Origin of the sequence: Pannonibacter sp. I15F10I1, assembly GCF_900185665.1 — a bacterium.
Classification (GTDB): domain Bacteria; phylum Pseudomonadota; class Alphaproteobacteria; order Rhizobiales; family Stappiaceae; genus Pannonibacter; species Pannonibacter indicus.
Genome location: NZ_FYAN01000007.1, coordinates 1 through 109,928, shown reverse-complemented (window position 1 = coordinate 109,928; position 109,928 = coordinate 1). Strand labels below are relative to the sequence as shown.

Annotated in this window: 118 protein-coding genes and 1 pseudogene (1 of these 119 running past the window's edge); 46 read left to right on the top strand and 73 right to left on the bottom strand. The window is 63.0% G+C overall.

Annotated features, from left to right (window positions below; genetic code table 11):
* From IF10I1_RS05100 to IF10I1_RS05085, 4 genes are all read right to left on the bottom strand, one after another.
* Positions 1-192: the beginning of a heme lyase CcmF/NrfE family subunit gene (locus IF10I1_RS05100; protein ID WP_186393899.1), read on the bottom strand. The gene continues 1,800 nt to the left of window position 1, outside the view; the window shows 192 of its 1,992 coding nt (coding positions 1-192); the start codon lies at positions 190-192; its stop codon lies beyond the left edge, outside the window.
* 48 nt (positions 193-240) lie between these two features.
* Positions 241-693 carry a cytochrome c maturation protein CcmE gene (gene ccmE, locus IF10I1_RS05095; RefSeq protein WP_122519666.1) on the bottom strand — a complete coding sequence of 151 codons (453 nt, stop codon included), beginning with the start codon at positions 691-693 and terminating at the stop codon, positions 241-243.
* 41 nt (positions 694-734) lie between these two features.
* Complete coding sequence (ccmI, locus tag IF10I1_RS05090; protein WP_058900343.1) at positions 735-1,880, bottom strand: c-type cytochrome biogenesis protein CcmI; 1,146 nt, start codon at positions 1,878-1,880, stop codon at positions 735-737.
* A gap of 104 nt (positions 1,881-1,984) precedes the next feature.
* Positions 1,985-3,235, bottom strand: a complete 1,251-nt coding sequence (locus IF10I1_RS05085) for a hypothetical protein (RefSeq protein ID WP_208994259.1) — start codon at positions 3,233-3,235, stop codon at positions 1,985-1,987.
* A gap of 187 nt (positions 3,236-3,422) precedes the next feature.
* Between IF10I1_RS05085 and IF10I1_RS05080 the strand changes: the two genes are divergently transcribed.
* Positions 3,423-3,620: a hypothetical protein gene (locus IF10I1_RS05080; RefSeq protein WP_058900345.1), complete on the top strand. Its 198-nt coding sequence runs from the start codon at positions 3,423-3,425 to the stop codon at positions 3,618-3,620.
* Positions 3,621-3,626: 6 nt separating this feature from the next.
* Here IF10I1_RS05080 and IF10I1_RS05075 read toward each other — a convergent pair whose 3' ends face one another.
* From IF10I1_RS05075 to IF10I1_RS05025, 11 genes are all read right to left on the bottom strand, one after another.
* A complete protein-coding gene (locus tag IF10I1_RS05075; protein WP_050471387.1) occupies positions 3,627-4,082 on the bottom strand; it encodes an RT0821/Lpp0805 family surface protein in 456 nt (151 codons plus the stop codon).
* A 319-nt stretch (positions 4,083-4,401) separates the two neighbouring features.
* On the bottom strand, positions 4,402-5,802 hold the full coding sequence (locus tag IF10I1_RS05070; RefSeq protein WP_186393902.1) for an ATP-binding protein: 1,401 nt from the start codon (positions 5,800-5,802) through the stop codon (positions 4,402-4,404).
* A complete protein-coding gene (locus tag IF10I1_RS05065) occupies positions 5,799-6,461 on the bottom strand; it encodes a response regulator transcription factor (RefSeq protein ID WP_050471136.1) in 663 nt (220 codons plus the stop codon). The genes IF10I1_RS05070 and IF10I1_RS05065 overlap by 4 nt, the downstream gene beginning before the upstream one ends.
* Before the next feature lie 57 nt (positions 6,462-6,518).
* Entirely contained in the window at positions 6,519-6,776 is a 258-nt protein-coding gene (locus IF10I1_RS05060) for a PepSY domain-containing protein (RefSeq protein ID WP_055455670.1), read from the bottom strand.
* 120 nt (positions 6,777-6,896) lie between these two features.
* A complete protein-coding gene (locus IF10I1_RS05055; protein ID WP_186393903.1) occupies positions 6,897-7,097 on the bottom strand; it encodes a hypothetical protein in 201 nt (66 codons plus the stop codon).
* Positions 7,098-7,121: 24 nt separating this feature from the next.
* Positions 7,122-8,006, bottom strand: a complete 885-nt coding sequence (locus IF10I1_RS05050; RefSeq protein WP_208977365.1) for a glycoside hydrolase family protein — start codon at positions 8,004-8,006, stop codon at positions 7,122-7,124.
* A 45-nt stretch (positions 8,007-8,051) separates the two neighbouring features.
* A complete protein-coding gene (locus IF10I1_RS05045) occupies positions 8,052-8,777 on the bottom strand; it encodes a DUF2793 domain-containing protein (protein WP_186393905.1) in 726 nt (241 codons plus the stop codon).
* Entirely contained in the window at positions 8,770-12,636 is a 3,867-nt protein-coding gene (locus tag IF10I1_RS05040; protein ID WP_186415356.1) for a glycoside hydrolase/phage tail family protein, read from the bottom strand. Before IF10I1_RS05040 ends, IF10I1_RS05045 begins: the two co-directional genes overlap by 8 nt.
* Complete coding sequence (locus tag IF10I1_RS05035; RefSeq protein ID WP_164477515.1) at positions 12,624-13,091, bottom strand: NlpC/P60 family protein; 468 nt, start codon at positions 13,089-13,091, stop codon at positions 12,624-12,626. Before IF10I1_RS05035 ends, IF10I1_RS05040 begins: the two co-directional genes overlap by 13 nt.
* Positions 13,069-13,962, bottom strand: a complete 894-nt coding sequence (locus IF10I1_RS05030) for a DUF2163 domain-containing protein (RefSeq protein WP_123193875.1) — start codon at positions 13,960-13,962, stop codon at positions 13,069-13,071. Before IF10I1_RS05030 ends, IF10I1_RS05035 begins: the two co-directional genes overlap by 23 nt.
* A gap of 56 nt (positions 13,963-14,018) precedes the next feature.
* A complete protein-coding gene (locus IF10I1_RS05025; protein ID WP_186393907.1) occupies positions 14,019-14,651 on the bottom strand; it encodes a DUF2460 domain-containing protein in 633 nt (210 codons plus the stop codon).
* A gap of 94 nt (positions 14,652-14,745) precedes the next feature.
* On the opposite strand from IF10I1_RS05025, the gene IF10I1_RS05020 reads away from it, so the two are divergent.
* Complete coding sequence (locus IF10I1_RS05020; RefSeq protein WP_055455677.1) at positions 14,746-14,982, top strand: YdcH family protein; 237 nt, start codon at positions 14,746-14,748, stop codon at positions 14,980-14,982.
* Positions 14,983-15,081: 99 nt separating this feature from the next.
* Here the strand turns inward: IF10I1_RS05020 and IF10I1_RS05015 are convergent, their stop codons facing one another.
* The 14 genes from IF10I1_RS05015 to IF10I1_RS04950 all read right to left on the bottom strand — a co-directional run bounded on the left by IF10I1_RS05015 (position 15,082) and on the right by IF10I1_RS04950 (position 25,314).
* Positions 15,082-15,663, bottom strand: coding sequence for a phage tail tape measure protein (locus IF10I1_RS05015; RefSeq protein WP_186415355.1), 582 nt, complete (start codon positions 15,661-15,663; stop codon positions 15,082-15,084).
* Positions 15,645-15,893: a phage tail assembly chaperone gene (locus IF10I1_RS05010; protein WP_256387913.1), complete on the bottom strand. Its 249-nt coding sequence runs from the start codon at positions 15,891-15,893 to the stop codon at positions 15,645-15,647. The genes IF10I1_RS05015 and IF10I1_RS05010 overlap by 19 nt, the downstream gene beginning before the upstream one ends.
* Positions 15,890-16,240, bottom strand: a complete 351-nt coding sequence (locus IF10I1_RS05005) for a gene transfer agent family protein (protein WP_186415354.1) — start codon at positions 16,238-16,240, stop codon at positions 15,890-15,892. Before IF10I1_RS05005 ends, IF10I1_RS05010 begins: the two co-directional genes overlap by 4 nt.
* Before the next feature lie 14 nt (positions 16,241-16,254).
* Entirely contained in the window at positions 16,255-16,668 is a 414-nt protein-coding gene (locus IF10I1_RS05000) for a phage major tail protein, TP901-1 family (protein ID WP_058900356.1), read from the bottom strand.
* Between the two features lie 31 nt (positions 16,669-16,699).
* The gene (locus tag IF10I1_RS04995; RefSeq protein WP_186415353.1) at positions 16,700-17,107 is read right to left on the bottom strand and encodes a DUF3168 domain-containing protein; all 408 of its coding nucleotides are present in this window, start codon (positions 17,105-17,107) and stop codon (positions 16,700-16,702) included.
* The gene (locus IF10I1_RS04990; protein WP_186415352.1) at positions 17,104-17,427 is read right to left on the bottom strand and encodes a phage head closure protein; all 324 of its coding nucleotides are present in this window, start codon (positions 17,425-17,427) and stop codon (positions 17,104-17,106) included. The genes IF10I1_RS04995 and IF10I1_RS04990 overlap by 4 nt, the downstream gene beginning before the upstream one ends.
* Complete coding sequence (locus IF10I1_RS04985) at positions 17,424-17,990, bottom strand: head-tail connector protein (RefSeq protein ID WP_186415351.1); 567 nt, start codon at positions 17,988-17,990, stop codon at positions 17,424-17,426. Before IF10I1_RS04985 ends, IF10I1_RS04990 begins: the two co-directional genes overlap by 4 nt.
* A 111-nt stretch (positions 17,991-18,101) precedes the next feature.
* A complete protein-coding gene (locus tag IF10I1_RS04980) occupies positions 18,102-19,403 on the bottom strand; it encodes a phage major capsid protein (protein WP_186424385.1) in 1,302 nt (433 codons plus the stop codon).
* Positions 19,400-19,888, bottom strand: coding sequence for an HK97 family phage prohead protease (locus IF10I1_RS04975; protein ID WP_186424384.1), 489 nt, complete (start codon positions 19,886-19,888; stop codon positions 19,400-19,402). The genes IF10I1_RS04980 and IF10I1_RS04975 overlap by 4 nt, the downstream gene beginning before the upstream one ends.
* Positions 19,889-20,221: 333 nt before the next feature.
* Positions 20,222-20,416, bottom strand: a complete 195-nt coding sequence (locus IF10I1_RS04970) for a hypothetical protein (RefSeq protein WP_186424383.1) — start codon at positions 20,414-20,416, stop codon at positions 20,222-20,224.
* Positions 20,413-21,606, bottom strand: a complete 1,194-nt coding sequence (locus IF10I1_RS04965; protein ID WP_186424382.1) for a phage portal protein — start codon at positions 21,604-21,606, stop codon at positions 20,413-20,415. Before IF10I1_RS04965 ends, IF10I1_RS04970 begins: the two co-directional genes overlap by 4 nt.
* Positions 21,607-21,693: 87 nt before the next feature.
* A complete protein-coding gene (locus IF10I1_RS04960) occupies positions 21,694-22,938 on the bottom strand; it encodes a DNA-packaging protein (RefSeq protein WP_186424399.1) in 1,245 nt (414 codons plus the stop codon).
* Complete coding sequence (locus tag IF10I1_RS04955; RefSeq protein WP_186424381.1) at positions 22,919-23,482, bottom strand: hypothetical protein; 564 nt, start codon at positions 23,480-23,482, stop codon at positions 22,919-22,921. Before IF10I1_RS04955 ends, IF10I1_RS04960 begins: the two co-directional genes overlap by 20 nt.
* Positions 23,483-23,838: 356 nt before the next feature.
* Positions 23,839-25,314: a PAS domain-containing methyl-accepting chemotaxis protein gene (locus IF10I1_RS04950; RefSeq protein WP_186394047.1), complete on the bottom strand. Its 1,476-nt coding sequence runs from the start codon at positions 25,312-25,314 to the stop codon at positions 23,839-23,841.
* Between the two features lie 431 nt (positions 25,315-25,745).
* Between IF10I1_RS04950 and IF10I1_RS04945 the strand changes: the two genes are divergently transcribed.
* Positions 25,746-26,942 carry an IS256 family transposase gene (locus IF10I1_RS04945; protein WP_186393917.1) on the top strand — a complete coding sequence of 399 codons (1,197 nt, stop codon included), beginning with the start codon at positions 25,746-25,748 and terminating at the stop codon, positions 26,940-26,942.
* 159 nt (positions 26,943-27,101) lie between these two features.
* On the opposite strand, the pseudogene IF10I1_RS04940 reads toward IF10I1_RS04945, so the two are convergent.
* From IF10I1_RS04940 to IF10I1_RS04910, 8 genes and pseudogenes are all read right to left on the bottom strand, one after another.
* Positions 27,102-28,251 (bottom strand): annotated as a pseudogene (locus IF10I1_RS04940) (IS630 family transposase).
* An 88-nt stretch (positions 28,252-28,339) separates the two neighbouring features.
* A complete protein-coding gene (locus tag IF10I1_RS04935; RefSeq protein WP_208977364.1) occupies positions 28,340-29,020 on the bottom strand; it encodes an HAD-IB family hydrolase in 681 nt (226 codons plus the stop codon).
* On the bottom strand, positions 29,017-29,250 hold the full coding sequence (locus IF10I1_RS04930) for a tautomerase family protein (protein WP_186393918.1): 234 nt from the start codon (positions 29,248-29,250) through the stop codon (positions 29,017-29,019). Before IF10I1_RS04930 ends, IF10I1_RS04935 begins: the two co-directional genes overlap by 4 nt.
* A 20-nt stretch (positions 29,251-29,270) precedes the next feature.
* Positions 29,271-29,822 carry a hypothetical protein gene (locus tag IF10I1_RS22825; RefSeq protein ID WP_208977363.1) on the bottom strand — a complete coding sequence of 184 codons (552 nt, stop codon included), beginning with the start codon at positions 29,820-29,822 and terminating at the stop codon, positions 29,271-29,273.
* 162 nt (positions 29,823-29,984) lie between these two features.
* Positions 29,985-30,179 (bottom strand): hypothetical protein, encoded by a 195-nt coding sequence (locus IF10I1_RS22820; RefSeq protein WP_208977362.1) that lies wholly within the window; start codon positions 30,177-30,179, stop codon positions 29,985-29,987.
* Positions 30,176-30,946, bottom strand: coding sequence for an AfsA-related hotdog domain-containing protein (locus IF10I1_RS04920; protein WP_186393919.1), 771 nt, complete (start codon positions 30,944-30,946; stop codon positions 30,176-30,178). The genes IF10I1_RS22820 and IF10I1_RS04920 overlap by 4 nt, the downstream gene beginning before the upstream one ends.
* Before the next feature lie 28 nt (positions 30,947-30,974).
* Positions 30,975-31,586 (bottom strand): hypothetical protein, encoded by a 612-nt coding sequence (locus tag IF10I1_RS04915; RefSeq protein WP_186393920.1) that lies wholly within the window; start codon positions 31,584-31,586, stop codon positions 30,975-30,977.
* 195 nt (positions 31,587-31,781) lie between these two features.
* Entirely contained in the window at positions 31,782-32,735 is a 954-nt protein-coding gene (locus tag IF10I1_RS04910; RefSeq protein ID WP_244284754.1) for a LysR family transcriptional regulator, read from the bottom strand.
* A gap of 37 nt (positions 32,736-32,772) precedes the next feature.
* Here IF10I1_RS04910 and IF10I1_RS04905 point away from each other — a divergent pair, with 37 nt between their 5' ends.
* The 3 genes from IF10I1_RS04905 to IF10I1_RS04895 are packed head-to-tail and all read left to right on the top strand — an operon-like array spanning position 32,773 to position 35,349.
* Positions 32,773-33,756 carry an aldo/keto reductase gene (locus IF10I1_RS04905; RefSeq protein ID WP_186394050.1) on the top strand — a complete coding sequence of 328 codons (984 nt, stop codon included), beginning with the start codon at positions 32,773-32,775 and terminating at the stop codon, positions 33,754-33,756.
* On the top strand, positions 33,753-34,139 hold the full coding sequence (locus IF10I1_RS04900; RefSeq protein WP_186393921.1) for a carboxymuconolactone decarboxylase family protein: 387 nt from the start codon (positions 33,753-33,755) through the stop codon (positions 34,137-34,139). The genes IF10I1_RS04905 and IF10I1_RS04900 overlap by 4 nt, the downstream gene beginning before the upstream one ends.
* A 22-nt stretch (positions 34,140-34,161) precedes the next feature.
* A complete protein-coding gene (locus IF10I1_RS04895; RefSeq protein WP_186393922.1) occupies positions 34,162-35,349 on the top strand; it encodes an MFS transporter in 1,188 nt (395 codons plus the stop codon).
* A gap of 111 nt (positions 35,350-35,460) precedes the next feature.
* Here IF10I1_RS04895 and IF10I1_RS23125 read toward each other — a convergent pair whose 3' ends face one another.
* Positions 35,461-35,652, bottom strand: coding sequence for a hypothetical protein (locus IF10I1_RS23125; protein ID WP_371328640.1), 192 nt, complete (start codon positions 35,650-35,652; stop codon positions 35,461-35,463).
* On the opposite strand from IF10I1_RS23125, the gene IF10I1_RS04885 reads away from it, so the two are divergent.
* The 3 genes from IF10I1_RS04885 (at position 35,637) to IF10I1_RS04875 (ending at position 37,926) form a co-directional block, all read left to right on the top strand.
* Positions 35,637-36,134: a DUF3833 family protein gene (locus IF10I1_RS04885; protein ID WP_186394051.1), complete on the top strand. Its 498-nt coding sequence runs from the start codon at positions 35,637-35,639 to the stop codon at positions 36,132-36,134. The two genes, IF10I1_RS23125 and IF10I1_RS04885, sit on opposite strands and share 16 nt — an antisense overlap.
* A gap of 136 nt (positions 36,135-36,270) precedes the next feature.
* The gene (locus IF10I1_RS04880; protein ID WP_186393923.1) at positions 36,271-37,203 is read left to right on the top strand and encodes a VOC family protein; all 933 of its coding nucleotides are present in this window, start codon (positions 36,271-36,273) and stop codon (positions 37,201-37,203) included.
* Between the two features lie 105 nt (positions 37,204-37,308).
* Positions 37,309-37,926, top strand: a complete 618-nt coding sequence (locus tag IF10I1_RS04875; protein WP_186393924.1) for an alpha/beta hydrolase — start codon at positions 37,309-37,311, stop codon at positions 37,924-37,926.
* 48 nt (positions 37,927-37,974) lie between these two features.
* On the opposite strand, the gene IF10I1_RS04870 is transcribed toward IF10I1_RS04875, so the two are convergent.
* Positions 37,975-38,478, bottom strand: coding sequence for a YcgN family cysteine cluster protein (locus IF10I1_RS04870; RefSeq protein ID WP_058900364.1), 504 nt, complete (start codon positions 38,476-38,478; stop codon positions 37,975-37,977).
* Between the two features lie 324 nt (positions 38,479-38,802).
* Between IF10I1_RS04870 and IF10I1_RS04865 the strand changes: the two genes are divergently transcribed.
* The 3 genes from IF10I1_RS04865 to IF10I1_RS04855 are packed head-to-tail and all read left to right on the top strand — an operon-like array spanning position 38,803 to position 42,187.
* A complete protein-coding gene (locus tag IF10I1_RS04865; RefSeq protein ID WP_244284756.1) occupies positions 38,803-40,899 on the top strand; it encodes a transglycosylase domain-containing protein in 2,097 nt (698 codons plus the stop codon).
* Positions 40,896-41,558, top strand: a complete 663-nt coding sequence (locus IF10I1_RS04860; RefSeq protein WP_122519648.1) for a DUF1214 domain-containing protein — start codon at positions 40,896-40,898, stop codon at positions 41,556-41,558. The genes IF10I1_RS04865 and IF10I1_RS04860 overlap by 4 nt, the downstream gene beginning before the upstream one ends.
* A 38-nt stretch (positions 41,559-41,596) precedes the next feature.
* Positions 41,597-42,187 carry a DUF1254 domain-containing protein gene (locus IF10I1_RS04855; RefSeq protein ID WP_208977360.1) on the top strand — a complete coding sequence of 197 codons (591 nt, stop codon included), beginning with the start codon at positions 41,597-41,599 and terminating at the stop codon, positions 42,185-42,187.
* 70 nt (positions 42,188-42,257) lie between these two features.
* Here IF10I1_RS04855 and IF10I1_RS04850 read toward each other — a convergent pair whose 3' ends face one another.
* Both IF10I1_RS04850 and IF10I1_RS04845 read right to left on the bottom strand, forming a co-directional pair.
* The gene (locus tag IF10I1_RS04850; protein WP_208975833.1) at positions 42,258-42,944 is read right to left on the bottom strand and encodes a hypothetical protein; all 687 of its coding nucleotides are present in this window, start codon (positions 42,942-42,944) and stop codon (positions 42,258-42,260) included.
* 231 nt (positions 42,945-43,175) lie between these two features.
* Entirely contained in the window at positions 43,176-43,373 is a 198-nt protein-coding gene (locus IF10I1_RS04845; RefSeq protein ID WP_082205770.1) for a hypothetical protein, read from the bottom strand.
* A 193-nt stretch (positions 43,374-43,566) separates the two neighbouring features.
* Between IF10I1_RS04845 and IF10I1_RS04840 the strand changes: the two genes are divergently transcribed.
* Positions 43,567-44,742 (top strand): DUF2336 domain-containing protein, encoded by a 1,176-nt coding sequence (locus tag IF10I1_RS04840; RefSeq protein WP_122519646.1) that lies wholly within the window; start codon positions 43,567-43,569, stop codon positions 44,740-44,742.
* Between the two features lie 42 nt (positions 44,743-44,784).
* Here IF10I1_RS04840 and IF10I1_RS04835 read toward each other — a convergent pair whose 3' ends face one another.
* A complete protein-coding gene (locus tag IF10I1_RS04835; RefSeq protein WP_186415346.1) occupies positions 44,785-45,624 on the bottom strand; it encodes an AraC family transcriptional regulator in 840 nt (279 codons plus the stop codon).
* 118 nt (positions 45,625-45,742) lie between these two features.
* Here IF10I1_RS04835 and IF10I1_RS04830 point away from each other — a divergent pair, with 118 nt between their 5' ends.
* Complete coding sequence (locus IF10I1_RS04830; protein WP_058900368.1) at positions 45,743-46,636, top strand: DMT family transporter; 894 nt, start codon at positions 45,743-45,745, stop codon at positions 46,634-46,636.
* A 41-nt stretch (positions 46,637-46,677) separates the two neighbouring features.
* Here IF10I1_RS04830 and IF10I1_RS04825 read toward each other — a convergent pair whose 3' ends face one another.
* From IF10I1_RS04825 to IF10I1_RS04815, 3 genes are read right to left on the bottom strand one after another with little or no spacing between them, the layout of a single operon-like run.
* Positions 46,678-47,025 carry a DUF1491 family protein gene (locus tag IF10I1_RS04825; protein ID WP_208975832.1) on the bottom strand — a complete coding sequence of 116 codons (348 nt, stop codon included), beginning with the start codon at positions 47,023-47,025 and terminating at the stop codon, positions 46,678-46,680.
* Positions 47,026-47,067: 42 nt separating this feature from the next.
* Positions 47,068-47,967 (bottom strand): peptidoglycan-binding protein, encoded by a 900-nt coding sequence (locus IF10I1_RS04820; protein WP_186415345.1) that lies wholly within the window; start codon positions 47,965-47,967, stop codon positions 47,068-47,070.
* A 30-nt stretch (positions 47,968-47,997) separates the two neighbouring features.
* Positions 47,998-49,743: a HAMP domain-containing sensor histidine kinase gene (locus IF10I1_RS04815; protein ID WP_186415344.1), complete on the bottom strand. Its 1,746-nt coding sequence runs from the start codon at positions 49,741-49,743 to the stop codon at positions 47,998-48,000.
* A 332-nt stretch (positions 49,744-50,075) separates the two neighbouring features.
* On the opposite strand from IF10I1_RS04815, the gene IF10I1_RS04810 reads away from it, so the two are divergent.
* Both IF10I1_RS04810 and IF10I1_RS04805 read left to right on the top strand, forming a co-directional pair.
* A complete protein-coding gene (locus IF10I1_RS04810; protein WP_186393933.1) occupies positions 50,076-50,558 on the top strand; it encodes a DUF5330 domain-containing protein in 483 nt (160 codons plus the stop codon).
* A gap of 264 nt (positions 50,559-50,822) precedes the next feature.
* Entirely contained in the window at positions 50,823-51,254 is a 432-nt protein-coding gene (locus IF10I1_RS04805; protein WP_050471103.1) for a SufE family protein, read from the top strand.
* Here IF10I1_RS04805 and IF10I1_RS04800 read toward each other — a convergent pair.
* The 12 genes from IF10I1_RS04800 to IF10I1_RS04745 all read right to left on the bottom strand — a co-directional run bounded on the left by IF10I1_RS04800 (position 51,217) and on the right by IF10I1_RS04745 (position 61,499).
* Positions 51,217-52,059: a DUF6456 domain-containing protein gene (locus IF10I1_RS04800; protein WP_186393934.1), complete on the bottom strand. Its 843-nt coding sequence runs from the start codon at positions 52,057-52,059 to the stop codon at positions 51,217-51,219. The genes IF10I1_RS04805 and IF10I1_RS04800 overlap by 38 nt on opposite strands.
* Complete coding sequence (locus IF10I1_RS04795; protein ID WP_050471101.1) at positions 52,056-52,382, bottom strand: helix-turn-helix domain-containing protein; 327 nt, start codon at positions 52,380-52,382, stop codon at positions 52,056-52,058. Before IF10I1_RS04795 ends, IF10I1_RS04800 begins: the two co-directional genes overlap by 4 nt.
* Before the next feature lie 885 nt (positions 52,383-53,267).
* Positions 53,268-53,684 (bottom strand): MucR family transcriptional regulator, encoded by a 417-nt coding sequence (locus IF10I1_RS04790; RefSeq protein ID WP_186424380.1) that lies wholly within the window; start codon positions 53,682-53,684, stop codon positions 53,268-53,270.
* A 450-nt stretch (positions 53,685-54,134) separates the two neighbouring features.
* A complete protein-coding gene (mnhG, locus tag IF10I1_RS04785) occupies positions 54,135-54,491 on the bottom strand; it encodes a monovalent cation/H(+) antiporter subunit G (protein ID WP_050471099.1) in 357 nt (118 codons plus the stop codon).
* A complete protein-coding gene (locus tag IF10I1_RS04780) occupies positions 54,488-54,844 on the bottom strand; it encodes a cation:proton antiporter (RefSeq protein ID WP_050471098.1) in 357 nt (118 codons plus the stop codon). Before IF10I1_RS04780 ends, mnhG begins: the two co-directional genes overlap by 4 nt.
* On the bottom strand, positions 54,841-55,317 hold the full coding sequence (locus IF10I1_RS04775) for a Na+/H+ antiporter subunit E (protein ID WP_050471097.1): 477 nt from the start codon (positions 55,315-55,317) through the stop codon (positions 54,841-54,843). Before IF10I1_RS04775 ends, IF10I1_RS04780 begins: the two co-directional genes overlap by 4 nt.
* Positions 55,314-56,918: a Na+/H+ antiporter subunit D gene (locus IF10I1_RS04770; RefSeq protein ID WP_186424379.1), complete on the bottom strand. Its 1,605-nt coding sequence runs from the start codon at positions 56,916-56,918 to the stop codon at positions 55,314-55,316. The genes IF10I1_RS04775 and IF10I1_RS04770 overlap by 4 nt, the downstream gene beginning before the upstream one ends.
* Positions 56,919-56,921: 3 nt before the next feature.
* A complete protein-coding gene (locus IF10I1_RS04765) occupies positions 56,922-57,299 on the bottom strand; it encodes a Na+/H+ antiporter subunit C (protein ID WP_050471095.1) in 378 nt (125 codons plus the stop codon).
* Positions 57,299-57,718, bottom strand: a complete 420-nt coding sequence (locus IF10I1_RS04760; RefSeq protein WP_050471094.1) for a Na+/H+ antiporter subunit B — start codon at positions 57,716-57,718, stop codon at positions 57,299-57,301. The genes IF10I1_RS04765 and IF10I1_RS04760 overlap by 1 nt, the downstream gene beginning before the upstream one ends.
* Positions 57,718-60,096: a putative monovalent cation/H+ antiporter subunit A gene (locus IF10I1_RS04755; protein WP_186424378.1), complete on the bottom strand. Its 2,379-nt coding sequence runs from the start codon at positions 60,094-60,096 to the stop codon at positions 57,718-57,720. Before IF10I1_RS04755 ends, IF10I1_RS04760 begins: the two co-directional genes overlap by 1 nt.
* A gap of 298 nt (positions 60,097-60,394) precedes the next feature.
* On the bottom strand, positions 60,395-60,829 hold the full coding sequence (locus tag IF10I1_RS04750; protein WP_186424377.1) for a DUF1284 domain-containing protein: 435 nt from the start codon (positions 60,827-60,829) through the stop codon (positions 60,395-60,397).
* Between the two features lie 67 nt (positions 60,830-60,896).
* A complete protein-coding gene (locus IF10I1_RS04745; RefSeq protein ID WP_050471091.1) occupies positions 60,897-61,499 on the bottom strand; it encodes a superoxide dismutase in 603 nt (200 codons plus the stop codon).
* Positions 61,500-61,837: 338 nt separating this feature from the next.
* Here IF10I1_RS04745 and IF10I1_RS04740 point away from each other — a divergent pair, with 338 nt between their 5' ends.
* Complete coding sequence (locus IF10I1_RS04740; protein WP_186415339.1) at positions 61,838-62,554, top strand: thermonuclease family protein; 717 nt, start codon at positions 61,838-61,840, stop codon at positions 62,552-62,554.
* Between the two features lie 10 nt (positions 62,555-62,564).
* Here the strand turns inward: IF10I1_RS04740 and IF10I1_RS04735 are convergent, their stop codons facing one another.
* Together IF10I1_RS04735 and IF10I1_RS04730 are read right to left on the bottom strand one after the other, a co-directional pair.
* The gene (locus IF10I1_RS04735) at positions 62,565-62,936 is read right to left on the bottom strand and encodes an NHLP leader peptide family RiPP precursor (RefSeq protein WP_186393943.1); all 372 of its coding nucleotides are present in this window, start codon (positions 62,934-62,936) and stop codon (positions 62,565-62,567) included.
* Positions 62,937-63,095: 159 nt separating this feature from the next.
* Positions 63,096-63,452, bottom strand: coding sequence for a helix-turn-helix domain-containing protein (locus IF10I1_RS04730; protein WP_081625956.1), 357 nt, complete (start codon positions 63,450-63,452; stop codon positions 63,096-63,098).
* A 254-nt stretch (positions 63,453-63,706) separates the two neighbouring features.
* Here IF10I1_RS04730 and IF10I1_RS04725 point away from each other — a divergent pair, with 254 nt between their 5' ends.
* Entirely contained in the window at positions 63,707-64,561 is an 855-nt protein-coding gene (locus tag IF10I1_RS04725) for an SDR family oxidoreductase (RefSeq protein WP_244284757.1), read from the top strand.
* A 67-nt stretch (positions 64,562-64,628) separates the two neighbouring features.
* On the opposite strand, the gene IF10I1_RS04720 is transcribed toward IF10I1_RS04725, so the two are convergent.
* From IF10I1_RS04720 to IF10I1_RS04705, 4 genes are all read right to left on the bottom strand, one after another.
* Positions 64,629-66,254, bottom strand: coding sequence for an ABC transporter ATP-binding protein (locus tag IF10I1_RS04720; RefSeq protein ID WP_186393945.1), 1,626 nt, complete (start codon positions 66,252-66,254; stop codon positions 64,629-64,631).
* Position 66,255: 1 nt separating this feature from the next.
* The gene (locus IF10I1_RS04715) at positions 66,256-67,383 is read right to left on the bottom strand and encodes an ABC transporter permease subunit (protein ID WP_122519635.1); all 1,128 of its coding nucleotides are present in this window, start codon (positions 67,381-67,383) and stop codon (positions 66,256-66,258) included.
* A gap of 9 nt (positions 67,384-67,392) precedes the next feature.
* Positions 67,393-68,316, bottom strand: a complete 924-nt coding sequence (gene oppB, locus IF10I1_RS04710) for an oligopeptide ABC transporter permease OppB (protein WP_058900382.1) — start codon at positions 68,314-68,316, stop codon at positions 67,393-67,395.
* A 128-nt stretch (positions 68,317-68,444) separates the two neighbouring features.
* Positions 68,445-70,031: a peptide ABC transporter substrate-binding protein gene (locus tag IF10I1_RS04705; RefSeq protein WP_186393946.1), complete on the bottom strand. Its 1,587-nt coding sequence runs from the start codon at positions 70,029-70,031 to the stop codon at positions 68,445-68,447.
* Positions 70,032-70,437: 406 nt separating this feature from the next.
* Between IF10I1_RS04705 and IF10I1_RS04700 the strand changes: the two genes are divergently transcribed.
* A complete protein-coding gene (locus tag IF10I1_RS04700; protein ID WP_186393947.1) occupies positions 70,438-72,249 on the top strand; it encodes an ABC-F family ATP-binding cassette domain-containing protein in 1,812 nt (603 codons plus the stop codon).
* Between the two features lie 61 nt (positions 72,250-72,310).
* On the opposite strand, the gene IF10I1_RS04695 is transcribed toward IF10I1_RS04700, so the two are convergent.
* Both IF10I1_RS04695 and IF10I1_RS04690 read right to left on the bottom strand, forming a co-directional pair.
* Positions 72,311-74,314 carry a methyl-accepting chemotaxis protein gene (locus IF10I1_RS04695; protein WP_186393948.1) on the bottom strand — a complete coding sequence of 668 codons (2,004 nt, stop codon included), beginning with the start codon at positions 74,312-74,314 and terminating at the stop codon, positions 72,311-72,313.
* A 752-nt stretch (positions 74,315-75,066) separates the two neighbouring features.
* Positions 75,067-77,070, bottom strand: coding sequence for a methyl-accepting chemotaxis protein (locus IF10I1_RS04690; RefSeq protein ID WP_186393949.1), 2,004 nt, complete (start codon positions 77,068-77,070; stop codon positions 75,067-75,069).
* A gap of 121 nt (positions 77,071-77,191) precedes the next feature.
* On the opposite strand from IF10I1_RS04690, the gene mobA reads away from it, so the two are divergent.
* The 6 genes from mobA to IF10I1_RS04660 all read left to right on the top strand — a co-directional run bounded on the left by mobA (position 77,192) and on the right by IF10I1_RS04660 (position 82,923).
* Positions 77,192-77,818, top strand: coding sequence for a molybdenum cofactor guanylyltransferase MobA (gene mobA / locus IF10I1_RS04685; RefSeq protein WP_162936328.1), 627 nt, complete (start codon positions 77,192-77,194; stop codon positions 77,816-77,818).
* A 101-nt stretch (positions 77,819-77,919) separates the two neighbouring features.
* Positions 77,920-79,182 (top strand): gephyrin-like molybdotransferase Glp, encoded by a 1,263-nt coding sequence (glp, locus tag IF10I1_RS04680; RefSeq protein ID WP_186393950.1) that lies wholly within the window; start codon positions 77,920-77,922, stop codon positions 79,180-79,182.
* A gap of 262 nt (positions 79,183-79,444) precedes the next feature.
* Entirely contained in the window at positions 79,445-80,221 is a 777-nt protein-coding gene (locus tag IF10I1_RS04675; protein ID WP_050471080.1) for an ABC transporter substrate-binding protein, read from the top strand.
* Between the two features lie 194 nt (positions 80,222-80,415).
* Positions 80,416-81,129, top strand: a complete 714-nt coding sequence (locus tag IF10I1_RS04670) for an ABC transporter permease (RefSeq protein ID WP_050471079.1) — start codon at positions 80,416-80,418, stop codon at positions 81,127-81,129.
* Positions 81,126-81,959: an ABC transporter permease gene (locus tag IF10I1_RS04665; protein WP_186393951.1), complete on the top strand. Its 834-nt coding sequence runs from the start codon at positions 81,126-81,128 to the stop codon at positions 81,957-81,959. Before IF10I1_RS04670 ends, IF10I1_RS04665 begins: the two co-directional genes overlap by 4 nt.
* An 82-nt stretch (positions 81,960-82,041) precedes the next feature.
* Positions 82,042-82,923, top strand: a complete 882-nt coding sequence (locus IF10I1_RS04660) for an NAD(P)-dependent oxidoreductase (RefSeq protein WP_186393952.1) — start codon at positions 82,042-82,044, stop codon at positions 82,921-82,923.
* Positions 82,924-82,969: 46 nt separating this feature from the next.
* On the opposite strand, the gene IF10I1_RS04655 is transcribed toward IF10I1_RS04660, so the two are convergent.
* Positions 82,970-83,359: a hypothetical protein gene (locus tag IF10I1_RS04655; protein ID WP_050471076.1), complete on the bottom strand. Its 390-nt coding sequence runs from the start codon at positions 83,357-83,359 to the stop codon at positions 82,970-82,972.
* Between the two features lie 195 nt (positions 83,360-83,554).
* Between IF10I1_RS04655 and IF10I1_RS04650 the strand changes: the two genes are divergently transcribed.
* The 7 genes from IF10I1_RS04650 (at position 83,555) to IF10I1_RS04620 (ending at position 91,564) form a co-directional block, all read left to right on the top strand.
* The gene (locus IF10I1_RS04650; RefSeq protein WP_186393953.1) at positions 83,555-85,636 is read left to right on the top strand and encodes a S9 family peptidase; all 2,082 of its coding nucleotides are present in this window, start codon (positions 83,555-83,557) and stop codon (positions 85,634-85,636) included.
* A gap of 143 nt (positions 85,637-85,779) precedes the next feature.
* Positions 85,780-86,835, top strand: a complete 1,056-nt coding sequence (locus IF10I1_RS04645; protein ID WP_186393954.1) for an AraC family transcriptional regulator — start codon at positions 85,780-85,782, stop codon at positions 86,833-86,835.
* 91 nt (positions 86,836-86,926) lie between these two features.
* A complete protein-coding gene (locus IF10I1_RS04640) occupies positions 86,927-87,988 on the top strand; it encodes an efflux RND transporter periplasmic adaptor subunit (protein ID WP_186393955.1) in 1,062 nt (353 codons plus the stop codon).
* Complete coding sequence (locus IF10I1_RS04635; protein ID WP_186393956.1) at positions 87,985-88,701, top strand: ABC transporter ATP-binding protein; 717 nt, start codon at positions 87,985-87,987, stop codon at positions 88,699-88,701. Before IF10I1_RS04640 ends, IF10I1_RS04635 begins: the two co-directional genes overlap by 4 nt.
* Positions 88,698-89,840: an ABC transporter permease gene (locus IF10I1_RS04630; protein ID WP_186415334.1), complete on the top strand. Its 1,143-nt coding sequence runs from the start codon at positions 88,698-88,700 to the stop codon at positions 89,838-89,840. Before IF10I1_RS04635 ends, IF10I1_RS04630 begins: the two co-directional genes overlap by 4 nt.
* 3 nt (positions 89,841-89,843) lie before the next feature.
* The gene (locus IF10I1_RS04625) at positions 89,844-91,052 is read left to right on the top strand and encodes an ABC transporter permease (protein WP_186415333.1); all 1,209 of its coding nucleotides are present in this window, start codon (positions 89,844-89,846) and stop codon (positions 91,050-91,052) included.
* Between the two features lie 164 nt (positions 91,053-91,216).
* Positions 91,217-91,564, top strand: a complete 348-nt coding sequence (locus tag IF10I1_RS04620; protein ID WP_163001226.1) for a hypothetical protein — start codon at positions 91,217-91,219, stop codon at positions 91,562-91,564.
* Positions 91,565-91,639: 75 nt separating this feature from the next.
* Here the strand turns inward: IF10I1_RS04620 and IF10I1_RS04615 are convergent, their stop codons facing one another.
* The 4 genes from IF10I1_RS04615 to IF10I1_RS04600 all read right to left on the bottom strand — a co-directional run bounded on the left by IF10I1_RS04615 (position 91,640) and on the right by IF10I1_RS04600 (position 94,143).
* Complete coding sequence (locus IF10I1_RS04615; RefSeq protein WP_050471068.1) at positions 91,640-91,840, bottom strand: DUF2892 domain-containing protein; 201 nt, start codon at positions 91,838-91,840, stop codon at positions 91,640-91,642.
* Positions 91,841-91,975: 135 nt separating this feature from the next.
* Entirely contained in the window at positions 91,976-92,659 is a 684-nt protein-coding gene (locus tag IF10I1_RS04610) for a Crp/Fnr family transcriptional regulator (protein WP_186415332.1), read from the bottom strand.
* 85 nt (positions 92,660-92,744) lie between these two features.
* Positions 92,745-93,662: a cytochrome c gene (locus tag IF10I1_RS04605; protein ID WP_186415331.1), complete on the bottom strand. Its 918-nt coding sequence runs from the start codon at positions 93,660-93,662 to the stop codon at positions 92,745-92,747.
* Between the two features lie 31 nt (positions 93,663-93,693).
* Positions 93,694-94,143: a cytochrome c gene (locus tag IF10I1_RS04600; protein ID WP_186415330.1), complete on the bottom strand. Its 450-nt coding sequence runs from the start codon at positions 94,141-94,143 to the stop codon at positions 93,694-93,696.
* Positions 94,144-94,344: 201 nt separating this feature from the next.
* Between IF10I1_RS04600 and IF10I1_RS04595 the strand changes: the two genes are divergently transcribed.
* From IF10I1_RS04595 to IF10I1_RS04575, 5 genes are all read left to right on the top strand, one after another.
* Positions 94,345-95,469 (top strand): ABC transporter substrate-binding protein, encoded by a 1,125-nt coding sequence (locus tag IF10I1_RS04595; RefSeq protein ID WP_186415329.1) that lies wholly within the window; start codon positions 94,345-94,347, stop codon positions 95,467-95,469.
* Positions 95,470-95,551: 82 nt separating this feature from the next.
* Complete coding sequence (locus tag IF10I1_RS04590) at positions 95,552-96,595, top strand: iron ABC transporter permease (RefSeq protein ID WP_058900398.1); 1,044 nt, start codon at positions 95,552-95,554, stop codon at positions 96,593-96,595.
* Entirely contained in the window at positions 96,592-97,383 is a 792-nt protein-coding gene (locus tag IF10I1_RS04585) for an ABC transporter ATP-binding protein (protein WP_050471063.1), read from the top strand. The genes IF10I1_RS04590 and IF10I1_RS04585 overlap by 4 nt, the downstream gene beginning before the upstream one ends.
* 17 nt (positions 97,384-97,400) lie before the next feature.
* Entirely contained in the window at positions 97,401-97,847 is a 447-nt protein-coding gene (locus tag IF10I1_RS04580; protein ID WP_186415328.1) for a pseudoazurin, read from the top strand.
* Positions 97,848-97,929: 82 nt separating this feature from the next.
* Complete coding sequence (locus tag IF10I1_RS04575) at positions 97,930-99,099, top strand: YbfB/YjiJ family MFS transporter (protein ID WP_244293686.1); 1,170 nt, start codon at positions 97,930-97,932, stop codon at positions 99,097-99,099.
* Positions 99,100-99,111: 12 nt separating this feature from the next.
* Here the strand turns inward: IF10I1_RS04575 and IF10I1_RS04570 are convergent, their stop codons facing one another.
* The gene (locus IF10I1_RS04570) at positions 99,112-99,969 is read right to left on the bottom strand and encodes a branched-chain amino acid aminotransferase (protein WP_058900401.1); all 858 of its coding nucleotides are present in this window, start codon (positions 99,967-99,969) and stop codon (positions 99,112-99,114) included.
* Positions 99,970-100,251: 282 nt separating this feature from the next.
* Here IF10I1_RS04570 and IF10I1_RS04565 point away from each other — a divergent pair, with 282 nt between their 5' ends.
* The 6 genes from IF10I1_RS04565 (at position 100,252) to IF10I1_RS04540 (ending at position 103,589) form a co-directional block, all read left to right on the top strand.
* Positions 100,252-100,863, top strand: a complete 612-nt coding sequence (locus IF10I1_RS04565; protein WP_186424376.1) for a LysE family translocator — start codon at positions 100,252-100,254, stop codon at positions 100,861-100,863.
* Between the two features lie 26 nt (positions 100,864-100,889).
* Entirely contained in the window at positions 100,890-101,315 is a 426-nt protein-coding gene (locus IF10I1_RS04560) for a VOC family protein (protein ID WP_094462153.1), read from the top strand.
* A gap of 148 nt (positions 101,316-101,463) precedes the next feature.
* Complete coding sequence (locus IF10I1_RS04555) at positions 101,464-101,817, top strand: TM2 domain-containing protein (protein ID WP_082205737.1); 354 nt, start codon at positions 101,464-101,466, stop codon at positions 101,815-101,817.
* The gene (locus IF10I1_RS04550; RefSeq protein ID WP_186424375.1) at positions 101,814-102,239 is read left to right on the top strand and encodes a TM2 domain-containing protein; all 426 of its coding nucleotides are present in this window, start codon (positions 101,814-101,816) and stop codon (positions 102,237-102,239) included. Before IF10I1_RS04555 ends, IF10I1_RS04550 begins: the two co-directional genes overlap by 4 nt.
* A 247-nt stretch (positions 102,240-102,486) precedes the next feature.
* On the top strand, positions 102,487-103,149 hold the full coding sequence (locus tag IF10I1_RS04545; protein ID WP_019962823.1) for a haloacid dehalogenase type II: 663 nt from the start codon (positions 102,487-102,489) through the stop codon (positions 103,147-103,149).
* Between the two features lie 110 nt (positions 103,150-103,259).
* Entirely contained in the window at positions 103,260-103,589 is a 330-nt protein-coding gene (locus IF10I1_RS04540; RefSeq protein ID WP_186393965.1) for a hypothetical protein, read from the top strand.
* Between the two features lie 4 nt (positions 103,590-103,593).
* Here the strand turns inward: IF10I1_RS04540 and IF10I1_RS04535 are convergent, their stop codons facing one another.
* Complete coding sequence (locus tag IF10I1_RS04535; protein ID WP_186393966.1) at positions 103,594-104,241, bottom strand: TetR/AcrR family transcriptional regulator; 648 nt, start codon at positions 104,239-104,241, stop codon at positions 103,594-103,596.
* Positions 104,242-104,460: 219 nt separating this feature from the next.
* On the opposite strand from IF10I1_RS04535, the gene IF10I1_RS04530 reads away from it, so the two are divergent.
* Positions 104,461-104,934: a DUF2214 family protein gene (locus IF10I1_RS04530; protein ID WP_186393967.1), complete on the top strand. Its 474-nt coding sequence runs from the start codon at positions 104,461-104,463 to the stop codon at positions 104,932-104,934.
* Positions 104,935-105,008: 74 nt separating this feature from the next.
* On the opposite strand, the gene katG is transcribed toward IF10I1_RS04530, so the two are convergent.
* Positions 105,009-107,186, bottom strand: a complete 2,178-nt coding sequence (katG, locus tag IF10I1_RS04525; protein ID WP_186393968.1) for a catalase/peroxidase HPI — start codon at positions 107,184-107,186, stop codon at positions 105,009-105,011.
* 668 nt (positions 107,187-107,854) lie between these two features.
* On the opposite strand from katG, the gene IF10I1_RS04520 reads away from it, so the two are divergent.
* The gene (locus IF10I1_RS04520; RefSeq protein WP_186393969.1) at positions 107,855-108,169 is read left to right on the top strand and encodes a hypothetical protein; all 315 of its coding nucleotides are present in this window, start codon (positions 107,855-107,857) and stop codon (positions 108,167-108,169) included.
* 111 nt (positions 108,170-108,280) lie between these two features.
* The gene (locus IF10I1_RS04515) at positions 108,281-109,822 is read left to right on the top strand and encodes a class I SAM-dependent methyltransferase (protein WP_244284759.1); all 1,542 of its coding nucleotides are present in this window, start codon (positions 108,281-108,283) and stop codon (positions 109,820-109,822) included.
* The last annotated feature ends 106 nt before the right edge of the window (positions 109,823-109,928 follow it).

The following is a 109,928-nucleotide window of genomic DNA, read 5'->3' as shown; positions in this document are numbered from 1 at the left end:
GGAACTCAGATAGGCCCAGGTCAGCGATGCGAAGGAAATCGCGACCAGCACAAAGATCAGATTGGCGACCGGCGCCGCAACGGACATCAGGCGCAGATCGCCGGACTTGGCGCCCCACACGGGCACCACCGACTGCACCAGCGACATGACAAGCGCCAGTACAAGGGCGAAATGGCCGGCCTCAACGATCATGCGTCCTGTTCTCCCTCACGCCAGTCCGGCCCCCCGGCACGGACGGCATCAATTGCTTTGCTGATCCTCATCGCCCTTCCAGACGCCCTGTTCCTTCAGGGCATCGGCGACTTCTTTCGGTACATAATTCTCGTCGTGCTTGGCCAGCACGTTGTCGGCCTTGAACACCCCGTCGGGTCCGATCATGCCCTCTGTCACGACGCCCTGCCCTTCGCGGAACAGGTCGGGCAATATGCCCTTGTAGGTCACCTGCACGGTGTTCGCCGTGTCAGTCACACGGAACAGAACTTCCGCGTTGGCACGCCGCTCGACCGAGCCGTCTTCAACAAGCCCGCCCAGACGGATGCGCTGGCCCGGCGCAATCTGCTTCGTGATCACATCGGTCGGTGTCTGGAAGAAGACAATCTGGTCGCTCAGCGCATAAAGGATCAGGCCAGCAGCAGCGGCAAGCACGGCTCCGGCTCCTCCGATCAGCGTAAGGCGGCGCTGTTTTCTGGTCATTCCCCGCTCCGCTCCCTCACGGTTCCAGCTATTTCAGGTCCTCAGGATCCGAGCCCGAGTTCCTTTTCCAGGTCTGTCAGGCGGGCCAGCGCGTCCTGATCCTGCGCCATCGCCTCGCGTGCCTTGCCGAGGCTGTCCCTCGCTGCATCACGCGCCCCGAGAACGATCTGGGAGCGCACGAGCCGTTCCCATTCATCAATCGAGCCACCATCCGCATTTAACCTCTGCTGAAGGCCGTCCACCATGCTCTGGATCATGGACTGACGATCTTCTGCAGCCATTTCGCTGGCGGCCTCTATGTCTTCTGCCGCCGGGCCTGGTAATGCAGCAGGCGGGACGCGCCCCTCGACAACTGCCAGCTCCTGCCGGGCGACAGGCACCCAGGGTTCATTGCCATCAGCACTTGCCAGCAGTTGCTTCCATGCCCTGATGGCTTCGTCCCGTTTGCCGTCCTGCCCCAATGCCAAGGCCAGAAAAAACCGGGGCTTCACAGCATCAGGCGATAGGGCGGCCGCCCGCTCGAAAGCCGTCTTGGCATCCGCGGTCACCACGCCGCGGGCGGCAACGGTCAGCGCTTCACCCAATCCCGATTCCAGATCCTCGCGGCTGCCGTTCAGGCGAATGGCGTTGCTGTAGGCTCTTGCAGATTCTTCCGGGCGCCCCATCGACAGATAAACGGGTGCAAGAACTTCCCAGCCGCGTCCATCGGCCGGGTTCTGGGCGAGGTGCTGCTCGACGCGGGCAATCATCTGGCTCACCGGCAACGTCTCGGCCGGCACATCAAGCCGCGCCTGCAGCGGCTGGTCCGGGTAAGCTGGAGAACCGATGGCGAGGTAAACAGCGACAGTTGCCAGAGGCACCGCAACCAGCGCCAGCATCAAGACTGCCGTGTGCCGGGCTCCGCCGCTGCCGGACCCAGCCAGCGGCTCGCCGGCCTCTTCCGTTGCGCCCTTGCGCAGGGCCAGAAGACGCCGGGCAATTTCGGTGCGCGCCGCCTTGGCCGCGGTCTCGTCGATGACGCCCCGGGCAAGATCCTTCTCCAGCTCGTCGAGCTGCGCCTTATAGACAGCTTCGCCCGCAGACGCTTCGCCGTATTTGGAAAACGTGGCGGGCCCGCGCCGCAAGGGCACGAGAATGGACAGCGCAGCCAGGGCGGTCAGAACGGCAAAAAAGATCCACAGTGTCATGCGGTCATATAGATCGAGACACACCCCGTCTGGCAACAAAAGAGTGTGTGACCTTGGGTCGCGGTGAAAACACGGATCTGGAAAACACGGACAGACCGGCGCCCTCAGGCTGCTGCGGCCATCGCGCTTTGCCGGCTTCGCCTCAGAAGAGCGGCATATTCCTGCCCGAAACAGATTTCACTCAGCAGAATGGCTGCCTCGGCGGCAGAAGCAACGGCCTCTTTCTGGGCTCCTTTCGCCTTTCCCAGATCGGAAATCAGGGAGCGCGAGATAATCTCCAGCGTCTGCTCGACCGACTGGCGTGCCCGCTTTCCAGCTTCATTCACGGCCAGGACCTCGGCAGCGCTACGGCTCAGGTCCAGCACACGGAGCGCGCGAACGGCCGCATCAAGGACCGCATCAAGGGCCGCCTCATCCGGCCGATTCTCACCCGGCTCTCCGGCCTTGGGCACCAGCAAGGCGCGGCGGACAGCGCCAGCAGCCCCGGAAAGCTCATCAGCAACAGCGCCCGAAATGCTCCGGCGGGTTTCGGCGATCCGGCTGCGCCACTGGTCGGCGCCCGTCAGATCCATGTCCAGTTCCACCCCTTTGACCACGCAGACATAGGCGGATAGCGCGGCAGCAAAACCAACGGGGTCGGGGTTGTTCTTGCGGTGCTCATGGGCCAGCAGATGCAGCCGCTCCACCTCCGAGATCACAATCGAGGCAAAGGGCGCATACCGGGTCTTCGTCAGCCACCTGGCGCCGCGCACCTTCGCCAGCCGCTCCGCAAAGGGGCCAAGCGACCAGGGTGCCTCCGCCCGGTCCAGCATGGCGGCCGCGATCACCGGCACATCTTGGGGATGACGCGTGGCATAGGCGGAAACCAGATCAAGGATGTCCCTATCCTGTTTCAACGCCCGCTCGCTGAGCGTGTCAGGAATGCGCCGGAGGAAGGCTCTCAGCCAGGGCTCCGCCTTGAACACCTTGGCCACATCGGCAAGATCCTGCAGCGCACGTTCGCCGCCCAGCATCATCTTCAGCCGGCGCTGCTCGCGTTCAGATGCGGTGCAGTCCTCGAGAATGCCCGTCAGCGCCTCTCCCGCCTTCTTACGCAAGACCGCAGCCACGCGGTGAACCCGCTCGTCATCATCCGGACGCTTTTCCAGAAATTCGACCGCCCGGGAAATGTCGTCCGCCAGGACATCACGCTCCATCCAGCTCCAGAATTCACTCAGATAAGGCCGGTAAATCCGGCCTTCCTGCTTGTGGGGAAGCTGTTCATTTATGGCAAAGGCATCGAGCGGCGCGAAAAAGCTCCGCTCCAGCTTCTGGCGCCCGTCGCGGCCGGCATGCCGGGCTGGAACTGCATTCACAGGCTCTTCGCCGGAGGCTTGCCCAGACAACAGAGCCAGCGCGGCCGCCAGAATAAGCTCTGCATGGGGCTCGTTCTGTCCAAGTGCATGTGTCCTCTCCAGGCTTCTGGCCAGCATGGAGACAGCACCCGGAGACAGCTCTCCGAGATAGGACTGTATCTTCCTTTTCAGAAGATCCTGATCGGTCATGATACGCAGAACTTTGATCAACCGGATAAGACTGGCGGGAAGCCTAGCACTTCAGGGCTTAAGTGTTCCTTTCCAATTGGTTGACCTGAACATTAAAATCCTGCACGTCCTCCAGATCACGGCGTTGCTTGCAAAAACAGAAAACCCGCCGGAAACCGGCGGGCCGCAAGTCGGACCGGGATATGCGAAGCTCTGATGCGGCTCAACCGATCGGGCGCCACAGCCCCTTTTCGTCGGTGCAGGCCGTTGCGCGGGCCACCACAGGCACGGGATTGTCCTTGGACGTCACCTGGTGGGTGAACTCCCGGCACTCGGTGTTGTTGACCTGATATTTGGGGCCCGGACGAACTTCACCTTGCCGTCCGGTCCGCGGATTGTCCCAGCGCACGGCGCCACCTGCGCCCGGCGTGGCCAGAGCCTGCTTTTGCGCCTCGGCGGCCACGCGCCGGTCACTCGTTTCCAGCACGAGGCCGGGGGTGCCTTCCAGCAGCTTGTTGATAGCTGCGTTGGCTTCGGCCTCAGCGATGGATTTCTCGGAGCGGCCAAAAGCCGATCCCCACAGATCCGCGCCGCCGGAGCTGCTGTCACTGCCGAGCGAGCCGCAAGCCGACAGGCCTGCAGACAAGAGCACAATCAACCCACTTTTGCTCAACCGCATCTCGCACTCCATCAACCGGCCGCCAAGGACCGGTTCGCGCGTTCTCAAACGCAACAACGCAACAACGCAACAACGCAAGAATGGTAACAAGGCTCCCATACTGCGCCCGTTATCCTTAAAATTTCCCAAATTTATGGCCGAATCACGCCATCTTGATGAAACATTAGGGATGTTGCAGCGCACTCTTAGTGATGTAGGTCACAGGGTGGCGGACGTCCAGTAAAGCTGCATTACCCAACCTTACAGAGTCCCTCCTGCAAACCCGTGCGGCGCATGGGCAGTGTCACGGTGTGATGCGTCAGCACCGAAAGACCTGGCGTCAGACCGCAGGCAGCAGCAGGCGTGCTTTCAGTCCGCCAAGTTCCGAAGACGACAGCTCGAAACTGCCGCCATAAAGCCCCGCCAGATCAGCAACGATCGACAGCCCGAGCCCCGTGCCGGGCACGCTTTCGTCCAGCCGCTTGCCGCGTTTCACGGCTTCCTTGCGCTGCTCCTCCGTCAGGCCCGGGCCATCATCCTCGACGATGATTTCGATGAACTGACGGCCTGGGGTTCCGGTGTCTGTCGGCCGCGATGTCAGCCGCACCTCGTACCTTGCCCACTTGCAGGCATTGTCCATGAGGTTGCCAGCCATTTCCTCAAGATCCTGCTGCTCACCCCGGAAACGCATCCCCTCGGCGCAATCGGCGGAAATATCCAGCCCCTTGGCATCATGGATGCGTTCCATCACGCGGGCCAGCTTTGTCAGAACCGGTTCGGCCGGAGTTGCGACGCCAATCACCCGCCGCTGGGCAGCCATCCGCGCCCGCTCAAGATGGTGATCAACCTGCGTGCGCATGATGCCGGCCTGTTCGGCCATCTTTTCCGCAAATGGCCCGCCCTGTGCCCGGGCTTCATTGGAAATCACGCTTAGCGGCGTCTTCAGGGCATGGGCCAGATTGCCCACATGCGTGCGGGCGCGCTCCACCACTTCCCGGTTCGAGGCAATCAGCGCATTCAGTTCCACGGCAAGCGGCGCAAGTTCCGAGGGCAGATCCTCCGCCACCCGCTCGGCGTCGCCCTGCCGGACCGCCGCCAGCGATGCCTGCAGGCGCTTCAGCGGCACAAGTCCATAGCGGACCTGAAGAAACACCGCAGCCACCAGCCCGAGGCCAAATACGAACAGCGTCAGCACCACCTGCCCGGTAAAGGCTCTCACATCCTGCCGCAGCCCGGCTGTGCGCCCGGCCACGGCAATGAGATAGCTTTTGCCGCCGAAGGAGATGATCCGCTGCGTCACCCGCAATTCGTCGTTGCCGGGGCCCGTCATGGCGGCGCTACCGCTGCGCTCCCCCTCGCCCAGCGCGGGAAGGTTCAACGGATCCCCAAGCAGCGAAGGCGAGGCGAACACCCGCTCGCCTCCCGCCAGATCCGTCACCGTCCAGTACCAGCCCGAAAGCGGCAGGGAGAAGCGCGGTTCTCCCAGGTTGTCCGGCCGGTTCAGCGACTCTCCGGCAGCGGCAGGCGCCATCGCGCCAATGATGCTCTTCTGGTAGACTTCAAGCTGGCTGTCAAAGCCGCGTTCCACCGCCTCGCGGTAGAGGCCAACCAGAATGACGCCCGCGATCACAAGAGCTGCCGTCGACCAGAGCGAGGCAGCGAGCACCAGCCGTGTTGCCAGGGACCTGCGTCGCGGCGGCCCTGCCGCCTCACTCCGCGAAGCCTGATCCGGCCCGCTCACACCGGTTCTCCCATCCGGTAGCCAAGCCCACGGATGGTTTCGATATAGTCCCCGCCCAGCTTCTTGCGCAGACGTCCGACAAAAACCTCGATCGTATTGGAATCCCGGTCAAAATCCTGATCGTAGAGATGCTCCACCAGCTCAGTGCGGGAGATCACCTTGCCCTTGTGGTGCAGCAGATAGGCCAGAAGGCGGTACTCCAGCGACGTCAGCTTCACCGGACTGCCACCCACTGTCACCCGGCTGGTGCGCAAATCGGCGCGCAGGTCACCGCATTCGATTTCGTTGGAGGCAAGGCCGGCCGCGCGGCGCACCAGCGCCCGCACCCGCGCCAGCACTTCCTCCATATGGAAGGGCTTGGCCACATAGTCATCCGCGCCCGCATCAATGCCAGCCACCTTGTCAGACCAGCGGTCGCGGGCGGTCAGGATCAGCACGGGCATCGTGCGCTTGTTCCGGCGCCATTTTTCCAGCACCGAAATGCCGTCGAGCACTGGCAGGCCGAGATCCAGCACCACAGCGTCATAGGGCTCCGTGTCGCCGAGATAGTGCCCCTCCTCGCCGTCATAGGCACGGTCCACAACATAGCCCGCTTCGGTCAGTGCCTCGGCAAGCTGGCGGTTCAGGTCCTTGTCGTCTTCAACAATGAGGAGGCGCATCTGTCTTCCCGGATGGATCTGTCTATTGTCACATTTAGGCGAGTCTTCGCCCTGTGCCTACCGGCTGGCGTCGACAACGACTGTCGTCACCTGTCCGTTGGCCAGCACGGAGAGACGGTAGACATAGCGCCCGCCCTCGATACACAGCTGCGCCTTGACGATTTCGCCGCCCACGGAGCCTGCAACAGCACCCAGCGGCTGCGCCTGCCCGCTTGCCACGGCCTGCTGTGCCTCGCCCTGCGACAGGCAATTGGCGGCGGCCGGAACAAGTCCGGCAAGAAGAAAGAGAAGGGCGGCGGCAAAAGATCTGGTCACGGGACTGTTCCTGCTTCGGTTCGGGCCGGAAGTATCCCTTTTGTAGCTACCTCTGCCTGAATGGCAAATGAACGGGGCTGACAGTCTCCCGTCAGCCCCAAGCATCTTTTCAGGCCCCGCTTACTTGCGCCAGGCCGCAGGCTCCGTCGTCACATGCCGCAAGAGGATGTTGATGAGGCCGATCGCCATGACGGCAAACGGCCCCCAGCCGTCCGGCAGAACCTTGCTCCAGTCGATCAGATCCAGCTGATCCAGAACTCCGCCCCCCAGACTGGCGATGCCAACCGCTCCATTGAAGGCAAGTGTCTTCCAACCATTCATGTGCCTGTCCTTCCACATCGGGTTTCAGGAAATGAACTGGCGGGCAAGCAGCCGGATACGGCCCCGGTTTGCCCACACCAGATAGGTCACGAAGGCAAGGCCAGCCAGCGCGAGCCCCCAGCCAAGGACTTCCACCCAGGCATCGCCATTCGAAACGGAAACGCCCGCGCCAGTCGCACCGCAGATGAGTGTTCCGGCCACACCTTTCTGCTTTCCAACGGCGCGCTCCAGTTCGGAGAGGGTTGCGGGGCCCAGCCTGCCGTCGAGCTTCAGCGGCGGGTGCTCGATCTGGAATGCCAGCACGGCCGCCCGCGTAAGCGGCCCTTCGATCCCGTCGGCAGGGCCGGGCTTGAAGCCAAGCCGTGCCAGCATCTGCTGGCCCCGCATCACCTCAGGGTCCGGCTCTGGCAAGGAGTTATGCCTGTTGAAGCCATAATCGCCGCCCTGAAGAAGCTGGGCTTCTTCGGACCTGCGCCGGACCAGTCCCGGCAGAATACGCCCCCCGGCCCGGATGCCGGTCATGGCCAGCAGCCGCGCGGCCTCGGCCACGTTTCCGGCCGCCAGCGCCGCCGCCCAGCGCCAGGAGAGGCACTGTTCCCCGAGATTGTAGACAGCCGAAACAACCGCATCGAACTGGTTCTGCGGCAGCTTGCCGAAGCGGCGCAGCACCGCAGCGCCATATTCATGATCTGCCAGCGTCTTCAGCACGGTATTGGCATCAGCGCGGTCGATCATGTCTCCGGCCTTGAGGTCCTTGCGGCCCCGCTTCGCCCACCAGTCACGGAACAGCCGGGAGGCAAGGGTGAAGCCGTAACCGATCGTCGGCACCCCGGCCGGATCCATGTAGGCACGCGAGGAAAAGCCCTCGTGCCGGGCAATAAAGGCAAGCCCTTCAGGACTGACATTCATGATCATCACTCCCTCGACAACACTTGAACTCGTAGCCTTGCGCCTTCACGCTGCAGGCACCCCCGCGATCAGGCACTGCACCGCCACGCGGACGGCACCGCCGGTGAAGTTCCCGCCATTGGCCGACAGGCGCACGCTGGTGGGCGCATAGAAGGCGGTCGGGCCAATCACCCCCGCATTCTGCGCTCCGGCGCTGATGCCCAGAACTCCGCCAAACTTCGATCTTTCGGAAGAAAGTCCGCAGTCGTAGGACGCTGCACCTGTGACTGTTGTGAGTGTCCGGCAGGAGACGGCGAAGACCACCGCCCGGTCCGGGATCAGGTCCAGCGCCTCCACATGAGCCCCGCTCAACCCGGAGAGCGTCGCCTCCAGCACGGAGAGACCTGCCGTCGCCCCGCCGCTGCTGCGGGCCAGCACCATCTGCGGCCCGAGCAGTGCGGCATAGTCCCGCCAGCCCCCACCGGAGAAAACCAGCAGCCTGCCTTCGGACGCGAGAAAGGCCCGCAGCCCCTCAAAACCCGGATAGAACACCCAGGCACCGCCGCTGTAATGCGCCGCCTTGCCCTCGTGTCCGGTGAAATCCCCCCAGGCACCGGAGGCGACCAGAAAGCTATCCCCCTCTCCGGCAGCGGCAGGCGGCGCCTGCCGCTCCTCGATCAGCCGCAGATGCGCCAGCGCATCCAGCCGCACCAGCGCCTCGTTGTGGGTCACGTGTTTCTGCGCCTGCGCCGCCGCAATCAGCGGCAGGCCCAGCCTTGCTGTCTCAGACATTCAACACCTCTTTCAGGAATGCGCCCGGTCCTGCCTCGGGCGAAATCTGGCAGACCCGCACCGCAAGGCTCGCCACCGGCCCGCCGAAATCGGCAGCTTCATCCGCTGCCGGATAAACCAGGCTGGTGGCCGTGCTGGTCAGCGACCGCAGGACGCTTCCGCCCGGGGCGGACAGGATGTCCACACGGTAAACGTCCGCCGTCTCGCCCAGCGGCACCTCCGCAAGGTCCCAGCTGTCGCCGCCCTTTCGGGTCCGCCGGATCCACGACAGGCGGATGCCTCCGCTCTCCCGCGACGCCCTCAGATGCACCGGCGCCAGCGGCAAGGCCGCCCGGCCGCTCGCCGCAAAGACCACATCCCTGCGGGCTGCCGTGTCCAAAGCCGCACCGGCGGGCAGGATTCGATAGGTCAGCGAACGCCCCAGCAGATCCGCCTCCAGCGGCAGCACCCCGTGGGTGCCATCCAGCAGAACGATGACCGCACCGGCTTCAGCTCCAGCCGCCGCCTCTGCCTCGCTGCCCTTCTGCCCGCGCAGCAGCCCTGTCAGGCGGTACCGCCGCGGGCCCGTCAGCTCCGCATTGCGGAACTGCAGCAGTTCATATCCACCCGTCCGGCTCAGCACAGCCAGCGCATTGGCACCGGAAAGCACAGCTTCCGCACTGCGGCTCTGCATCAACCCGCCATGGATCTCCACCTCGCAGACGGAAGCCTCATCCCATCGCCACACCGGCCCCGGCGGCAGATCCGCCGTCAGCGTGCCTGTGGTGGCCGGCCGCTCCAGCCGCTCCACTTCCTCGAAGCTATCCCCCGCCCGGCTGCGCAGCACCGCCAGTTCCCCCGGCCAGGGCCGGGCAAAGGCCGCAACCACGGGCGAGAAGGCACCATCCGCGTCCTGCAGCAGCGGCAGGTTCATCATCACCACATGCGGCGGCCCCGCTTCCGTATCCTGCCAGACAGATGCCCGGCTCTGCGGCGTGCGGGACACCGCCAGAACCGGCGCGCTGCGCACCGCCTCGATCTTCCGCGTCTGCGCAGTCTCGATCCGCTCGATCCGCAGGCGCAGCGCAGGCGAGAACACCTGATCCGGCGTTTCAGCAATCTCCACCAGATCGCCAACCTCAAATCTGGCCTCTGTTGGCGGCAGGGAGAATTCCACCCGCTCCCGCTCCGCCCAGACCCGCTGCAGCCGGGCATCCGCCGCCTGCATCAACACCACCGGATTGGCGGTCACGGCCAGATCCTGCGAAGTCACAGTCCGGCTTCCCCCTTCCAGTCGGCGGCTGGCCACCACCTGACGGCGGAAGTCCTGCTGCGGGTCTTCGCCTGACAACCGGATCTCGCTCGTCAGCTCGGCATTCTGCGCCCGCACCCGGCTCAGCAGCGGCTGGTCTTCCGCCTCTTCTGCCAGCAGGTGCCCGTCCAGCGCATACACTCTGCCCGTCCCGGCAATGGCAAAGCGCAGCCGATCCCCCAGATCCAGCGCCTGCCCGCCAAAGGCCTCCAGCAGCGGCTCGATGGCATCACGCAAGGAAACCGGCCCCGCCAGCGTCATCCCCTCGATAACCGCCGCAGGCCCCAGCACGTCGCAGGCCTCACCATCGATGCCGAAATCCTCCAGCATCTGCCGTATCAATCCGGCAATACTCACCGAGCCAAGCCGCCCGTTCAGCCAGTGCCCGACCTCCCAGTTGCCCCCGTCCGACCAGACGTCGCCATAGACCGGAAAGGCCGGAAAGGGCCGGGCGTCATAGGTCCAAAGATGCAGATTGGCCTCATCCACCATCCGCCCGCCATAGACAGGTGAGACCGGATTGTCCCCGCGCGCCAGCTCCGGATGATTGCCGCCCCAGTAGCTCAGCACCGCCTCCAGCCCCATCCGCTGCATAGCGTCGTCACGCGTTCCGCTGGAAAAATGCGGCGGGGTGGATTCCGACGATTTCGGATCGACGAAGACATTCGGCTGGTTCGCCCCACGGTCAATCGCCGGAATGCCCAGCTCGGTGAACCAGATGGGCTTGGACATGGGCACCCAGGCCGTCGCAGCCGCCAGTTCAACTCCGCCCACCCGCTCCACATGCGGGTTTTCCCACCATCCCCGGATATCCTTGGCGCGGTAGACGAACGGCTTGCCATAGGCCCCATCGGTGATCGGCGTGCGCTGTCCGGCCCGCCGCTCCGCATCCGAGCGGTAATACCAGTCGAAATACTCCCCGCCCGCCACTCCGGCCCGCAAGGCTTCAAGATCGTAGGGCGCCTCGCCGTCTTCGCCCTTCAGGTCCGTCAGCGGCAGGTAATTGTCGATGCCGACGAAATCCACCGCGGGGTCAGCCCAAAAAGGATCCAGCGGAAACCGCACCTCCCCCTCCTCCGGCTGATGCGCGCCATATTCGGACCAATCCGCCGCATAGGAAATCTTCGTCCCGGCCCTCAGCACGCCGCGCACATCTGCTGTCAGCGCTCTCAGTGCCATCACGAAGGGATAGATGCCGCCGCCAGCGCTTGCCCTGGTCAGCCCGCGCATTTCCGAGCCGGTCAGAAAGGCATCAACACCGCCCGCCGCTTCCGCCAGATGCGCCAGATGCAGGATGAAACGCCGGTAACCCCAGTCCTCCGCATTGCCGCTGAACCCGATCGCCTCGCCGCTCACACTGAAATGGGCGGGCATCGCGCTTCCCATGAAGGCCGCCACATCTGCCGCAACACTCCCCGAGGGCACGATCCGCCCGCGCCAGGGATAGACCGGCTGCGACGCCCCGCCCTCAGGCGCAGGCAGGCTGTTGCCAGCCGGGATATCCATGAGGATGAAGGGATAGAGCACCACCCTCAGCCCCCGCGCCTTCAGGTCGCGGATGGCAGCGATCACGCTGGCATCACAAGGCGTTCCGCCAAAGGCTGGCCGCCCGTCAATCTGCGAAACAAGCTGCGCACCCGCTCGTGTCACCGGGCCCACCTGCCAGGTCATGCCGGAGGTGTTGCGGCTCGCTGTCTCCACCTTCGGCCGGATGGAGCACTGTCCGGCTCTAAGGTCATCCCCGAACCAGGCCACCACGAGTGCCACGCTCTCCAGCGTCGGACACAGGGCCTGCAACTCATCCAGCGCCGCGTGCCAGTCGCTGGCGGCGATGGACGTGTGCCGGTTCACCACCACCGTCGTGCCGGTGGAGGGCTCGTCCGTCACCTTGGTGGGAGCATAGACAAACTCCCCCGCACCGGGGATCAGCGTCACAGCCTTCACCATCGGCTCCAGCCGCTCCACCACCCGCACCACCTCGAAGGACAGCTGCGGCAGACGGTTGCCGAAGCTCTCCAGCGGCAGCCGCTCGAACACCACATAGGCCGTCCCGCGATAGGCCGGAGCCACACCCTGCACGGCCGTGATCAAGGGATCCGGCCCTTGCGTCCGCGTGCCCGTATAGATGCGGTGATTGATGCCGGAGAGATCCAGCAGCTTGCCGTCGGCCCACACACGCCCGATCCTCACCACCGGCCCTTCGCACAGGGCCACGGCCAAATTGCCGTAGTAGCTGTAGCTGCGCACCGTCGTGCGTGATCCGCCGCCCGCCTTTCCGCCGGAGGTCTCCTCGCTGACTTCCTCCTCGAAACGTGTCGCCCAGATCACCTGCCCTGCCAGCCGCACCCGGCCATAGATCAATGGCAGGGAGGCCCCCTCAACAGAGGACTGGACTGAAAGGTCGGCCAGCCGGCCGGACTCCACCGTCCGGCTGCTGCCGAACAGGGAATTGTCGATCAGACTCCCGGCCACAGCGCCCGCCGCACGCCCCAGAATGCCACCAATGGCCCCAATTCCGGCCATGTTGCCAAGGGCCTGACCGGCCGCTGCAAGGATCAGGGTTGCCATGGCAGAACTCCGGGAAAGGAAAACACATGCGAAATGCGCCGCGACCACGCGGGCACCAGCGGGCTTTCGATCACGCCTGCCCGCTCATAGGCGTGGATCAGGCCGCCCGTTTCACTCAGGAGACCTGCGTGTTTCACCGGCGCTCCGTCGCGCCAGCGGAACAGCACCACATCGCCCGGCGCGCCAGTCCCTGACGCCGGCACAAGCCAGGTCCCGGCCGCCTTCAGCAGGCTCTCGCCCGCACTGCCTGCTTCCGCCCACTGCGGCGAATAGGCCGGCACAGGCACAGGCTCCGGCCCCACAAACTGGCGCCACAGCCCCCGGACAAGTCCAAGACAGTCGCACCCCACGCCCTTCAGCGAGGCCTGATGCCTATAGGGTGTGCCGATCCAGCTGCGCGCTTCGGCGAGTAACTCCACCCGCGAAATCCCGTCAGGAGACAATCGCCCCTCCATCGTTCTCACCTGAATTGCGGTTCGGGTAGGACAGGACGAAATCCGTCCCCGGCATATGCGGAAAGCCCTGAAAGTTCAGTGCGTTAACAAACTTCGCCTGACAGGTGGCAAAGCGCTTGTCACAGCCCGCCGTCACCGTGATGCCGGTCCCGGCCGCCAGCATCTGCGGCGACGCCAGCCACAGCACCAGCTCCGCGCCTTCATCCGTCCGGTCGTGCCGGGCCACCTCGCAGGCAAAGCCGGACAGCGTGCCACTGGTCACCACCAGCCGCCCGCCGTCGAACCAGCCGCCGGCGTAGGAATGAAGTCCTGAGACCCGCAGCCGCCGTGCGTCATGCGAAAGGAGCACCGTTCCTGTTCCCCGGTAGGTGGCCGAGGCCAGATCCACACCGCAGCGCGCATCCCCCAGATCCGCGTCACACTGGCCGGAGAACACCCGCCCCCGCCGCGCCTCAAGCGCCTGCGAAAGGCCGCGCAGCTCGGCCCGGAACACAAGCCCCGCCCGCGTCACCTCGCCAATCGTCGCCCGCCGCTCCAGGAGCACCTGCGAGGGATCAGCCCAGTTGACGAGATAGGCCCGCACCTCGGCCCCATCCCACAGCCCCGCCTCCAGTTCGGCGTCGCTCAGGCCCTCGCTTGTCAGGCTACCGTTCACCTCGCCGCCACCCACGGCCAGTCCCGGCCCTTCCGTCACCGCGCTGCGCTCCAGCCCGTTGGCCGGGTGGCACATCACGCCCTGCACGGTCAGCGCCCGGTCGTGGTCGGTGAAGCCAAGCGTCACCCCATCACTGCGCGTCACCAGCCAGCAGGCGCAAAGCGTCGTGATCCGGCCCGCCAGATGGGCGGCCAGTGCCTCGTCGATTGACTTCATGGATGATTTTCCTGCTTCGCAGCGCGGACGATTTCCGCGGCTTGCGGCAAAAATTCCTAGAGCCGGATTTCCACCAGCGGAATGGCCGGCGCCTCGCCTGCCTCGAAGTGCGTCAAGCTGAAATCCAGCGTATCGGTGTCAAACCGCACCGGCACATCGAACAGGAACCCCGCCCGCACCCTCGCCCCGTTTGCAGGCGCAGCGGCAAGCACCACCTCGCCCGTCCCTGCATCAAAACTGAACGCCGCCGGAGCCAGCGCCGCTCCTTCCACGCTGACCTGCAGGCTTCCGGCAACCGGCAGCGTGATGCTGCGCGTATAGGAAAGATTGCCTGTCCCGTAGGTCTTCACCAGTTCAAACCGGGTCCGCAATCCATCCCCCTGCCCAAGCAGGCAATCTCCTGCCCCGGGCGTCCCCCCGGCCAAGGCAGAACTGTTGTCAAAGGGATCACGGAACCGGAACCCGTAAAGCCGTCCCCTTGCCCGCTCGAAGAGCCCGGCCACCGCCCGCAGGTCCATCAGAGACCGCACGCCGGAGCCCGCATCATAGCGTCTGCGGCTGTCCGCCCATCTGGCGTTTCGCGCTTCCTGACCGCTGGCCAGTTGCACCACCTCGGTCCGCCGTTCTGGCCCGCCTCTGGCACCAAAGGCCACCGGCAATGGAAAACTCTCATTCAGAAATCCAGCCACGGCATGCTCCCCCGTGTTCTTGCGGTTTTTTGATCTTGCTCAAAGACGGTTCCGGGTCGCCCGGCCATGGTCAGCACACATAAGGAGGACCTGAATGAGCCACGTTGCCCACGAACTTCATGAGGAATTTCCGGAGGCGGCCGGGGCACTTCACGCGTTGAAGTTGTCCAACGCCCACTTTGCGAAACTGGCCGACGATTATCATGAAGTGAACAGGGAGCTTCACAGGATCGAGAGCGGCATTGCCCCTGCGTCTGATGAAGCTACGGAAGACCTCAAGAAGAAACGTCTTCACCTGAAGGACCAGATTGCAGCCATGCTGGCTGCCTGAAGCTTACAGATGCAAGCATTGGCCGGTCCGGTACCTCACCTGACCGGCTAATGCTTCCCGGGAACACCGGCCATTGAGCCCCTCCTCTTCAAGCCGGTGTTAGAGCCCGCGCCGTCCCCGTCCGACGGCGCGGGCCACCATTGCCGAAACCTGCGCTTCCGACCTGCGGAAACTGGGCGCATCCGGCGTGGTCACGTTGACGACCACCGTTCCCCCGCCATTGCCGCCAGGTCCAGCCACCCCCAGCCGCCCATCGGCGCCGCGCTGCAGGGGCAAAATGGCTTCCGCTCCCGCCTCTCCCATCAGCCCCAGCCCGCTGCCATGGCCGAAAAAGGTCGGTGAGGACACCACGCCGCCATCTGCGAACAACGATACACCGGAGCTGAACAGCCCGGACACACCGCTTGCAACGCTTGAGGCTGCCGAACCCAGCAGGCTACTCACCGCGCCCCCCGCCAGGTTTGTCAACGGCGCCAGCGCACTGGAAAGCGTCCGCGACGACAGGCTCAGCACCATCGACTTCATCACGCTGTCGAGTGACTTGCCGCTAACCACCGCCGTTCGAAGCCCGGCATTCAGCACGCGGGAGAAGTCGCCCGCTGTCCTCTGCATGTCCTGCATCTGCTGGGCCATGCGGTCGAGGTCCGCGCTCCCCGCGCCAATCAGGCTGTCGTCTGCCATCCAGTTCCTCCTTCATCCGAAAAACGCTGCATCAGCGCCTCCAGCCCCCGGCGGTTGAGAGCGCCCGCTCCCCGCCGGAGGCCCAGCGCGAAGGCCAGTTCACGCGGCGTCGCGGCCCAGGTTCCGGCCGGGCTCCAGCCGAGGCGCCCCATGGCGGCATGAAGCACCGCCTCCCATGGAAACGCCCCGGCTCCGCCCGCCGCAGCCTTATGCCCCGCGCCGCCCCTCAAGGGCGCGTGGGGGCCCCTGCTGCCTCCGCTGTCTCTTCGGTACCACCAAAGGTGATCCGCAGCAGGTCCGCCGCAATCGCCGCGAAACCGGCAACGCCGCCGGGTGCCCGCATCATCGCCACCTGCTCGTCGGAAACGCTGTTGCCTGCCCCGCGCAGGCCCGCCCCCAGCACGCGGATGATGTCCCGTGCCGCCAGCCGCCCGCTGGCAAAGCGGTCCACCAGCCCCTGCAGATCCTCGCAGGCAAAGGCCGCCTCCAGTTCCGCCAGCGCGCCCAGCGTCAGCACCAGCGTCCATTCCCGCCCGTCCAGCATGGCGCTGATTTCGCCTCTCAGCCGGTTCGTCATCCCTGCCGCTCCCCTCAAAGCGCCGTAAAGGCCAGTTCGCCTGCGGACTCAAGGGCGATCTCATAGGTCACCTCCCCGTCATGCTGCCCGGCATATTCCAGCGCCGTGATCTGGAACGGCCCCTGAAGCGTGCCGAAATCCGGGATCACCACCTGAAAGGCCCGTATCTCGCCGCTGAAAAACAGCGCCCGCGCTGTCTCGTCCGCACTGGCATCACGGAAAAGGCCGGAGCCCGAGATGCTGGCACTGCGGGTGCCAGCCCCGGCCAGCAATTCACGCCAGCGCCCGGCGCTGTCCGCATTGGTGATGTCCACCGCCGCCGCATTGAGCGCGATCCTGCGAGCCCGAAGCCCCGCCAGTGTCACAAAGGAATTGCCGCTGCCCGTGCCGAGCTTCAGCAAAAGGTCACGTCCACGCTGCGCCGCCATTGCGCGCTCCTTGCCGTTTGATGTGTTGCAGTCAGTCTTCCGGGCCGGTCACGGCGCGCAGGCGCAATGCCGCCCGCCAGCTCCGCCCGTCCCTCAGCCGTTCGCTGGAAGTCTCGACGGCCCGCAGGTCAGCCAGATGCCAGCCGTTCAAGCTGAGGCCGGAACCGAAGAGCGCCGCAGCCGCTGCCATCACGCCCTTCACCGCCTCGTCGCGGCTGTCCGCGCGGGAATAGAGCGCCAGCACCAGCTGATGCTCCATCCCCTCGTGCAGCTCACCGGCCAAAGGCCGTGACATGATACTCTCCAGCGTCAGATAGGGATGGGCCGCACTGCGCGGCGCCCCGTCGTGCACGTGCCCCGCGCCGAGAATCAGCGTCAGGTCAGCATCAGTGGAAAGCCGGGCAATCAGCGCGTCCCGCAGGGCCATTTCGCCAGTCATGCCTCCTCCTCCTCGCACAGGCACTGGGTCCAGCGCCGCCGCCCGTCCGGGTCTGCGGCTGCCAGCACACGGTAGCTCTTCGCCCCGTCCGCGATGCGCCACCCTCCCGCAATGTCCTCGCGGTGCCGCAGGCGGATTTCATGCGTTGCCACGCCATCGGCCCGCGCATCACTCGCCCGCTCCGCCTGGCTGCGCAGCCGCACCGCCACATGGTCGGCGCCCATGTCCTCAAAGCTTGTCTGCGCCGCGCCCCCGGCATCCGCCGTCCGCTCCGGCTTCCACAACCGCACCAGCCGGCGCAGATCCCCCGCCCCGCTCACAGCAGCACCAGACGATAGGTGGAAAGCAGCCGGTCCAGCGCCTGCGGCATGGTGCCGTTGCCGAACTCGACGGAGGCCTCCCGGTTCTCGTACCAATGCGCCGCCAGCAGCAGGATTGCCTGCCGCAAAGGCTCCGGCACCGACGAACCATTTGGCCCGTATCCGGCAATGAACTCGATCTGGATCCCGTTCACCGGCTCAACCGGCCCCATTCCCGGCGCGGCCCTGAGGCTTCCCGGCTCCGAGCCCCTGTAGAACCGCCAGGCAGAAGAAGGCAGCGGCTGCGGCACCCCGTCCCCGTCCATCAGGCTCACCGCCAGCACGTCCTGCACCGGCCCCACCGGCAGGCGCACCGCCCGCCCGGCCGGCCAGGCATCGAGGATTACGCGGAGCGTCTGGCTGATCAGCGCCCGCCGCGTCAGGCCCTCCACATGCTGACGCGCCGCCTTGATGTAATGCTCCAGCAGGGCATCTTCCTGCATGTGAACAAGGCGCACCTGCGCCCGCAGTTCGGCCACGCTCACCGGCTCCACCGCTGGCGGGCTCGTCACCATATGGGTCATCTTGTCCTCGAAAAATCACGCCACCCGCGCGGCCAGAAAAAGACGGGCAGAAAAAAGGCCGCCCCGGTCAGCCGGGACGGCCAATTCTCATCTCATCGGCTCAGCCTGCCCTCAGGCGGAGAACACCAGCAGCTTGATGGCCGCGAAGTCCTGCACGCCGCCGCCGACGCGCTTGGTCGTGTAGAACAGCACATAGGGCTTGGCCGAGTAGGGGTCCCGCAGGATGCGCACGCCCGTGCGGTCCACCACCAGATAGCCGCGGCGGAAGTCACCAAAGGCAATTGCCGCAGCACCCGTGGCAATATCCGGCATCGCCTCCGCCTCGCTGACCGGGAAGTTCAGCAGGGTCGCCGGCGCATCGGAACTTACCGGCGGCTGCCAGAGATAATTGCCCTCACCATCCTTCATCTTGCGCACCGCCGCCTGCGTCCGGCGGTTCATGACGAAACGCCCGTTCTGGCGGTAGCCGCTCTTCAGCGCATAGACGAGGTCGATCAGTTTGTCCGCCGGGTTGGTGGCGGCAAAGGCAGCGTTGACGCCCGTGTTGAGCGTTCCGAGCGAGCCCCAGGCCCAGGCATTGTCCGCAAGGCGGGGCACCGACAGGAAGCCAACCGGCTTGTTCACCCCGTCGCCATTGACAAAGGCCGCCCCCTCCTGCTCGGCGAAGGCGGTTTCCACCTCCTCGGCAAGCCACTCATCCACATTCACCGCCGCATCCTCCAGCAGCGAGGCGGTGGCCGCCGGCATGGCGTAAAGCTCCATCGCCGGGAAGGTCAGTTCTGCCAGCGCCGGAGCGGCCGTCTGCGGCCGCGCTGCGGTCTCGCCCACCCAGCCGGTCTGCGGGCCGGAGATGGCGAATGGCTTCTTGAACACACTCGACGAGACCTGCCGGTTGCCTGCAATGGCACGGATCGGCGAGACAGCCGCAAGGCGGCTCAGGATGCCCGATTCCGTTTCTTCCGGCACCAGATAGCCGCCATCGGGATCCGAGCCGATGGACATGGCCTTCACCTCCAGCGGCCGCAGCCCCTCCTCGCGGCCGGAGCGCATGTAGCCCTCAAAGGCGGTCTTGTGCTCCAGCACCTGCGCATTGCCTTCAAGACTCTTGTGGCTCAGCTCAGGGCGGCGGCTCTTCAGCGACAGTTCGTCAAGTCGGCGGCGGGTGGCGTCCAGCGCCGTATCCAGCCGGTCCAGCCGCTCCAGCGTCAGCACATCGGCCGAACCGCGCCGCTCGATATCCGAAAGCCGCTCCTCGTTGGCCTCACGGTAGGCCGCAAAGGCCGCATACATCTCGTTCAGCGGATGCTCGCCGGAGACAGACGGAGCAGCGCCCGCCTTGGTCTCGTAGGGCGGCACACTCTTGGTCTCAAAGCCGTGATCCACCGTCATGCCGTTCATCTCGCAATCCATCATGCGTCTCCAGTTGCAGAAGAGGACAGAGACGGCACGGGCTTCAGCCGCGCCGCATCCAGCAGCGGAAAGGTCACCAGCGACACTTCCCAAAGATCGATCTCGGCCAGCCGCCGCAGCGCGCCGCCTGCCATTTTCTGAGCCTTGATCGCCCGGAACCCGATCGAGAGGCCGTCCAGAGCCCCTGCCGTGATCAGCAGCGCCGCCTCCCGCCCAAGCTCCAGCCCGATCAGCAGCCGCCCGGCCACATAAAGGCCCAGCTGGTCCTCTTCGATCCGGTCCCAGATGCCGATGGGACGCGACGGATCGTGCTGCCAGAGCATGCGGACGCCGGCGGCGCCCCGGCGGCCCAGCGCGGTCCGGAACGCCCCCTTGGCCACCACATCGCCGCCGCCATCACTCAGGTTGAACAGGCTGGCATAGCCCGCGATCCGCAAGGCGGGCTCACCGGCAGAAGCCGCCGCCAGGCGCTTGACGCCAGCCTTCATGAGGCCCTCCCGTCACCGGTCCGCTCTCCAGCCCCGGCCAGCTGTGCCAGACGGCAGACAAAGGCTGCAAAAACAAAGCGATGGCAGCGGTTACCCGTGTGTTTGGGCAAGCTTGAGCCCTCGCGGCGGGCATCCGGCGCCCGCCCTCGCAAAAATCCCAGCAATGTCATGAGGTTCTTCCCTCTTTTGTCCGGTTTGATTCCGGACGAGGCTTTTCTGACGTTACGTCAGAAGCTTCACATCCTGAGTCCGGAATACCGTGCCGGCCAATTTCACCTTAGGTCAGAATGAAGCCCGATCCATGAGTCATTCCAACGCTCTGCCTGCATCCCCTCAACCCGAATCACGGTCGTTGAAGATTTGATTCAGGCGGTCGATCTCATCGACGAAGTCGCCGAAACGCCGGTTGCAGGCCGCCAGTTCCTTCAGCAGTGCAACGGCCAGCGCCGAGGCTGAGGCAGCCCACAGGAACAGCGCCAAATGCGCCAGGTCGCCCCGTTCGATGACGGCCTGCGTCACGCCGCTCATGCCCCGGCCTCGCCGCCTTCCGTGCCGTATCCGACCGCCTGCCGCTTCTCGTCCCGGCTCAGGAAGTCGGCCTCCCCGACCCGCCGCCACAGCGCCTCGCGCTCGGTGGACAAGGCATCGATGGCATCCATATCCGGCTCCAGCCTCAGCCCCTCGCCGAAGGCAGGCGCCAGCCAGGCTGAAAGGCTCAGTGCGGTCCTGCGCACCATCGGCAGCACGCTCTGCCGCCAGAAGGCCCGGTTGGCTTCCTGATAGTTGGCGAAGGTGTTGTCGCCCGGAATGCCGATCAGCATCGGTGGCACGCCGAAGGCCAGCGCGATCTCCCGCGCGGCCTCGCGCTTGGCCTCGATAAAGTCCATGTCCTTTGGCGTCAGCCCCATGGGCCGCCAGTCGAGCCCGCCTTCCAGCAGCAGCGGCCGGCCCGCATTGCGCGCCCCCTGATAGCCCGCCTCCAGCTCCGCCTTCAGCCGCTCGAACTGGTCCGCCGAGAGGTTCACGCCCTCCCCCGCCCCATAGACCAGCGCACCGGAGGGCCGCGCTGCATTGTCCAGCAGCGCCTTGTTCCAGCCAGATGCCGCATTGTGGATGTCGAGGCTCACCTGCGCCGCCTCGATGGGGGCAAAGCCGTAATGGTCCGAGAGCGGATGGAACAGCTTCAGCTGCCGCACCTGGGCCGGCTCTTCCGCATGCCCCGCCTCTCCGGACAGGCGCACGGTCTTCGCCCCGTTGCTGTAGTCAAAGGCCGCCGGCCAGCCATCTGCCCCCGGCACCACCTTCACACGGTCCGGGCGCAGCGCATGCAGCTCGCGGGGGCTGCCGTCCAGCGGCACCTGCTCCACATAGGCATTGCCCGCCGTCAGCAGATGGCCATAGACCTGTTCGAAGAAATCCGGTCCGCTCTGTCCCGGATTGGGCCGCCCCATCAGCGCCAGCAGCGGATGGCGCACCAGCTCCTCTTCCCCCTCGAACAGCAGCAGCGGCACGCTCGCCGCCGCCTCGCTCACCATGCGGATCACCCGGTAGACAACGGGGTTGCGGCAGTACCCCTCCCGCGACAGGGCGCCATAGTCACGCGGGCTCCAGACGGGACGCCCCGCCGTCTGCCAGGCGATCACCGGCGCCGTTCTTGAAGCTTTCTCTTCAACCGCAGGCGCCTTGCGAAAAGAGTCCAGAAGCCGTCCCAAGTTCATGATTTCAGACTCCTTTTTGCGCCGTCTTCACGTGGTGAGTCAGCGTCTTGAGACTGTGATTCAGTGCAGGAGAATTCGAACGGAGGATTAAAGCTGGCGCAGGCGCGGCTCTGCCCGCCCGCCCATCAGCAGCTCCGTCAACGCCCAGACAAGCGCATCCATCCGGTCCGGCGAACGCCCGCTGGAAAGACCCGAAGGCCCGAAGTCGGCCATCTCGTCCTCCAGCTCCGGCATGGTGCCAACGTGGTGTACCCGCCCCTGCTCATAGAAAAGCGCCACCGGCTCGGCCCGCGCAAACTTGCCCCGGCTCGCACGGACAGACTTCACCGGCACAGTGGGGTCCGCCGCATGGATCACCTCCCGCACCATGTCACCGCCCTGATTCACCTCCGCCACAAGGCAGTCCGCCTCATGGTGATGCCACAGCGCCACCGCCTTCGCCGCCCAGTCAGAGGGGCGCGCCTGTGCCATGCTGTGGTCCCCCAGCACATAGGCCTGCCCGGCATCCGTGATCCCCGCCACCACCAGCCCGCAGGCGTCCGACCGTTTGGTCGCGCTGGCAGGCGGGTCGATGGCTATGACGATGCGGGCGAAACTTTCCGGTGCCCGGCTCACCCGGCAAGCCTCCAGCAAGTCCCGCCGCCATAGCGCACCGGGCCGGTCCTCGATCAGCTCACCGTCCAGCTCCTGCCGCCCCAGCCGTGTGCCCGCATAGCGGGCCACCACCTGCTCCAGAAATCCCGGCGCCAGGAACAGCGCATTGTCCCGTGTCCCCGCCCGGCTCAGCACCGTTGCCGGCATCTCCATGATGCGCTTCAGCAGCGGCACCGCACGCGGTGTCGTCGTCACCAGCTGCCGGGGCCGCAACCCCAGTCTCAATCCGAATTGCAGCATGTCGAAAGTCTCCTCGCCGTGGCGCCACTTGGCCAGTTCGTCGGCCCAGGCGATGTCAAATTGCGGCCCGCGCAGGGCCTCCGGGTCTTCCGAGGAAAAGGCCTGTGCAATGGAGCCATTCGGCCACTCCAGCCGCCTGCGGCTGGCGTTCCACTGCGGCCGCTCCGCCTTGGGGTGAATGGCGAGCAGGCCCGAGACGCCCTCGATCATCACCTCCCGCACGTCGCCATAGGTTTCCCCCACCAGCGCGATCCGGCCAGCCGGGCCGTGCGGCGCGCACCAGCGGTGCCCCAGCGCCATCGCCCGCACCCATTCGGCCCCGGCCCGCGTCTTGCCCGCACCGCGCCCGCCCATCATCAGCCAGATGCCCCAGTCCCCTTCGGGCGGCAGCTGGTGCTCATGGGCGAAGGTCGGCCAGTCATGCAGCAGAAACGCCATCTCCGCCGGGGTCAGGCTGTCCAGCACCGTGCCGATCCGCCCCGCCGTCCGGCAGGCTGCCAAGGCGGCGCGCAAGTTCCTCGCGCATCTGTTCGGGATCGCCTGTTTCATCCGCCTCCCCGCTCTGGTCCCTGTGCAATTCCAGCAGCGTGTCGAGCGTCCGGGCCAGGCTCGCCAGTGTCTTGGCCCCCTGATCCATCTCTGTCAGCTTCAGCTCGCCTTTGGCCAACCCCGCCAGCCGCTCTTCCAGCTGCGCCACCTGCGCCTCGAAGGCCCGGTAGAGCCGGACCACCATCACGCCCCGCGCCTCAGGCCCCGCCGCCGCAAAAGCCGCCGCATCCAGCGAAGGCGCCACAGTCTCCGCCGCGCCCTTCGCCGTCCGCCTGCGCCGCACCGGCACCTTGGGCACTGCGTCAGCTTTCAGCCCTTCCCCGCCTGCCTCAGTTGGAGAAGCTGCCGCCTTGCGGCTGCGCATGCCCTTGCGCGCTGCAGGCGCACGTGTCCCGTCCCTGCCCGGCCCGTCCGCCGTTGCATCCCCTGTCATCCCGCCGTCTCCGGAGTGTTCAAAACGCGCGTGCCGCGCTCACAGGCCAACCGCCTGCGCCAGTCTCATAAGCCTCACCAACCGGCGCAAACCGCTGGCCCGGGCTCATTATAGCTCAAACAAAAAACGGGCCAACCAGCCCTCGCTGGCGCCCGCCAAAATCGTCATCCGAATTCTATCCCTCACCGGTCCATGTCAGCCTAAACTGCCGCCGGAACCAGATGCGCGCCGCAGCCGCACTTTTCGGATCATGACAAAACCATACCCAAACAGCGCGCGGGTGTCAAGGATTATTTTCCTATTCCGTTGCAGGAAAAAACCGGCCCAGGTTCGGGCCGGTTTCAAGTCCCTGCGCCTCAGGCAATCCGGCGCGACATTTCCCGCACTTCAGACGTCGCCTGCGCAATACGTTCCGAGGAGTTGCTGATATCGCCCATGCTGGATGTGATCGACTGCACTCCCGTGGAGGCCGCCTGCATGTTGTGCGAAATATCCCGTGTCACGGCCGTCTGCTCTTCCACGGCCGCTGCGATCGTGGACGAAATGGTCCGGATGCTCTCGATCGTCGCCAGGATGGAACCAATTGCCTCCCCGGCGCGGTCCGCTGAGCTTTGCACCGAGGCAATCTGTGCCGCAATGTCCTCCGTCGCCTTGCTGGTCTGGGACGCGAGGTTCTTCACTTCCGACGCCACCACCGCAAAACCCTTGCCTGCTTCACCGGCGCGCGCCGCTTCAATGGTGGCGTTGAGGGCCAGGAGGTTGGTCTGACCGGCAATCGCCTCGATCAGTTCCAGAACCTCGCCGATTTTCTGCGAATTGGCATTCAGCCCTTCCATGATCTGGCGGGACTGGGCAGCCTCTTCGGCCGCCTGCGCAGAAATTCCGCTGGCCTGATTCACCTGCCGGCTGATTTCGGCAATCGAAGCCACCAGTTCCTCGGAGGCTGCAGCAACCGTCTGAACATTGTCGGATGTGTTTGTGGACGCAGCCGAAACCTCACGGATCTGTTCATTGGCGATATCCACTTCACCGGCGATATTCGCCAGCTCGGCGACGATCTGCCTCTGAATCTCCTCGCGCGCCATTCGCTGGCGCACCGATTCAGTCCGGTCAACGGCGAACTTGATCACCTTCACAACACGCCCGGCTTCATCGAAAACAGGATTGTAGCTGGCGGCGATGTAGACATCCACGCCCCCCTTGCCAAGGCGGTGGAAATCGCCAGCCTGGAACTTTCCCTGGCGCAGATTTTCCCAGAATGCCCGGTAGTCTGCACTCTTCACCCCTTCCGGAGGCATGAACATGCTGTGATGGCGCCCCTTGATCTCGTCCAGGCGGTAGCCGACCGTTTTCAGGAAGTTCTCGTTGGCCTCGACGATCGTGCCATCCGGCTCAAATTCAATAATGGCGTTCGAGCGGTTGATGGCCGATAGTTTGCTGGCGGTTTCGAGTGCATTACGCTTGGCGGCCGTTATATCAGCAGCCACCTTGATGACACCGGTCACCCTGCCTCCACGCCCGATGATCGGGTTGTAGGATGCCTGGATCCACACATCGCGGCCGCCCTTGGCAATGCGCCGGAACTCCCGCGACGACCATTTGCCAGCCGCCAGATCCCGCCAGAACTCCTTGTAGGCGGGCGTGTTCACCTCCTCAGCAGGGACGAACATACTGTGGTGCTTCCCGGTGATCTCAGCCAGCGTATATCCTAAGACATCCAGAAAATTCTGGTTTGCCGTAACGATCCGCCCTTCAGTGTCAAACTCGATAATGGCTTGCGAGCGCCCGATTGCGTCGAGTTTGGATTTGGAAAGCGACATATGCATAAGCATCGAAAGCACCTCAGAAAGCGGCCTCATAACCCACAAGACGCAGTACGGTTGCATGCGGGCTACCTCATACGAAATTCCCCCTAAAAACTTAACGAACCCCTGAGCCGCAAATGCAATAGCGTCAGAACAACTACGTAATTTCCAAAAAAAACCCATAATCTCGAAATCCAGATCCGAACTTTGAACGTATGCCAATGAAAAAATGGGAAACTTCCTTAAATTCAGGGTTGAGTTATTTGTCATGAGCAAACCAAGGACAATTCTTCCGGCAATTATGGCCCTGATAATTTCGACAATATCATGGACGGATTTTGCAAGCGCAAGTCAACGACTCGGATCGTGTCCCAGGACGTAGTGTAGCTGGGTTTCATGGCCATCGGTGATTTCCGGTAGGGTCGGGTTGCTTATGACCAACCTGAAGGGCACCATCGATGACCGACGACATGATGAACCTGCGCTCACTCGTTGAGAAGAGCGCCGACGCTGATTTGCTGCGCGAGATGATCGGCTTTGCCGCCGAGAAGCTGATGGCGCTGGAGGTCAGCACGAAGACCGGCGCTGGCTATGGCGAGAAGAATAGCTTCCAGCTGGTCCAGCGTAACGGCTATCGCGAGAGGGACTGGGAGACACGGGCGGGCACCGTCGAGCTGCGCATTCCGAAGTTGCGCACAGGCAGCTATTTCCCGAGCTTTCTCGAGCCGAGCCGGATGGCCGAGAAGACTCTGACGGCGGTCATTCAGGAGGCTTACATCCAAGGCGTTTCAACCCGATCCGTCGATGATCTCGTCAAGGCCTTGGCCATGAGCGGCATCTCCAAGAGCCAGGTATTGCGGCTCTGCGAGGAGATCGACGAGAAGGTGAAGGCCTTCCTCGAACGTCCCGTCGAGGACGAGTGGCCCTATTTGTGGATCGATGCCACCTATCTCAAAGTCCGGCACGGCGGGCGCATCGTCTCTGTCGCTGTCATCATCGCGGTGGCTGTGAACACCGACGGCCGACGCGAAGTGCTCGGCATGGAAATCGGGACATCCGAGGCCGAAGCGATCTGGACGGAGTTTCTTCGAAAGCTAACCAGACGGAGACTGCGCGGCGTCAAGCTCGCCGTCTCCGATGCGGATGAGGGTATCAAGGCCGCCGTGTCGAAGGTGCTCTCTGCCACCTGGCAGAGGTGCCGGGTCCACTTCATGCGCAACGCGCTGGCTCATGCCGGGAAGAGCGGACGGCGCGTCGTCTCCGCCTTCATCGCCACCGCCTTTGCCCAGGACACGCAAGAAGCGGCGAGCACCCAATGGCGCAATGCCGCCGGCCAGATCAGGCCGAAGGTGCCGAAGCTGGCAACCCTTATGGACAGCGCCGAGCAGGACGTGCTCGCCTATATGACGTTTCCCAAGCCGCACTGGGCCAGGCTTCATTCCACAAATCCGATCGAACGCCTGAACGGCGAGATCAAGCGGCGGACAGAGGTCGCCGGCATCTTCCCGAACGACGATGCCATCGTCAGACTGGCCGGTGCATCACTCCTCGAACAGAACGACGAATGGGCCGTCCAGCGATCCCGCTACATGACACTGGAAACCATCGCCACAATGAGCGATGATCCGCTCATCAGCCTGACAGCAGCAAGCTGATACTCATCTGGCCCTCCGGGATGAGACGTGGTTGTCTAACCTACACCACTCGCCGGGACACCATCCAATATTTTAGAGAGGTTTCGAGCTGTTACAGCTGGGGAATGTCGCATATCAACAGCACATAGATCAGAAACCACTCATACCAGCGCTCAATGATCAGAACTCATTTGCCCATTTGCGGTGACCGATGGACATGATGCGCCATGGCTGACTTTCGAGTTTCCGCCAGGCGTCGCAGCAATGGTCTACGATGTCTTCGTATGATTTGAAGACCCGGTTTGAGAGCCAGTTCTGGGCATGAACTGCCAGAGGTTTTCAACGGGTTCAGTTCCGGGGATTTCGGCGGCAGCGGCAGAATGCTGATGTTGCCGGGCACAACGAGGTTGTTGGACATGTGCCAGCCCGCCTGATCCATGATGAGGATGGCGTGCGCGTTCCCGTCGGCATGGCGGGAGATTTCACTCATACCAGCTCTCGATGAGCTTGACTCATTGGCCCGTGCGGCGCCTGAGCAATTTCAAGGCGTGATGCGTCAGCATCGAAAGCCTTGGTATCAGATGCTGGGTCATGGCATGGGTGTCGCACCATGGCATGACCAGCGCCGCCGCCTTGCCGAGCTTCGGGCAGACTGCACCGAAGATGCAGGCCGATCTTGTGCGTTGATCATGCGGTGCTGAAGGCCGCGTTCCGCGTCTGGCCCAGCGGCGCGTGATCTTGTTCTTCTGGCCGATCCGAGCCTCGTCCTGGAACCAAATCTCTACTTGTTTTCCCCCGACTGCTCCGGCGGCGATTTCTGCCACAGCGGCGGGGAAGGTTTTTTAAATTCCTCAATCGCCTGGCTATCCTGTGCATGATGCTTCGGCCGGGCCGTGAGCTTGCGATAGCCCAACGCCTGTAGTTCACGCCCAAGCGTCTGGCGGCTCACCGGGATACGATGCTCCTGCCAAAGCCACTGCACCAGATCGGCGAGCCTCCAGCGCACGACCCCATCGAGATAGGGCACGGGACCTTTCTCGACCGCCTCAACGAGCGCCTTGCGCTGCTCGTCGTTCAGCAACGGCTCTCGACCCTTGGCCTTTCCAGTCTTCAGGCCGTCTGGACCGTGCTGATTGAAACGCTCGACCCAGTCCCGAACGATCTGCAAGCCTACCCCACCCGTAGAGGCGGCCTGGCTGCGCGAGCCGCCCTCGTAAATGACCGACAAAGCAAGCAGCCGGCGGGACCAGTTTGCGTCCCGGCTCTTTCTGGCAAGCTGACGCAGATCATCAGCCGTGTAGTCTTGTCGGATATTGAGGGCCCATCCCATGGCGAAATCTCCTTTCACCATGTTGAATTATGATTTGCCTGAAAACGGAATCCCGTGAGTCAATTTCATCGGGCCTCGGTATTACGTGTCAAGAAATGCGTTCTCCAGCCCCCGGAATCCTTTTCCATGCCAACGTTCGGACGTCCCGTGCCAATGGCGTATCAGTGCCAACGACGACGGGATTTCCGACAGAAGCGAGCATATCAATGTCGGAGATATCATCACCAAAAGCGAAGCAAGCTGCAGGATCGCCATTTCGATCTTCGAGAAACAGTCTAATCGCCTCCGCCTTCCCCTTGCCTATTGTTTGCGGATCACCGATCTCACCCGTTAGAATCCCGTTCGGGCCAAGCACGAGGGGCGCGCCTAGAATGTGCCCCACCCCGAGATGCCGGGCAATTGGATCAAGGACGGCACCGAACGACCCGGAGACGAACACTGGCTCAACGCCTTCGGACTTCAGTCGTGAAAGCTCTTTCACGGAAGAGGCAATGAAAAAAGACTCTGACGCCTCAAGGTAGGGGCGCGCCCAGCACTCGCCTGCAGCGACTAGGTCTTCGGCATGCACACCGGCGAAATGGCGATAATATGCCCGGTTGAGCACCTCGCGACTGTCCCCGCGGGCGCGCCTCGCAACGAAATCACGGTTGAATTCCTCTAGCAAGTCAGCGTTGGTCAGCCATTCCAACGCCCAGAAGCGGTAAAAGTCGAACATGCTTTTGTGTCTGATCAACGTATCGTCGACGTCGAAGAAGGCAAAGAGGGTCACGATTGGCCCTCCTCATACGTCTTGCGCCGGCTCAGTGTCTGGAAATGCGGGTCGGACCCCACCACGCCGGCGTCTGCCCAACGCGACGGGTCCGTCTCGACCAAGTAGACGCTGATCTTGTCGAGAGGCACACCGGTCACGCGGTGCATGGCGTCGGTCACCTCTTTGAGAAGAGCCTCGGCCTTCGTCTGATCGTTGATCTTGAATGTCGAAATCTGGATGACGGGCATAATCTATTCTTTCGTGGGAGTTATTCGCACTGACGCCGAGTGCGAAGACCTTCGAACATCGGCTGCGGAAACTTGAGCTGGGCATGGATATCACCGCCGAGGCCGTATCGGCCGATTGCGCCACCATGACAAAGCTGACTGCTCATCCACAAAACGACGAGGTTGATCACGCGATTTCCGTCGGGCAGCGCGGGGTCAGGGAACGGGTCCGGCAGGATCGCCTCAAGACATGCGCTGCCCGTGCCGTCCGTCACGAATGCGTTCGGGATACCGAGCGGCCCTGGTCGCGTGGGATCAGCCGGGTCAAGGTCGCGCGCCCGCAGGGTCATGACCGTGTAGAGAGAGCGCGGCAGAAGGCCGGAGAAATCGCACCTGAACAGCACATCGCATCCGTTGTTCACATCAAACAACCGGACGGATCCGCGCGCGCGCACCCAATCTGCAAGCGTCACAGGCGCTGTCAGCTGTCGGCCATGTTCGGGCCGTGCATCCGGGATCGGGACCTCGTGGAAGGCATAGCTCGGGCGCGTTTCGGAACGGGCATCGGGATATTGCTGGGGTGCGAATAGCATGGTGTAATTGTTACACGGTAGAGGCACCGGCAGAGTGTACAGAACTTTCGTCGCGATAGCGTCGGGGAGTGGCTCTTTCGGCTCAAACCTTTCAACGATAGTGTATGGCGCCCGCTGCCCGAATTGCGGAACATTTGTGCAGGGCGATACGATTGCACCACCCTACCTTGTAGTCACGCCATCAGGCCCCTCTTCATTGAGGGCCCCGATAACGATGAAGTTGCCTTGCGCATCCATAACTTCGCTCGGCGGATAGAGCGGATCCTGCGTGGTCACGCTGAGATCAAGTGGCGGCGTCAGAGGCCTTCCCGACCCCAAAGGATCGGGACGCTCTCGCAGGATGATCTCGGTCGTCATGCCACTTGCGCCATGGCGGCTTCGGCGTGGGCCGACAGGATCGCGTCCGTAGCCTCCTGTGCAAGCGCGGCCTCTTTTTCAGCGAGCACATCGTGAGGGAATACCGCAAAGCTGCATGCGATCCGGGTCCGCACTTGGCCGCCTTGGACAACATCCATCTCCACACTGAACTTCCGACGGCGTTCACTGATGTCGGCCCCAAGCACACGGTAGACGATCTGTGCTGGCAGTGGGAAGACGAAGCCGGAAAACTCGGTCGTCATTGAGTTGATGACGAAGTAGGTTTTCCCATCTTGCCCCCCGAGGAAGAATGCCTCGGTGACGGCGAGGAAGGCTTGACGTCCCGCTTCTACCAGCACCATACCCTGCACATGCTGGCCGGTCTGGTGGTCACCCATGATTTCACAGTCGCTGTCGATTCGGATGTCCATCACGAAGGTGTCCTTCGACACTTGGACCGGAACGCCGATGAGGGTGTTGCAAGCTTGTTTCTTATGCGAGAGACGGCCCTGTGCCCGAACCGGGATCGACCGCAGTTCGGAAGCGTCCCACCGGATCCCATTGGGGTCCTGCCTGTCGATATCTTGGACCAAGGCCTCGTGCTCAGCATCCGACAAACCTTGCCCTGCGAGCAGCCGGACGGGGCCGGGTATAATGTGCTCGGGAAGAGCAAGCATTGCGCGGACATGGCTCAAGGTAACAGCCTTTTTCGACTGAGCGAAGTCGGCGAACTTGTCTGCGACGATGATTAATGTCTCGGACGTCATGCGATGATTCCTCTCAGAGCGTTTGAATTCACGCCGCGCGCAGCGCCGTATTCGCGTAGACCTTGGTGTAAAGACCTGCAGTGCCCCCAGTGATGTACCGGTCACCGGCCTGCTGAACGATGTCGCGGTACCGCTCGGACGCGAAAACCGCTCCGTACACCTCGGGATCGACCGAAAAACCGGACAAGAACATCACACCAGGCTGAGCGCTAATCAGCGAGTGGTAGGCCAAGAACACCTCGACCTCCGGCGCCGCGCGGACCACGTTGAAGATCGTTTCATCCCGCCAGGACCGGTAGGCGGCATGTTCTTCGGGCCTGACCTCAACATGGCGCAACTGGAGAAACGGAGTCTCGGGAAGTGGGCCAGCGCAGGTTTTCGAAGCTTCGACAAAATCAAGAATCTCGCGTCTGATGTCGCCCGACAGGTATTCCGCAAAATCTCGCGCCACGTCGGCGAACCGCGCCCGCACGCCGGCAAGATCAAGCTCGGCCTCCAATGAATCAACAGCCAGAACCTCGTCAGATTCGAGACTAATGAATACCCGCCCGTCCACGATGTCCTCAAGAACAGCGGCGAGGGCTTGCGCAGCTCCGGGCTTTGTAGGAAATCGCGAAACCATCAGAAGTTCTGCAGGCATTTTTATCTCCATCAATACGCGCTGCCCCCCGAGCCCACTGCCCGGTCAGCGCGTATGTAGAGCCTCCAACTTTCCGGCTGCGGAATCTTTGGAAAATATTGCAAACTTATTTTTCAAATTTGGAATATCGCCCAGCATCGGGAAGCCCCGCCTCCTCCGCAGCGGCCGTTCCGTCATGCGCCGAGACCAGCGCAGTCAGTAGCCGCGCAGTCGTGCCCGGTTTGCGGAAACGATCTCGACCAGGAAGTCCGCCAGTGTCCGGATCCGTGGAGATCCCGCTAGATCGGACTGCATCACCAGATATATCGGCTGGTCGAGTCCGATATCACTCTCCAGGCATTCGAGATTCGCATCGCGTGCCAGAAAATGGGGAAGAACCGCCAGGCCAAGTCCGGCCCGTGTTGCCGCAACCTGGGTCGAAAGCGACGTGGTGGTGATGGCCGGCTGCCGCCCCCGAAGAACCCGTTCCATCCACTGGGCCGCAGGCAGATGTGATTGTGCGTCGCCCCACGTGATGATCTCATCGTCCTCGTAAGCGCCCCGGTGGGTATCGACGCTGCGCATCTCAACATAGGACTGCGCCGCGTAAAGGCCATAGCCCAGGGTCCCGAGGCGCTTTATCGTCACATTGCCGCGTTCGGGCTTGACCATACGCACCGCAAGGTCCGCATCGCGACGATGGACATTCACCGTCACAATATCGGTGATCACTTCCACCATGAGCTTTGGATGAAGGCGCCGGAAGTCCAGAAGCGCGGGAAGGATCAGCGCGTTGGCGAGGTTCTCTGCCGTGGCAAGTCGAACCCGACCGGTCAGTTGGGTCTCTCGGCCACCTGCACTCTCGAAGGCGAGCGCGGCCTGCTCAAGCGCCTCGCCGCGATCAAACAATTCGCTGCCTTCCTCGGTCAACTGATAGCCCGACTGCTGGCGCACGAACAAGGGAACGCCAAGAGAGTGTTCGAGGCGATCAACCCGGCGTGACAGCGTGGCGATTCCGATGCCCAGTACACCCGCCGCAGCGGTCAGAGTCCCGAGTCGGGCCACTGCAAGAAACGCGCGGACATCGTCCCAGACGATCGGGCGCCGGAGCGATTTTCCGGAAACGGAAATCATGTTCTCGAAATTGGCTGCATTTTTCACACACGTCATGTGCCATGCATTTGGCTACCCGAACAAGGAGAAAATCATGAAAAAGCGCATCCTCGGACGAGATTTCGAGGTTTCGTCAATCGGTCTGGGCTGCATGGGGATGAGCGAGTTCTACGGTCCTCGCGACGACAGCGAGTCCATGGGAGTTCTGTCACGAGCGGTCGAACTGGGGATAGACTTCTTCGACACCGCTGACATGTACGGCCCCCATCACAATGAAGAGTTGATCGGAACCTTCCTGCGCCAGACCGGCGCCGATGTTCGGATAGCCACCAAGTTCGGCATCGTTCGGCAGTCCGGCGAATACCGGCGTAGCCTCGACAATGCGCCGGACTATGCCCAGGTTGCTTGCGAAGCATCGTTGCGCCGTCTCGGGATCGACCGGATAGACCTCTACTACGTCCATCGCGTCAACACCGAACAGCCGATCGAGGAGACGATGGAGGGGCTCGCGCGGCTGGTCGGCGAGGGCAAGATTGCGCGGATCGGTCTTTGCGAGGTCAGTGCCGAAACACTCCGCAGAGCCCATGCCGTGCATCCCGTGACAGCACTGCAGACGGAATATTCCCTGTGGTCCCGTGGGGTCGAAGCAGAGATCCTGCCGACATGCCGTGAGCTGGGGATCGGCTTTGTGCCTTATTCCCCGCTCGGTCGCGGCTTCCTGACGGGACGGTTCCAGTCACCAGCCGAGTTCGAAGAAGGCGACTTTCGCTCTGTACTGCCGCGATTCGCAGACGGGGCTATAGGCCAGAACCGCCGAATCGCTGATGTCATCGCGGAGATGGCAGCCAAGAAATCTTGCACACCGGCCCAGCTCTCGCTTGCCTGGCTGCTGGCCAAGGGCAGAGATATCGTCCCGATCCCAGGGACCAAACGGCTTGCCTATCTCGAAGACAACGCCGGGGCGGCCGATGTCGTGATGAACGATGCGGATTGCCGACACCTGGAAGAGGCAATCTCGCAGTTGCCTGTCATTGGCGAACGTTACACGCCGGAAGGGATGAAGGGAGTGAACGCATGACACATGCACGTCCCACCCGCCAGGCACATGCACTAGCCCTTCTGGAACGGCTTGAAGCGGATGCGCCTGATCGCGTGAACGCCAATCTGACCGACTTTGACCGCGATGCAACGGAGATCATTCTGGGGTTCGCCTTTGCGGACGTGGTGTCGCGGCCGGGTATCGACCTGAAGACACGCGAGATGCTGACCGTCGCGATGCTCGCCTCTATGGGGACCGCCTCCGGCCAACTCGATTTTCACATGCGTGCTGCGATGAATACCGGAGTCTCGCGCCAAGAAATTGTCGAGATCATCTACCAGGTGGCCGTCTATGCCGGGGTTCCTGCCGCCATGAACGCCATCGCTTCCGCGAAGAAGGCTTTCGCGAAAGCGCGTGAATAAACCTTCAATCGGAGTTACTCAAATGGCCCATTCCCCTGATCGCGCGTCGCCGCGCGCCTGGTTCGCCGTCGCGGCACTCGGCGTCGGCAGCTTTTCCATTGTGACCGCAGAACTCGCTCCAATAGGGCTGCTCTCTCCCATCGCCAGCGATCTCGGCGTGACTACCGCGACGGCCGGGCTTGCCGTGACACTCTACGCATGGATCGCAGTCCTCGCCGCTCTCGCTTCGGCGGTCTGGCTGGGAGCAACGCCGCGACGTCCGATGCTCGTAGGCCTCATGCTGATCCTCGGTGGATCTGGCATCTGTGCAGGCATCGCGGACTCCTTCTCTTGGCTCATGGCCTCGCGTGTTCTAGGTGCCTTGGCGCACGGCGCGTTCTGGGCCATGATCGGCACCCTCGGCGCACAACTAGTCCCCGCACGACAGGTCGGCGTGGCCACCTCAATCATATTTGGAGGTGTCTCGGTCGCCAGTGTCCTGGGTGTTCCGCTGGCAAATTTCATCGGACTGGAGAGCGGCTGGCGAGCTGCATTTCTGGCCATCGGCGTTCTGTCGGTCGTGGTCGCCTTGGCGTTGAGATTGACGATCCCGAATGTCGCGGGCTCAGGTCGAGTGGGTTTCCGCGCGCTTGGAGAAATCCTTGTGACCCCCTCGTTCCAGCGTATCTTCGTGGCGACACTCTTCGCGATAACGGCGCACTTCATGGCGTTCACCTATATCGAACCGTTTCTGTCGGACGAAATCGGCATGGCGTCCAGATGGATCGCTCCCCTGCTCCTTCTGTTCGGCTTAGCGGGCCTCGCGGCCAATGTCGTGACTGGCGCCCTGGTCGACACGCGTCTCAAAACCGTGGTGACCATGGCCTTGCTGTTCGCATGTATTTCTCTTGTTTCGCTTGCTCTCCTGGGCAGTACTGCGGGGCTAGTCGGCGTTCTGGTCGCCCTCGTCCTCTGGGGCGGCGCCGTCGCTGCGGTCCTGGTCGGATTCCAGACTTGGGTGCTCAAGCAAGCCGGTACCGACGCCCTTCAGGCCTCGGCAATCTATGTGGCACTGTTCAACGGCGCGATTGGTCTCGGCGCGGCAATCGGATCGATACTTCTGCCTCACACGGGGCTCACGGGCATGTTCCTCATCGCCGCCGTGTTGGTCGCCGCGGCCCTGTTGGCGACGTTAACCCTTCGGGAACCCGATGCCGTTCCGGCGCAGTAGTCTTGAGAGCTGGAGCGGTCGTGATCCGCCCGTCCTGAGGCACAGCATGGCGGGGCGAGCAGGCCATTATGCGGGCCCTGATTTCGGGAGGATCATCCGGGGCCCTTCCATTCACGTCCGGCAAAGACACCAGGTAAATGCAATCTGCCTGTAGCAGGCCTGCCCTAGTTCAACATCAGGCGCATCGATTTCACGCCCGCCAAGGCCTTTGTACAAGGCTATATTGGGATTGGTTAGATAGAAGCTGCCGCCGCCTGTCTTGAGAATATAGGCATAAACCTCTTTAAATAGGCGGCGGCCAATCCCCCTCCGCTCAAAGGCCGGATCAAGGTAAAGAGCGTAAAGCTCGGCTCGTCCTTGAGGACTACTTCCGCGGCACTACCACCGCCCACGGAGTTTTCGAAAGCAGGATCGCCGGCGAGCGGCGCGAGTTCACCGTCAAGCTCACCGGCACATGGGATCCCAGGACGTTCACCCTCCGCCTGCGCGAGGATTTCGTCTACGACGACGGTGAGAAGGACACCAAGGTCTGGTTCTTCCAGAAAGTCGCAGAAGACCGCTATATCGGCCAGCGCTCCGATGTGCTGACCCCGGTCAACATCGGTTATCAGGGCGACAGCATCGTCTTCACCTATCCGGTCGAGGTGCCTTTGAAGAACGGCAGTGTCGCTCTGCGTTTCTATGACACGCTCACCCAGACCGGCTCCCGCACGGTCCGCAATACGGCCACCGTCATGAAATATGGTATCACCGTGGGAACTGTTGACCTGACCTTCACAAAATAAGGCTGGCTCACAGAAACTGTTCACATATACTGAACATCAGTCGAAGTCTGGACCGGCTAATCAGATCGCTGTTCACCACCTATGTTCACTCCAGAACGAAGGCGCGGCCCCGCCGCGCCAGATCAGGAGATAGGAAATGATCACGCAGATCAAAGGCCTGCACCATGTCACGTCGATTGCTGACGATGCTGTGGCGAACAATGCGTTCTTCACCCGCGTGCTCGGCCTGCGCCGCGTGAAGAAGACGGTCAACTTCGATGCGCCCGATGTCTATCATCTCTACTATGGTGACGAGACCGGTTCGGCCGGCACGGTGATGACCTACTTCCCCTTCCCAGGTGCCCGTCAGGGCCGCCCAGGCACGGGGGAAGTCGGCACCACGCTCTTCTCCGTCCCGAAAGACTCTCTCGGCTTCTGGCAGACGCGGCTTGCCGGCGCCGGGGCGGCCGGACTGGTCGAAGACACGGCTTTCGGCCAGAAGCGCCTGCATTTCTTCGGCCCCGACAACGATGCCTTCGCGCTTGTTGAAGTGGACGGAGACGCCCGCGCGCCCTGGACGGCGGGCGGCGTCCCGGAAGATGCGGCCATCCGCGGCTTCCACTCCACCAGCCTGCGCCTCCGCGATGATGGTGCAACGGCGGAACTGCTCGGCTTCATGGGCTATGAACTGGCAGACTCCGCAGATGGCGTGAAGCGTTTCGCGGTGCCCGGCGGCAATGGCGCCCATGTCATCGATGTGGAAACCATGCCCTCGATTGCCCCGGCCGTCTCCGGTTCCGGTTCCGTCCACCACATCGCCTTCGCGGTGGAGGACCGGGCCGCCCAGCTTGAGGTCCGCAAGGCCCTCATGGACACGGGCTATCAGGTCACCCCGGTGATCGACCGCGACTACTTCTACGCGATCTATTTCCGCACGCCCGGCGGCGTGCTGTTCGAGATCGCCACCAATGAACCGGGCTTCAACCGGGATGAGGACACGGCCCATCTGGGCGAAGCACTCAAGCTTCCCACCCAGCATGCCCACCTGCGCCCTTATCTGGAAAAGCAGTTGGTTTCACTGGAAGGCTGAAATTCTTCCCCGGTGGGCACGTCTCACCGGGAAAGGATCATGCCCGAGCGGCGTCCGAGCCTGTTCAAGGCTTGATGCGTCAGCATCGAAAGACTTGGTATGATTATGACCACAGTATCCTACACCACTTACGAGCGCCCCGCCCCCGGCGGGGCGCCTGCTCCCCTCGTCCTCGCCTTTCACGGCACGGGCGGGGATGAGCACCAGTTCGCGGGGCTTTCGGCGGAGCTTTTCCCGCAGGCCACGCTCCTCAACCCCAGAGGCGATATCTCGGAAGGCGGCGCCCTGCGCTTCTTCCGCCGCACCGGCGAAGGCGTCTATGACATGGCGGACCTTGCGGCCCGCACGGCTCGGATGGCTGCCTTCATCGCGGACCAGACAGCGCGTCTCGCACCGTCCAGGGTCTTCGCCTATGGCTATTCCAACGGCGCCAACATTCTGGCGAGCGTTGCGTTCCAGCGGCCGGAACTCTTCAGCGCCATCGCGCTGCTGCATCCGCTCATTCCCTTCACACCGCAGGAGAATGCAGGCCTCTCCGGCCTGCCGGTCCTGATCACCGCCGGGCGGCGCGACCCGATCTGCCCCGCACCTCTCACGCAGTCACTGGCGGACTGGTTCACGGGCCAGACAGCGGATGTGGAACTGGTGTGGCACGATGGCGGCCATGAGCTGCGCCAGGGCGAAGTACAGGCACTCGCCGCCTTCGCCAGCTCTCATCTGTGACCAAAACCCGCCGGACGGCACCCGCAAGGTGCTGTCCGGCGGCACGTTTCAGGCCTTCTGCGCGGGCCTTTCAAGTGCCTCTTCCGGCCATTCCTCCGGCCAGCTCACCACATGGTTCTCGTAGTCCTCGATCTCGATCCCTGCTTCCGTCACCGTGCGGCCGGATACGGAGATGCCTGCCAGATGCACCGTCTCCGGCGAGCCCGAGATCAGCGGATGCCACCAGGCCAGATCCTCCCCGTCCCGCACCAGGCGGTAGGCACAGGTTGGCGGCAGCCATGTCAGCGTCCGCACTTCAGCTGGCGTCAGCTGGATGCAATCGGGCACGGTATCGGTCCGGTTCGCATAGTCGCGGCAGCGGCATGTGGTGCCATCCAGCAGCTCGCACGCCACATCCGTCCACACGATTGCCCCCGTGTCCCAGTCCTCCAGCTTATTCAGGCAGCAGCGGGCACAGCCGTCGCACAGCGATTCCCATTCGGTCTGCGTCATCTCCTCCAGAGTTTTTGTCTTCCAGAAGGGCGCATTTCCCGGGTTTTCCGCTTCGGTCATTGATTTCATGTTCGCTTTCGGCTTCCCTTGCGGGACAGGGTATGTCACTCGATAGTTTCCTTATCACCATCTGCAGGGCACAGGTAGCTTGCGGTGACGTCGGACCAGCACAACGGCAACGGAAGCCCGCCGGAGAACGGCAGCAAACCGGATATGGACAGCCCTTCTGAGGCTGCAGTGACGGAGGCTGGCCAGCCGGATGCGGTGAGCGCTGAAACTCACGCGCCGCCCGAGGCTGAAGTCCATTCCGTCCCATTACCTCCTGAAGAAAAACCCCGCCAACCGTTTGCCACCCGTCCGCGCCGGTCGCTGCCGGCCCTGCTCATGTCAATTGACGCCTGGCTGGATACGGTCCTGTGGCGCAGCTGGCAGGCCATCACGGACGGCTGGGATGCCTATTCGAGGTTCCTGCGCCGCTTCCGGGCCCGCGGCCTTTGGCGTGGGCTGGCAGAGCTTGGCTCGGATGGCTTCACCTTCGGCCTCCTCGGCTTCATCATCCTGCTGACCTTTGCCCAGCCCGCCTTTGAGGCAACGCGTGTGGCGGACTGGCGCACGACGGATGACTTCGCCGTCACCTTCCTCGACCGTTTCGGCAAGGAAGTCGGCCGGCGCGGCATTGTGCTCAACGACACCGTGCCCCTCGACGAACTTCCCGATATCCTGATCAAGGCAACGCTGGCGACGGAAGACCGCCGGTTCTTCGAGCATTTCGGCATCGACGTATTGGGCACCGCCCGCGCCATGGTGGAGAACCTGCGCGCCCGCACCGTTGTGCAGGGCGGTTCATCTCTCACCCAGCAGCTGGCCAAGAACCTCTTCCTCTCCAACGAGCGCACGCTGGAGCGCAAGATCAAGGAAGCTTTCCTCGCCCTCTGGCTGGAAGCGAACCTCTCCAAGCGCGAGATCCTGAAACTCTATCTGGACCGCGCCTATATGGGCGGCGGCGTTTTCGGCGTCACGGCGGCGTCTGAATTCTATTTCCGCAAGAATGTCCGGGAACTGACGCTGGCTGAGGCCGCCATGCTGTCAGGCCTTTACAAGGCTCCCTCGAAATACGCCCCGCATATCAACCTTCCCGCCGCCCGTGCCCGCGCCAATGAGGTGCTGAGCAACATGGTGCAGGCCGGCTTCATGACGGAAGGCCAAGTCATCGGTGCGCGGCGCAATCCGGCCGTTGCAGTCGACCGCTCCCGTGAGCAGGCCCCCGATTTCTATCTCGACTGGGCCTTCAACGAGGTCAAGCGCCTCGCCCGCCGCTATCCTGCCCTCGCCCGCGACCGTATCGTGACCGTCCGGACCACACTCGACCCCGCCCTTCAGCGGGAAGCCGAGCAGTCCATCGATGCCATCATGCGTCAGTTCTCGGAAGAGCGGCGTGCCCGCGAAGCGGCCATCGTCGCCCTGGTGCCGGATGGCGCGGTGCGCGCCATGGTCGGCGGCCGCGATTATGGCGCCAGCCAGTTCAACCGGGCCGTCGACGCGCTGCGTCAGCCAGGATCGGCCTTCAAGCCCTTCGTCTATATGACGGCCTTCATGAACGGCTATTCGAAGGACAGCATCGTTCCGGATGCCCCCGTTTCCATCGGCAACTGGAGCCCGCGCAATTACTCGCGCGGCTATGCCGGTGCAATCACCTTGAAAGAAGCCCTCACCCGCTCGATCAACACGATCCCCGTCCGACTGTCCATTGCCCTTGGCCGTCCGAAGATCATCGAGATGTCCTATCTCATGGGCATCAGCCACGAACTGCAGAACTCCACCTCTCTGGCGCTCGGCTCTTCGGATGTCTCGGTCATCGACATGGCCGCAGGCTATTCCGTCTTCGCCAACGGCGGCTACAAGGCAACGCCCTACACCATTCTGGAGGTTCGCAGCTCCAGCGGCACTGTCATCTATGACCGCGCCCAAAACGAGCCTGAGCCCCAGCGTATCCTGCCGGAGGAGAAGGTCTTCGAGATGAACGACATTCTCGTCAACGTGGTGGAGCGCGGCACCGGAAGGCGCGCCCTGCTGGACGGGGTCGTGGCAGCAGGCAAGACCGGCACCACCTCGGCCTACCGAGATGCGTGGTTCGTGGGCTACACCGGCAACTTCACCGCCGCCGTCTGGGTAGGCAATGACGATTTCACCGGTACGAACAATGTCACCGGCGGCACGCTTCCGGCCATGATCTGGCAGCGTTTCATGGCCTATGCGCATGAGGGCATCGAAATCCAGCCCATTCCCGGCGTTGATGCGGCCAAGGTCAAGCCTGCCAAGCAGCTGGCTGCAAGACCGGAAGTGGTCAGCACCGGCAGCCAGCCCCGTATTCTCAACAGCCGCTCGCTGGCGGTCATCACGCAGATCGGCGACGCACTCGCGGCCATTGGCCAGACGGCCAGCGCGGCCGGCATGGACAGCAGCGGGGCAGCCCAGCCATGAACGCCCGCTTTGACTCAGGCCCGGAACTCGACTGGAAAGAGGTGGAAACACCCGCCGTCCTGTCACGCCGCAAGCCGCATCCGCTGTGGCGGGCCTTCACCATCACGCTGCTGTTTGCCGGTGCGCTCATCATCGGCGTCGGCTCTGCTTATCTGGCCCTCAGCCGTGAGGATCTTTTCCAAAGCGTGCGCATCGGTGTCTGGGGTGCTCATCCGCTGGCCGGAACACCGGAGGCCGATCCCTATTCCGCAGCCATTTTTGCTCGGCTGGGCCGTGTTCCCCTGGCCTCCGGCGAGGGTGTGGCCTTCATCGCCAAGGAAACCTCCGCCGGACGCCCGCTCCGCCCCGGCTGCACCTATCTGATTTCGGGCCTGACTCCATCCGCCCGCCTGTGGACACTGACCTCCGCTGATGGAGAGGCCCGTCTCGTCCCGGTACCGATGGACCGGCTCTATCTCGACAGCAACCAGATCCTGCGCAAACCGGACGGATCCTTCGACATCACCGCCTCCGCCCGCCCTGCCCCCGGAAACTGGCTGCCGACAGGCAAAGGCGAGGGCCTTTCCTTCATTCTGCGCCTCTATGATGCGCCCATCACCACGGGCTCCTCCCTTGCAGGCCTGACCATGCCCGCGATCAGCGAGGTCTCCTGTCCATGAGCCGCGCCATCACCGGATCTCTGCGGTTGCCCCGTCTCTTGAGCCGTGCATCCGGACACGTCCGGGCCGCTCTGCCCCGGTTCTCGCTCTGGCTGCTCGCGATGCTGCTGATCGGCGGCATCATACATATCTTCGTGGTTCTGACTGTTCCCGGCCACGTGCGCGCCAAGGCATTTGCCGAGTTGCGTCACCTCGGCCCGGACCGCATTTTCCATGTCCTGCCCCCCATTACCGGCGGGGAAGAACTCGCCCCCATGCTGGACCCGGCCATGCGCCATGCCGTCTGCTGGTTCCGCCTGGAGGATGGTCCCCTGACACTTGCAGCCAACGTGGACTCGCCCTTCTGGTCCATGGCGCTGTTCAACGGGCGTGGAGAGGTGGTCTACAGCCTCAACAACCGCACCTCCGGCTCAGGCGCCCTCGCCATGCTGGTCCTGACATCAAGCCAGCTGTCGATCCTGCGTGAGAACCCGCCGGAAAACCTGGATGAGATGATCGTCATCGAGACCGATCAGAACGAGGGCTTCGCTCTCCTGCGCGCCTTCGTGCCGGATGCCGCCGCAGACCCCGTCCTTGCGGATGAACTGGGTGCCGCCAGATGTGCGGATATCTTCACGCCGGATACATAAACCAGCCTGAGACGCACCGGGCCTGAGCAAATTCAAGACGCGATGCGTCTCAGCATCGAAAGCCTTGGCATCACTTCTGAACCGGCGGACGCTCCAGCCCCCAGTTGTTATAGATACGCGACCGCTTCAGATCGTCTGGGGTATCGAACCGGTTTTCCGCCGCACAGCCTTTTTCCGTCAGACGCACCACGTCTTCCAGTTCCTTGATCGCCCGGTTCGTGTCCCAGAGCCGGGATCCGGACGGGGTCTCGATCTCGAAATGGTCTGTTGCCGTTTGATAGGCCTGGATGCGGAAGCGCAGCGCCTGTGCCACCCAGCCGATATAGGCCCGGTTCTCCCAGACGCGGGCATTGGCCCCTTCGAAGGTATCCTGCGTCAGGATATCCCGGCGCGACACCGCAGCCAGCCTCTCCCGGTCGGCGGCCTCCACGCGCGCTGCCACCTCGCAGAACGGCGGCACCAGCTTGGTGTCGCCGCGGGCATCCGCGGCAATCCGGTCAAACCGCGCCTCGCTGGAGTTGAACTTTTCGGATCCGAGGAACACCGAATAGAGTGTCACCGGAACCTTGCCCTCCTTTTCCGGCAGCACTCGCGTGCGGGCCAGTTCCACCTTGGTGCCACCGATCCAGTCCTTCGCCCAGGGCGGCCGGATCAGCCCCCAGCCAAGATCCCGCAGCAGCTTTTCATCGTCCGTGAGAATAAACTCCGACACCGGCTCACCGCGCACCCGCGCCGCCAGCTTTCCCGCTTCGGGCATGATCGTGTCATGTATGACGGAGGGCTCCGCCCTGCCGAAATCTCCCGTCGGCCGGCTGCATCCTGCAACCAGTACAGCACAGCACAGCAGCGGCAAAACGGCACAACGCGAGGGGCCGCGCTTCGTCCGGATGGGCCGGATCGCAACACAGGCCGGCCGGGCACTGTTTGCCCTGGTAATGGTCATGCTGGCGTTCCCTGGCCATGGGTGGCGGCAGGCACGCCTTGCGCGTCACTCCGCCTCGGGCGCAGCCTGTCCGGCTGGTGTTCCGATGGTCCCGATTCGGGCGGCAAGATCAAGCGCTTCCCGCTCGATACGCGCTCCGGGGAACAGAACGACCACGTCTTCCTGTGAAACAGGCCCCTGCCCGCCCGCTGCTTTGCGCTGCGGCCGCCTTGGTGCCATGCGGAAATCAAGCACGTATCCCATCGCTTCCTCCTTCGGCAGCAGCTCCGGCAAAAGGCGCGGGCTGTTTCAGGACTGTGGACACTTATGCTGGTTTTCAGAGTAACGCCCTTGCAGGGTTAACAGGCCGCTAACGGTTTATGTCTAATTTTAGCCACTGGACTGGGGGTAGCCTGTCCGTCCTTGTATTGAGTATCTGGCTGTAGCGGCGCGTATCATGTCATCAGTTCCGCCTGGTCGCGGTCCCAACTTCCTGAGCGGCACTCCGGATCTCACCCGGCGCGAACGCTTGCTACTGGCGGCCACCGAGCTGTTTGTGGCCCGCGAACGGCACGACCGGCAGGAGATCCGCGCCTTTGGCGAGCTGGCCATCAATCTCTACGAAGGAACCGATGTGGCAGACCGCCGCCGCATCGCCTGCCTCGCCGCCCGCGCCAGCGATATTCCGGCCGAGTTTCTGGATCTTCTCGCCCGCGATGAAGACGCGCTCGTCGCCTATCCGATTGTTCTGCATGCGGCCATGATCAGCACACAGGCGCAGCTTCTTATTGCCGAGCGCGGACCGGAGAGCCTGCGCCGGGCCTTGATCCGCCGTGAAGATCTCGTCCTTGCCGCCCAGACCGTGCTCGCCCGAACTGCGGATGCCCAATCGCTTCAGCAGCTTCTGCCCCGCATTGATCTTGCAAACCGTCCCGAAATCCTCGCAGCGCTCAGCGAACGCTCCGATGTCATGGCCGCGATCGGGCCGGATCTGGCCGCCCGCGCCCTGCTGCCGACGCCGCTTCTGCTCGCCAACTTCCCGTTCCTGGATCACGCAAACCGTCTGCTGGCCATTGGCGCTGCGGAGCTGCGCGCCCTTGGCAACCTGACCCGGCAGGGCGGCAAGCGCCCGCCCCGTCCGGCTTTCAAGCCCGCCCTGCTGCAGCGGCTGCGCGAGACTGCCCTGTCCGGTGGCCACGAGGCTTTTGCAGAAGGTATTGCCTATGCGCTGGGGCTCGATGCCGGACTTGCCTTGCATCTGGCCGCAGACGAACAGGGCGAAGCCCTGACGGTCTGCCTGAAGGTACTCGGCTTTGACAGCGAGAGCGCAACCGCAATGCTGGTGCGCCTTGGCGGCGTCACACTGGATCTTGCACGCCTGCGCAAGCTTCAGCATCTGTTCGAGAACATGTCCCTCGATGCGGCCGATTGCCTGCTGTCGAGCTGGCGCCACAGGGGCGAAATCATCGACGGAGAGCTTCAGCAGGCCGCAGCTGCCCGGCTGCAGCAGGCCGGAGGCGCCCGCGCCGGCCAGCGGCCGCAGGACATTGCCCGCCCCGGCGAACGCCCGCTGCCAACCCACAGGCCCGCACCACGCGCCGTTCCTTCGACCCGCCGTATCACCAGCGTCTGACCGGGGCAGAGGGGTCAGCGCCCCTGCTTCACCACCCCTGCTTCACCGGCCTGCGGTCAGCTCGCCATAACGGCCCGGTGTCATTCCCGTCTGCTTGCGGAAGGCCCGCGTCATGTGGCTCTGGTTGGCGAAGCCGCAGGCGGCCGAAACCCCTGTGGCCGTTTCCCCTGCTCTCAGCAGTTGCTTGGCCAGATTGATCCGCTGCATCATCACCCATTCGCTGGGCGCCATGCCGCGCGCCAGCTTGAACATGCGGTGGAAATGAAACACGGAAAGGCCCGTCAGCGCGGCAAGGTCCTCCAGATGGATCACGCCGTCCATATGGGCCCGCACCCAGTCATCCACCCGCCGCAGTTGATGCGGGCTGAGTCCGCCTTTCAGCAGCGGTGCACCACGCGTGAGATGCGCCACCATCACGGCAAAGGCCTCATCTGCCTTCAGAGCATCTTCGGCCATGGCCGCCTCAGCCATATGCAGCAACGGCACAGCGATGGAAGGCGCCGCCACAAAGGTTTCATCCCTCAGGTCCAGCCGCCGCGCGTCGCAGTCATGCACCTCGGCGAAGGCCGCACGCAACGCCTTGTCGCTGACATAGAGATGCACGAAGCGGAAAGGCTCGGTGATTTTCCAGTCCGATGCCTCACCTTCCGGCATCACGCAGACGGCCCCCTGCCAGCCGGGCAAGGCGCCCTTGTCGAGCCGTGACGTGCCTGTTCCGCCCTGAAGATAGAGGCTGAACGTGTGCCGCTCCGGCGTCTCATAGGACACCTCGTCGTCATGATTTTCCCAGATCGTCACAGAGCGTTCAGCCCCCATGCCGAGATGGGCGGCCGCAAAGGCGGTGGCAGACTGGCTGAGAACATCGTGAACGGTCGGGCGCATGATCACTGTCTACATCATCGGCTGCCTGCAAGGCAGAGGCTGGACAGAGAATACCGCAAGATCGTGCAAGCCGCTGCCCCTGTTTGCAGCGTAATACCGGCAGGTAAGGAGCCTGCCCATGACCAACATTCTGCTTTTCGCTTCCACTGTCCTGCTCTGGGGTACCACCTGGATCGCCATTGCCTTCCAGATTGAGGCTGCGCCCGTCCCGGTCTTCGTCTCCATCTTCCACCGCTTTGCGCTGGCAGCCCTTGTCATGGTCGCAGGGCTGGCGCTCATGGGCCGCCTGCGCCGCCCCCGTGTCTGGCGTTTTGTGTTCGCGCAGGCGCTTTGCCTGTTCTGCTGCAACTTCATCGCGCTTTACACGGCCACAACGCTCATCCCTTCCGGCCTCGTTTCGGTGATCTTCTCGCTGGCCTCGCTCTTCAATGCGGTGAATGCGCGGATCTTCTTCGGCGACAGGATCACGCCGCGCACCCTGGTTGCCGCTGCCCTCGGGGCCTGCGGGCTGCTGCTGCTGTTCTGGCACGACCTGACGGTCGACTTCGACATTTCCGTGCTGAAAGGTATCGGCTGGGCGGCGCTCGGCACCTGCTTCTTTTCGCTCGGCAACATGGCCTCGCGGCGCAACACGGCAGAAGGCGTTCCCCCAGCCACGGCCAACGCCTGGGGCATGAGCTTTGGCGCCATTGCCTTGCTGGCGATCATCTACGCCACCGGCAACACCCTGGTGACCCCGCCTTCTTCGACCTACTGGCTCGCCGCCGGATACCTTGCCGTCTTCGGCTCTGTGGCAGGTTTCACGGCCTATCTGATGCTTGTCGCACGCATCGGCTCGGCCAAGGCAGGCTATGCCACGGTGCTGTTTCCGGTCATCGCCCTTGCCGCCTCCAGCCTGTTTGAAGGCTATCAGTGGACGCCCGAAGCCATCGCCGGGCTGGCGCTGACCGGTCTTGGCAATCTGGTGATGTTCACGAAGGTCAGCTTCCGTCCGGCAAGAGCCGTGGCGTGACGGCGGCGGGCGTCTGACTCTCTCCCCCCCCAGCCTTGCGGTCAGGCGCCCGTATCCACCACCTGCAACAGATCCGTCCCGCCCTTGCTTTCGATTTCGACGACCCAGAAATCCGGGTCCATCCGCTTTTCGCTCTCAAGCCGCGCCTGCGCGTCTTCGCGGGTGCCTTGGGAGATCAGCAGTTCGAAAGCCCTGTCATCGGCCGCCGTATCCATGAAGGCCTGCGGCGCAGGACCGTAGAGGTCGACCGTGCCGTCCATCCGGTCCACCAGCACGAAAACAACCCCGGCTTCCTCCGCGCCCTTGCGGGTGGTCGCGGCAAAGCTCCCGGCCGTGAAGACCTGCCGCACCAGCGCGCTGACGAAAAATCTGGATGTAAGCCGCGGCATGCGCATTTCCTTCCTGCGGGCCAGCCCGCAAGGCAGGCCCGGTTATCCCTCGAACGGAATCCCTGTGAATTCTTCGAGCTCACGAATGAGCGAGGGCGACACCTGTCCGGTGATGGCAAGCCCCCGGTCCAGCTCGAAGCGCTGAATCGCGTTGGCGGTGTTGTCGCTCATCATGCCGTCTGCCCGCAAGGGGCCATAGCCAAGTTCCGAGAGAAGCCGCTGCACCTTGGCAAGCTGCCCGCCGCCATTCTCCGCAACCTGTGTCCCTCTGCCCACCTCCTGGGGGGGCACAGGCACTGTGCCTGTTGCGGTGGGAAGCGGCACATGGCGCACTGGCTGCGACTGTTCGACAAGAGCCGCAATCGTTGCCGGAGGCTGAGGAGCAGCCGGTGCCGGGCTCGCCGCAGCTGCGCTGTTGCGATGTGCCGGGCTGGCGAAAGGTGAGGGTCTCGGCAAGGGCACCGCCCCACCGCCGCCGCTGCTGCTGGCAGCGGCCCGCTCCACCAACCCTTCGGTCTCCATCAGCAGACGGGCAAGCAGGGCACTGTTCACCTCGCCGCTTTCCGGCAAACCGGTCAGGATCTCGTAGCGGCGGATGGACCGTTCCGTCGCAGGGCCCACCATGCCGTCCAGCAGCCCCTCATACAGGCCGATGCGGCGCAATTCGGTCTGCACGTCCAGAACCAGCGTCGAAACCGCCTGCGGCATCACCGCGCGGTTTTCCTGGGGCACCACTTCGCTGTGCCGCTCACGCGTCACGACCAGCGGCGCCGGATGACGGCCTGGCTGAAGTCCAACCGCATTGGCAATGATCAGGCACCCGGTCAGCGCCATGACGATGGAACCACCAGCCGCGACGGGATTGTCCATCGCAGCCGTGCCCATGCGGGCAACCAGCCCCTCGCGGGGCGGCGGTTCAGGGTCAACTCGCTTGCGTGCCATGCGCTCCAGTCCGCTCTCCGCTTTCCGGCCTCAGGCCACCGTTCGCACCGGCAGCTGACCTGCCTTGCGCGGTGAATTTGTTTTTGCCCCTGCCGCAGAGGGCGGCAGAAGAACCGTCATGCTTGTCCCGTTGCCCCGTGTCGCATCAACACGGAAGCTGCCCCCGTGCAGCTCGGCAAGGCCCCTCACCAGGGCAAGACCGATTTCAGCGCCCGGCAACGGCTCCGGCTGCCCGCGCCGTGAGGCCGCGCCTGCATCCGGCAGCATCCCCGTCGCCGTGACGCGGAATTCCGCGCCATTGCCAAGATGCCGGGCCAGAAGCTCGACCCGCCCTCCCGCTTGTGCCGACTTCACGGCATTGGACAGCAGATTGATCACGATCTGGCGGCAAGCTACCTCGTCCGCCGGAAAACTTCCCAGCGCCGGATCGATTTCACTGACCAGCGCAGCATTGCGCAGCCGCGCCTCATCCGCTGCCACCCGCACGCAGTCCTGCAGGCAGGCAACCAGATCCGCCTCAGCCCGGCTGCCGGGCTTGAGAGGAATAGCCGGCTTGTGCTGCCCGGATATCATCCCGTCCACCACGTCCAGCAGATGGGTGCTGGATGCATGGATCAGGTCAGCATATTCGCGCCTGCGGACAGCATCGCTCAGGCTGTCTGGCCGTTCCCGCAACACCTCGGAAAAACCGGCAATCGCGGTCAGCGGCGCACGCAGTTCATGCCCTGCCTCAGCAACCGTTCGCGACACATTCTCTTCGGCAGAGCCGGCATTGCTATGGCCTGCCGCTTCCCGCAGCACCGCAAGCACGCGCCCCGACCTGTCTCTTGCATCGGCACGCGAAGCCGGGCGGCATTCGATCAGAACACTGCGGTAATCGGCCATTCCCGCCTCACCCGGACGGTTCCGGCCCTGCCGCAGCCGCACCTCAAGGCTCATGGAGCAGCGGTCCCGCTCCACATCCGACACCATCTTCAGGAAGGCCGGCCGGTCTGCCACATGCAGCCGCTGGAACAGCCCTTCCCGCTGGACCTGCCGCGCACTGGCGCCAAGCAATGTCTCGCAGGATCCGCCGATGGAAATCACGTCACCGCCTTCGCCCAGCAATGCAACCATGCCGCTGGCCTCGTCATTGACCATCTTCAGGCGGCTTTCCAGATGGCGGAACAGGCCCTCGCCGCGCTGCTGTTCGCGCGCAAGCTTGATGCCCATCATCATGGCATAGGCCAGCGCGCCGCCGGAGGAGACGGCCAGCGCCGCTTCCGGGCTGCCGGCCAGGGCATAGACGGGTGCAACGGCTCCCAGCAGAGCCAGCAGTCCCACTTCGACTATGCAGAGCGCTGTCACGTAGAGAATCGCGCGCCGGTCGGCGGTCAAGGCCGCCTCAACGGGCGCCAGAATCAGCCAGATCAGGGCAAAGGACGCAATGCCGCCCGTTATGGCCGCAATGCCGCCAATGAACAGCGCAAAGACTGCCGCAGAGGCGGCCTGTGCCACCGTCAGATTACCTGTGCGCGACAGGAACAGTGCCAGCGGCCACTGAGCCAGTGCCCAGCCGAGAATCAGCGTCAGGGGCAGCGAGGCCGGTCCGGCGACAGCGAGATGCAGCGGAAACAGAAGCAGAGCGGCCGAGCCTGTGACCAGATTGGCCGTGATAAAGGCCTTGTGGCGCGGCGCGCGCAGCTCATCCCCTTCGACGGATGGATGAACCAGTCCCTCGACAAAACGGGCTATGGGCTGGCCATAGATGGTTAGGAACCTGGATACGCTACGCAACACACTCACCACGGGACCGGTAAGCCCGGTACCTCCAGTTTCTCGTTATCCGATTTTTCGCCCGGATCACTTAAGGAACGTTGAAGGCGGATCGAAACTCCTCAAAAGCCCGGGCAAAAAAACACCAGTTCCGTGCAGCCCCTTGGCCCAATTCCGCTCAAATTTGAATCAAGTTTGCCGAAAAATATATTCAACATTCTGTTTTCTTTGAAGAAAATCACCCCCCGGAGAGAAACGCCGCTTTTGGATGTACCGGCTAATGTCGTGCCATAACAAAACCGTCAGCCCATGGCACGGAGACTGGCGGAACCGGAAAACTGAAGGGTAGCGCAATGTTCTTCCTCGTCAGGAAAGCCTTCTGGCTTGTCTTGGTGCTGGCGATGGTGCCGTTCTTCGCCGGCAAGGAGCAGGCAGGCGGCTTCAACGTCGACCCTGTGGCGGCTTTCATGGCCGCTCAGGCAACCGTAAGTGATCTGACAGGCTTCTGCGGCCGCAATCCGCAGGCCTGCGAAACCGGCGGCGAGGCCCTTGCGGCCATCGGCGCCAATGCCCGCGACGGCGCAAAGCTGGTCTACCAGTATTTCGACGGCGCAGAGGCAGGAAATGGAACAAACGATCCGGCGCTGGCAGCGCACCCTGCCCCCGGTGACGTCACTGGCTCCATTTCAGCCCCGGATGGCACATCCGGCGGTGAACTCAGCATCCCGTCGTGGCATCTGCCTGCGCCGGAGATTGCACAGCAGAATTCCTCCGTTCCGGAGGCCTCCTTTGGGCCGGTGCCACGGCCCAATCCCAGGTCAGTCCCCCGGGTCTGACCGACCCTGCCGCGGCACCGGGCCTGTCATTCCGGACCGCGGTGGTTTGCGCCCGCATGACCGGACCGGTCCCCCGTCCTGACCCGGGGCCGGACTGGAGAGACGGAAAAACTCGGTGGCCATGCCGCCGCGCCGCAAGTGGATTGCTGCCCCTTCCACTTGCGGCGTCTTTTTTCCCGCCGCAATGCCGGGCACCCTTGCCTGACGGGCCGCAACGTCTATATCTGCGCACCTGACGTGCTCCAGAAAGCGGAACCCCGGCACATGACCGCCAGTCTTGACGAAATCCTCGAGAACTTTGAATTCATCGATGACTGGGAAGACCGCTACAAATATGTCATCGAACTGGGCCGCGCCCTGCCCGCCTTTCCTGATGACCAGCGCACCGAAGACAACAAGGTGCGCGGCTGCGTGTCCCAGGTCTGGCTCGTCACCCAGATCACGCATGGCGAGGATGGCAGTGCCATTCTTACGTTCCTCGGCGACAGCGACGCCCTGATCGTGCAGGGTCTTGTCGCCATCGTGCTTGCCGTCTTCTCGGGCCATTCAGCCAAAGACATTCTTGCGACCGATGTGGACGCGATTTTTGCCCGCATCGGTCTCAAGGATCACCTCACACCGCAGCGCTCCAACGGCCTGAAGTCCATGGTCCAGCGCATCAAGGACGACGCGGCCTCGGCTCTGGCTGCGGCGTGACCGCCGGGCCATCGCATTTCCGGCGCGCTTTCCTCGCTTCCGCCATGCCGTAGTGCGAGGCCAGAGCGGACAGGCCGATCCCCAGCACCACCTTTGCCGAGCGGACCGGCCAGCCCCGTTCCCGCTCGACTGTCTCCAGCCCCTTGAGCAGGCAGCAGACATCCACAAGCACGCCGCCAAGCCCGCGGCCGACGGCATCCAGAGCCCGCTCCACCCGGAGGCGCGCCGCCATCACATTGTCGCTCATGTCCGGTCCGGCCGGGCCACGGCCGGTATGGCGCCCGGCTCCGGCTTCCGTGCGCCAGCCGCCGGACAGGTTCGGCATCATCGCCGCAAATGTATAGTCTTCCCGCAGGCGTTCACCTGCCTCAAACTGGGCTGCCGTCAGCATCGCCTTGCCCTTGCCATCCTTTCTCCGCGCCAGCCAGGCAAGAGGGCTTTCCGCCAGATTGACCGTCACCCGGATCGGGCCGTCCGCCCCTGCTTGCAGCGTCTGCGCCTCCCGGATCTGATGCTGTAGCTGAAAGCCGTCCCTGCCCCCGCTCAGCATTCTGCGCACATGCAGGCGGCCTTCAGTCGAGAGCCTCAATGCGCCATCCGGCGCCTCACGCGTCAGGCCCAGATGCTTCAGTTCGTGCAGCACCCGCACCGTCACAATCATCTGCCGGCGCTTCCCGCCTGTCTCCTGGCGTCCCTCAAGCCGTACCGGAGCGTCCTCCTGACCGCTGCCGGACACAATGACAGCCCCTGTCGCGGCCAGAAACTTGAGAACCTTGCGACCTTCCTCTGTCAGCGCTCTGCTCATCGGAAACCCTCCCAGCGGGCAAGACCATAGACCGTCATGCCACCTGCAATCAGTTGTTCAATCTTGAAAAGTACGGCGTCGACCTGAGGATCATCGCGCCGGTCCTCCCACTTGCGGCAGGCGTAGGCGACCGTGGAGCGGTCGCGGCCGTAGTAGTCCCCTACCTCGGCGCAGGAGAGGCCAAGGGCGACATGGGCCAGATACATCACCAGCTGCCGGGCATCGGCAATCAGCCGGACGCCACGGCCCTCACTGAGCAGCTCCGGCGGGCTGATGCCATAAACCTCCGCAACCAACCCCTCGATCAGCAGAAGCCGGGCCAAGACGGTTCTGTTCCTCACCTCTCCCGCCTGTCCCCCGCCTCCACCCTGACGCTGTTGCCGGATAGAAGTCCTCGCTACGCACTCCATCACCAATCTCCCCGTGGGCTTCCCCTTTAGGCTTATATTCCTACATAATACGTCAGCAATCCGGGGTGAGGGATAAGTTTCCTAGCAACTTTTAAGGGAGCGCAGATATCCGCCATTTCTCCCCACGCCAGCCAGTCCAGCGATGATGGATAAATTCCTGACTGCCACCGCAGACAGGAAACCGGAGCCTGAGCCTCTTCGGCGCCTGAGCAATTTCAAGGCGTGATGCGTCAGCATCGAAAGCCTTGGCAGAACGCGTCAGCATCGAAGCCTTGGTTTGCTCCAGGAGGCGTGAAGGGAGCCCGGATGCATAAACCGACAGTGCCGGACGGATTGTTCTGGATGCGTCTTGCGCGTCTTGGGCTTGGGGCAGAAATGGGAGGGCCTGATCACCATGACCGCGGCATCGGCATTCCCGCCCTGCTGCTCAGCCTGGTCCGTGCCATGCGGGCAGAGCGGACAAGGTGCCGGCAAGCGCACTGGACAGGCGATCTCAACCGCCTTACCGGACTGCGCGCTTCCTTCCGCACATTGTGGCCCCTGCGCCACTCTTGCCGCCGCCGGTGAGCTTGTCCTGCCAGCAGCTCATCTCAGGCAATTCGAACAGAAGCGGGACCCGGCTTTTCGGCCATACTTACTTCGAGGCCAAGAGAGAGCCTCTCAGCGCCGTTGTTTTCATCGAAAGAGCTCCGGCCGGTGCGGCGCCTGAGCCTCCAAGCACTGCAGCCACAAATGCAAAAGGCCGCTGCGGTTTCCCGCAGCGGCCTCGAATTCATTCCTGCAGTGCAGGGCTGACAATTACTTGACGCGCTTGCGCTGCTGACCCAGGCCCATCTTCTTGGCCAGTTCCGAACGTGCAGCAGCATAGTTCGGAGCAACCATCGGGTAGTCGGCCGGCAGGTCCCACTTCTCGCGGTACTCTTCCGGGGTCATGTCGTAGTGCGTGCGCAGGTGACGCTTCAGCGACTTGAACTTCTTGCCGTCTTCCAGACAGATGATGTAGTCCGGCATCACAGACTTCTTGACCGGAACGGCCGGCTTGAGCGGCTCCGGCTCCGGCTCGACCTGGGCGCCAGACGTGCGCTGCAATGCGCCGTAAACTTCGTTGATCAGGCCCGGAAGCTCAGTTGCCGCTACGGTATTATTGCTCACATAAGCGGAAACAATCTCAGCGGTCAGGTCGATCAGGTTTGCATCTACCGGCGTGTCAGTCATTTCTCACCCATCTCGTAAATTTGTCGCGTGTTCGCATTCCTGCACAAACCCAAGGTCTTCACCAATCGACGCTTTGCAGCACAAGCTTACTTGGGAAGCGCGACGAGAAAAATTTGATTCTTATGCAGAGGCAACGTATTCGAGCTTATATAGATGCTTCATTCATTGGACAAGCCCTAACAAACAAGAAAAAAGTAAAACGGCCTGTTTTCAACGAAACACCTCCGTCATCTGTAGTCCAAATTTGTCCATATTGTGGTAAAAACCCGCTGTAGTGCCGTCAAGTTGCGGCTTTCCCGCATCCCGCGCGCAACCAGCCTTTGGCCGCGCCCTGCCCGGCCCTGCAAGCTTTCACAGAGCCGAAACTTGTCCCGGCAAAAGTAAGGCCCGGTGTCTGACACCAGGCCTTGCAACAAGCACTTTCCTCTCCTGACCGGAAGGGCAACCCTGTCAGGTCTTCTGCTTCTTCTTCCGGTCGAGAAGCGGTGCGAGGACGTCCATTTTTGTCACCGCGCAAGGGCGGTATCCGGCAGCAAGAGCCGCCTTGGCCACAAGATGCGCCGAGATCGGAGCGGTCAGCAGAAAGAAAACAACGCCAGCGATCGCTCTGGTGATCACATCCAGTTCCCTCGCGTGCAGAGCAAGCGCGATCAGCATCAGACCAGATCCAAGCGTCCCGGCCTTTGACGCGGCATGCATGCGCGAGAACACGTCGGGAAAGCGGATGAGGCCAAGTGCGGCAGCTGCCGCAAACAGCGCTCCGGCAACCAGGAAGAGCCCACTGGCGATTTCGATTGCAGCGTTCATTTTCCAGCCTTTCTGCGGGCGAGATCTTCCTTCACTTCCGCGGAAATGGTCGGATCGCCGACCTGCCCCCGGTTCAGAATGAAGCGCGCCAGCGCCACTGTGCTGAGGAACCCGACAAGGCCAAGCGTAATGGCGATGTCCACGTAGAGATAGAACTCGGTTGCAATGCCGATCACGGCAATGAAGCCGATCGCCGTCGCCACCAGCATGTCGAGGGCCACCACCCGGTCCGGAAGGCTCGGTCCGAGCACTGTGCGCACCACCGTCACGGCGAAGGTGAAGACCAGCAGCACCAGAGAAATCTGGATGCAGACCTCAAGGAAGTTTTCGGCAAACAGGTCAAGCGGGCTCAATGGAAGGCCTCCATGATCTTGCGTTCGAACCCATTGCGGATGTCCGCAATGGTCCCTTCCGGATCAGGAACGTCGATGCAGTGGATGTAGAGCACCTTCCGGTCCTCTGAGACATCCACGGACAGCGTTCCCGGCGTCAGCGTGATCAGATTGGCCAGAAGCGCTATCTCGAAGTCGCTTTCAACCGTCAGGGGGAACGCGATGAACCCCGGATTGAGGTCAAGTTTCGGGCGGATCACGATCCGTGCCACGCGCCAGGCCGACATGACCAACTCGTAGAGGAAGAGCAGGATCAGCCCGGTGACGCGCGAGGCACGGCGGAAATAGCCGCCGGTGTTGATCTGCTCGCGGATCAGATACAGCGCTCCCAGTCCGAGCACGAAGCCGAAAGCAAGATTGACCACCGAGAAGGAGCCAGTCACCGCCCCCCATGCGGCAGCCAGCAGGATATTGACGAGGAACAGGCCGCTCATGCTGCACCTCCGAAGACAGACAGGAAATAACCGGCCGGATCAATCAGGCCGCCGGCACCGCGCATGGCGATGTTCATCAGCCACTCCGGCGCAAGTCCGAACAGGATGACCAGTGCCGTCAGCGCGCCAACCGGGATCCAGAGCGCCGGAGAAGCAAGGCCTAAGGCCTGCACGGCAACCGCTGCAGAACCACCACCTTGCAGCGCCACCTGGCCGCCGTCAGCCGTTCCCTCGGGCCCGCCGCGCCAGAACGCATAGATCCACACCCGGCCAACGGCCATGGAGGTCAGGAACCCTGTCACGAGGATGGCGGCCGCCAGCCAGGACCAGCCGGTCACCAGCGCGGCATCGACGAGGATCAGCTTGGGCCAGAAGCCGGAGAAGGGCGGCAGGCCGGCCACGGCAAAGGCAAGGATCAGGAACACGGCTGCAAGGGCCGGGCTCTCGCCGTAAAGGCCGCCCAGTTTGCGCAGATCATTGCTGCCGCACATCGAAGCCATCACACCGGCGGCCAGATAGAGCGCCGTCATGACGATGAGCGAATGCACCGCATAGAAAATGGTGCCGGAAATCGCCGCAGGCGTGCCCATGGCGATGCCCGCCAGCATCGAGCCGATGCCGGAAATGACCAGATAGCCGAGCAGACGCCGGAGATCGGACTGCGCCAGCGCACCGATAACCCCCACCAGCATGGTCAGAGCCGCCACCCAGGCAATCACGTCACTCATTTCGGCGCGGGCCACCGGCATCAGCATCACCATGACGCGCAGCAGCGCATAGACGCCAACCTTGGTCAGAAGCCCGGCAAAGATCGCCGAAACCGCAACACTCGGGGTGTGATAGGACGCCGGAAGCCAGGCATTCACCGGGAAGGCTGCCGCCTTCATCGCAAAGGCCAGCAGATACAGGGCACCGATGGTCATCACCGGGCCGGAAGGCTCTGCATTCGACAGCTTCATGGCGGCATCCGCCATGTTCAGCGTGCCCAGATGGCCATAGAGCAGGCCTGTGGCAATCAGAAAAAGGTTTGTGCCGATCAGGTTCAGCACACCGTATTTCACGGCGCCGTCCAGCTGCGCCCTGCCGTTGCCCAGCACAAGAAGACCGTAGGACGAGATCAGCAGCACCTCGAACCAGACATACATGTTGAAAATGTCGCCGGTCAGGAAGGCGCCGCAGGCACCCGTCATCAGGAACAGCAGGAATGGATAGAACCCGTAACGCCGCCCGGATGTGTCAATGGTCCCTGCCCCGTAGATGCCCGCACACAGCGCCACCACCGAGGCAATGAAGGCAAGGACTGCGCCCAGAGGATCGGCCGTGAAGGCGATGCCAAAAGGCGGCAGCCAGTTGCCCATCACCATGGTCACGACCCCGGCCTTCAGCACATGCACCAGCAAGGCTCCGGTCGCCAGAACCATCAGACCGAGGAAGGCCAGCGCCAGCTTCGGCTGCAGGGACGTGTTCTTGCGCAGCAGCAGGCAGAGTGAACCGCCGATGAGGGTGAGAATCGAGGGCACGACGATGAGCCAGTCCGCCGCCGTCACCGGCGCGGTGGTCATAGCCTGCGAAATATCAACCGAATAGGAAGGTCCGGCCATGGATCAGTACCCCTGCGGAGGACCGGCTTCACCCTTGGGCTCGGCGATGCGCATGTCGTTCACGTCATCGGTGCCCAGTTCCTGATAGGTGCGGTAGGCCAGCACCAGCAGGAAGGCGAAGAAGGAGAAGGAAATCACGATGGCCGTCAGCACGAGGGCCTGCGGCAGCGGATTGGCGGTTGCCTGCGTGACGGTCGCCTGATCCAGCGGGATCAGCGGCGGCACTTCGCGGGTCAGGCGCCCGTTGACGAAGATCAGCATGTTGACCGCATTGCCGAGGATGACGACACCGATCAGCATCCGCACGAACATGCGCGACAGCATCAGATAGACGGCCACGGTGAAGAACAGGCCGATGAGGATGGACAGTCCGGCTTCCATCAGTCGCTCTCCCTTTCCTCAAGCGCGAGCGCGATGGAGCCGAAGGCTCCCACCACGACGAGATAAACCCCGATATCGAAGAACATCGGCGTGGACAGATCCACATCCGTGCCGAAAATATGCACGACAGCCCACTGGCTGGTCATGTAGGCCTGCCCCGTGAAAGCCGACAGCAGCCCGGCAACGGCAGCCAGCAGCAGACCGATACCGGCGAGCGTCATCGGATGCACGCCGATGGCCCTGCGGACACCCTCCACACCGCAGGCGATGCCGTAGATGGCCAGGGCGGAAGCTGCAATCAGGCCGCCAATGAAACCGCCGCCGGGCTCATTGTGGCCGCGCAGCAGCACGAAGATGGAGAACAGCACCATCAGGGCCGCGATATAGGGCGCAAAGGTGCGGAAGATGATCGTGCGCATCAGCGTGCCTCCGCAGGCTTGGTCTTCGTGGTTTTGCCGCTCTTGGCCGTCTCGGGTTCCGGCTTGGTGCGGACCCGGATCAGCGCCAGCACGGCAAGCCCGGTGAGAACCACCACCGCGATTTCGCCCAGCGTATCGAAACCGCGGAAGTCGACGATGATCACGTTGACGATGTTGCGGCCATGAGCAATCACGCGGCTGTACTGGGTAAAGAACTCGGACAGGCGCGCGTCGAAGGGCTGCTGGGTGATGGCCAGCAGCACGAGCGTGAAGCCGAGGCCGACGGCACCCGCAATGCCAAGGCTGACGATCCGCGCAAGCATCGGGCGATGGTCGCGGGGTGACAGGTTGAGCCGGGTCATGACGAGGGCGAGGATCACCACAGACAGGGTTTCCACCATAAACTGGGTGAAGCTGAGATCCGGTGCACCAAACAGCATGAAGATCAGCGCCACCGCGAAGCCCTGGATGCCGAGTGTCACGATGGCCGTCAGGCGGGTGTTGGCAAACAGAACCGCCCCCAGGCCAGCCACAGCGATCAGGATCACGGCCCACTCATAGAAGCGGAACTCGGGCCATTCCGGCACCTGCGGCATGCCATTGGCAAAGACCGCCGGCAACAGCAGCGCGGCCCCCGTGGCAAGGAAGACGACGGCCATATAGGTCTGCATCGAACCGCCCTGCAGCAGGCGGGTGATGCCGGTGGAGAGCTTGACGATGGCAGCCACAAACTGGTCGAACCCCTTGTCCGGTCCCCAGCCGATGGCCTTCAGCACACCGGCCACCGCCGCACGCAGGCGGTCCAGCATCAGGAACAGCCCGATCCCCAGCGCCACGGTAATGATCGACAGGATCAGCGGTGCGGAGATGTAGCCGGGGATGAGATGCAGTTCCACGGCCGTCTGCGCGCCCATCAGGGAGGACAGCATCGGCCCGATGAACAGTTCGCCCGTCGAATGGGCCAGCAGAGCGGCGGCAAGACCGGTCAGCGACAGCACGACAGGTCCGGCCCACAGCAATGCGGGGCCTTCATGGGCATGCTTGGGCGTATGCACCTCGGGCCCGAAGAACGGCTTGATGGCGACAGCTGCCGCAATCACCAGCATCAGCGCATTGCCCGCCACAGCCACGGCGGTGATCAGCAGAGCGCCACTGGAGAGCCCCCAGGTGCCGTAATACAGCACTTCCTTGGCGATGAAGCCGATGAAGGGCGGCAGGCCGGCCATGGAAAGCCCGGCGAGCGCGGCAGCCGCAAAGGTGATGGGCATCGCCTTGCGCAACCCGCCCAGCTTCGTCACGTCGCGCGTGCCCGTCTCATGGTCGATGATACCGGCCACCATGAACAGAGCGCCCTTGAACAGGGAGTGCGCCAGCAGATAGAGCACAGCGCCTTCCAGCGCCTTCTGCGAACTGGTGCCCGTCAGCATGACGAGAAGGCCGAGCGAGGCAACCGTCGTATAGGCCAGCATCAGCTTCAGGTCGGTCTGGCGCACCGCCAGGACCGTGCCCACCAGCAGCGTGATGCCGCCGAACAACGGCAGTACGGTCATCCAGACTTCGGTGCCGCCCAGAGCCGGATGCATGCGCATCAGCAGGTAGACACCCGCCTTGACCATGGTGGCCGAGTGCAGGAAGGCCGACACCGGGGTCGGCGCTTCCATGGCGTTGGGAAGCCAGAAGTGGAACGGGAACTGCGCCGACTTGGTGAAGGCGCCGCCCAGAACGAGGATCAGGATCGGCAGATAGAGGCCGCTGTTGCGCAGCACATCGCCGCCCGCCAGCACCTGCGACATCTGCGACATACCGGTTACCTGCATGATCAGCAGGAAGCCCGCCAGCAGCGCCAGTCCGCCGCCGCCGGTCACCAGCAGCGCCTGCAGCGCAGCACGGCGCGAGGCAGCCCTCAGATGATCAAAACCGATCAGCAGGAAGGACGTGATCGAGGTCAGTTCCCAGAAGATGAACAGCGACAGCAGGTTATCGCTCGTCACCAGTCCCAGCATCGCCCCCATGAACATGAACAGGAACGAAAAGAACCGGCCCTGCTGCGGATGTCCCTTCAGATAGCCGCCCGCGTAGAGAATGATGAAGGTGCCGATCCCGGAGATCAGCATCGCAAACAGCGTCGAAAGCCCGTCCAGATAAAAAGAAAGGGTGACGCCATAGGCGGGCACCCATTCTTTTGCGACGGTATAGACTTCGCCCTCGGACACACCCGGCACGAACCGGGTGAAGTGCAGGAAGATCAGCAGCGGCACGATGGCAAGCAGCCAGGCCGCATTGTGCTTCAGCACTTTCGTGGCGAATGGCGCGATGATTGCAGCCGCGAAGGGCGCAAGCACGGCGAGAATGGTCGTGTCGAGTGCGGCGGGTGTCATGCTCACTCTTCGGCTAGGGCAAATTGCCAGTACATGCAAATCGGGACTCTCAGTGTAGCGGCCGAGAGTTAAGAATCTTGATCGAGTTAGGCTCTGTCGAGGTGCTGCACAAGGGCGCGAAGACCACTTTTCGCCATAATCGCAAGACCGCGCGCCTTCACGCTGCGGCAATTCGGAAAGGAGCAACCCGGGACGAAAATCTCCGGGTAGAAAAGCTGCCTGAACGGCACGTTCACCTGGCACTCCCCACCGAGATCTTGCCCCGCATCGCAAGGGGCCGAATCAGATGTTTGCCGCGTCAGTCCCCCGTCCCTGCCCTAAGCCGGGTCCCTTCAAACCCCGCCTCGGCAACCTTGTCGCACAGGCCGGACCACTCGCAGCCACTGCAGGCCGGGCGGAGTTCGCCCGAAACAAAGCCACGCTGCATCCGGTTCAGCATGTCCCCGTCCACGATCACCTCGCTGCCAGCCTCCAGCCGCCGCCCGAGCAGTGTTCCGGCACTTTCGAGAGCCAACCGGTCACGTTCCACAACGCTGTCGCGGTGACAATGGGGAGCGTCACCAGCCAGAAGCGGCGCGCAGATGTCATCCGGCCCCTGCACGATCAAGACAGGCTCCCCTGCCCTCATCCGCCGGATCACTCTCGCATAATTGGCGACAAAGCGGGGGGAATAGCCCTCCCCGACGAAGGTCAGCATGCACAACAGGTGATGTCCGCGAAGCCGGATGGTCATGCCTTCAGCCTCCCCTCCAATGCCAAAAGGCCCGGCGCTTGGCCGGGCCTTTCAACGAAACAGAAGCTTACTTGGCCGCAGCTTCGTACATTTCCAGGACGTAGTCCCAGTTGATCAGATTGTCGACGAAGGCCTCGAGGTACTTCGGACGGGCGTTGCGGTAGTCGATGTAGTAGGAGTGCTCCCACACGTCGACGCCGAGGATCGGAGACGCACCCTGCACCAGCGGGCTTTCGCCGTTGGCGGTCTTGGAGATGATCAGCTTGCCATCCTTGACGGCAACCCAGGCCCAGCCGGAGCCGAACTGGGTGGTGCCGGCAGCGATGAAGTCGGCGCGGAACTTGTCATAGCCGCCCAGATCGCTGTCGATGGCCTTGGCCAGAGCGCCCGGGATGGACTTGCCGCCGCCATTCGGCTTCATCCACTTCCAGAAATGGATGTGGTTGTAGTGCTGGCCGGCGTTGTTGAAGAGACCGGCGTTCTTGCCGAAGCTCTCCTTGACGATCTCTTCCAGCGTCTTGCCTTCGAGGCCGCTGTCCTTCAGCAGGTTGTTGCCGTTGGTCACATAGGCCTGATGGTGCTTGTCGTGGTGATACTCAAGCGTCTCCTTGGACATGTAGGGGCCAAGGGCGTCATAGGCATACGGCAGTTCGGGAAGTTCGAAAGACATGGCAAATCCTCCTTCAGGAAAGCTGTGGTGCGGCCCGGCTGCATGCGTTCATGCTGGCCCGGCCCTTCCGGAGCTGCGGGGAAGCAGCTCGCGCCGGGATGCAAAATAGGCGTCTTCTCGCTCGTGGGCAATGCGTCCGGGCAAATAAAAAAATATTTTTCTTGGTTTATTAGCTGGAACCATTTCCGGCGCGCCGCGTTCAGCGCCTCCCTGGGCTCACAAACGTGAAATCCGTGCGTCCTTAAAACCGGAAGCCAGATCTTAACAACCCGTTAACCCTTACTCCCCAGACTTCCAGCAAAGCCACGTAGGCCTCGCCTGATTCCGGGATTACCGCCTTGAAAACACACGCAATCCGGCCATCCCTCCGGAGCCGTCTTCCGCTTGGCGCGCTGGTTTTAGCCGCATGCATCGCCGGCGGCGCTGCCCCTCTGACGCTTCAGGCACTGAAGGTCACCGACGGCGATACGATCGTGCTGAACGGTGAAAAAATCCGCCTGGAAGGGATTGATGCACCCGAGCTGGCACAGCGCTGCCTGACGCCAGCAGGTCAGGAGTACCGTTGCGGCAAAGAGGCGGCAGATGCGCTCAGAACGTTCCTTTCAAACGGACCGGTGGTTTGCAAGGGCGCAACACTTGATGACTACGGCCGACGTTTGGGTACCTGCTATTCCGGCGCGCTCAACGTGAACGCCGCCATGGTTGAGAGTGGCCACGCCTTCGCATTCATCCGCTATTCCTCAAGCTACGTTCCCGAGGAAAGCCGTGCGCGCGCGGCCAAGGCGGGCATGTTTGCAGGCACAGCCGAAGCCCCCTGGGATTTCAGGGCTGCCAAGTGGCAGAACGCCAGCGCCCAACGGCAGGTGCAGGCCTCAGCAGACTTGCAAAAGGAATGCCCGATCAAGGGCAACATTTCCAAAGGCGTACGCATCTACCATATGCCCTGGTCAGCCTCCTACGCCAAAACCAGCATCAACGAAAGCAAGGGCGAGCGCTGGTTCTGTTCGGAAGCCGAGGCCATTTCTGCTGGCTGGCGGGCCCCGCGCGGCAGCTGACTCTCAGCCCTCAGCGCTCACACTTCTTTGCAACACTCGCGACCCTGGCACCCAACAATATGGTTCCTGAATAGAGAGTTGCTATCAATGCAGTTGTCGTTCCGCCCGCCGCCAGATCAAGCAGTTCATCGGGCAACTCATCAATTTCCAGCGGACGCGGCAGCACAAGCACGACTTCACCAGGCTGCTCTTCAATAACCCGGATGGTGTAGTTCGGAATGGGGTTGAACCCCAGCAGCTCTTTCAACACGCTTTGCGGGTCACGAACGAGGCGCCCCCGGAAGTCCGCATCCTCCAGGGCCTTTTGCACAAGAGCAGCCTCAACCTCCTTGCGTGCCGTCTCGATCTCACCGGGCTGAGAGCTGGCAGTTGCTACGGACATATGTTTCCCTCCTTTTGACAGCAGCGACCGGAAGAGCCGCTGCTCCAAGGTTGCTCAACGAACGTGAAGCAGCTTGAAGCACGAAAGCTTAGTGCGCAGAGGCACCGAAGCCGGAAACGACCCGAAAAGTGCCAGTCCCCTTCGTTTAGCCACCCTGCTTCAGCGGCTCGTCCGTTCGGCCTTCGCCGCCATGATGTTGGGGGTGTTGACCTCCAGCCAGTCTGCCAATGCCCGCACACGCTCAGCTGCCTCGCGGCCCAGCGGCGTCAGGCTGTATTCCACATGCGGCGGCACCACGGGCAGCGATACCCGGTCGATCATGCAATCCCCCTCCAGTTGCTGCAGCGTCTGAGCCAGCATCTTCTCGCTCACACCACCCACCTTGCGGCGCAGCTCGCTGAAACGGTGCGTGCCCTCCAGCAGCGCCAGCAGGATCAGCACACCCCAGCGGCTGGTCAGATGATTGAGAATTTCCCGCGACGGACAGGCCACACTGAACAGCGCGCCCCGGCGCATCAGCTCCGAAAGCGGCTGACCGGTGACCAGATCCGGGGCCACGTCCACAGTTCCGGCTTCGTCGGAGATTTTTTCTTCCCTGTCCAAGGCACTGTTTTCCATATCTTTTCTCCTGAAAGGCACATCCAGCCGGGACGCCTTTCCTATAACTTACCAAATTGTATGTACTTTCCAAAAGAAAGTACATAGCGCATATCTGCCGCATCGCATTGACCCGGCGAGCCCGCCGGAGAAAACAGCAGATGGAGCCGCATATGAAACTCGCAATCACCGGCGCGTCCGGTCAGCTTGGCCGCCTCGTCGCCGAAAACCTGCTCACCACCGAACCGGCCGCCTCGCTGCGCCTGCTCGTCCGGTCCCCGGAAAAGGTGGCCGATCTTGCCGCACGCGGCGTGGAAGTGGTGGCCTTCGACTATTCAAAGCCGGAAACCCTCGCCCCTGCCCTTGCCGGCGCTGACCGCCTGCTGCTCATCTCCGGCAGCGAAGTCGGCCAGCGCGTGCCGCAGCACAAGGCCGTCATCGAGGCAGCGAAAGCTGCCGGCGTCGGCCTCGTCCTCTACACCAGCGTCCTGCGCGCCCAGCAGTCCGGCATGATCCTTGCCGGTGAACACAAGGCCACCGAAGACATGCTCGCCGCGTCCGGCCTCAACTACGTCCTGCTGCGCAATGGCTGGTATATCGAGAACTATCTCTCCGCCGTGCAGGCCGAGATTGCTCATGGCGTCGTCGGCGCCTCCGGTGATGGCCGCATCTCCGCGGCAGCCCGCGCCGACTATGCCGCTGCCGCCGCTGAAGTGCTGCGCAAGGGCGCACCCTCCGGCACCATCTATGAACTGGCCGGAGATACGTCCTTCAGCAAGGCGGATTATGCGGCTGAACTGTCCCGCGCCTCGGGCAAACCGGTGACCTACACCAACCTGCCGGAAGCGGCCTACAAGGATGTTCTCGTGCAGGTCGGCCTGCCGGAAGGCTTTGCCGCCATTCTGGCTGACTGCGACACCTGCACCGCCAAGGGCGACCTTGAGGACAACAGCAAGACGCTTTCCAGCCTGACGGGCCGTCCCACGACGCCGCTGGCCGTCATGGTCGCTGAGGCCGTGAAGGGCTGACCCCCAACCGCCTTTCACGCATATCAGCCTCTCCCGGAGCCATCCGGGAGAGGTTTTTCGTCACAGATCACGCGGCCGCATGCGCCGCGGGCAACATGGCGGCGGCGATCAGGCGGCGGGTGTAATCCTCCCGCGGCGCCTCGAACACATCCGCCGCAGGCCCCGCCTCGACGATCTTGCCGTGTTGCATCACCATCACCGTGTCCGACATGGCCCGCACCACCGCAAGATCGTGGCTGATGAAGAGATAGGTCAGCCCATGGGCGCTCTGCAGGTCGCGCAGCAGCGTCACGATCTGCTTCTGGATCGTGCGGTCCAGTGCCGATGTCGGCTCGTCCAGCACCATCAGATCCGGCTTCAGCACCATGGCCCGCGCAATCGCAATGCGCTGGCGCTGGCCGCCGGAGAACTCGTGCGGATAGCGGTTGCGCATCACCGGGTCGAGCGACACCTCTTCCAGCGCCTGACAGGCCCTGCGGTCACGCTCGGCACCGCTCAGGCCCGGCTCATGCACCAGCAGCCCTTCGGTGATGATCTGGCCCACGGTCATGCGCGGGCTCAGCGAGCCGAACGGATCCTGGAACACCAGCTGCATATGCTTGCGCAGTGGGCGCAGCTCCGCCTTGCTCTTGTCCGAGATGCGCGTACCGTTGAAGAACACCCGGCCCTGTGCAGGCATCAGCCCCAGCAGCGCCCGGCCCAGCGTCGACTTGCCGGACCCGCTCTCGCCCACGATGCCCAGCGTCTGGCCCTTGCGCACGGTCAGCGAGATGTCGTTCACCGCCTTCAGGATGAAAGGTTTCGTCAGCAACCCGCCGCCGAGGGCAAATTCCACCGACACCTTCTGCCCCTCGATCACCACCGGTGCCGACACATCCACCGGTGCCTTGGTGCCTTCCGGTTCGGCGTCCAGCAGCACGCGGGTGTAGTCATGGGCGGGCGCCTCGAAGATCTGAGCCGTCTCGCCCTCTTCCACCACCTCGCCCTTGCGCATCACGTAAACGCGGTCCGCAATCCGGCGCACGATGCCAAGGTCATGGGTGATGAACACCACCGCCATGCCCAGCCGCTTCTGCAGATCCGCCAGAAGATCGAGGATCTGCGCCTGCGTCGTCACGTCCAGCGCCGTGGTCGGCTCATCCGCAATCAGCACGTCCGGATCATTGGCCAGTGCCATGGCGATCATCACGCGCTGGCGCTGCCCGCCGGACAGCTCATACGGATAGGACTTCAGCTTGCGCTCCGGCTCGGGAATATTGACGAGCTTCAGAAGCTCCAGCGCCCGCGCCCTGGCCTTGGACCAGCTCAGGCCGCCGTTTTCCACCATCGGCTCGCACAGCTGGCGGGAGATGGTGTAGAGCGGATCGAGCGAGGTCATCGGCTCCTGGAAGATCATGGTGATCTTCTTGCCGCGGACCTGGTTCAGCTCGCCGGTCTTCAGGCCGAGGATATTCCGGTCCCGGTAGAGCACGCGCCCGCCGGTGATGCCGTTGGACGCCAGCAGCCCCATCGCCGCCATCATGGTCTGGCTCTTGCCCGAACCGCTTTCCCCCACGATGGCGACCGTTTCGCCGCGGTTGACGTGGATATCGACACCCCGCACGGCCTCCACCACGCCTGTATTCGTGGCAAAGCTGACCGTCAGGCCTTCGATCTTCAGCACCGCATCATTCTGGTTCTGAGATGTAGTCATGTCAGCGGTCCTTCGGATCAAGCGCATCGCGCAGGCCGTCGCCGATGAAGTTCAGCGCAAACAGCGTCGAGGTCAGGAAGATCGAGGGGAAGATCAGAAGCCACACGCCGCCCTGCAGGTTGCGCGCGCCCTCCGAAATCAGCACGCCCCAGCTCGTCATCGGCTCCTGCACGCCAAGGCCGAGGAAGGAGAGGAAGCTTTCCAGCAGGATCACCTTCGGCACCAGCAGCGTCATATAGACCACCACCGGCCCCAGCGTGTTGGGGATGACATGGCGGCGCAGGATGCCGGCATTGCCAACGCCCATGGCTTCGGCCGCCTGCACATATTCCTGCCGCTTGATGGTCAGCGTCTGGCCGCGCACGATGCGGGCCATGTCCAGCCACTCCACCGCGCCCACGGCAATGAACATCAGCACGAAGTTCCGGCCGAAGAACACCACCAGCATGATGACGAAGAAGATGAACGGCAGCGAATAGAGCACATCGACGATGCGCATCATCACCTGGTCCACCCGGCCGCCGAGATAACCGGAGGTTGCGCCATAGATGACGCCGATGGAGATGGCCACCACCGTCGCCAGCAGACCGATGGTCATCGATACGCGGCCTGCGATCATGGTGCGGGTCATCAGGTCACGGCCATTGGCGTCCGTGCCGAAGTAGAAATGCAGCTTGCGCACGTCTGCCTTCAGCGTCACCGACTTGCCGTCGGCCGCCATGTCCTCAAGCCGGGCATTCTGGAAGTAATCACTGCGGTCCACATATTGTACCGAACGCGGATCGATCTCGCGCGAGGAGGTGAGCCGCACGCTCACCGTGTCCCCGTCGCGCTGATAGTTTTCCGCGTCCAGGCGGGCCCGGCGCAGCACATTCATCAGCCCCGGCTCCACCTGTTCAGGCTGCGGATAGGGCTGCAGGCTCGCCGGCACTTTCACGAAGTCACGGTAGACCTGATCGAAGCCATGCGGCGACAGATAGGGGCCGATGATGGAGACGAGCGTCACGAGTGCCAGCACGATCATGCTCGCAACCGCCGCCCGGTTGGCCTTCAGCCGGTCCCGCGCGTCATCCCAGAGGGAGCGGCCCTTGACCGGCTGTGGTCCGTTTGCAGAGGAAGTCAGGCTCATGGCTGGTCCTCAGTCGAAACGCACGCGCGGATCAAGCAGCGCATAGAGCAGATCCACGACGAGATTGAAAAGAATGACGAAGCAGGCAACGATGACCACGGTGCCCATGACGAGCGTGTAGTCCCGGTTGAGCGCCCCTTGCACGAAGTAGCGGCCGATGCCGGGAATGCCGAAGATGGTTTCCACCACCACCGATCCGGTCAGCAGCGCAGCGGCGGCCGGTCCGAGGTAGGAGACCACCGGCAGCAGTGCCCCGCGCAGCGCATGCACCACGATGACCGTATAGGCCGACAGGCCATAGGCCCGCGCCGTGCGCACATGGTTGGAGCGCAGCGCCTCGATCATCGAGCCGCGCGTCAGGCGCGCCACCACGGCAATCTGCGGCAGAGCCAGTGTCACCACGGGCAGGATTGCATAGGCGTAGTTGCCGGCCGCCCATCCGCCAACCGGCAGCCAGCCGAAATTGACGCCCAGCACCAGCTGCAGCACCGGCGCCACCACGAAGTTCGGAATGGTCACGCCCAGCGTTGCGGCAGCCATCACGGAATAATCAAGGCCGTGGTTCTGACGCAGCGCCGCGATCACGCCCAGCACACCGCCGACGATCAGCGCCAGCACCAGCGCGCTCAGGCCAAGCTGGATGGAGATCGGCAGACTGGCGGCAAACAGCTCGTTGATCGAAAAATCACGGAAGTAGAAGCTGGGGCCGAAATCCAGAACCGCGATATTCTTCAGATAGATCAGGTACTGGTTCCAGAGCGGTTCATTGAGATGATAAATCCGGTTGAGATTTTCCATCACCTTGGCTTCCAGCGGCCGCTCCAGATCGAAGGGCCCGCCCGGCGCGATGCGGATCAGGAAGAAGGAGATGGTGACAATAAAGAAGAGTGTCGGGATGGCTCCCAACAGCCGTTCAAGCACGTAGCGCAACATGCCCAGACCTTTCCTTCGCCAGCGGGAAACGCTGCCCGGCAGCCAGAAGCTGCAAGACAGCGCCCGTCATGACGCAAAACGGCCAGCTGCAGCTCCCTTTCGGAAGCCGCAGACAGCCGTGTCCTGTCTTACTCGGAAATGCTCATCCAGCGGGTCGGATGCACGTCCATGAGGTTCGTCTCGAAGCCCTTGAGCTTCGGCGAGACGAGGTTCTTGGAGGCGTAGTACATCATCGGGATGAAAGGCAGATCGCGCATGAAGATGGTCTCTGCCTCCTTGAGGATGGCAGCGCGCTTTTCGAGGTCCGTCGTATTGGCGGCCTCTTTCATCAGGTTGTCGTAGTCCGGGTTGTTGTAGTTCGCGTAGTTGAAGCCATCATTGCCGGACTCCACCAGGAACAGGAAGTTCTGCGGGTCGGAATAGTCGCCGATCCAGCCGGCACGGGCGACGTCGAAGTCCTGCTTGTCACGCAGCATGGCGTAGTGGGTCGCGGTGTCCGTGTTCACCAGCGAAACTTCCACACCCAGCGGCTTCCACATGTCGGCAATGGCAACAGCCGTGTTCTTGTGGTTCTCGGAGGTGTTGTAGTTGATCGTCAGCTTCAGCGGCTTGTCCGGGCCGTAGCCAGCCTGCTTCATCAGCTCGATGGCCTTCTCTTCGCGGTCGATCTGCGGCAGATCCTTGTAGTCCGCATAGGCCGGCTCGCCATAATTGTTGATGCCCGGGGGAACCAGCGAGTAGCCGGCAATCATCGTACCGCCCCAGATCTCGTCCGCAAGGAACTCGCGGTCGATGGCCATGGACAGTGCCTGGCGCACTTCCGGCTTGGCCAGCGCCTCGTCCTTCATGTTGAGGGCGTAATAGTAGGTGCCCAGATAGGGAGCGGGCTTGAACTGATCGGCCAGCTCCTTCTCGATGAAGGCCATCTGCTCGGTCGGCACGTCATCGTTGGAATGCAATTCGCCAGCCTGGAAGCGGCGCAGCGCAGCGCCGCGGTCTTCTGTCGGATAGAACACCACGGTGTCGATGGCCACATTGGCAGCATCATGGAAGTGCGGGTTCTTCACGGCCTTCAGCTGGGCGTTCGGCGTGAACTCGGCCAGCATGTAGGCGCCGTTCGACACCATGTTGCCGGCCTTGACGAAGTCACTGCCGAACTTCTCGACGCTGGCCGGATGCACCGGCAGGCCGGTCTGGTGGGCCAGAAGGTCCACGAAATACGGGGTCGGCCGCTCGAGGGTGATTTCCAGCGTGCGGTCGTCAACCGCCTTCACGCCCAGCTCTTCGCCCTGCTTCTCGCCCTTGTTGATCGCTTCGGCATTGAGGATCGGATAGAGCACGGTCGCGTATTTCGCGCCCGTTTCCGGGTTCATGATGCGGCGGAGCGAGAAAACGAAATCACCGGCCGTGACCGGGTCTCCATTCGACCACTTGGCGTTGTCGCGCAGCTTGAAGGTGTAGGTCTTGCCGTCTTCAGACTGGGTCCAGCTCTCTGCAACGCCCGGGATGATCTTGCCGGCAGCGCTGTAGGCAACAAGACCCTCGTAAAGGTCGCGCATGATGTTGCCTTCATAGACCGTCGAGGTCTTGTGCTGATCCAGCGTTTCCGGATCAGCGGAATTGCCACGGTGATAGACCATCTCTGCCATGGCAGAGAAGGAGGTTGCAGCCAGAAGCGCGGCGGCGAGCGCAGTCATCCTTGCGGATTTGAACATTTTAGTCTCCCCTCTTCAACACTTGAAGAGCACCTGGTGCCGGTGCGCTGGCACGTTCCCATGCAGCCCCACCCTGTTCAACCCTGCCACAGGGGAACCAGGGTTGCAGGAGGGTAAAAAAACGGATTCTTTTCGGCAGCGCCAGTCATCCGAAAAATTTTTCCCCCTCTGAAAATTTATGCATTCCGCTCAAACAATCGCCATGCCTACATTCAAAGCAGGTTATTTCCGGCAGTTTTCTGCCGTTTTGGCACCCTTTCACGGTACACCTTGGGTTTAAGGCAGAGAATCGCCGCCTGAACCGTTTCCCTCTTGCATGGCGGGCCAAGATGGCGTTCCTCTGCGCCATATTTTCACGCCGCCATCGACCGGCAGCGTTCCGGCACTCGACGTTTGACAGGACCACATGGCCCCTCCGCTTCTCATCCTGCGTGACATTCATCTCACTTTCGGCGCCACGCCTCTCCTGACCGGAGCCGAACTCAGCGTTTCGGAAGGCGACCGGCTGTGCCTTGTCGGGCGCAACGGTTCGGGCAAATCCACCCTGCTGAAGATTGCCGCCGGCATGATCGAGGCCGACAACGGCGAGATTTTCGTGCAGCCCGGCCGCACCATCCGTTACCTGCCGCAGGAGCCGGATCTGTCTGCCTATGAAACGGTGCTCGACTATGTGACCGCAGGCCTTGCGCCCGGCGACGATCCCTACCGCGCCCCCTACCTGCTGGAAGTCCTTGGCCTCACCGGCAGGGAAGACCCGAAGAGCCTGTCCGGCGGCGAGGCCCGCCGTGCGGCGCTCGCCCGCACGCTGGCGCCGGAACCGGACATCCTTCTCCTCGACGAACCGACCAACCATCTTGATCTTCCAGCCATCGAGTGGCTGGAAACGGAGCTGAAGAGCCTCAGGTCCGCCATCGTGCTCATCTCGCACGACCGGCGCTTCCTCGAGAATCTCTCCCGCGCCACCGTCTGGATCGACCGGGGCACATCGCGGCGGATGGAACGGGGCTTCGAGCATTTCGAGGCCTGGCGCGACGAGCTTTTCGAGCAGGAAGAACGCGACCAGCAGAAGCTCGCCCAGCAGATCAAGCGCGAAGAACACTGGATGCGCTACGGCGTCACCGCCCGGCGCAAGCGCAACATGCGCCGCGTGCGTGAGCTGGCCGACCTGCGCGACAAGGCCCGCAATCACCGTGGCCCGCAGGGCACCGCCAAGCTGGCAGCCACCGAAGGCGAGACATCTGGCAAGCTGGTGATCGAGGCCAAGGCCATTTCCAAGGGTTATGGCGAGCGCCCCATCGTCTCGAATTTCTCCAGCCGCATCCAGCGCGGCGACCGCATTGGCCTCATCGGCGCCAATGGTGCCGGCAAGACCACGCTTCTAAAAATGCTGACCGGCGAACTGGAGCCGGACAGCGGCACCGTGCGCCTCGGTACCAACCTGCAGATGGTCACCCTCGACCAGAAGCGCGAGAACCTGAACCCGCTCGACACGCTGGCCACCGTCCTTACCGGCGGGCGCGGCGATACGGTGGTTCTGGGCACCGAGACGAAGCACGTCATGTCCTACATGAAGGACTTCCTCTTCGCTCCCGAACAGGCCCGCACACCGGTCGGCGTCCTGTCTGGCGGCGAGCGCGCCCGTGCCATGCTCGCCCGCGCCCTCGCCAGTCCGTCCAACCTGATGGTGCTCGACGAGCCGACCAACGATCTTGACCTTGAGACGCTGGATCTCCTGCAGGAACTGCTGAGCGACTACGAGGGCACCGTGCTCCTCGTCTCGCACGACCGTGACTTCCTCGATCGCGTTGCCACGTCTGTGATTGTCTCGGAAGGTAATGGCAAGTGGCAGGAATATGCCGGCGGCTATTCCGACATGGTGGCACAGCGCGGCGATGGCGTGACCGCCCGCAAGGCCGAGAAAGCAGCCAAGGCCGAAAAGGCCCCTGCCCCGGCTGCCAGCGAAGCCAAATCCTCGTCAAAGGTGAAGCTCTCCTTCACCCAGCTGCATCTCCTCAAGACCCTGCCGGAGACTGTCGACAGCCTGACGAAGAAGCTGGAGAAGCTGCAGGCCGAGATGGCCGATCCGAACCTTTACGCAAAAAGTCCGGACCGCTTCGCCAAGCTCTCCGCCGAAATCACCCGCCTCACCGGTGAAAGGGATGCAGCCGAAGAGCAATGGCTGGAACTGGAAATGCTGCGCGAGGAAGCCGAAGGCTGAGAAAACACAAAGGCCGGACATTGCTGCCCGGCCTTCGCTGTTTAACGTGATTGCCTGAAGCTTACGCTGCCCGCACCTGTGCGATGAAGCGCGTAACTTCCATCTTCAGCGTATCTGCATCCTTCGCAAGGCCACCGGCCGAGCCCAGGACCTGCGAGGCGGCTGCGCCCGTCTCTTCCGCCGCACGGCTGACACCGGTGATGTTGGAGGAGACTTCCACCGTGCCCGCAGAGGCCTGTTGCACATTGCGGGCAATTTCCGAAGTGGCTGCGTTCTGCTCTTCCACCGCGGCGGCAATCGTCGCGGCGATGCTGTTCAGCTTGGCGATGGTGTCGCCGACGTTCTGGATTGCATCCACCGAAGCGCTGGTGGCAGACTGAATCTCGGCGATCTGACCTGAGATTTCCTGCGTGGCGCGGGAGGTCTGTTCCGCCAGCGCCTTCACTTCCGAAGCAACCACCGCAAAGCCACGGCCGGCTTCACCGGCACGGGCCGCCTCTATGGTGGCGTTCAGCGCCAGCAGGTTGGTCTGGCCGGCAATCTCCGAGATCATGTTCAGCACATCGCCGATCTTCTGCGAAGCCGAAGACAGGAAGGCAATCCGCTCGCTGGCGGTCTGGGTATCACCAACCGCCTGCTGGGACATACTGGACGACTCCTCAGCCCGGCGCCCGATTTCATTGACTGACGCCGCCAGTTGCTCAGTTGCCGAGGCCACGGTCTGCACATTGGCAGCAGCTTCTTCGGAAGCCGCAGACACGGCGGTGGACTGCTGGGCCGTTTCTTCTGCCGAAGCGCTCAGCGTGTTGGCAGCAGCCTGCATTTCCTGCGCGGCGGCCGACACGGTCTCGACGATCCCGCCCACGGCACGCTCGAAGCTGTCAGCCAGCTCGTTCATGATGCGGCGGCGCTCGGCCTCCTGCTGGCCCTTGACCGCCGCCTGCTCACTTTCAAGCCGTTCCTTCTCGATGCCATTGGCCTGGAACACCTCGACAGCCGCCGCCATCTCGCCAATCTCGTCAGAGCGGCCCGACCCGAAGACCTTCATGGTCAGGTTGCCAGCCGCAACGGCCCGCATGCAATCCGTGATCGCAGAGATGGCCCGGGAGATGGACATGCCGAGGAAGGCTGCAATCGCCGTCATCACCAGCGTGAAGATGCTTGCCAGCGTCAGCGTCGTGGACAGGGTGCTGTCGATCCCGGCGGATGCCTTGGGGCCGACTTCGTTCTGTACTGCAATCACTTCATTGCTGACGGTTTGATAGGCCGTTGATATGGCCGGACCGATCTTGAAGATCCGCGCTGTCAGGGCCTCCTGCTGGGCCGCAACATTGGTCTCGACGTCCCTGGCCTGCTGCCTGACCTGCTCGAACTCCGCGACAAGCCTGCCCGTCAGCTGAGACAAGCCAGAGCTCTGCTGTGCCGAGGTAACCGTCTTCAGGAGAGGCTCTACATTCGCATAGCGGGTCTGGGCCTGAGCCAGATCCGCCGGATTTGCGGCAAGCCCATACCGCTCCATATACACCCGGGCGAGCAGGAACTCCTGCAAGACCCGCGCAGAGTTAGCCAGCACGACACTGTTGTCTTCGGCAATGGCCTTCTCGATGGTTTCCGTCAGAAGCGCCCGGAGTTCCCCATCCTCTTTCCGCAATCCTTCAAGAGCATTCGTAGCAGCGGTATTGGACGTGCGGAAATCGAGAAAGGCCCGCTCATATGCAACGACATCGCTCTCAAGCGCCTGAAGCTCGGCAAGCTGCGGGGAGCCTGCAAAGAACTGGCTGACCTTGGCCTTGCTGGCCTTGAGATCCGACAGCAGCTTTTCAGCTCGCTGCCCGTCCGTGTCATTGGGAGCAAGAGCATAACGGACCACCGCAAGGCGGGCCTCCGTCAGGATCGTGGCCGATTCAGAAATCACAAGCGACTGACGGGCCGCTGCCCGGTAGTCATCGAAATAATTGGAGGCGGTCTGCAGGCCACTATAGCCGAGCCAGGAGACCGCAAGGAGTGCAGCGACAGATAGACCGAAGCCGCCGAAGAGTTTGGAGCGCACAGTGAGATTTAGCATTAGAACCCCCGGTTAACAGGCCTCTACAGATTGCGCCAAAACAATATAAACATGGTTAACACCACGATTTAAATCTAAAAATACATGACAATCATACTTTCAGCAGCAGAATTAAGACAAAAAATGCAAAAATTAAGCGAATTTTACTCCAATATACGAGCAATAATAATAGCCATATTTAAAAAATACATAGAACAAACTCTACGGAATGCAAATCGCACATATTCATCTCGGAAAGGTTGTCCCAACTCGAACCGGATCAACTCCTCCGGCATGCATCGATAAAAATCTAACGGAAAACTTGATCTTTTCGGCCTCGCACCCTAGACAGCACAGGAATTAAATCGGCCCCGTCGGATTTATTGAAGTTTTTCTTTTGACGAAGGAAAGTTATCCTAGGTTACCGCGAACCGTATTCACGTGACGAGCCCGCCGAAACCTGACGTAGAGTTATCGTTAATTTTAACTAGTGTAAAAACTCCCTTCCGCTCCGCACGTTGCAGATGACACAACGCCTGGAACGGCCGGTGTGTTAAACAGCCAGCCGCCTCGGAAGCCTGCCGCGCCAGGCATCGCCTGCCCACTGCCCCGGCGTTGGCACGCAGCCAACGGCAAAAGGCCGGACATTGCTGCCCGGCCTTTGCTGTGTCTGATATCAGCGTCTGATAGATGTCACGTTTCACGCAGGGCTCAAGCCCCTGCGGAACCCGGGTCCTTCAGGCCATGATGCGTCAGCATCGAAAGCCTTGGCATTACGCGGCGCGCACCTGTGCGATGAAGCGGGCGACCTCGACCTTGAGGGTTTCCGCGTCCCTGGCAAGTCCGCCTGCGGAGCCCAGAACCTCTGAAGCGGCTGCCCCCGTCTCTTCGGCAGCACGGCTGACGCCGGTGATGTTGGAGGAGACTTCCACCGTGCCCGCAGAGGCCTGCTGCACGTTGCGGGCAATCTCAAGCGCGGCCGCATTCTGCTCTTCCACCGCAGCGGCGATGGTTGCGGCAATGCCGTTCAGCCGCGCGATCGTGTCTCCGACATTCTGGATCGCGTCAACGGACGCGTTGGTCGCCGCCTGGATCTCGGCAATCTGGCCGGAGATTTCCTGCGTGGCGCGGGACGTCTGCTCGGCAAGAGCCTTCACTTCCGTTGCCACGACCGCAAAGCCCTTGCCGGCCTCACCAGCGCGCGCCGCCTCGATGGTGGCGTTCAGCGCCAGCAGGTTCGTCTGGCCTGCGATGTCCGAAATCATGCTCAGCACGTCGCCGATCTTCTGCGAGGCCGAAGACAGGAAGGCGATGCGCTCGCTGGCGGTCTGGGTGTCCCCGACGGCCCGGTGCGACATGGTCGAGGATTCCTCTGCCTGGCGGCCGATCTCGCGCACAGAGGCTGCCAGCTGCTCGGTGGCCGCTGCAACCGTCTGCACATTGACTGCAGCCTCTTCCGATGCGGCGGAAACCGCCGTCGACTGATGCGACGTCTGTTCTGCCGAGGCACTCAGCGTGTTCGCCGCAGCCTGCATTTCCCGCGATGCGGTGGACACTGTCTCGACAATGCCGCCCACCGCCTGTTCGAAGCTGTCGGCCAGGTCGTTCATCAGCTTGCGGCGCTCGGCCTCCTGCTGCTCCTTGACAGCGGCCTGCTCACGCTCCAGCCGCTCTTTCTCAATGCCATTGGCCTGGAAAACCTGAACAGCCGCAGCCATCTCGCCGATTTCGTCGGAACGCCCCGCCCCGAACACCTTCATGGACAGATCGCCTGCCGCAATGGCCCGCATGCAGTCCGTGATGGCGTTGATGGCACGGGAAATGGATGTGCCCAGGAACAGGGCAATGACCGCCATCACCAGCGTGAAGAGGCTTGCCAGCGTCAGCGTCGTCGAACTCGTGTTTTCAATGCCGGCCTCGGCCACCGGCCCCATTTCGTTCTGCGCATCGATCAGTTTGTCGACGGCCGCCTGATATCCGGACATGATCAGCGGCCCCAGCATCTCGAGCTTGTTCTCGCGAATGTCCGCGGCCTTGGAAATGGCGATTTCCAGATAGGACGCTTCGCTGATCACATCTTCCATCTGCACGGGCAGCGGCGCCACAAGCCGGTTCAGCTCCGGCGACTTCTGGGCAAACTGCAGCCGCTGAAGCAGCGTAGTCGCTTCATCGTAATAGTCCATGGCCTCAGAGAGGTCGTCCGCGTTTCCGCTGCTCGCGTAACGCTCGACATAGATCCGCGCCAGCAGAAATTCCTGCATCGCCGGGGCCACGGTTTCAAGAACGAGGTAATTCTGCTCCTCAATGGCCTTGTGCATCACACCGGCCATATTCTCGCGGAAGGCGTCGCCCCCTTCTTTCACCTGGGTCAGGCTGAGAGCGACTTCCTCATTCACCGCACGCAACTCATCAAAGGCGGCCTGATAGGCGTCAACCTGCTGGATCAGTTCCCGAAGTTCGGCCAGCAGGGGAGATCCGGCGAAAACCTCCTCGATCTGCGATGCGCCCGAACTGATCTTTCCGATCAGGTCGTTCACCTGGGCCGCGCTGTCCGCGGTTTCCTCCAGCTGATACCGCAAGATGGCGAGCCTGGCTTCCATCAGCGCGGCCTGCGCCTCATAACCAGTCAGGCTCTGCCTCGCCGTTTCGCGGAATTGGCTGAAATAGGTGGCAGCAGTCTGCAAACCACTGTAGCCGATGTACGATACGACAAGCAGGGCGGCAACAGATGCGCCAAATCCGCCAAAAAGCTTCGCACGAACGGTCGAGATAAACATGACAGCTCCTGTTCTGGATTGCGCAACAATACGTCGTGAAATCTCTAGGTGAAGTTAACAAGCCTGTTCAACAATGCGCTGCAAAACGGCCAGCTCAAACACGGGAAAGTTAGAGGCCACGATGATCATCGGCTTTATTATTGCAGGAGGCGCCGGATCCCGGATGAAAGGTGGTCACAAGCCATCAATTCCACTTACGGAACTTCCACTGATCTCGCATGTGGCGGCAAGGCTTCAGAAACAAGTCGAGACTGTTATAATTATCAATAACGATCCCGGCTATTTGCCTGAAACTCTGAAGCTACCGGTCGCCCGTGATTTTCAGCCGGGGCGCGGCGGGCCATTGGTCGGTATTATTACGGCAATGCTTTACGCAAGGGAAAACTATCCGGAGTGCAATCATCTGGTGAGTGTTCCTTGTGATGGCCCCTTCTTCCCTGAAACACTGGTTGAGCGGCTGACCGCAGCCAGCGGCCCCGGCACCCCGGGCATAGCGGTGTCTGATGGCCGCAGGCATCCGCTGTTCGCCTGCTGGCCCGTTTCGCTGCTGCCGCGCTTGCAGGACTGGGTGGCAGCCGGCAACGCCCGCGTGGGCCAGTTCCTGAGCGAATGCGGTGCTATCGAGGTGGATTTTCCGCTCGATGAGGATGGCACAGACCCCTTCTTCAACATCAACACGCCGGAAGATCTCGCCGAAGCCCAACGGATCCTTGCCGCGCGGGAGGGAGCGGGCCTCAGCTACACCTGACCTCTTGACGCATGATCCTGATGCGGCTTGCACGCAGGCGCAAAGCAGGGAATGTTCGGGACGGCCGCACACGGGCGGCAGAAGGATAGCGGGAAAAGCGGATGCGGGGTGAGGATTGTTTCGGCGCGGATGACACGCGCCTGCTCCATGACGAGGCGCTGGACCTGCTCGCACGCCTGCCTCTACCTGCGCCCGGCCATGAAACCATCAGCCTCGGCGAAGGGCGCGGCCGCATTCTGGCAGCGCCCGTCACGGCGCCGCGCAATGTGCCGCAGCACGACACCTCCGCCGTGGATGGCTACGCCTTCCGCCATCAGGACTTCGACCCCTGCGGTGGCTTCTTCCGGCTGGAAACGCGCATTCCCGCAGGCCACCCGGCCGTGCAGGCGCAGGCCCCATGGGCCGCCGCCCGCATCTTCACCGGCGGCGTGATGCCGGAAGGTGCCGACACGGTGGCCATGCAGGAAGACTGCCGCCTTGAGACCAGCGGCGGCCAGAGTGTTGTTGTCATTCCCGCAGGTCTGCCCAAGGGCGCCAACCGGCGGCTGGCGGGGGAAGACCTCGCGGCAGGCACGCAGATCCTTGTGCAAGGCCACCGGCTGCGGGCCCAGGACCTTGCCGCCATCGCCTCGACAGGCACCGCCCAGGTCCCGGTGTTCAACCGGATCCGTGCCGGTGTGATCTCGACCGGCGATGAACTCGTCCGTCCCGGCACTCCCCTTGGCGCGGGCGGGCTCTATGATGCCAATCATTTCCTGCTGACATCGCTGCTGGAAAGCTGCCCGGCAGACATCACCGATCTCGGCATCTGCCCGGACCGGCGCGATGCCCTGCAGCTTGCCCTGTCTGAGGCATCGGGCCGCTGCGACGTCATTCTTACCAGCGGCGGGGCCAGCCACGGAGAGGAAGATCACCTTCTGGCCGTGCTGGAGCGCATTGGTGAAGCACAGGTCTTCGACCTTGCCATCAAGCCGGGCCGCAGGCTGATCACGGGCCGGGCCGGAGACTGCCTGATCATCGGCCTGCCCGGCAACCCCGTGGCGGCGATGGTCTCCTTCCTGCTCTATGCCCGCCCCCTGCTGCTGCGCCGTGCCGGAATGGCGGCCGCCCCAGTCCAGGGTTTTCAGGTGCAGGCCGCCTTCGACCTGCCCCGGCGCAAGACCGGGCGGCGGGAGTTCAGCCGCGGACGTCTTGTCACACATCCCGATGGCTCCGTGCATGCAGAGCTTTATCCCCGCTCCGGCTCCGGGCTGATTTCAAGCCTCAGAGAGGCGGACGGCCTCATCGAAATTCCGGAAGAAACGGCGGCCATCCACAGGGGCGATGCGGTGTGTTTTCTTCCCTTCAGCAGCTTTCTGGCATGATGTCGCGCCCTGCAGCCTCAGCCGGACGCTGCGTCATGGGGTGAATACCGGCAAAAATGTCAGTGCACATCTTCTGTGCCAGCATGTTTTTTCATCTGGGCGAGCGGTTTCTGCCGGGATATGTTCATACAATGGGCGCCGGGTCTGCCGCTTGCTGAAGTGCTGCGGACCGGTGCCTGGATGAATGAAAGAACAAGCAACCTGAGGCACAGCAGCCGCCAGCGGCCTGCTGCCGCGACAAAAGGCGCGAGGGGTAAGTTACATGGGTATCAAGACGATTGCCGCAGCTGCAATCCTGTCCGTCGCCGCATTCGGTGCAGCCGAGGCGAAGGACTGGAGCAAGATCCGCATGGGCACGGAGGGCGCCTATCCTCCGTTCAACGTGCTGGGCTCCGATGGTCAGCTGACGGGCTTCGACATCGACATTGCCAAGGCGCTTTGCGAGGAAATGAAGGTCGAGTGTGAATTCATCACCTCTGACTGGAACGGCATCATCCCGGCGCTGCAGGCGGGCAAGTTCGACACCATCATTGCCTCCATGTCGATCACCGAAGAGCGCAAGCAGCAGGTCGACTTCACCAACAAGTACTACAACACCCCCCCGGCGATTGCCGTGCCGAAGGACAGCCCGCTGACGGAAGCCACCGATGCGGCCCTCGCTGGCAAGGCCATCGGTGCGCAGAGCTCCACCACCCACTCCAACTATGCGGAAGAGAAGCTTCCTTCGACCGATCTGAAGCTCTATCCGACGTCCGACGAGTACAAGCTCGACCTCGTCAACGGCCGCATCGACGGCGTGATTGACGACGTTGTCGTGCTCTCGGAATGGGTGAAGAGCGAAGACGGCGCCTGCTGCAAGATCCTCGGCACCCTGAAGCCGGACCCGGTGATCAACGGCGAAGGCGCCGGCATTGCCATCCGCAAGGAAGACCAGGAGCTCAAGGAAAAGCTGAACGCTGCCATTGCCGCCATCCGCGCGAACGGCAAGTACAAGGAAATCAACGACAAGTACTTCGAGTTCGACGTTTACGGCGATTGATGAGGCACGGGCGGGCAGGCGATCCCCTGCCCGCACCGCTTCAGACAGGTGGCCGGAACGCCGGATGCAGGTACAGGCTGGAAAGCGCGGGCAGGATTGGCCGGCGCTGCCGGTCCATCCCCTGACAGCATGGCATGTCCGGCAAAGCCAGGATCAGGGGCATGTGCCCCTGAGGCGCAGGGTCCGGGCAGCTGATGGACAAATATCTGGAACTTCTTGCATTCGGCCCCACAGGATGGGGTGATGAACTTCTCGGCGGCCTGTTCATCACGGTCAGCCTTGCATTGTCCACCCTGCCCTTCGGGCTGGTGCTGGGCTTCATCATTGCCCTGGGCAAGAAATCGCCCGAGCCGTCCCTGCAGCTTGCCAGCACGATCTACACCACGATTTTCCGTGGTCTGCCGGAGCTGCTGACGCTGTTCCTCGTCTATTTCGGCTTCCAGATCGCCATCAAAACCCTGTCCGAGCGCATGGGTTATGGCATCTCCATCGAGGTGAACAGCTTCCTCGCCGGCATGATCGCGCTGGCGCTGGTGTTCTCTGCCTATTCCAGCGAAGTGTTCCACTCCGCCTTCCTCGGCATCCCGCAGGGCCAGTATGAGGGCGGCAAGGCGCTTGGCCTCAGCCGTTTCCAGACCTTCCGCCTCGTGGTCATGCCGCAACTGATCCGCCTTGCCCTGCCGGGCCTGACCAATCTCTGGCTGATCCTTCTCAAGGAAACATCGCTCGTGTCTGCCGTGGGTCTTGTCGATGTGATGCGCCAGACCGGCATTGCCGCCCGCAACACCAAGGAAGCCTTCTTCTTCTACAGTCTTGCCTGCCTCATCTATCTGATGCTGGCGATCCTGTCTTCCCTGGTCCTGCGCCGCACCGAAGGCTGGGCCAAGCGCGCGGAGATGGCCCGATGAGCCAGACCGCCGCCCCCGCCATCAGCCGCCCGCCCCTGCCCGCCCGGCGCCCCTGGACGGCCGCACGCATCACCGGCCATGTGCTCATGGCCTTCTGGATCGTCAGCGGCATTGGTCTCGCCCTTTACCTCGGCCAGAACCTCTTCAGCACCTTCGCCAGCCAGTATCTGCCCAAATATGTCACCGGCGCGGTGGTGACGCTGAAGCTGACGATCTACTCCTTCCTCATTGGCGCCGCGCTTTCCGTGCCGCTGGCTCTGGCCTGTTCCGCAAAGAACTCAGCCGTCCGGTCACTCGGCAATGCCTATGTCTATTTCTTCCGCGGCACCCCGCTGCTGGCGCAGGTTTTCCTGATCTATTACGGCCTTGGCTCCTTCCGCAGCGCCCTGGACACGGTCGGCCTGTGGTGGTTCTTCCGTGACGCCTGGAACTGCGTGCTCCTGACCTTCGCGCTCAACACCGCCGCCTATCAGGCCGAGATCCTGCGCGGCGCCGTCCAGTCCATGCCGAAGGGCCAGTGGGAGGGCGCCTTCTCGCTCGGGCTTTCCCGTGGCGTGACCTTCTTCAAGGTCATCCTGCCGCAGGCGCTGATCGTGGCCCTGCGTCCCTATGGCAACGAGATCATCCTGCTGCTCAAGGGTTCCGCAATTTCCTCCATCGTCACCATCTACGACATCATGGGCGAGGCTAACCGGGCGTTTTCCCGCAGTTTCGACTTTCAGGCCTATATCTGGGCGGCGGTTGCCTATCTCATCGCGGTAGAACTCATCCGCCGCGCCTGGGACCTGATGGAGCAGCGCCTGACCCGCCATCTGCGTCACGGCAAGTAGCGTCATTGGGCCGATTAGCCGTTGCACCCGGCGCGCGGCTGTGCGAGCAAAACGCAACAGTCCGCTTCCCGGGAGTTCTGGCATGGCAAAAGTTGCATTCATTGGTCTGGGCGTCATGGGCTATCCCATGGCCGGCTACCTTGCCTCGCGCGGCGGCCACGAGGTCACCGTCTATAACCGCACTGCGGCCAAGGCAGACAAGTGGGTGGCTGAACACGGCGGCAAGTCTGCCGCCACCCCGCGTGAGGCGGCAGAAGGCTGCGACTTCGTTCTCGCCTGCGTCGGCAATGACGACGATCTGCGCGCTGTCACCACCGGCCCGGACGGCGCCTTCCACGGCATGAAGAAGGGCGCCATCTTCATCGACCACACCACCGCCTCTGCAGAAGTTGCACGTGAGCTTCACGCCGCTGCCAGGGCCGCCGGCTGCGGCTTTGTCGATGCCCCCGTTTCCGGCGGACAGGCGGGTGCAGAAAAGGGCATCCTTACCGTCATGTGCGGCGGTGAGGAGGCAGACTTCAACGCGGCCAAGCCCATGATCGAGTGCTTTGCCAAGTTCGTGGGCCTGATGGGCGCGCCGGGTGCCGGCCAGCTCACCAAGATGGTCAACCAGATCTGCATCGCCGGTCTGGTGCAGGGCCTTGCCGAAGCCATCCACTTCGCCAAGAAGGCAGACCTCGACGTTCCGGCCGTCATTGCCGCCATCCGGGGCGGTGCGGCCCAGTCCTGGCAGATGGAGAACCGCTGGGAGACCATGCTGAACGGCAAGTTCGACTTCGGCTTTGCCGTGGACTGGATGCGCAAGGATCTCGGCATAGTGCTCGACACCGCACGTGAGACCGGCGCCCGCCTGCCGGTCACCGCGCTGGTGGATCAGTTCTACGGCGAAGTGCAGGACATGGGTGGCAACCGCTGGGACACCTCCAGCCTCATCGCCCGGCTGGAAAAATCCGGCAAGGCCTGAGACTTCTTTCAAATACCCGCTTCACTCCACTCTGGGGCCGCCGACTTCACCCCGCCGGCCCCAGAACCAGCCGCACGCCTTGAAGCGCTCCGGCCAACACCAGAAACAGCCCGCAGAGCCGCGCCGAGTACCAGGCCTTTTCCAGAAGCTCATCGCGCATGGCCGTCGCAATGAGCGGCAGGGCAACCGCCTTGGCCGGACGGTCTTCGGGGGCAAGAAGCATCCACACTTCCGTATCCTCCACCCGGCGCCGGTGATGATAGGTCAGGCCATACCAAGCCATCACCAGCCCTGTGATGCCGCAGCCCAGCGCTCCGAAGGTGAAGCAGTAGGGTGGATGCGAGGCCGTGCCCATCATCACCATCAGGATGGCGAGACCGCAAAAGCCCCAGGCCCGCGTCACGGAAATACGGGCAAGCTTGGTAATGCGCTCCATCAGCCCCGTCCCCCTTTGAACCAGATCCTGATGCTGCCAGATACGCCGCGCCTTGCAAGCCGGTTCACGCGGCGCGCGTGCTGAAATCACTGTGAACCCGGCAGCGAAGATGCTGCGGCCGGTTCAGCCATGCGGTAAGGTTGGAATTCGGTTCCCGCCCTTGCTTCCTTTCCGGAAAAACCCTACCTCCCCGCCATGACACAGACACTTCCCCCCCGCGCCGAAGCGCGCCCGCTCACCCTCGAAGCTCACGGCATCACCCGCCAGGACGAATACGCCTGGCTGAGGGCCGAAAACTGGCAGGACGTGATGCGTGATCCGTCCGTGCTGGCGCCGGATATCCGCGCCTATCTGGAGGCGGAAAACGCCTATCTGGAAACGGTCATGGCCCCCACGAAAGAGCTTCAGGACAAGCTCTTTGCCGAGATGAAAGGCCGGATCAAGGAAGACGACAGTTCCGTGCCGATGCCGGACGGCCCGTTCGAATATGGCGTCAGCTACGTCACCGGCGGCCAGCATCCGCGCCTTGTCCGCTCGCCTCTTGGTGGCGGCGCGCAGGAGATCCTCGTCGATGGCGACAAGGAAGCCGAAGGCAAGGCCTATTTCCGCATGGCCGGTGCCATGCATTCCCCCGCCCATGACCGGCTGGCCTGGGCCTTTGACGACAAGGGCTCGGAGTTCTTCACCCTGCTCATCCGCGACCTCACCACCGGCAAGGACCTGCCCACCCGGATCGAGGACACCGCTGGCGGCGGCGTCTTCTCCGCCTGCGGACGCTATCTCTTCTACGTGCGCCTTGATGCCAACCACCGCCCGTCCAAGCTCTTCCGCCACGAGATCGGCACTGATCCATCCGCTGATGTGCTGGTTTTCGAGGAAGAGGATGCCGGTTTCTTCATGGGCGTCGGCAAGACCCAATCCGACAGCCATATCCTGATCGACATCCACGACCATGAAACCTCGGAAGTCCACGTCATCCCGGCAGATCAGCCTCTTGCCGCCCCGCGTCTCATCGCGGCGCGCGACACGGGCATCGAATACTCGCTCGAGGAAAACGGCGGCACCTTCTACATCCTCACCAATGCGGATGACGCCGAGGACTTCAAGATCGTCACCGCTCCGGTGGAGACGCCTGGCCGGGAAAACTGGCGCGACTTCATCCCGCATGAAGCTGGCCGTCTGATCCTGTCCCACACGCTCTACAAGGACTTCATGGTGCGGCTGGAACGGGCCGAGGGTCTGCCGCGCATCATCATCCACCGGCTGGCGGACCACCTCGAACACCCGATTGCCTTTGCCGAGGAAGCCTATTCGCTGGGTCTTGCCGATGGCTACGAGTTCGACACGAACATCATCCGCTTCACCTACTCGTCCATGACCACGCCCGCTCGGGTCTATGACTATGACGTGGAAACGCGCCAGCGCACCCTGCGCAAGGAGCAGGAAGTGCCCTCCGGCCACAATCCGGATGACTACATCACCCGCCGCCTGATGGCCCCGGCCCCGGATGGGGAGTTGGTCCCGGTGTCGATCCTCTACCGCAAGGACACGCCGCTGGATGGCTCCGCGCCCTGCCTGCTCTATGGCTATGGCTCCTACGGCATCTCCATCCCGGCCAGCTTCAGCACCACCAGCCTGTCGCTGGTGGACCGGGGCTTCGTCTATGCCATCGCCCACATCCGCGGCGGCAAGGACAAGGGCTACGCCTGGTACAAGAAGGGCCGCCGCGAGTTCAAGACCAGCACCTTCACCGATTTCATCGCCGCAGCGGTGCATCTGGTGAAGGAGGGCTTCACCGCCCATGACCGCATCGTCGCGCAGGGTGGCTCTGCCGGCGGCATGCTGATGGGCGCGGTCGCCAACATGGCACCGGAGAAGTTCGGCGGCATCATCGCCGAGGTGCCCTTCGTCGATGTGCTGAACACCATGCTCGACGACACCCTGCCCCTCACCCCGCCGGAGTGGCCGGAATGGGGCAACCCCATTGCCTCGCGCGAGGCCTATGACCTGATCGCCTCCTACTCGCCCTATGACAACGTGGCGGCGAAGGACTATCCGGCCATCCTCGCCGTCGGCGGCCTGACGGACCCGCGCGTCACCTATTGGGAACCGGCCAAGTGGGTTGCGCGCCTGCGCGAGCGCAAGACCGGTGACAGCCTGCTGATGCTGAAGACCAACATGGACGCCGGCCACGGCGGCGCCTCCGGCCGCTTCGACCGCCTCAAGGAAGTTGCCCTCGTCCAGGCCTTCGCCCTCATGCTGACCGGCAAGGCCTGAGGAAACATCCGCACCGCCCCGATCAATCGCCGGGGCGGTGCCGATTGCCCCTGAAACCTTTCGTCCTCAAACGTGTTTCAGGTCGAATTTACCGGCCGGGGCGGGCATAGTGCGGGTTCTGCTGGCCCCGCGTGATCCCCTCCATGCTCTTCATTCCCTTCCCCTTTGCTGCAGCCATGATGCTGCTGATGCTCTTCGCCGGATCGCTGCGCCAGTCCGGAGGGGAAGGCCGCAACATTCCGTTCCTCGCCCTGATCCTTCTAGCGGCCGTGCAATCGGTGCTGATTGGCCTGCGCTGGGGCTATGGCATCACTGCCATCATGCATGTCCTGCCAGTTACGGCCGCGCTGGTGCCGCCGCTGGCTTATTGCGGCGTCGCCCGGCTGGTGCGCCGGAGCACGCTGTCCCTCTTCCAGCGCCTTGCCCTGCACAGCGCCCCGGCGGTGCTTGTGGCACTGATGCTCGCCGTCCTGCCCGAGGCCATCGATGTTACGCTGGTGACCATCTTTCTCGGCTATGCGGCCGCGATCCTGCGGCTCATGCGCCAGGGCACGGATGCCCTGCGGCTTGCCGCCTTCGAGGATGCGTCCCGCGCCCACAAGGCCATTCTCTTTGCCGCCGCCGGACTGATCCTGTCCGCACTGGTGGATATCTACCTTGCCCTGGATTTCGTCTGGCTTGATGGCCGTCATGCGCTTGGCGTCATCACCGGCGGCAACGTCGGCGTGCTCATCGTTCTCGCCATCGCAGCTTCTGCGGCCAGCAGCACGCCGGTTGAATCCTCCACAGCAGACAGGGGTCTTCCGGATGAAGCCCAGGTTCCAGAAGCGGCAGAACCCGCCGCAGACAGCGCCGCTGCCGACCGTGACGTGATGGCAAGCATCGAAGCCCTGATGCAGGCCCGCATGCTTTACCGGGACGCCAATCTCACTCTGGACCGGCTCGCCCGGCGCGCCGGCATTCCCGCCCGGCAGATCTCCGGCGCGATCAACCGCACCACCGGCAAGAACGTCTCGCAATATGTCAACGAGTTCCGCATCACAGAGGCCTGCCAGCTTCTCCAAAGCACGGACAAGCCTGTGACCGCCATCATGTTCGAGGCCGGATTCCAGACCAAATCCAACTTCAACCGTGAATTCCGCCGCGTGACCGGCCTGAGCCCGGTGGAGTGGCGCCAGCAGAAGTCCGGCGCAGCCTGAAACTCTCCTATCAGGTCCTCGATCACGATCTGCGCCCTCCCGGATCATGATCAAGGTCGAGCCGATGGCCTGACGGCGCCAGTCTGGCTGCATGACCAGCCTGACAGACCAGAACCGCCAGCTCGCCGGGACGCTGCGGTCTCTCTCCCTCCCCGATCCCGCGCCCGGCACGGAACAGCCGCAGCACAAGCCACGTCTTTCCCCCACATGGCTTCTGCTGACCGGCCTTAGCGCCGCCCTTGCCATCGGAGCGGCCGCCCTCACCGGCACGGCCTCAATCCCTGCCGCAACCGCGGTTGCGCAGCAGCAGGCGGCCATACCGCCACCTCTCCCACCGGCTCCCCTGTCGCGGGAGATCACCGGCTCGGGCCATGTCATTGCCCTGCAATCCGTCCCGGTCTTTGCCCGCTACGAGGGGCGGATCGAAAGCGTCAACGTCACGCTCGGGTCCGAAGTCCGGGCCGGGGATGTCCTGGCCGTGCTCGCCGACCCCGCCGCCCGTCTTGCCCTGGATCAGGCACACGCACGGCTGCGAACGGCGGAGCTGACGCTGACAGCACGCCAGATTACCCTCTCCCAGGCGAATGCAGATCTTCGCCGCGCCGAAGCACTTGCGGCCCGTGGCAGCCTGTCCCAAAGCGCACTGGAAAACGCCGCCACCACCGCCCGGACAGCCGCCAGCAGCGTTGATCTGGCCAGTGCGGCCATTGAGGAAGCCCGGATATCTGCCGCCATCGCTGCCGAAAGGGTGGAAGCCCTCACCATCCGCGCGCCTTTTGCCGGAACGGTCACGCAGCTGAATGCCCGCCCCGGCGCCATGGTCCTCGACCGCTCTGACAGCATCCGTGAGGCGGAGAGCCTGCTCACCCTCACCCGCATGGACAGCCTTGTCATCGAGGCGGATGTGGCCGAGCGCAGCATCGCCCGTCTCACGTCCGGCCTTGAGGCTGAGGCAGAGCTGGATGCCGCCCCCGGCGCGCCCTTCCCCGTGCGCCTGACGCTGGCCGCGCCCGAGGCGAACCCGGCCAAGGGCACCTTCAGCCTGCGTTTCACCCCGCTCGATCCACCGGTGCCCCTGCGCCCCGGCATGGCCGCGCGCATCCGCATCAGCCTTCCCTCCACCACACAGACAGCCGGAGCAACGCCCCGATGACCCAGCCCGCACCACAGGAAGACGCCGCTTTCATAAGCCTTCAGGGCCTTGAAAAATCCTACCCCGCAGGCGGCAGCACATTGCCGGTTTTCTCCGGCCTGAACCTTACCTTTCCGAGAGGGGATTTTGCCGCGATCATGGGCCCCTCCGGCTCCGGCAAGTCCACCTTGCTCAACCTTCTGGCGGGAATAGACCATCCGGACCGGGGAGAAATCCGCATTGGCCGGGCCCGGCTGGACCAGATGGGCGAAGCCGCCCGCACCAGCTGGCGGGCGCATCACCTCGGCATCGTCTTCCAGTTCTACAATCTGCTGCCCATGCTGACGGTGGCGGAGAATGTGGAGCTGCCCTTGCTGCTGAAACCGCTCTCTGCCCGCATGCGGCGCGAGCGGGTGATGACGGTGCTGGAGCTCGTGGGCCTGTCCGGCCACGCCCGCCACCGGCCCTCCCAGCTTTCCGGCGGCCAGCAGCAGCGTACCGGCATTGCCCGTGCCATCGTCTCCGATCCGGAGCTGATCCTCTGCGACGAGCCCACCGGCGACCTCGACCGCAAGTCCGCAGATGACATTCTGGCCATGCTGCGCGTCCTGAATGCGGAACTGGGCAAGACCATCCTCATGGTCACCCATGATCCTCTTGCCGCCGCCAGCGCAAGGCGAACCCTGCATCTCGACAAGGGCAGCTTCCTTGAAGAGCGGAGGGCCGCGTCATGACCTGGCTCCGCCTTGCCCGCAAGAACGCCGCCCGCAAGCCGCTGCGGCTTGCCCTGCTCGTCTTCAGTGTAGCCATCGCCTTCCTCATCCATGGTCTCACTGCCAGCTTTCTGGCGGGCTCTCAAGGCAGCTCGGCCTCGAGTGACGATCTCCTCGGCGTCATGTCCGCCGCCGGTCCCGCCCAGCCGCTGCCGCTCTCATATCTGCCCCGTCTGGAGGCCGAGCCAGGCGTTGCCGCCGTTTCCCATGTGGCGCGTCTGCGCGGCTTTCTGGACCGGGAAACCAATGTCATCGCGGTCGCGGCAGTGGATCCTGCCCGCGCTGCCGCCGTCAATGGGCCGGAGCTGGAGCTGACGCCTGCCCTCATCGCCAGCCTGACCGGAAGCCGCGACACACTTCTGGCAGGCCGCGCTCTGGCGCAGGCGCAGGGCTGGACGGTGGGAGACAGTGTTACCGTCACCGCCTTCACCATGGCGCAGAAGGACGGCAGCCGGGTCTGGCGCTTCCGCATTGCAGGCATCTTCGACGGCGCGTCGGCCAGCACCGACACCTATTTTGCGATTGCCCGGTACGATTACATCAACGCCCTGCGTGCCAGCGGCACCGATACCGCCGATGTCTTCGCCATCCGCCCCAAACCGGGCACCAGCGCCAGCGCGCTGGCCGCCGCGATGGACGCGCAATTCGCCAACTCGCCTGCGCCAACCCGAACCCAATCGGAAAAGCAGTTTCTCGAAGCCTTCCTGCGCCAGTTTGCTGATGTGAAGCTGATCACCAGCCTCGTCACTTCGGCGGCCTTCATCACCCTGTTGATGATCATCACTAACACCATGGTCTTTGCCGTGCGGGAAAGGCGCTTTGAGACCGGGGTGCTGAAGGCCCTTGGAGTTCCGCCTTCGCGCATCGCCCTGCTGATCCTTGGCGAGACAGGCTTCATCTTTGCCCTTGGCGGCGCCATTGGCCTCGGCCTCACCGGCCTTGCCGCCATGTTCGGCCCGCCCGTTCTGGGGCTGGCGCTCACCGGTCCGGTCATCGGCGAAGCCTTGCTGCTCATGGCAGGTCTTGCCCTGCTCACCGGCCTTCTTCCCGCCTGGAGCGCCATGCGCATTCCCGTCATTGCTGCCTTCCGCACGAGGTAACCCATGTCCGCCGCAGCTTCCCTCTTCCGTCAGACACATGCCCTCTTGCGCAGCAGCCTTCTCAGCCTGCCGCGCCGGGCAGCGCTCGCCCTCTCCATGGTGCTCTCCGCTGCGCTTGCTGTCAGTGTCCTGGCAGGCTTTCTCGCCATGGCAGCCGGTTTCAAGAAAACGCTCCAGGGCACCGGCTCCCCCCTCACCGCCGTGGTTCTCGGCGGCACGCAGGTGCAGGAGACCGGCTCCAGCATCTCCGCCGGTGCCATCCGTACGCTGCTCGCGTCGCGGGATGATTTCGGCATCCGCAAGACACCATCCAGTGTCCCGCTTGTCTCCCGCGAACTGGTCATGCCCGCCAGCCTGACGCGGCCGGACGGCCAGGAAGCCACCCTTGCCCTGCGCGGTATGGATGTTGAAGGCCTTCCAGTCCGGCCGGATGTGAGGCTGACCGCAGGGCGGATGTTCTCGCCCAGCGCGCGGGAACTGGTGGCGGGCGAAAGTCTCGCCCGCAGCATGTCCGGTCTTGCACCGGGCAGCAAGATCAGGCTGTCCGGCATGGAATGGACCGTCACCGGACTGTTCAGCGCAGGCGGCAGTGCCTTTGAATCGGAACTCTGGACCAGCCTTGAAGCCGTGCAGGCCGCCTTCAACCGCCCGGGAGAGGTCCAGAGCCTGCGGCTTCGGCTGACTGAGCCGGGCGATCTCGCACCTTTGCAGGAGAAACTCTCTTCCCTGCCCGGACCAGCCCTCACAGCCATCTCCGAAGCACAGCTCTATTCCGGCCAGTCGGCCCGCACGGCAGATCTCATCCGCCTGTTTGGCTGGCCAGTTGCCGGGCTGATGGCGCTAGGGGCGGCGGCAGGCGTCCTCAACACCATGTTCAGCGCCGTCTCCAGCCGCTCCGGCGAAATCGCCACGCTGCGGGCCCTCGGTTTTGCCCGTCTGCCCGCCTTTCTTGCGGTCTGGATCGAGGCCATCTGTCTTGCGGGGCTCGGCACCGCCATCGGCGTCTTCGGCTCATGGCTTGCCTTCAACGGCTGGCAGGCCAGCACGTCCGCTGGCAGCAACACCCGCCTTGCCTTTGAACTTTCCGTCGATAGCCACGTGATGCTCACCTGCAGCCTGCTCGGCCTCGCCCTCGGTCTTGCAGGCGGCGCCCTCCCCGCGCTGGCCGCAGCCCGCCTCCCCCTGCACGAGGCGCTGCGGCAGAGCAATTGAACAGGACCGTCAGAAACAGCACAAATGTCGCAGAAGCTTCTTCCCATTTGCGTTTACGCTTCCCATAACCTTCCATAAGGCTGAGCTGGGCCCGGCAGGTGCCCGCCCTGGCTGCATCACCGCAGCGGCCGGCAGATTGCCTCATGTTTGGAGAAGTCATGAAAATGTTGAAGAGATCCACGCTCGCCGCACTGGTCCTCGTGATCGGGCAATCGGCTGCCATGGCGCAGGGCAGTTTTCTGGAGCATCTTCTGCTGTCCCCGACCCGCACCCCCGGAGACGTCCCGGAGACCTATGGCACGGCTTATGACTGCCGTCCGCTGAAAGCCGCCAATCAGACGGCAGGCGTCTGGCGCGGCCTGATCGGTGGTCAGGTCTGGCCGGATACAGGCCAGACGCGCCCTGTCAGCCGCGAAGGCTGTTTCAGAACCGAACAGGAATGCCTAGCCTTCCTCAACGTGATGAGCGGCTATATCGACTTCGTCTATTCGCGGGAATGCAAGCGGCTGTAAAGACATCCTCTAGACGCAAGAAAGCCGGAGCATGGGGCTGCTCCGGCTTCCGGTCTGCGGGATCAATGCAGGGGGTCAGTTTGCCCTGCAGGTCTTGATCCCGAACAGCGTATAGGCAGGGCACCAGCCAACCAGCGCGACAACGACCGGAATGACGCCGAACCAGCCAATCCACTTCCAGCTGATGTCAGCCGGGCCGAAAAGCGCGAAACCAATCAGTGCAATCCCTACCAGGAAGCGGATGGCCCGGTCGAGGGTTCCCATGTTCACAGTCATATCCCGTCCCCTTGGCTCAAGGCTTGTCCGGACTGTCCGGACGGTGAGACGACCCTAGCGCCAGTGGAACACCCCGTCTGTGACATGGTCACAAACAAAGCCCGGCAGCGTAGTTGCACGTAGCCCCGCAACTGGTCAGCCGGTATCCGCGATCCGGCGCAGCGCTGCGGGGTTGAGCAACTGCACTTCACCACGCCCCTGCGCAATATGACCGGCCTCGGCCCAGCGCCCCAGCAGCCGGGCGATTACCTCGCGGGCACTGCCGGTTTCTGCCGCAAGGGCAGCCTGTGTCAGGTGAATGGCTGACCCGTCTCCGGCCAGTTCCAGCAGCAGCCGCGCCAGCCGCGCGTCCAGCCGGTGAAACATGGTGTCTTCCATCTTCCGCAGAATGCTGGCAAGGCGGAGGCTGAAGCCCTGAAAGATGCGCCTGCGGAAAACCGGCTCGCTGTCGAGCAGCCGCGCCACCACCCCGGCCGGTATCATGAAGGCCTGGCATGCCGTTTCGGTGATGCCCGACGCGGCATAAGGCTCCTCTCCCAGCAGGCAGGATGTGGTCAGCACACAGCTCTCCCCGGGCGCAACGCGGTACAGGAGGATTTCCCGGCCTGTATCGGATGTCATCAGCACGCGGACGCTGCCGGAGGTGAGCACCAGCCAGCCGGGACAGGCCTGCCCGGGCGCGAAGACTTCGGTTCCAGCCGGAATGGCCATCTGCCGCAGGGCCTGTTCAACGGCGCGGCGTCCGGCTTCGGAGAGATCCGAAAGCCCCATCAGGCGCAGCGCCTCCTCAAAATTGCTGCCCGCAATCTGTCCGCTCATGCCCCTGCTCCGCCTCCCTGTAATCGCTGCCAGTCTAGCGGCAGCGGATGGGGACAGGCCAGTGAGGAAGACTGCGGCCTTTCGCCTACTGGCCCTGCGCGTGGGCGGGAATGGCCTTCAGATAGGCGGCAATGGCCTCCCGGTCTTCCGCCGTCAGCCGGGCAATGTTCTCCTGCACGGCCACCATTTCCCCGCCAACGGAGTCATAGGAAGGCGTGAAGCCGCTTTCGAGGTAATAGGCAATATCCGGGACAGACCAGTCGCCGATGCCCCTTTCACCGCCGGTGATATTGGGAATCCGGCCTTCGCCAACCGGCGCCTTTGCCCCCGCAAGCCATTGATCCAGCTTCAGGCCACCGGCCATGTCCCGGGGCGTGTGGCATTCGCCGCAGTGGCCGGGCCCTTCCACCAGATACTGGCCGCGCTGCAGCTGCTCGTCGATCCTCTGCAGCACCACGGCCGGACCCGGATCGAGATACATGAGCTTCCACAGCCCCAGCCCCCGCCGCAGGGTGAAGGGAAAGGCAAGCTCATGGCCGGGCGCAACACCCTGCACCGGCTCCAGCGTCTTCAGGAACGCGAAGAGATCGGAGATGTCCTGATCCTTCATGCGGGCATAGGATGTGTAAGGAAAGGCGGGGTAGTAATGCTCGCCCTCGGGCGAAATTCCGGCCAGCATGGCATTGGCAAAGTCCGGCAGCGTCCAGCTGCCGATGCCCGTTTCAATGTCCGGCGAGATGTTCGGGGCAACGAAAACGCCGAAAGGTGTTTCCAGCCGCAATCCGCCGCCCAGCTTCAGCTTGTCCAGCCCCGATGCGCCCGGCGCGGCGTGGCAGGAGGAGCAGCCTCCCGCCCAGAACATCGCTTCTCCCCGCCCGGCATTGCCCTCCGGCAGGGCTGCGAGCCGCACGGGCTCAATCGAGGCGGGCGCAGTCAGAGCCCAGAAACCCAATCCACCCGCCCCCAGTACGAGGGCACCGGCAAGAGCCAGTTTCTTCAGCATCGGACCACGCCTTCCACGTCTTGCTTATCTCTTATCTCTGCACCCGGTAGGCCTCATGGCAGGACCTGCAACTGGCCATCACCGGCCCCATCGCGGTCTTGAAGGCCTCCACATCGGCCGGGCCATCCTTGCCGGAGGCCTGAGCTGCAGCGCCCGTAACCTCGGAAAATTTGGCAAGCGCAGCTTCAAAGCCAGCTGCATCTTCCCAGATCTTCGGGCTGGCGGAAGAGCCTTCCGCATTCTGCGTGCCATCGGGATAGAACGTACCAAGAGCATTGGCGGCTGCATTCATCGAAGCGATCGCCGCCTTGCCCGCTGCCGGGCTGTAGGCGATGTCGCCCTTCATCATCGCACCGGCAAGACCGGCATTGGCAGCCACGGACTGCATGATAGCCTTGCGGGTCGCGACAGGGTCACCGGCAGCCGATGCCGCAGTCAGGGTTACGGCCAGCAAGGCGCCGGCCACAAAATATTTGCGCATCAAAGTCTCCCTCAAAAGAGCCGGCCGCGTCACTGGCCGGTGCGCCCATTCAGACCCGACTGCGCCGCAAAACTGAAATCACGGACGCGTGAGAGCTGCTGATCCACACAAAACTACGGAGGACTACGGACAGGGAGGCTTTAAAGTTGACTCTTTTTATCAAGTTTGACAAACGGGCGCATCCTCAATCGGGAGTAGTCCATGCGCATTTTCAAGCACTTGAGAACCGGCACCCTCGCGGGTCTGCTGGGCCTTGCCGCCGCCACCAGCCTGACCACCGGCGCCTTTGCGGAAGAAAAAACCTTCACCGATGTGATAGGCCGCGAGGTCAAGGCGGACCTGCCGTCCAAGCGCGTTCTGCTCGGCTTCTACTTCGAAGACTACATGGCCGTTGGCGGCGAAGCCTCCTACGACAACGTTGTCGGTATCTCGCGTGAAGCCTGGGAAGGCTGGCGTCCGGCGTCCTGGACCCGCTACGTCAAGCACCGTCCCTCCCTCGATGCCCAGCCGGATGTGGGCGAAGTCGAAGCTCAGACCTTCTCCGTCGAAAAGGTGCTGGAGCTGAAGCCGGACATGGTCGTTCTGGCCGACTGGCAGTACAAGGGCCTCGGCCTTGATGCCGACCGCATCGAAGAGGCAGGCATCCCCATCGCTGTCGTCGATTTCAACGCCCAGACGCTGGAGCGCCATCTGGACAGCGCCCGTGTTCTCGGCCTGATCACCGGCGAGGAAGACCGCGCCGCTGAGATCTCCGGCGAGTACAAGGCGACCGCCGACCTCATCACAAAGCGCATCGCCGATGCGGGCAAGCCGCAGCCGACGATCTATATCGAGTTCGGCAACAAGGGCCCGGCCGAGCACAGCTTCACCTATGGCAAGAACATGTGGGGCGCCATGGCCACTGCGGCCGGCGGCGACAACATCGCAGCCCCCTTCGTCGAATGGTGGGGCCCGATCAACCCGGAGCAGGTTCTGGCCTCCAAGCCGGACGTGATTGTCATTGCCGGCACTGAATCGCGCAAGAATCCGACCTCCATGCTCATGGGCGAGGACGTGACCAAGGCTGAAGCGCTGGAGCGTCTGCAGGGCTTCACCGCCCGCGCCGGCTGGGATCAGCTTCCCGCCGTGCAGGACGGCCGCTTCTATGGCGTCTATCAGGGTGCGTCGCGCACGCTGGCTGACCACGCCATGCTGCAGTTCTTCGCCAAGGTGCTTTACCCGGACCTCTTCACCGACCTGAACCCGGAAGAGACCTACAAGGACTTCTACAAGAAGTACCTGCCGGTGGCACCCGAGGGCACCTTCACCCTCGCCATCAAGGAATAAACCCGCAGCTGCCATGCCCCGGGAGCATCCCGCCTCCGGGGCATGGCCTGCCTGCCGCCTCTTTCAGGGACTTTGACAACCAGTGACCGGCACAACTCATGTTGCGACCGCGATTGCAAGCCAGCGCCACCGGGAACGGCGGCGCTGGCGCCTGCTTTTCGGCCTCACCCTCTTCTGCTGCGTGACGCTGGTGCTCGACATCGGCACCGGCCCGTCCATGCTCAGCCCCGCCGATGTGCTGGCCGGCCTCCTGCGGCTGGACGGCACGGACAGCATGACCGTGACCATCGTCAACAGCCTGCGCTTGCCCATGGCGCTGATGGCCCTTGTCGTCGGCTGCGCGCTGGGTGCGGGCGGGGCGGAAATCCAGACCCTGCTGAACAATCCCATGGCCAGCCCCTATACGCTCGGCCTTGCTGCCGCTGCCGGGCTTGGCGCCGCCTTCAGCATCTTCACCGGCGGCTTCGGCCTGCATCCGGCCATAGCGGTGCCCCTGGGCGCCTTCTTCTTCTCCATGGTGGCTGCCGCCTTCCTCTTCGCGCTGGCGGCCTTTGCGCGCATATCCTCCACCATGCTGGTGCTGGCAGGCATTGCGCTTCTGTTCCTGTTCCAGTCGCTTTTGTCGCTGCTACAGTTCATTGCCTCGCCGGAAGTCGGCCAGCAGATCCTGTTCTGGCTGTTCGGCAGCCTGACCAAGACCACCTGGACCAGCCTCTGGATCACCCTCGGCGTGACCGTCTTCTGCGTGACGCTGCTGTTCCGCGATGCCTGGAAGCTCACTGCCCTGCGTCTGGGTGAGGCGCGGGCGCAGAGCCTTGGCGTCAACCTGACGCATCTGCGCGTTACCACGCTGACGCTGACCGCCCTCATGACCTCCACCGCCATCAGCTTCGTCGGCATCATCGGCTTCGTCGGCCTTGTCGCCCCGCATGTGGCGCGGCTGCTGGTGGGCGAGGATCAGCGCTTCTTCCTGCCCATGTCGATGGTGGCGGGCGCGGCCTTCCTGTCCATGGCCTCGGTCATTTCCAAGGTGGTCATTCCCGGCGCGCTGTTTCCGGTCGGCATCGTCACCGCCATGGTCGGCGTGCCCTTCTTCTTCTGGATCATGCTGGCACGGCGGCGATGAACGATCTCACCCTTCAGGACATCACCCTCTTCCGGGGCAAGCACTGCGTCGCCCGCGATCTCTCCCTCAAGTTCGAGCCTGGCAAGGTGCATGTCATCCTCGGCCCCAACGGTGCGGGCAAGTCCTCGCTGCTGCGCGCGCTCTTCGGCGAGTTCTGGCCGCAGACGGGCCGCATCGCCCATGGAGAGAGACAACTCACCCGCGAAACCCTGCGCCACTGGCGCAAGGCCATCGGCTACATGCCGCAGGACACCGCTCTTGAAGCCTCCCTCACGGCGCTGGAAGTGGTGCTGCTGGGCAGGATGGATGAACTCTCCTTCCATGTAGATGACGCGACGCTCCACGCCGCCGTCACCACCATGGAGGCGGCAGGGATTGCGCATCTCGCCAGCCACGACATTCTCTCGCTCAGCGGTGGCCAGCGGCAACTGGCGCTGTTTGCCCAGGTGCTGCTGCGCGATCCCGGCATCCTCTTGCTGGACGAGCCCGTCAGCGCGCTCGACATGCACCATCAGCAGAAGCTGCTGGATATCGTCCACCGCGAGACCCGCGCCCGCAACCGCATCAGCATCCTGATCCTGCATGATCTCAGTCTGGCCGCCCAATATGCCGATCAGCTGATCCTGATCGGCGATGGCGAGCTGAAAGCCGCAGGCAGCCCCGCCGAGGTGCTGAAGGCGGACCTCATCAGCCGCACCTATGGCGTCGATGTGGAAATCCTCACCGACAGCGCCGGCGCCCCCGTCGTCCGCCCCTTGCGGTCAATGCCCGCGACACTCCACCCCTGAACCTCAGGAAACACAGCATGAAGCTCATGACCCGCAACGCCCTTCTGGCCATCACCCTCTGCCTCACCCCGTTCAGTGCTTCGGCTGCCGATCACGAAGTGAAGATGCTGAACTACGGAACCGAAGGCAGCATGGTGTTCGAGCCTTCGTTCCTGCAGGTTGAGGTGGGTGACACGGTCACCTTCATTCCCACGAACTCGGGCCACAATGTCCGCTCCTACGTGGCCCCGGAAGGCGTTGCCGCCTGGAACACACCGCTGGATGAGAAGACCACCGTCACCATCAGCCAGCCCGGCGTCTATCTCTATTACTGCCCGCCGCATCTGATGATGAGCATGATCGGCATGATCCAGGCCGGAGAGGCCGTCAACCGCGCCGATCTGGACCAGAAGGCCGCCAAGCTCCGCTCCAAGCTGGTCATGAAAGGTGAGCGGCTGGATGAACTGCTGGCGCAGGTGAAGTAACCACCCGCCCGCCTTTCTGGCCACTCGCCAAGTCTGCCATCAATCGCTAGGCTCCGGCTCACCTGCCAGCCGGAGCCCTTCCGTGACCTCTGCCGCCCCCTCAGCCGCCTCTCCCGTCCGCCTTGCTCTCGGCGGCCTTCTGTCGCTGGCTGCGGCCATGGGCATCGGGCGTTTCGTCTACACGCCCGTCCTGCCTTTCATGATCGCTCAGGTGCACCTCAGCAAGGCAGACGGCGGGCTCATCGCTTCGGCCAATTTCCTCGGCTATCTGGTGGGGGCGCTTGCGGCCTCCTCCGGCTCCCTGCCCGGCAGCCGCCGGGTGTGGTTTCTCGGCTCGCTGATTGCCAGCTCTACCCTCTCCTTCGCCATGGCCTGGACGGACAGCATCCCGGTCTTCATGCTGCTGCGGTTTCTGGCGGGCCTAGCCAGCGCCTTCGCCTTCGTCTTCTCGGCAGCACTCATTCTTGACCGGCTGGCACAGGCCGGGCGGCCCGGATTGTCGGCGCTGTATTTCTCGGGCGTTGGTGCAGGGATTGCGGGCTCCGCCCTCATCGTCTCCGGCCTGGCCGCCATGGGCGCAGACTGGCACGGCCTGTGGACCGGATGCGGGGTCATCAGTCTGGCGCTGACGGTCCTGATCGCATGGATGGTTCCGGGCGCAACCGAAACAGCCCCGCCCGCGCCCGCGAAAACCGGTCCCCGCCGCCTGCCCGCCGGGCTGCCGCAGCTGATTGCCGCCTACGGCCTGTTCGGCATCGGCTATGTGGTGACGGCAACCTTCATCGCCGTGATCGCCCGCTCCGATCCGGCGCTGGCAACGGCCGAACCCTATCTCTGGCTGATCGTGGGCCTTGCCGCTGCCCCGTCCATTTTCATCTGGAACCGGATCGCTGCCCGCACCGGCGTGCCGCGTGCCTATGCGCTCGCCTGTGTCATCGAGGCTTGCGGCGTCGCTCTCAGCGTCACCGCAACTGGCCCTGCCGGCATCCTGCTCGCGGCTTTTCTGCTCGGCATAACCTTCATGGGCATCACCGCGCTGGGGCTCATCGAAGCCCGGCGCCTGTCCACGGGCGATCCGCGCCGCACCATCGCGCTGATGACGGCCAGCTTCGGCCTTGGCCAGATGCTGGGGCCAAGCCTTGCCGGCTTTGCCGCAGGCAGCACGGGCAGCTTTGCCCTCCCCTCGGCAGGGGCCGCCATCTGCCTGCTGCTGGCTGCCGGACTGGTGCTTGTGCCCGCCCGGCAGCAGTGATCAGCCGAAACCTCAGCCGTGGGCGAAGTCCCAGTAGAGTTCCCGCGCCTTGGCGGCCACCGGTCCCGGCTGCAGGCTGCGCTCCTCGATGCGGTTCACTGGCACCACCTTGGAATAGTTGCCGGTCGAGAAGATCTCGTCCGCCTCCTGGAACTCACGATAACCAATGGTGCGCTCATGCACCGCATGGCCCGCCTTGCGCAGCAGCTGGATCACCCGCTGGCGCGTGATGCCATTGAGGAACGTGCCGTTGGGCGCGGGCGTATGCACCGCCCCGTCCTTGACCATGAAGATGTTGGCGCTGGTCAGCTCGGCCACATTGCCCAGCATGTCCAGCACCACCGCGTTGTCAAAGCCGCGGCCCTTGGCTTCGGCCATGGCGCGGGCATTGTTGGGATAAAGGCAGCCCGCCTTGGCATTCACCGGCATGGTTTCCATGGTCGGGCGGCGGAACGGCGACAGGGTGATCGAGAAGGAAGCACCGGCCGGCGCCATCGGCGCCTCGAACAGGCACAGACAGAACCGCGTGCTCTCCGGATCGCCCACGATCACCCCCGGCCCGTCGCCTTCCGCCCAATACATCGGCTTGATGTAGACGGCGCTGCCCGGCTTGAATTTGGTGACGCCCTCACGGGTCATCTCGATCATCTCGCCCGCGCTGACGGTGGGCTTCAGGCCGAGAGCCACGGCCGAATCATTCACGCGCTGGCAATGCAGGTCGAGATCCGGCGTCACGCCCTCGAAGAACCGGGCCCCGTCAAAGACCGAAGATCCCAGCCAGGCCGCATGGGTGCGCGGCCCCATCAGCGGCGGATTGCCCTCATGCCACGCGCCATCCACATAGGTCCAGGTCTCACTCCAGCCGCTCATCTTGCGCGTCCTCCGCTGTATTTTTCACTGCCAGCGAACAAACGCCCGGAAAAAGGCAAGGTCAACCGTTTGACGCCCTTCAGCCGAAAATCGGAAGACTTGCTCCGGCAAGGCCGCACCCGGACAGGCTGTCATTCCTGAAAAGCGCTCTTGCAGGAAAATTGATCCGCAGTATCCCCATCCGTCACGGCTCATCGGCGCACAAAGCCTTTGATCTTTCACGGATTCCGCCTGATCCTCCGTTTGCCCGCCGCTCGCCGGGCGCCATCCGGAGGACTGACCATGGACCTCGCCACGCTTCTTGCCTTTGCTGCCGCCTTCTTCGTCTTTGCCGCCAGCCCCGGCCCGGACAACATGACCATCATCGCCCGCACCCTGTCGCATGGGGCCGTGTCCGGCCTTGCCTATGGGGCAGGCACCGTGGCGGGCATCCTCATCTTCCTCTGCCTTGCCGCCTTCGGCCTGTCGCTGCTGGCCTCGGAAATGGGCACGGCCATGACCGTGCTGCGCTACGCCGGTGCCCTCTGGCTGATCTGGACGGGCATCCGCCTGTGGACGACAGAGCCTGTGGTGCCGGCCCTTCAGCCTACCGGCAGCGGCAATCTCCTGTCCGCCTTTGCCACCGGCATCGCCCTCAACCTCGGCAATCCGAAGATGCCGCTGTTTTATGTGGCGCTTCTGCCCAATGTGGCCGGAACCGCCCTCACCCCGTTGAGTGTGCTGGAGCTTGCCGCCGTCATTCTGGCGGTTGAAGTGGTGGTCATCGGCGGGCATGTTCTCATGGCCATGCGCGCCCGCCGCCTGCTGCGCAGCCCTGCCGTCGTGCGCCGGGTCAACCGCACCGCCGGAGCCGTCATGGCCGGAACGGGTGCCACGCTCATCGTTACCCGCTGATGCCTCCAGCCCAAGGAAACCCGATCATGGAACAGCGCCTTTCCCTCATCACCCTCGCCGTAGATGATCTGGCTGAAACCCGGCGCTTCTTCGAGGACGGGCTCGGCTGGACAGCCTCCTCCGAAAGCCAGGAAGGCATCGCCTTCTATCAGCTTCCGGGCCTTGCTCTCGCGCTCTATCCCCGCGCCTCACTGGAAAAGGACATTGGCCGCCCCGTTCCGGAAGGGCTAGGTGCAGTCTCCCTTGCCTGGAACGGCCGCAACGAGGCCGAGGTCGATGCCGCCTATGCACGGGCACTGTCGGCTGGCGCTGAAGCCGTCGTGCCACCGGAAAAGGCCTTCTGGGGCGGCTACACCTCCTATGTGCGCATTCCCGGCGGCCATCTTCTGGAAATCGCCTTCAACCCGTTCTGGTCCCTGGATGAACACGGGGCCATCGTGCTGCCGGGCTGAGCCCTTGGCCGGGCCGTGGAGAAGCTGTGACTACCGGCTGGAAACCTGCAATTTGTGATCCTCTGGACATGACCCTGCAGCTTTCACCGTGTTAAGACCGGTCCGCTTGTTGTGAAAAGCAACTCAATTTTCGATCAGAGGTCTTCAAATGTCGTCGAGCACCGTTTCGGTCCCCAATTCTGGCATGGGTGCCAATCCGTCCATGATTTTCTGTGGCACCTGCGGCCACCAGATTGCGTCAACGGCACCGTCCTGCCCCAAGTGCGGCGCACCGAATGCCCTGGCCGCAGCACCTGTCTCCGAGAAGAGCATGGTTGCTGCAGCTCTGCTTTGCTTCTTCCTCGGCACCTTCGGCATCCACCGTTTCTACACCGGCAAGATCGGCACCGGCATCCTCATGATCCTGACGCTCGGCGGCCTTGGCATCTGGTCGCTTATTGACCTGATCATGATCATCGTCGGGTCCTACAAGGACAAGCAGGGGCTGCCGCTCCGGCGATGAGTGACACCCGTATAGAGCCGCAGGGCGGCGGATGGAGCTTCTGCATCCACTGCGGGGACAAGATCGCTTTCCGGGCGCATTTCTGCCCGCATTGCGGTTCCCCCCAGCCGGAAGCAGGCAAAGCACAGGCAGAGAACGTCAGTGACAAGAGTTACGGCGTTGCAGTTGCCCTGTGCGGCGTCTTCGGCGTGATGGGGCTCCATCACTTCTACCTCGGCAACATCCTGCACGGCCTGTTCGACCTTGGGCTCTTCGCGCTCTGGATCTTCTGCCTTCTTGTGGCACCTTCCCAGGGCACGAACCTCATCCTGATTGGCCTCCTGCTTCTGGCCATTGATGTGCTGCACACCGTCTATGTGTTCTTCCGGCTCATCGTTGGAAAGCAGCGTGATGGCAGCGGACGGATCGTCGCAGTGCCCTGAACAGCCCGGCCAGAGCAAAAAGTTAGAACCGGTTCTGCGGCTGGAATTGCGAGAAATGAACGGAAAGAGCACTTTCGATGGCAGCGTCTTCATCGAAAGTGCTCCAGCATCCGCCGTTCAGGTCAACAGCGATATCGGCCTTTACCCTTTGTCCTGATTGCATCCCGGCAAATGATCGGCATATGTTCGGACGCTGTTCAGGAAAGCTGACGGCGGATCTTGTCCTGCGACCCCACGGAGCATCCCGATGGCCCATTCGGCCTATGTCTTTGACGCTTACGGCACCCTCTTTGATGTTCACGCCGCCGTGCGCAAACATGCCGCGAAACTGGGGCCCGACGCGCAGACCTTTTCCTTCGTGTGGCGGCAGAAGCAGCTGGAATATTCCTGGGTCCGCGCCCTCATGCAGCGCTACGAGGATTTCTGGGTTCTGACCGAGCAGGCGCTCGACACCACCTTCAATCTCTTCCCCTCCGCCGACCGGGGCCTCAGGGCCGACCTTCTCAACGCCTACTGGGCGCTGGACTGCTATCCGGAAGTGCCCGAAGTGCTCACCAGCCTGAAGCAGGCCGGGGCACGGCTCGCCATTCTGTCCAACGGCACGCCCTCCATGCTGGAGTCAGCGGCCAAGGCTGCCGGTATCACCGAGCTTCTGGACGAGATTTTCTCGGTGCATGATCTGCGCACCTACAAGACCGATCCGCGCGTCTATGAGCTGGTGACCAACCATTTCCGGGTCTATCCGGAAGCGATCTCTTTCCAGTCCTCGAACCGCTGGGACATTGCAGGCGCCACCGCCTATGGCTTCCGCACCGTCTGGATGAACCGCACCGCCCAGCCGGACGAATATCCGGACCTGGCCCCCAGCGCCGTTCTGTCCGACCTGACGGGCCTGCCGTTTCTGGTCTGAGTGCCATTCCGGCAAGCTCCGGGCAAGTTAAGGCGTCTAACCCTGTTACAACTGACAGGAGGATGAACGGCTGCGCATGCTGCGCGCCGCTATTGCCATTTGGACAAACCATGACCCGCGCAACTCCAGCCCGTACAGGCCACCGCTTCCGCCCGCCGCAGCTCAAGCCCGCCTTGAGGGCGCGCATGCGCGGCGGCCGCCTGAAGACGGAAGACGGCGCGGACATTACGGCCTGCACCCTGTTTGATGCGGAAAGCGGCGAGACGGGCGCCCTCATCAAGGTGAAAGTCACCCTGCCGCCCCGCGTTCTGGTGCTGGACGAGCAGGATCAGACGGTCTGCGCCGCCAGCGTTCTATGGCATCACGGCCGCCAGGCTGCCCTCAGCCTGACGGGCGAGCCAATGCTCGCCAGCCGGCATCTCGCCACCCAGGCCTTTTGACGCCCTATTGAGAGATTTCCTGCCTGCTGCGGCCCGAAACCATGCTTTCGACGGCCAGTGTCAGCGCATATTCCGCCTGCTCGTCAAACGCCCCCTGCAGCGTGCTGCCATTCGCGCATAACAGCCCCTTGGCCCGCAGATCTGCAAACCCATGCACCAGCGCCCAGAGGCTGCCCGCAATCTTTTCGGCATCAGCCATCTGCCCCTCCGGCAGCAGGTGCGACAGCCCTTCCGTCAACTGACGGAAGGCATGGGCCGCAGCCTCCATCAGTCCGGTATGGGACGGGCTGTAGGTCCGGCCAAACATGAGCGAATAAAGCCCCGGCTCAGTTTCCGCAAAGCGCAGGTAGGCCCAGCCCATGGCCTTCAGGCGTTTTGCCGGATCATCGCCGCCTGTCCGGGCACCAGCCTGAAGATATGCGGCAAACCGGTCGAAAGCCTCGTGTGCTGCGGCGGCCAGAAGGGCCTCGACATCCGGAAAGTGCCTGTAGACTGCCGCCGGGGAGACCCCGGCGCTCGCCGCCAGCCACCGCAGAGACAGATTTGCAAGACTGCCCCTGCCCGCTTCCGCCATTGCAGCATCAACAAGAGCTCGGCGCAGATCGCCGTGGTGATAGGCAGGCCTGCGGCCATTTCCGGTTTTATCAGGCATGTTGACACCGTTTACATCTGAGCTTATGTTTACAGTGTACACATCAAGCTATCCCCCTGGCAACGTGCCCTGGCAGGCTGCTCAGACTATTTTTCCGGTGCGGGGGAAGGCGGTGTGACCGCAGGGCCAGCCATACTCTGCGCACCGCGATGACACCACCTGCAAGTGGGACGCGCGGGGGCGGGTTGCCGGGCCGTTTTGTTCCCTCTGGAGGATTGAATGGCAGACGCGTCCTTTGCTCTTTCTGGCCTTCTTCTTGCCGGCCTGCATCATCTGGCTGTCTTCGCACTCTTCGCCGTGCTGGTTATGGAACTGGCCATCTGCCTGCGCCAGACACTCGCAGCGGAGGATCTCAAGCGGCTTTCCTTGCTCGATCTCCACTACGGCGCGCTCGCCGTTCTGGTGCTGCTGGCTGGGGGCCTGCGCGTCATGTATGGCGGCAAGGGGCCGGAGTATTATCTCGAGAACCTGTTTTTCTGGGCCAAGATAGGCGTCTTCCTCGCCATCGGCCTGATCTCCATCCTGCCAACCCTGCGCATCCTGTCATGGCGGCGCCAACGGAAGGCGGATGCGGCCTTTGTGCCTTCGCAGGCAGAGCGCAGGCAGGTCCGCCGCGCGCTGGTGGCCGAACTGCTGCTCTTCCCGCTTCTCCCGCTCTTTGCCGCCGCCATGGCCCAAGGCTACGGGCTCTGACACAAAAGGCCTGCAAACGAAAAACGGCGCCCCGGTTTCCCGGAGCGCCGCATGTTTTTCTGTGACCGGACGGATCAGGCCGTCAGGTCAAAGCGGTCTGCGTTCATCACCTTCACCCAGGCAGCCACGAAGTCCTTCACGAACTTCTCTGCCGCGTCATCCTGAGCATAGACCTCGGCATAGGCGCGCAGGATCGAGTTGGAGCCGAACACCAGATCCACACGGGTCGCCGTCCACTTCACCGCGCCGGTCTTGCGGTCGCGGATTTCGTAGAGGTTCTTGCCGGCCGGCTTCCAAGTGTAGGCCATGTCGGTCAGGTTGACGAAGAAGTCCGCCGTCAGCGCCCCTTCGCGGTCCGTGAACACGCCATGCTTGGAGCCGCCGTGATTGGTGCCAAGAACGCGCATGCCGCCGAGGAGAACGGTCATTTCCGGACCGGTCAGCCCCATCAGCTGGGCGCGGTCGAGCAGCAGCTCTTCCGGTGAAACCACATAGTCCTTCTTCACCCAGTTGCGGAAGCCGTCATGGATCGGCTCCAGCACGCTGAAGGAGTCCGCGTCGGTCATCTCGGCAGTGGCATCACCACGGCCCGGAGCGAACGGCACGGAGACATCGAAACCGGCGGCCTTGGCAGCCTTCTCGATCCCCACGCTGCCCGCCAGAACGATCACGTCGGCGAGGCTCGCGCCATAGGCCTTGGCGATCGGCTCCAGCACGCCCAGAACCTTGGCAAGGCGGGCCGGCTCATTGCCTTCCCAGTCCTTCTGCGGGGCAAGGCGGATACGGGCACCGTTGGCGCCGCCGCGCATGTCAGAGCCGCGATAGGTGCGGGCGCTGTCCCAGGCGGTGGACACCAGTTCGGCAACCGAAAGGCCGCTGGCGGCGATCTTCGACTTGATGGCGCCGATGTCGTAGTTCTTCGGGCCAGCCGGGATCGGGTCCTGCCAGATCAGGTCTTCCTTGGGCGCATCCGGGCCGATGTAGCGCACATTCGGGCCCATGTCGCGGTGGGTCAGCTTGAACCAGGCGCGGGCGAAGGTGTCCTTGAAGTACTCCGGATCAGCCATGAACTTTTCGCAGATGGCCCGGTATTTCGGATCCATCTTCATGGCCATGTCGGCATCGGTCATCATCGGCATGCGGCGGACGGACGGGTCGGTCGCATCAACCGGCATGTCCTCTTCCTTGATGCCGACCGGCTGCCACTGCTGGGCTCCTGCCGGGCTGCGGGTCAGTTCCCACTCATAGCCGAACAGCAGGTCGAAATAGCCCATGTCGAACACGGTCGGGTTCGTCGTCCATGCACCTTCGATGCCGGAGGTCACGGCTTCGCTGGCCTTGCCATGCTGGTTCGGGTTGAGCCAGCCGAGGCCCTGAGCCTCCAGACCTGCTGCTTCCGGCTCGACGCCGAGCGCACCGGCATCGCCATTGCCATGAGCCTTGCCGACGGTGTGGCCGCCTGCGGTCAGTGCAGCGGTTTCCTCGTCGTTCATGGCCATGCGGGCGAAGGTCTCGCGCACCTGGGCGGCGGTGGCCAGCGGGTCCGGCTTGCCGTTGACGCCTTCCGGGTTCACGTAGATGAGGCCCATCTGCACGGCGGCCAGCGGGTTCTCCATGGTCTCCGGCTTGGTCACGTCCTCGTAGCGGTTGTCGGACGGCGCCAGCCATTCCTTTTCCGCACCCCAGTAGGTGTCCTTTTCCGGATGCCAGATGTCCTCGCGGCCGAAGGAGAAGCCGAAGGTCTTCAGACCCATGTCCTCATAGGCCAGGGTGCCGGAGAGGAGGATGAGGTCGGCCCAGGAGATCTTGTTGCCGTATTTCTTCTTCACCGGCCACAGCAGGCGGCGGGCCTTGTCGAGGCTGGCATTGTCCGGCCAGGAATTGAGCGGGGCAAAGCGGATGTTGCCCGAGCCGCCGCCGCCACGGCCATCGGCCAGACGGTAGGAACCGGCCGAGTGCCAGGCAAGGCGGATCATCAGGCCGCCGTAATGGCCCCAGTCAGCCGGCCACCAGTCCTTGCTGTCCTTGAGCAGCGCCTTCACATCGGCCTTCAGCGCCTCTGCATCCAGCTTCTTCAGCTCGTCGCGGTAGTTGAAGTCCTTGCCCAGCGGGTTGGACTTGGCGTCATGCTGATGCAGGATGTCGAGGTTGAGGGCGTTCGGCCACCACTCCATGTTCGAATTGCCGGTGGCGGTGTTTCCACCGTGCATCACCGGGCACTTGCCTGCCTTGCTGGCATTCGTCGCGTCCATTGTCTCTCTCCGGTCCATATGGTTCTTGAGGCGGCCAGACGCCGCCTGTGTTTACCCCAAGCGGTACAGCCGACCGCCCGAACATTGGCCCCGGCAGCATCTCTGCCGCCTGAGGCACGTCAGCAGGGCGGCACGGCGCGCCGCCCTCTCCTTCGGCAGGCAGCGGCGGGGTACGCTGCCCGGAAATTCCACTCAGAACTCTGCCCTGCTTCAGCAGGGATCAGCCGCCGTTCCCTCTTCAGAAACAGCGCCAGTGACATGACGTTACCCAATTGCTGGAATTAGCAAAATTCGTATCTTCTGATTGTATCAATCAGATTTTCTGATCAAATAGCCGGAAACGTGGTTTGACTATGGAATTCATGACGTTAGAAGAGAATCCGGTCGGACCAAGCAGACCCCAAGCATCGACAACCAAGCTTGCACTGACCACTCGCATATCAATACAGCAACCTGTGTCCCCCCCTCCAAAGCTGGTCTTTGCTCCCTGGAACATGTTTCGCTGATTTTAAAGACGGGATTAACTCACCCGATCCGGCCAGGACAGTCCCCATTCCGGAACAATGGATCTAAAGGTATAGAGACCGGGGTGACTGTGGCCCAGGGAGAGGTTAAGATCGCAGCTGCGAGCGCGAATCCTGTCCATCATTCAGGCAAGAGATATGCCTATGTCTTTTTTTCGCACCATAGCCTTTTCTGGTTTGCTTCTTGGGCCTGCAACCGCCTTTTCCGCTGAAAACTGTGGGCTTCCTGCACCAGCTGCCGGGCTGCAAGCGGCAAAAAACCTGGGGGACTCCCTGTATGTTGACCGATGTGGCCGGCGGTACGAAGCTGGCTACAGGCTGGAAGGCAACACGCTCTTCTTTCCTGGCGGCGGTAAGCATGAAATTGCAGCTGCAGAAGGCGAAAATGCTGAAGATTTATTCCGAGAAACCTATGGTCTGATGGGTCCCCGGGATGCGCTGACCCGCACACGGTGGTGACCAGGAGCTCGACTGCTTAGTAGCAGAACATTCATTTTCTTATCCTGCCAAGCCTGATAGGGAATTGGCAGCAGTGCTGGATTGGCCCGGCATAAGCATGGGGGAACTTACGTGCTGGACTGGAACAATGGTTATGTGGCCGATATTTCATACACTCATGGTTTCTACAAGGAACTGACTCCAGCAAATCTGTCTTTTGCCGTCCTGGCAAAAATGCGCCAGGCTCCCAGTCCTGAGCAGCCTATGCGTTTTTGCGAATTGGGATGTGGTCAGGGACTGTCGGTGAATATTCTGGCCGCTGCCAATCCGCACATTGAGTTTTATGCAACGGATTTCAACCCTGCACAAATCGCAGGAGCACGGAAGCTTGCCGAAGACGCGGCTCTGCCGAATGTACATTTTTACGAGCATGCATTTGCTGAGTTTGCTGCAGAGCAGTCCCTTCCGGCCGAATTCGACATTATTGCGCTGCATGGCATCTATAGCTGGATCAGTGCGGAGAACCGTGGACATATCGTCGAGTTTATCCGGCGCAAATTGAAACCGGGCGGGCTGGTCTATATCAGCTATAATACCTTGCCGGGCTGGGCCAATGCGATGCCACTCCGCCGGCTCCTGGTTGATCATGCCGCGACTCGCAGTGGGCCGATTGCCCCCCGCATTGATCAAGCATTGTCATTTGCCGACGAAATGATCAAACTCGGAGCGGGATATTTCACCCAAAATGCCGGAGTTGCGCCGCGGTTTGAGCGGATGCAGTCAATGGCACGCAACTATCTTGCGCATGAGTATTTCAATCGCGACTGGACACCGTTCTATTTCCAGGACGTTGCACAGGAACTTAGCGGCGCAAAACTCTCCTTTGCTGCATCGGCGCATCTGCTTGACCACATTGATGTGGTTTCACTGACGACCGATCAGAGCAAGTGGCTGGCGCAGGAAATTGATCCAATCCGCGCTGAAGGGCTGCGTGACTTTCTAATCAATCAGCAGTTCCGTCGCGACATTTTTGTCAAGGGAGCAGTGCCGCTGACGCTTCAGGCCTCCCGCGATACCTGGCTGGACTTACGGTTTGCCTTGTCGCTCCGGCGTGAGGATGTGCCCCTGACAATCCAGGGCCGATTCGGGGATATGACACTGCAAGAAGATGTCTACAGCCCGCTCCTGGATGGTTTTGCCAATGGCCCGGTCACACTCCGGCAGCTGCTCGCGGCGCCTGAGATTGCGAATCTCGGGTGGGCCAAGCTGATGCAGGCCATCATTATTCTTGTCGGCTCTGGGCATCTGCACCCTTGCTTGTCAGCCAAGGCCGAAGCCAAGCGGCGTGAGCGTACAAATGCTCTCAACAAGGCCCTTTTCAATCGCGCAAGATCCTCTGACGAAGTCGGCTTTCTCGCTTCGCCTGTCCTGGGCAGCGGCGTGCCTGTAACCCGGTTCGAGCAGCTCTTCCTTTTTGCCCTGACGCAAGGAAGGAAGGATCCGCAGCAATGGGCGGAATTTGCGTGGCAAGCCATCCAGGCTCAGGGGCAGCGCCTCATCAAGGCCGGGCACCCCCTCGAAACCGACGCCGAAAACCTTGGATTTATGGTCGAACAAGCGGTGGATTTTGCGGAAAAAAGATTGACTGCGCTCAAATCCCTGCAGGTTTTCTGATCTTACGTTCAGATTTTATTCAGGTTTTTCTTTGTGTTGCTCAGCCCCGGTGTTTTCCGGGGCTGTTGCTGTTTTGGGTTTTTACTGTTTTTTCTACTAGATTGGC

What these genes read in the sequence shown, in the direction of transcription:
- IF10I1_RS04655 (WP_050471076.1), bottom strand. Translation starts at nt 83,359, where the DNA reads ATGGAGCGCATTACCAAGCTTGCCCGTATTTCCGTGACGCGGGCCTGG.
- IF10I1_RS04645 (WP_186393954.1), top strand. Translation starts at nt 85,780, where the DNA reads ATGCTCTTCATTCCCTTCCCCTTTGCTGCAGCCATGATGCTGCTGATG.
- IF10I1_RS04530 (WP_186393967.1), top strand. Translation starts at nt 104,461, where the DNA reads ATGGCAGACGCGTCCTTTGCTCTTTCTGGCCTTCTTCTTGCCGGCCTG.
- IF10I1_RS04550 (WP_186424375.1), top strand. Translation starts at nt 101,814, where the DNA reads ATGAGTGACACCCGTATAGAGCCGCAGGGCGGCGGATGGAGCTTCTGC.
- IF10I1_RS04805 (WP_050471103.1), top strand. Translation starts at nt 50,823, where the DNA reads ATGACCGCCAGTCTTGACGAAATCCTCGAGAACTTTGAATTCATCGAT.
- IF10I1_RS04650 (WP_186393953.1), top strand. Translation starts at nt 83,555, where the DNA reads ATGACACAGACACTTCCCCCCCGCGCCGAAGCGCGCCCGCTCACCCTC.
- IF10I1_RS05035 (WP_164477515.1), bottom strand. Translation starts at nt 13,091, where the DNA reads ATGGAGGGGCGATTGTCTCCTGACGGGATTTCGCGGGTGGAGTTACTC.
- IF10I1_RS04745 (WP_050471091.1), bottom strand. Translation starts at nt 61,499, where the DNA reads ATGTCTTTCGAACTTCCCGAACTGCCGTATGCCTATGACGCCCTTGGC.
- IF10I1_RS04520 (WP_186393969.1), top strand. Translation starts at nt 107,855, where the DNA reads ATGTCTTTTTTTCGCACCATAGCCTTTTCTGGTTTGCTTCTTGGGCCT.
- IF10I1_RS04665 (WP_186393951.1), top strand. Translation starts at nt 81,126, where the DNA reads ATGAGCCAGACCGCCGCCCCCGCCATCAGCCGCCCGCCCCTGCCCGCC.
- IF10I1_RS04980 (WP_186424385.1), bottom strand. Translation starts at nt 19,403, where the DNA reads ATGATGGATTGCGAGATGAACGGCATGACGGTGGATCACGGCTTTGAG.
- IF10I1_RS04765 (WP_050471095.1), bottom strand. Translation starts at nt 57,299, where the DNA reads ATGGAAGCCGGACTGTCCATCCTCATCGGCCTGTTCTTCACCGTGGCC.
- IF10I1_RS05050 (WP_208977365.1), bottom strand. Translation starts at nt 8,006, where the DNA reads ATGAATGTCAGTCCTGAAGGGCTTGCCTTTATTGCCCGGCACGAGGGC.
- IF10I1_RS04865 (WP_244284756.1), top strand. Translation starts at nt 38,803, where the DNA reads ATGTCAATTGACGCCTGGCTGGATACGGTCCTGTGGCGCAGCTGGCAG.
- IF10I1_RS05075 (WP_050471387.1), bottom strand. Translation starts at nt 4,082, where the DNA reads ATGCGGTTGAGCAAAAGTGGGTTGATTGTGCTCTTGTCTGCAGGCCTG.
- IF10I1_RS04540 (WP_186393965.1), top strand. Translation starts at nt 103,260, where the DNA reads ATGACCCGCGCAACTCCAGCCCGTACAGGCCACCGCTTCCGCCCGCCG.
- IF10I1_RS04860 (WP_122519648.1), top strand. Translation starts at nt 40,896, where the DNA reads ATGAACGCCCGCTTTGACTCAGGCCCGGAACTCGACTGGAAAGAGGTG.
- IF10I1_RS05055 (WP_186393903.1), bottom strand. Translation starts at nt 7,097, where the DNA reads ATGAATGGTTGGAAGACACTTGCCTTCAATGGAGCGGTTGGCATCGCC.
- IF10I1_RS04625 (WP_186415333.1), top strand. Translation starts at nt 89,844, where the DNA reads ATGTCCGCCGCAGCTTCCCTCTTCCGTCAGACACATGCCCTCTTGCGC.
- IF10I1_RS05030 (WP_123193875.1), bottom strand. Translation starts at nt 13,962, where the DNA reads ATGAAGTCAATCGACGAGGCACTGGCCGCCCATCTGGCGGGCCGGATC.
- IF10I1_RS04840 (WP_122519646.1), top strand. Translation starts at nt 43,567, where the DNA reads ATGTCATCAGTTCCGCCTGGTCGCGGTCCCAACTTCCTGAGCGGCACT.
- IF10I1_RS04945 (WP_186393917.1), top strand. Translation starts at nt 25,746, where the DNA reads ATGACCGACGACATGATGAACCTGCGCTCACTCGTTGAGAAGAGCGCC.
- IF10I1_RS22820 (WP_208977362.1), bottom strand. Translation starts at nt 30,179, where the DNA reads ATGACGACCGAGATCATCCTGCGAGAGCGTCCCGATCCTTTGGGGTCG.
- IF10I1_RS04970 (WP_186424383.1), bottom strand. Translation starts at nt 20,416, where the DNA reads ATGAGCGGCGTGACGCAGGCCGTCATCGAACGGGGCGACCTGGCGCAT.
- IF10I1_RS04585 (WP_050471063.1), top strand. Translation starts at nt 96,592, where the DNA reads ATGAACGATCTCACCCTTCAGGACATCACCCTCTTCCGGGGCAAGCAC.
- IF10I1_RS04705 (WP_186393946.1), bottom strand. Translation starts at nt 70,031, where the DNA reads ATGTTCAAATCCGCAAGGATGACTGCGCTCGCCGCCGCGCTTCTGGCT.
- IF10I1_RS04720 (WP_186393945.1), bottom strand. Translation starts at nt 66,254, where the DNA reads ATGACTACATCTCAGAACCAGAATGATGCGGTGCTGAAGATCGAAGGC.
- mobA (WP_162936328.1), top strand. Translation starts at nt 77,192, where the DNA reads ATGATCATCGGCTTTATTATTGCAGGAGGCGCCGGATCCCGGATGAAA.
- IF10I1_RS04800 (WP_186393934.1), bottom strand. Translation starts at nt 52,059, where the DNA reads ATGAGCAGAGCGCTGACAGAGGAAGGTCGCAAGGTTCTCAAGTTTCTG.
- IF10I1_RS04770 (WP_186424379.1), bottom strand. Translation starts at nt 56,918, where the DNA reads ATGGCCGGACCTTCCTATTCGGTTGATATTTCGCAGGCTATGACCACC.
- katG (WP_186393968.1), bottom strand. Translation starts at nt 107,186, where the DNA reads ATGGACGCGACGAATGCCAGCAAGGCAGGCAAGTGCCCGGTGATGCAC.
- IF10I1_RS04835 (WP_186415346.1), bottom strand. Translation starts at nt 45,624, where the DNA reads ATGCGCCCGACCGTTCACGATGTTCTCAGCCAGTCTGCCACCGCCTTT.
- IF10I1_RS04535 (WP_186393966.1), bottom strand. Translation starts at nt 104,241, where the DNA reads ATGCCTGATAAAACCGGAAATGGCCGCAGGCCTGCCTATCACCACGGC.
- IF10I1_RS04570 (WP_058900401.1), bottom strand. Translation starts at nt 99,969, where the DNA reads ATGAGCGGCTGGAGTGAGACCTGGACCTATGTGGATGGCGCGTGGCAT.
- IF10I1_RS04640 (WP_186393955.1), top strand. Translation starts at nt 86,927, where the DNA reads ATGACCAGCCTGACAGACCAGAACCGCCAGCTCGCCGGGACGCTGCGG.
- IF10I1_RS04545 (WP_019962823.1), top strand. Translation starts at nt 102,487, where the DNA reads ATGGCCCATTCGGCCTATGTCTTTGACGCTTACGGCACCCTCTTTGAT.
- IF10I1_RS04760 (WP_050471094.1), bottom strand. Translation starts at nt 57,718, where the DNA reads ATGCGCACGATCATCTTCCGCACCTTTGCGCCCTATATCGCGGCCCTG.
- IF10I1_RS04870 (WP_058900364.1), bottom strand. Translation starts at nt 38,478, where the DNA reads ATGACCGAAGCGGAAAACCCGGGAAATGCGCCCTTCTGGAAGACAAAA.
- IF10I1_RS04605 (WP_186415331.1), bottom strand. Translation starts at nt 93,662, where the DNA reads ATGCTGAAGAAACTGGCTCTTGCCGGTGCCCTCGTACTGGGGGCGGGT.
- IF10I1_RS04560 (WP_094462153.1), top strand. Translation starts at nt 100,890, where the DNA reads ATGGAACAGCGCCTTTCCCTCATCACCCTCGCCGTAGATGATCTGGCT.
- IF10I1_RS04845 (WP_082205770.1), bottom strand. Translation starts at nt 43,373, where the DNA reads ATGGGATACGTGCTTGATTTCCGCATGGCACCAAGGCGGCCGCAGCGC.
- IF10I1_RS04820 (WP_186415345.1), bottom strand. Translation starts at nt 47,967, where the DNA reads ATGGCACGCAAGCGAGTTGACCCTGAACCGCCGCCCCGCGAGGGGCTG.
- IF10I1_RS04660 (WP_186393952.1), top strand. Translation starts at nt 82,042, where the DNA reads ATGGCAAAAGTTGCATTCATTGGTCTGGGCGTCATGGGCTATCCCATG.
- IF10I1_RS04555 (WP_082205737.1), top strand. Translation starts at nt 101,464, where the DNA reads ATGTCGTCGAGCACCGTTTCGGTCCCCAATTCTGGCATGGGTGCCAAT.
- IF10I1_RS04955 (WP_186424381.1), bottom strand. Translation starts at nt 23,482, where the DNA reads ATGACAGGGGATGCAACGGCGGACGGGCCGGGCAGGGACGGGACACGT.
- IF10I1_RS04670 (WP_050471079.1), top strand. Translation starts at nt 80,416, where the DNA reads ATGGACAAATATCTGGAACTTCTTGCATTCGGCCCCACAGGATGGGGT.
- oppB (WP_058900382.1), bottom strand. Translation starts at nt 68,316, where the DNA reads ATGTTGCGCTACGTGCTTGAACGGCTGTTGGGAGCCATCCCGACACTC.
- IF10I1_RS05015 (WP_186415355.1), bottom strand. Translation starts at nt 15,663, where the DNA reads ATGGCAGACGACAGCCTGATTGGCGCGGGGAGCGCGGACCTCGACCGC.
- IF10I1_RS04730 (WP_081625956.1), bottom strand. Translation starts at nt 63,452, where the DNA reads ATGCGCCGGGGCGCGCTGTTCAGTGTGGCCTGTCCGTCGCGGGAAATT.
- IF10I1_RS05000 (WP_058900356.1), bottom strand. Translation starts at nt 16,668, where the DNA reads ATGGCGGCGCAGCGTGGACGTGACCTTTTGCTGAAGCTCGGCACGGGC.
- IF10I1_RS05080 (WP_058900345.1), top strand. Translation starts at nt 3,423, where the DNA reads ATGATACGCAGAACTTTGATCAACCGGATAAGACTGGCGGGAAGCCTA.
- IF10I1_RS04600 (WP_186415330.1), bottom strand. Translation starts at nt 94,143, where the DNA reads ATGCGCAAATATTTTGTGGCCGGCGCCTTGCTGGCCGTAACCCTGACT.
- IF10I1_RS04750 (WP_186424377.1), bottom strand. Translation starts at nt 60,829, where the DNA reads ATGACCATCCGGCTTCGCGGACATCACCTGTTGTGCATGCTGACCTTC.
- IF10I1_RS05065 (WP_050471136.1), bottom strand. Translation starts at nt 6,461, where the DNA reads ATGCGCCTCCTCATTGTTGAAGACGACAAGGACCTGAACCGCCAGCTT.
- IF10I1_RS04580 (WP_186415328.1), top strand. Translation starts at nt 97,401, where the DNA reads ATGAAGCTCATGACCCGCAACGCCCTTCTGGCCATCACCCTCTGCCTC.
- IF10I1_RS05005 (WP_186415354.1), bottom strand. Translation starts at nt 16,240, where the DNA reads ATGACGAACCGGCTGAGAGGCGAAATCAGCGCCATGCTGGACGGGCGG.
- IF10I1_RS04615 (WP_050471068.1), bottom strand. Translation starts at nt 91,840, where the DNA reads ATGACTGTGAACATGGGAACCCTCGACCGGGCCATCCGCTTCCTGGTA.
- IF10I1_RS04700 (WP_186393947.1), top strand. Translation starts at nt 70,438, where the DNA reads ATGGCCCCTCCGCTTCTCATCCTGCGTGACATTCATCTCACTTTCGGC.
- IF10I1_RS04880 (WP_186393923.1), top strand. Translation starts at nt 36,271, where the DNA reads ATGATCACGCAGATCAAAGGCCTGCACCATGTCACGTCGATTGCTGAC.
- IF10I1_RS04610 (WP_186415332.1), bottom strand. Translation starts at nt 92,659, where the DNA reads ATGAGCGGACAGATTGCGGGCAGCAATTTTGAGGAGGCGCTGCGCCTG.
- IF10I1_RS04960 (WP_186424399.1), bottom strand. Translation starts at nt 22,938, where the DNA reads ATGGCGTTTCTGCTGCATGACTGGCCGACCTTCGCCCATGAGCACCAG.
- IF10I1_RS04995 (WP_186415353.1), bottom strand. Translation starts at nt 17,107, where the DNA reads ATGACTGGCGAAATGGCCCTGCGGGACGCGCTGATTGCCCGGCTTTCC.
- mnhG (WP_050471099.1), bottom strand. Translation starts at nt 54,491, where the DNA reads ATGAACGCTGCAATCGAAATCGCCAGTGGGCTCTTCCTGGTTGCCGGA.
- IF10I1_RS04825 (WP_208975832.1), bottom strand. Translation starts at nt 47,025, where the DNA reads ATGCCGCGGCTTACATCCAGATTTTTCGTCAGCGCGCTGGTGCGGCAG.
- IF10I1_RS04975 (WP_186424384.1), bottom strand. Translation starts at nt 19,888, where the DNA reads ATGAAGGCTGGCGTCAAGCGCCTGGCGGCGGCTTCTGCCGGTGAGCCC.
- IF10I1_RS04830 (WP_058900368.1), top strand. Translation starts at nt 45,743, where the DNA reads ATGACCAACATTCTGCTTTTCGCTTCCACTGTCCTGCTCTGGGGTACC.
- IF10I1_RS04950 (WP_186394047.1), bottom strand. Translation starts at nt 25,314, where the DNA reads ATGCTTATGCATATGTCGCTTTCCAAATCCAAACTCGACGCAATCGGG.
- IF10I1_RS04775 (WP_050471097.1), bottom strand. Translation starts at nt 55,317, where the DNA reads ATGAGCGGCCTGTTCCTCGTCAATATCCTGCTGGCTGCCGCATGGGGG.
- IF10I1_RS04930 (WP_186393918.1), bottom strand. Translation starts at nt 29,250, where the DNA reads ATGCCCGTCATCCAGATTTCGACATTCAAGATCAACGATCAGACGAAG.
- IF10I1_RS04635 (WP_186393956.1), top strand. Translation starts at nt 87,985, where the DNA reads ATGACCCAGCCCGCACCACAGGAAGACGCCGCTTTCATAAGCCTTCAG.
- glp (WP_186393950.1), top strand. Translation starts at nt 77,920, where the DNA reads ATGCGGGGTGAGGATTGTTTCGGCGCGGATGACACGCGCCTGCTCCAT.
- IF10I1_RS04875 (WP_186393924.1), top strand. Translation starts at nt 37,309, where the DNA reads ATGACCACAGTATCCTACACCACTTACGAGCGCCCCGCCCCCGGCGGG.
- IF10I1_RS04735 (WP_186393943.1), bottom strand. Translation starts at nt 62,936, where the DNA reads ATGTCCGTAGCAACTGCCAGCTCTCAGCCCGGTGAGATCGAGACGGCA.
- IF10I1_RS04695 (WP_186393948.1), bottom strand. Translation starts at nt 74,314, where the DNA reads ATGCTAAATCTCACTGTGCGCTCCAAACTCTTCGGCGGCTTCGGTCTA.
- IF10I1_RS04965 (WP_186424382.1), bottom strand. Translation starts at nt 21,606, where the DNA reads ATGAACTTGGGACGGCTTCTGGACTCTTTTCGCAAGGCGCCTGCGGTT.
- IF10I1_RS04920 (WP_186393919.1), bottom strand. Translation starts at nt 30,946, where the DNA reads ATGACGTCCGAGACATTAATCATCGTCGCAGACAAGTTCGCCGACTTC.
- IF10I1_RS04850 (WP_208975833.1), bottom strand. Translation starts at nt 42,944, where the DNA reads ATGCCCGAAGCGGGAAAGCTGGCGGCGCGGGTGCGCGGTGAGCCGGTG.
- IF10I1_RS04900 (WP_186393921.1), top strand. Translation starts at nt 33,753, where the DNA reads ATGACACATGCACGTCCCACCCGCCAGGCACATGCACTAGCCCTTCTG.
- IF10I1_RS04630 (WP_186415334.1), top strand. Translation starts at nt 88,698, where the DNA reads ATGACCTGGCTCCGCCTTGCCCGCAAGAACGCCGCCCGCAAGCCGCTG.
- IF10I1_RS04565 (WP_186424376.1), top strand. Translation starts at nt 100,252, where the DNA reads ATGGACCTCGCCACGCTTCTTGCCTTTGCTGCCGCCTTCTTCGTCTTT.
- IF10I1_RS05045 (WP_186393905.1), bottom strand. Translation starts at nt 8,777, where the DNA reads ATGTCTGAGACAGCAAGGCTGGGCCTGCCGCTGATTGCGGCGGCGCAG.
- IF10I1_RS22825 (WP_208977363.1), bottom strand. Translation starts at nt 29,822, where the DNA reads ATGCTATTCGCACCCCAGCAATATCCCGATGCCCGTTCCGAAACGCGC.
- IF10I1_RS04690 (WP_186393949.1), bottom strand. Translation starts at nt 77,070, where the DNA reads ATGTTTATCTCGACCGTTCGTGCGAAGCTTTTTGGCGGATTTGGCGCA.
- ccmI (WP_058900343.1), bottom strand. Translation starts at nt 1,880, where the DNA reads ATGACACTGTGGATCTTTTTTGCCGTTCTGACCGCCCTGGCTGCGCTG.
- IF10I1_RS04810 (WP_186393933.1), top strand. Translation starts at nt 50,076, where the DNA reads ATGTTCTTCCTCGTCAGGAAAGCCTTCTGGCTTGTCTTGGTGCTGGCG.
- ccmE (WP_122519666.1), bottom strand. Translation starts at nt 693, where the DNA reads ATGACCAGAAAACAGCGCCGCCTTACGCTGATCGGAGGAGCCGGAGCC.
- IF10I1_RS04620 (WP_163001226.1), top strand. Translation starts at nt 91,217, where the DNA reads ATGTTGAAGAGATCCACGCTCGCCGCACTGGTCCTCGTGATCGGGCAA.
- IF10I1_RS04790 (WP_186424380.1), bottom strand. Translation starts at nt 53,684, where the DNA reads ATGACTGACACGCCGGTAGATGCAAACCTGATCGACCTGACCGCTGAG.
- IF10I1_RS04910 (WP_244284754.1), bottom strand. Translation starts at nt 32,735, where the DNA reads ATGACGTGTGTGAAAAATGCAGCCAATTTCGAGAACATGATTTCCGTT.
- IF10I1_RS04595 (WP_186415329.1), top strand. Translation starts at nt 94,345, where the DNA reads ATGCGCATTTTCAAGCACTTGAGAACCGGCACCCTCGCGGGTCTGCTG.
- IF10I1_RS04675 (WP_050471080.1), top strand. Translation starts at nt 79,445, where the DNA reads ATGGGTATCAAGACGATTGCCGCAGCTGCAATCCTGTCCGTCGCCGCA.
- IF10I1_RS04725 (WP_244284757.1), top strand. Translation starts at nt 63,707, where the DNA reads ATGAAACTCGCAATCACCGGCGCGTCCGGTCAGCTTGGCCGCCTCGTC.
- IF10I1_RS04985 (WP_186415351.1), bottom strand. Translation starts at nt 17,990, where the DNA reads ATGACCCATATGGTGACGAGCCCGCCAGCGGTGGAGCCGGTGAGCGTG.
- IF10I1_RS04715 (WP_122519635.1), bottom strand. Translation starts at nt 67,383, where the DNA reads ATGAGCCTGACTTCCTCTGCAAACGGACCACAGCCGGTCAAGGGCCGC.
- IF10I1_RS05020 (WP_055455677.1), top strand. Translation starts at nt 14,746, where the DNA reads ATGAGCCACGTTGCCCACGAACTTCATGAGGAATTTCCGGAGGCGGCC.
- IF10I1_RS04905 (WP_186394050.1), top strand. Translation starts at nt 32,773, where the DNA reads ATGAAAAAGCGCATCCTCGGACGAGATTTCGAGGTTTCGTCAATCGGT.
- IF10I1_RS05040 (WP_186415356.1), bottom strand. Translation starts at nt 12,636, where the DNA reads ATGGCAACCCTGATCCTTGCAGCGGCCGGTCAGGCCCTTGGCAACATG.
- IF10I1_RS04755 (WP_186424378.1), bottom strand. Translation starts at nt 60,096, where the DNA reads ATGACACCCGCCGCACTCGACACGACCATTCTCGCCGTGCTTGCGCCC.
- IF10I1_RS04915 (WP_186393920.1), bottom strand. Translation starts at nt 31,586, where the DNA reads ATGCCTGCAGAACTTCTGATGGTTTCGCGATTTCCTACAAAGCCCGGA.
- IF10I1_RS04895 (WP_186393922.1), top strand. Translation starts at nt 34,162, where the DNA reads ATGGCCCATTCCCCTGATCGCGCGTCGCCGCGCGCCTGGTTCGCCGTC.